Source organism: Paenibacillus sp. 2RAB27 (assembly GCF_052115445.1).
Classification (GTDB): domain Bacteria; phylum Bacillota; class Bacilli; order Paenibacillales; family NBRC-103111; genus Paenibacillus_E.
The window spans coordinates 57,672-148,239 of the sequence record NZ_JBFRGR010000017.1 but is presented as its reverse complement, the minus strand read 5'-3'; the positions used below and the strand labels follow the sequence as shown (position 1 = coordinate 148,239).

Sequence of the window (90,568 nt, the reverse complement as noted above, 5' to 3'; positions counted from 1 at the left end):
GAGCAACTGGAGGTACAGGAGCAACAGGAGCAGCAGGAGCAACTGGAGGTACAGGAGCAACAGGAGCAGCAGGAGCGACTGGAGGTACAGGAGCAGCAGGAGCAACCGGAGCAGCAGGAGCAACTGGAGCAGCAGGAGCAACAGGAGCAACCGGAGCAGCAGGAGCAACTGGAGGTACAGGAGCAACTGGTGCAACAGGACCTACTGGGCCGACTGGAGCAACTGGAGGAACAGGAGCAACTGGAGCAACAGGAGCAACAGGACCGACTGGAGCAACTGGAGCAAGGGGAGCAACCGGAGCGACTGGAGCAGTTGGTGCAACCGGAGCGACACCAACCAACTTTACAAAAGTTCTTAATTTTGGTGGAAATAATGAAGGATTTCAACGTTTAGCAGGGTCGCCTGGAGCACTTTCCAATATGATACCTTATGTCGATGCTGCGAATGGAAGCGTAGTTGCTTTTTCAGGAGCAATAAATGTAAACAACTTACCTGCTGATACGTATCTATTCCAAGTATGTTTTGATGTTATTGATACTGCAGCAGCACCGTTAGCAGCTAACATCATATCTACAATTACTCTTACAACTACGGCTTCCCTTACTGGAACCATAGTTTTCTCAATTAGACCAACAGATGTAGGAGCGCAGCCCGTGCGTGTTTCCAATGGTGCTGCCTATACAGTCACACCAAATGCCACAGTAACATGGACCAGTAATATAGCTGRTAACCCTGTCATAAGAAATGATGCAATTTCAGTATTCCTAAATATGAACGTTACACAAAATGCCGTTTATTCTGTGTATATTTCATCTGCTGTTTAAATAGAGAAGGATCGTCTTAGGCGGTCTGGTTCGGGTCTTACTACTCAAGGTTAACAACGTAATAAAGGTTATCTGTGTAGATTACCTTGCGTTGTTGACCATGAGTAATTTTTATGGCGGAAACATGCGAAAATTACTCTCATCCCAATCTCATTTCCAAACCCCACAGTTAATCGAATAGTTGCCCAAAAGGGGCAGATTTGAGATAATGCTCATAGTGAAATTAGATGAATGGGAGTGACATCCGTGGACAAGCAGCAACAAACGAAACAAACTTTAGCCTTTATTGGTTCTTACGCCGATGCGAAGAATCCGGGGGTTTATACGGCACTATTTGATGCAGAAACAGGTAGCTTAGCGCTTACCCATAACGTAACGGGTCTCCAAAATCCAACCTTTCTAGCTGTCGATGCGGCAAATTGGCGATTATACGCACTTGGTGAAGGTGTTGGTGCGGAAGGTCAGAAATGTGGAGCAGCTAGTGCCTACATCATCCAGCCAGAAACGGGTGAATTAACGCTACTTAATCAGGAAAACACGCTGCCTGCGACAACATGCCACATCCAGCTAGACAACTTGAATCAAGTCGTAATGGTTACGAGCTATCATGGTGGCATGGTTGGCTTATCTCCAATAATAGCCAATGGCCAACTTGGGACTTCCGCGGACATTCAACAGCATCATGGTGCGAGCCTACTTCCCGTACAGGATCAGCCGCGAGCACATTCCGTTTTCGTTGATCGTGCGAATCGTTTCATAGGTGCATGTGATTTAGGTCTTGATAAAATTATCCTGTACAAACTCGATCTCGCCGCTAAGCGTCTCATTCCACATGGCGAAGTGTCCGTCACGCCTGGGTCGGGGCCGCGCCATTTTGCCTTTCACCCATCCTACAAGTGCGGGTATGTGATTAATGAGCTCGGTTCCACGATTACAGCATTCAGCTATGATGAGGAACACGGTAAACTAACAGAAATCCAAACGATTTCAACCTTACCAGCTTCCTACGATGGCGAAAATGGGTGCGCAGACATCCACGTCTCACCTGACGGACGCTACCTTTATGGTTCCAATCGTGGACACGATAGCATCGTAGTTTATACCATTGACAAGCAAACAGGAAAACTCTCATTCGTGGAACATGCACCAACCCTAGGGAAGCACCCACGAAATTTTGGGATTTCGCCTGATGGGCGTTTTGTTCTAGTCGCGAATAAAGATTCTGATAATATCGTTAGCTTTGCGCGCGATGAGACGACTGGAAAACTAGTCCCAACGGGCAGTGTACTTGAGATGTCTCAGCCTGTATGCATCAAGTTCCTTTCGGTACAATGACACCTTTTACAGAGAGAGTTCTCGAAATCATTCGATCCATTCCCGAAGGAAAAGTGATGACGTATGGCCAAATTGCGCGGCAAGCCGGAAGTCCAAGAGCAGCTCGGCAAGTTGTGCGAATTCTGCATGCTATGAGCAAAAAGTTCCGTCTTCCCTGGCACAGAGTCCTCAATGTTCGTGGAGAAATCGCGATCCAAGATGATGAGGGTGCGCAACTGCAGCGGTTTTTKCTAGAATCTGAAGGCGTCCATGTTTCGGAAGTTCAAACGGTTTCTCTAGCAGATTATCAACTTCAACTTGTTGAGGAATGAGTAGAGTTATTTGACCCATGGCAATTAAGGCTTAATCCAAGAATACTTATGTAAAATAATGTTAAAATTGTAGTGATGCACACGCCGTTTTCTTCATGGTTTCTGAGGAGATATTCCTTTCAGAGATCGTGATGAGAGCGGCTTTTTGTTTTTGTCAGCAAATGGAGGGGCATTACGCGAGTGATTACAACGATAAGCGAGGAAAATTCTGGATGCCCCCAGTAAGCGTTGAGTATGTACTAAGCGTAGTTAGGAGAGCCGCTTCTTCCCTTTTGGGGAGGGAGGGGCTCTTTTTCGCCCAAAAATCTGAAAACAGCGCGGAAAGAGTTACAAAGTTTCCAAGCCGAGAATAGACTACTGTAATACAAGGCCATACGGACAGGAGGCATGTTATGAGTGACAGAACCCTTTATCTATTCGATGGCATCAATAAGACCTCTGTAAAACTGATTGTTGAGCAAATTATCAAAATTAATCAATGGGATGACGACAAAGATAAGAAGGAAAAAGATTATAAACGCCTGCCGATCGACCTGATCATTAATAGTAACGGTGGCAGTGTATACGATGGCTTTGGTCTTATTAATGTAATTGAGAACAGTAAAACACCCGTTCACACGTATGTATACGGACTAGCGGCAAGTATGAGTTTGCTGATCGCAGTTAGCGGGCACAAAAGGCATGCAGGACGACTGAGTACTTTCATGTATCACTCTGTTTCCACACATATTGATGGTCATTTGGAGCATTTGAAGAATCGCGTGGATGAAACGCAGCGGCTGCAGAACATCTATGATGAATGTATTTTGTCCAAAACGAGTCTGCAAGCTGAGGAGCTGGCTCGTGTGAAGGAGCATCAACGGAACTGGTACATGAGTCCAGAAGAGGCGTTAGCCTATGGCATCATTGATACGATCGTTTAGGCAAAGTGGGAGAGAAGCCCAAGGGATTTCTTTTTTTAAATCTAGTATTTTGTATGTTTCACATAGCAAATTGGCTATATTTCTAGATAAACGCTCCCGTCCTAAATGGGCGGAGCAGCCGTTTATTGTGTTTGTTTTTTCTGGGCATTTGGTGTTTAATTGAGAGAAAGAGACATGGGGCGGCAACAACTGCTTCGAATGCAAAGGAGAACCCTACTGTGTACAAAATAGTATTTTTTGATATTGATGGCACGTTAATTAATGAGGACAAGCAGGTGCCAGAAAGCACCGTTAAGGCGATTCACGATCTGAAAAAGAGCGGGATCGAACCTGTTATTGCAACAGGACGAGCACCTTATTTCATTAAGCCACTGGCGGAGTTACTTGGCATTGATTCCTATGTGTGCTTGAATGGCGGATATGCCGTCTACAAAGGTGAGCCTCTTTACCACCGCGTAATCGCTAAGAGCGCGATTGAAGCTCTCGTTGAGCTAGCTGCTACGCATCAGCATTCGCTCGTATTCGAGGGCCAGCATGCATTTGCAACGGATGCGCAGGATCACCCATTTGTACATAGCTCTGTATCCTCGTTAAAAGTTGATTTGCCAAGTTATGATCCGCATTTCTGGAAATCGAACGATATTTATCAAATTTTCCTGCACTGTGAAGCCAAAGATGAACATTTGTACGAGGGACTGCTTTCAGAGTTTAAGCTCATTCGTTGGCACGAACATGCGATGGATGTGTTGCCTGCTGGTGGTTCCAAGGCCCAAGGTATAGCGGCGATGCTAGAGTTGGTCGGCTTGAAGCCGGAAGATGCGGTGGCTTTTGGTGACGGTTTGAATGATATGGAGATGCTTTCCTATGTTGGATTCGGTATTGCAATGGGCAATTCGCATAAGGATTTATTGCCATACGCTGATCATGTTACTACACATGTGGATGAAGAAGGCGTACGAAACGGTCTTATCACAGCAGGACTACTTTAAGATATGTTAAGACAGAACGCTAATAAATAGGGTGAATAGGATGAAAATTGCTTTTTTTGATTCAGGTCTAGGTGGAATCACAGTTCTGAACGAAGCCATGAAGCGAATGCCTCAGGAAGATTTTGTTTATTTTGCCGATACCGCGCATGTTCCCTATGGTATGAAATCGAAAGATGAGGTTCTAACCTTCGTCAAGCAATCCGTTGATACCATTATTCAAGAAGAAGTTAAGGCGCTTGTCATCGCCTGTAATACAGCAACAAGTATCGCGATCACAGAATTGCGGAGAATCCACCAGATCCCCATCATTGGGATGGAGCCAGCAGTGAAGCCAGCCGTAGAGATGAATCGTTCATCAGGCAAAAGAGTGCTCGTATTCGCCACAAAGCTTACTCTTCAGGAAGCGAAATACAGAGAACTCGTATCCCGCATCGATGATATGGGAATGGTAGATTCCGTACCGCTTCCGGAGTTGGTCCAATTTTGTGAAAATCTCTTGATGGATGGTCCGCAGATCGTGGATTATTTTAAGACCAAATTAGCTCCATTTGATCTAAGTGCGTTTGGAACGGTTGTACTCGGTTGTACACATTATCCTTTTTATCGTGAGGTTTTGAGTCAAATCCTACCGAACCACATTCAAATTGTAGATGGAAGTAAGKGGACTGTGAATCACTTAATGCAAGTGTTGCAGGACAGCGACCAACTGCAAGGTACGGGGAATGGACATGTGAAATGGATGTGTTCCAGTTTAGATGACGCCTACCTAGAGAAGATGGAAAAGGCGCTTGCCTTCCTTCAAACGGGTAAATAAAAAGAAGCAGTTCATAACTAGAATTTCTAGTTACGAACTGCTTTTCTTAATAGGAGCTATATGCGAATCTCTAGAAGCTCGTAGCTTATAATGCCCATGGGGGCATTCACACTAATGACATCGCCTACCGACTTATTCATGAGGGAGATGCCAAGCGGACTTTCATACGAAATTTTATTTTCGTTGACATTGGCTTCTTGCGAACCTACAATTTTGTACTCGATTTTTTCGGCGAATTCCACGTCATTTAATACAACAGTAGAACCGACTTGTACTTTGGAAGTACCAGTATTCTTCACGACTTTTGCTTTTTTGAGCATCCGTTCAATCGTAAGAACACGTGTTTCCATGAATGACTGGTCGTTCTTGGCAGAATGATATTCGCTATTTTCCTTGAGGTCACCGTAGGAGATAGCCAATTTGATACGTTCTGCTAATTCCTTACGCTTCACTGTTTTCAGATCTTCAAGTTCAAGCTCTAAACTGCGTAAACCCTCAGGGGTMAAAATGATTTCATCATTGGACAAAAGTAAAGCACCTCGTTTCATTCGATATTAGCTATACTACTAAAGTCTATGAGACAAGTAAAGCAATCGGCATAAGGTATTATTTGTGTTGATCTCAATTAGGACGATTTATGCTGCATGGATTTACGAATGGTAGACCCAAATATTTTAAGCATCGTTTGTCTCGGGAGGATCCTTGCAAGTAATGCAGTGAAAGTATTATTAGCTCCATCAAGGACGAAAGATGACCTCTTGCCAAGTGCTTTCATTGCCGTATCGACGACTTGTTCAGGAGTCCGCTTGCTCTTCGTTTCAACTTCCTTGGCGGTATCGAAGAACTTCGTATCTGTAGGACCTGGACACAAGGCTAGAAGCTGGATACCCTTGTGACGATATTCTTCCCATAAGGATTCGGTAAAAGAAAGGACGAAAGCTTTGGTTGCACTGTACACGGAACAATAGGGGAACKGGAAGAACGCTAATAAGGAGGCTACATTGATGATGGCGCCTTCGCCTTTTTGAACCATGGCAGGCAAATAGAGATGGGTTAACTCCATAACAGCGGTAATGTTTAATGTGATCTGCTGATGATATTTGTCCGCGGTATGAGCTAGAAACTCGCCGCTTAAACCAAAGCCAGCATTGTTGATGAGCATGCCGACATGCCGACCAAGCTGCTCCGTTTGCTTGAAAACTTCGGCCGCTGCATTYGCGCTTGTTAAGTCAATCTCGATCACGTCTACTTGAATCGCGTATTTACGGGACAACTCGTTAGCTAGCTCATCTAATTTGGCTTTGGACCGCGCAACTAGAATGAGCGGATGTCCTTTGGCAGCCAATTTACGTGCAAAAGCTTCACCTATTCCCGAGGATGCACCTGTAATTAAAGCAGTAGCTGGCATATGATATTTCCTCCCGCAATTTTATAATATACCCAAATAAAGGTGAGAATACCTTTTAATTGATAGACAACGAATTCTTCAGCTACTATACTAACATAACGTGGCAGTGATTTCTGCGCAATTTGTCGAAATGTTATCGCAATTTTTTTTGCGCAGAATTGTAATGTCCAGCATACAAAATGAGAAAGTGTGACAACTTCATGAGAATAAACAGAAGAGTTATTTACATCACTTTTATAATTGTTATCTTGTTATTAATTACGAACAACAGCTCCTATTATTGGTATGCGAAATCTATATTAACGCAGGAAAAGTCAGAACAAATGGCAACGACAGCGAATCAAATTCGAACGTCGATTGAACAGTCGGAAGCGGGAGCCTTCTTCGTGGAAGATTTGATTGGGGAACAATTGCGATCTGCCGCTATCTTTGCCAAAACAAAGCTAGATCCCGATATTGACAAGGTAACGAATGAACAACTTGTTCCCCTTGCAGAGAAAGCTGGTGTGGACGGKATTTCACTCATGAAACGAACTGGCATTGGCGATGATATCATGGTTGGCAAATCGTCCGAACCTAAAGAATTAACACTTACAAGCACAAGTTCATTCGGATATTGGTTTACCGCTTTTGACCAACTGCTGAAATACCACAAAGTGACGATTCCTGAAGGGCAAAAACTTCCTAATTTCTGGTCGGGGATTTATGAGGTGCCTGCTTCAGGCACGAGCGATGTTAGTAAATTTGGCTATTATTACGATGGGGAAACGAATTATATCATTTGTGTGTTTGTAAATGCAGGTAAAATTAAGAAGTTCAAGGATATTATTGGTGCGGATACGATAGTCAAAAAAACACTGACATCCAATCCGGATATTATAGAAATTTCCGGATTAAACGGGATCACATTCGGTACGAAGCCGAAGGAATATACGAGACCGAATGGCATTATGTATGTTTCCCTTTATGACCGTCCTCTGCTATTTGGTACACAAAATATCATTCATGTGAATGATTTCACGAATTTCAAACGTGCTATTCAGGACGAAAAGCCAGTAAGTGTGGTTGAAAGCTATGAGGGAAAACCGATTCTGAAGACATTTGTGTATGTGCCCATTAAAGAGAGAATAACGGATGTTCAGCGGGAAATACCTTATGTGATCACCATTGTTTCGGACTACCAGTCCATACAGAAGACGTTAAATGACCAACTTATTCGTGTTGCTCTGATCATTGTTCTATTTACCTTATTCAGTTGTATTCTTGTATTCCTCGTATTCCGATTCAATACGAAGTCGCGTGAAACAGCCGTTCAGTCCACACAAGAAATGTATATTCAAAATGTAGACCTCATGTTTGCGACGATTCGCAGTCAACGACATGATTTCCTGAATCATGTGCAAACCCTATACGCCTTATTGGCCAATGGAAAAAAAGAGGATCAACTGCGTTACATGGAGGAATTAATTGAGGAAATTAATGAAGTCAATGATATTATTCGAATTGGACAGCCAGCTATCGCTGCATTGATTCAATCGAAAATAACGCTAGCGATGCGAACCAAAGTCTCTTTTAGCTATGAGTTTACAGGTCTGGATGGGCTATCTCTTGGTGTGAAATCGGTCGATCTCGTGAAAATTATCGGGAATCTCATTGATAATGCCTTTGATGAAGCGAATAAATTCCYAGCAGAAGAGCGAGAGGTGTCTGTGAAAGGCTGGAAGGAATTGAACGATGTGAAGATTTCTGTGAAGAATCGGGTGAATCCATCGTTTCATCTGGAAGACGACACGGATTTGTTCGCGATCGGCTATAGCACCAAGTTAGAAGGTGGACATCAAGGGCTCGGTTTGCCAGTGGTTAAGGAACGAGTTGAATATTATCGGGGAACGATTGAAGTTAAAGTGGAGGAAGGCTTTATTTGTTTTCAGCTTTCGATTCCCATGCAATAACAGAAATGACAAAAATCGCGATTTGGTCAGCCAAATCAGCGATTTTTTTTGGTCTCATTTTGTAAATGAATAAGGCAGATAGGGCAATACATAGTTCCAAAATGGAAGTACTAGACAGACAACAAGTAAAACCCAACGGAATACCGTTTCACTCGCGGAACCGGTGTCGATTGCAATCCATTTGGGGAGCAGTCGGATTCTGAGTGTGATCGGCCAGAAGAGCTGGACACCTCGATCGTTCAGTAGGTCGATTAAGGGATGGGAAGCATACGAAAGGATGAATACCCAGAAATATAATGGCGGCAGAGGTAAGCATATCATCGCGAGCAGCGCCATGAAAAGCAAAGAATGCGTCAATGTTCGATGTTTGATTTTCAAAACATKAAGCAAGGCAGATAAAGGGAAGAGAACCTTGGCCATGGTGGAACCTGGTTTATCTACATCGGCTAAGGTGCCCGCCAAACAACCGAGTAATAAAGAACCTGCAGCATCCCATGTGAAGAAACTGATGTCGCCATGAATGAGTACGATTTCGGCTGCAATCATTCCAGCGACACTGTGTGTTTTTTGTAGCATAATAAGCGCCTTCCTATTCATGAGTTCATATAACTTTATACTATTCGATTTATACATGGAAATTAAGGGTATCGCAATACAAAATAGATATTGTCGTGTTTCACCTATATAAATGTCTGGATACACCTTATAAACAAGAAGAGGGATGCTCTACAATAAGTCGTAAAGGTGCAATAAATAAGGAAGTACATCTAACACGACTGCCCGTGTATCTAGGAGGAAAAACCCATGAGTTCTATTCGTATTTCAGCTTTGTTTTGTGAATATCAAGTTAATCCAATCGGATTGGATACTGCTGGGCCACGCTTTACTTGGCAGCTCGAAGCTGACACTAACGCTACTGTGCAATCAGCCTATCAGATTCAGGTGAGCATGCATTCTAGTGATTTCGAACCAGCGAGCTTGGTTTGGGATACGGATCGTATCGCTTCAGAGCAATCTGTGCTTGTTGCCTATGCAGGACTTGAGCTGCAGCCGCGGACTCGATATTTCTATCGCGTGAAGGTATGGAATCAATCCGGTTTGGCTTCGCCATGGAGTGAAATCGCTTACTGGGAAATGGGACAGCTTCAACCAACAGATTGGCAAGCGAATTGGATTACTCCAGATCCTACACATATTGACGCAGATGCGGAAGAAGCCTACTAYCTTCGGAAAAACTTCCGTGTAAGCGGGGAGATTCGCAAGGCGACGATTTATGCGACAAGTCATGGGGTATATGAACTAGAGCTTAATGGTTCGCGGGTTGGCGATTGGGAGTTGACGCCAGGCTGGACCAGCTACAAGCATCGTCTGCAGGTTCAGAGCTACGATGTCACGAACAGTCTGATGTCAGGGACGGAGCACACCATTGGCGCGGTATTGGCGAACGGTTGGTTCAAAGGAAATCTGGCATGGACACATCAGCGGAATGTTTTTGGAAGCGTAAGGGCGCTGCTTATGCAAATGCATATTGTCTATGAGGATGGTACCGAAGAGATCGTAGTCAGCGATTCCTCTTGGCGAACGTCCCTTGGGCCCGTCCGCATGTCAGAGCTTTATCATGGTGAAACCTACGATGCTGGTTTGGAGCTCACGGGTTGGAGTTTGCCGAGTTATGATGATCAAGATTGGACTGCGAGTATTGAACTCGGCTATGGCAAAGAAACATTGGTTATGCAAGAAAATGAACCCTCTCGCGTGACGGAACAGCTGAAGCCTATCGCTGTCATCGAAACTCCGTCAGGGGAAACCGTGCTTGATTTTGGGCAAAATATGGTAGGGAAAATAGAGATGCGATTTACGCTGCCCGCGGGTACACGCATCGAACTGCTGCATGCAGAAGTGCTTGATGCACAAGGCAATTTCTATATTGGCAATCTGAGGTCGGCGAAGCAATTGGTTACTTATGTGTGTAGTGGACAGGGTGAGGAATCGTATGCGCCGCATTTCTCCTTCCAAGGCTTCCGTTATGTCAAAGTTATGGGATGGCCACAAGATGTTGCATTTGATGCTGCATGTTTTACGGGTCTGGTTATCCACACCGACATGGTGGCGAAGGGGACATTTGAATGTTCTCACGAACTTCTCAATCAGCTGCAGCGAAATATTGTGTGGGGGCAGCGGGGGAATTTCCTTGATGTGCCGACGGACTGTCCGCAGCGTGATGAGAGGCTGGGTTGGACAGGGGATGCGCAGGTGTTCATTCGAACAGCGGCCTTCAATTATGATGTGGCCCTCTTCTTCAGCAAGTGGTTGCGTGATTTGAAAGCAGATCAGCGTGAGGATGGAGGCGTACCATTCGTGATTCCGCAAGTCCTGAGAGAAAACGAGCATTCTTCTTCAGCTTGGGGAGATGCGGCGGTGATCTGCCCATGGACGCTCTATCAGGTGTATGGGGACCAGCGCGTGCTGGAAGAGCAGTATGACAGTATGAAGGGTTGGATTACTTATATCCGCCAGCAAGGTGAGAATGAATACTTGTGGCAAACGGGCTTCCACTTCGGCGATTGGCTCGGACTCGACGCCAAAGAGGGTAGTTGTATCGGGGCAACGCCCAAAGATCTAATCGCAACTTGCTTCTATGCGTATTCGACTTCGCTTTTTGTCAAAACAGCGGAAGTCCTGGGACGCGAAGAGGATGTCGCTGAATACACAGCGCTCTACGAGCGCATTGTTGAAGCTTTCACTGCGGAGTTTGTGACACCAAGCGGAAGATTAGCAGCACATACACAAACTGCACATGTGCTTCCGCTAATGTTCGGTCTTGTTCAGGGAAGCGTTCGGGAACGCTTAGCAGCGACCCTTGTCGAGTATGTCAAAGAGCAAAAATATCATCTGACGACGGGCTTTGTCGGCACGCCGTATCTATGTCATGTGCTCTCGGAAAATGGCTATCATGATGTGGCCGTCAAGCTTGTCCTGCAAGAGGACTATCCGTCTTGGCTGTACCCCATTCATCAAGGGGCTACCACGATTTGGGAGCACTGGGATGGCATCAAACCGGATGGTACGTTCTGGAGTGATAGTATGAATTCCTATAATCATTATGCTTATGGATCCATTGGCGACTGGTTATATCGCAGAGTAGCAGGCTTGGATTCTGATGACTCGCAGCCAGGTTACAAACGCATGAGCTTCCGACCTCGGCCAGATTCTGGCCTAACGTATGCCAAAGCATCTCTCATCACGAATTACGGGGAGGTTCGCAGTGAATGGTCCATTGAAGAATCGGGGGACATTCGGTATACGTTCCAGCTCCCGCCAAACACCAGCGGAGAGGTCATCTTAGCTAAATCTACTCTTACGGAAGTGACATGTCAGGGTCAGAATCTAGATACAGTTCCAGGCATTCAAAGTGTTCGGGAAGTTGCAGGCGATGTAAGGATTGAGCTTGGCTCAGGAATCTATCAATTTAAAGTACAGCGTACAAACTCCTTCTCTTTGTCATTCTAAGTTTATCGAGTATAATAGACTTAACGAAGGTTCTTAGAGGGAGAGTTACAGATGGCTGTCATCAACGCAATGGAAACCGTGGTTAAGCAGTTGTTCGAAGAATTCCGGAAGAACTATGAATTGAAGTGTGATTGTGGAACGTGCAAAGAAGATATATTGGCAATCGCGCTGAACAAGCTTCCGCCACGTTATACTTCCAGTGAGAAGGGACATCTATTTGTTAAAGGTGAATTTACGAATCAACAGTTGCGTTCAGATGTCATGCGAGAATTAATGGAAGCATCGAGCATTGTTGAGCATCATCAACATCATCGTGAGTAAAGCAAGATAGGCCTACGCCGCTATCTCCGTTCAGACGGAGGTGGCGGCGTTTTTGATTGTKGGCGGATGCGCAGCACACTGTCCCTACTGACTTTTGAACACGTGTGCATTTCGCCTGAAGTTGATTTAGTCCGATATTTCCGAATTAATACGAAGATTGCTTGTGAAAAAAGCTCATTAATCCGATTATGCCGAACTATTTACCCGTATTCCTTCTGCGAGGGTTGTTTTGGTCGATTTAGGTGGGCGTATTAGGACTAAATAAGATTTCATGATGCGGACAGTGAGATTAATTCGGCAATTTAGGACTAAAAGGTACCGGCGGCGTAACCCGAACTCGAGGATGTCGGGAAATCGGATGAGCAATCGCTGCAAGGCTATTGGAGTGCTGTAAGTCGATTATTTCGACTATCTCACAAGCATTTTCCAATGCCATTACTCTTATATTTTCCCACGCGCGACTTGCGCACTATCCCTACATAGTTCTTACGCACTATCTTGCGTAAATTCGCGCTACAAACCAACTTGTCACATCTCCCTGAATGCAAACAAAATTACATAATATAGAAAAAAAAGATGTAAGAGATGCAAAAATAAATGCGCTGTTTTTTCACGCACTTCAAGCTAAGATAGAAGTAGGAATTTCCAAATAAATGAAAATTAGGAGGGGTTCATGTGAAATCAGAGCAGTTTAATGGCATTTTTGATTCGGTGTTAACGGATGTTGTACAACAATCTTATGGCAATATATGCTTGCCCTCCGATGAACAAATCCAACAATCGATGAAAAAAATGATGTCGATGCTAGAAGAATGCCCGAAATGGTTGTTGCACAATGAATGATCGCGAAAACTTGAAAGCCATCTCCAATGACACGCTTGTTGATGCCTATATAAATGCAAGCCGGATGAAGCTGAGTAAGGAATTTCTCTTGTTTTTACTTTTAGAAATTCAAGCTAGACAGATTAGTTTATTCCGAGAAAATAGTTTGGAAAGCACCAGCTAATGTTTACTCCACGTAGAGAGTTTAAAAAAAGGTATGAATCCTTTACAATGTAACCGACAGGAAACTCCTGACGTTGCAGGGTAGGGGATTTTTTGTTTGCGCTAAAGGGAGGGCATTCATGTACATACTTCAGAAATTGATACCCACGAATTGGTTTCGCAATCAACGCATTCGATATAAAATCATTCTCATTTATTTTCCACTGATCTTCGTGCCCTTATTTGTGCTGGGTTTCGTTTCGAACCAAGTGTATACGAACGCTATCGTCAAAAAAACGATCAAAAACGTGTCGGACAACTCCTCCCTCATCATTACCCGCATCACAGGCATGTTAACGAACGTGGAAAGCTGCGCGAATATGTTAACTATTAATCTCAACAAGGTGATCGTAGAAGACCCACAATCCTTAGCCGCTCCAGAAACCAGCCTGCAAATGTACACGCAAATCACGAATCAGCTGAGCTTTGCCTTGCTCGTTTTCCCCGATGTGCAGTCAGCCGCATTCATTGATACGAATAATCGAATCTATGGCTCGAATGTACTCATGGAGCGGAATCGGGAGTGGATACCCTCAAGCCCCATGCTAAAGCAAATTGATGCATCGAGCGGGAATAACATTTGGTTCCCGATGCAGCGCAGGGATTATTTAACCAACGGTTCGCAAGAAACAGTGATGACGTTAGGGAAGCGAATCGTAAACATATACACCGGACAGAAGTTAGGCCTGCTTGTGCTCAATATCAAAGAAAGCTCTTTATCCGCGATTTATCAGAAAATCGGTTCGATCCAAGATGGCAGCTATTTTATCGTGGATGATGAAGGTGTTGTTACTTCTTCGCAGCATCCAGAGGATGTGCTCCAAGAAGTGGCCAATCCCGAGATGAAGCTCTGGATCACCTCAAGCAAGCATGTTACCGATCCGACTTCTTTCGAATATGAGAAAACTCTTGTCGTGAGCTCCGATGTCCCTAGCTTTAGTTGGAAATTGATTTCGATGGCACCTCTTGCTTCATTGACGGCAGATACGCGCAAAATTACGTTACTCATCGTATTGCTGGGTATTGTCTGCCTCTTTTTTGCCCTTCTTGGCGCAGGCATGCTCTCCCAATTGATCGCTAAGCCCATTATGGGGCTCACGAAATACATGAAGAAGGTCAAGGAAGGCAGCTTGGATATCGAATTCCAAGTAAATTCAGAAGATGAAATCGGAATGCTGTCCTCTGGCTTTAATGCGATGATTCGGCGGATTCAAGAGCTATTGACCAACATTAATTGGGAGCAAAAGAAGAAACGGGAATACGAGCTTGCCCTGATTCAAGCTCAAATTAAGCCGCATTTCCTCTATAATACCTTGGATGTCATCTATACGCTGTCAGAAATGGGACGAGCACGCGATGTGCAACGGACAACGAAAGCATTGGCCGATTTCTATCGCGCTGCGCTTAGTAAAGGCCGCGAAACGATCACGATTGAAGAAGAAATTCGCAATGTGAAAGATTATTTATCCATCCAGCGTATTCGCTATTCCGATGTGTTTACCTATGAATTTGATATTCATAACGAAGTGCTGAGTGGTCAAATTCCGAAACTGACCATACAGCCGCTTATCGAAAACGCGATTTATCACGGACTCAAAACGAAAGGAAGTCTTGGACTTCTCAAGGTAACAGGCGAAATTGTCGATTCCAAAATAAAAATCATTGTCGCGGATGATGGCGTGGGCATGGATTCAGAGCGGCTCAAGGCCATTGTGAAAAAGACGGAATCTCCTCAGGAGGCTGTGGGATATGGCTTCAAGAATGTGAACGACCGTATCCAATTGTACTATGGAGATGAATATGGCTTACAAATTAGAAGTGAACAAGGACAAGGCACGGAAGTTACGCTATGGTTGCCTTTTAGGCGGGATGAGGAGTAGATGTGCATGCAGAAAATAGTAATCGTCGATGATGAATCGATTTTCCGAGAATATTTGCGTTCAGCATTAGACTGGGAGGCCTATGGCTTTGAACTTTGCGCCGAAGCGAAGAACGGGATTGAAGCCCTCGAGCAAGTTCAATTACATCAACCTGATATAGCGCTTGTCGATATAACAATGCCTTTCATGGATGGTTTGACCCTTACGGAGCAATTGAAAGAGCACTATCCAGCAACGAGTGTGGTCCTCATTACAGGACATAATGAATTTGACTATGCGCGCAAAGCGTTAAAGCTGGGCGTGGAGGATTATATCCTCAAGCCGTTCTCCAAAGATGAACTCATCCTAACGTTGCTTAAGCTGCAGAAAGAACACGAAAAAGCGCGGGAAGAAAGATCCACGCTCAAAGAAAATCAGCAAATGATGAAAGAAAGTTATTTGAACCATTTGCTTAGCAGTGACTATCACCATTCTCCTGAGGAAACAACGCAGAAGCTCCAGCAACTTGGGGAGTCATTCGCCTCCTCCTTGTTCGTTGTTGCGTGTATTGAAATTGACCATATGGATGTCAAATGGAATCAAGTGAGCGAACGCTTACTGTGGAAATATGCCGTGACGAACATTTTGAACGAAGCGATGGAGGAGACTGGACATCACCTTATTTTCAACGGGCCAGAAGGGCGGATTATTTGTCTGGTCGAGCACCAAGGGGTGAACGATCTCGAGGTTCCTGCGTTAGAGGGGTATGAGAAGCTTATTTTTTTGATCAAAAAATACCTGAAATTCACGATCACCATTGGCGTCGGTCGCAGTCAGTCTGGCTACATAGGCATTCGCACCTCTTATTTGGAAGCGCTGGAAGCTCTTCAGAACAAGTTCGTATTAGGAAACGACCGTGTGATCGCTTATGGCTCTAATGTGCTTGATTCTGGCAAGCAGGCGCTCTACCCGACGGAGATCAACGAAGAGCTGCTCGTACTCTTGCGCATGCATAATACGGAGAAAGTAGAAGATAAACTGGAAGAAGTTTTCCAGTCTATTCGTGAGCAACGATTGTCTTTGGAATATACCTATGTGATTTCCATGGGGCTAATTTCCGTTTGTCTCTCTTATATCACAGAGATGGGGCATCCCATCGAGGACTGCTTTGGCGAAGCCTTTTACCCCTATAGTGAAATCAAGCGGTTGGGTTCCATAGAGAGCACATCGACATGGATCAAGGAGCTTTTCGCTAAGGCGATTCAATATACGAACAAGCACAAAAAGACGAGATCCTCGAAAATTGCCCAATCAGCCAAAGAGTATATCGAGGGTCAATACATGGATTCCGAGCTCCAATTGGATCAGATTGCCMAGCAGGTGTTCATTAACCCAAGCTATTTGCGGGCGATATTTAAGAAGGAAATCGGCATGACGGTAACGGATTATGTGACCCATGTGCGTATGCATAAAGCGAAGGAGTTACTAGGCAAAGGCAACATTCGTTTGGCAGATATTGCGGAGCAGATTGGGGTTAATGACCCTAGTTATTTTAGCAAAAGTTTCAAGAAATTCTTCGGCTATTCGCCCAGTGAGTATGAGAATAATCGCATATAACGACTGCACACGAATGTGCGGATTTTACCAGAAGCCCTCAGTTATTCCATTATCACTGTGGGTTTTTGCCTCTATACTGAGGATGTAAAGAGGAGAAACGCACAAGAATTATTGGGAGGTCTACACATGAAAAAGATGGCAGTTACTCTCGTAAGCTTACTCGCGGCGACTAGCCTAGCAGCTTGCGGTTCCACAGAAACACCGAAAGAAACTACCAGCGCTGCCCCGGCGGCAACAACTGCAGCTACGACAGCACCGGCTAAGGCGGATGCAAAACCAGTCAAACTTAGAATTTATGCCCAATATGCAGATGAAGATACGAAAACACCTTATGACTATGCAGTAGCTGAATTGAAAAAGGAAATGCCCAACGTAGAGCTTGAGTTGGATATCCAAGCACAAGATGATGGACAGAAGTTAAAGACGTATGCAGCGACGGGGAATCTTCCCGACATTTTCCAAGCAGGGTTAGACATTATCGACACGTTCAAAAAATCAAATAACATCCTGATGTTGGATGAGTACGTAACGAAGTTTGGCTTCAAGGATAAAATGCAGCCGAGCGCAATGAACACACTGGTGACAGATGATGGTCACACGTATGCATTCCCGTATGCAGGGAACGAAGTAGCCCTGTTGTACTACAACAAAGATTTGTTCCAACAAAACGGCGTGAAAGTACCAACAACGTATGATGAAATGATGACGGCTGTTAAAGCATTCAATGCAAAAGGTGTAACGCCGCTTTCCATTTTTGCCAAAGAGAAATGGCCTTGCGTAGCGCTGTATGACATGTTCGTAACACGTGCGGATCCAGGCGGTATTAACAAATTGGATAAAGGTACGGCGAAAGCAGACGACGCGGCTTACAAAACAGCTGCTGATAAAATTATCGAGCTTGTGAAAGCGGGCATGCTGCCTAAGGGCGCAACCAACTTGAACTATGACCAGGCAGCGGCACTTTACCATGAAGGTAAAGCAGCAATGTTCATTAACGGTCAATGGGAAATTGAAGCAGCAACCAAAGCGCTTGGCGACAAAGCCGGCTACATGTACTTGCCTGCAGCTGATGCAGCAGCCTATGAAAAAGGTAAAACAGCATTCAGCGGCAGCGGTGGTCCAGGTGGATATGCTGTATCYKCAAACACGAAAGATAAAGAGCTAGCAGCGAAAGTAGCATCGTTCATTTCCTTGAAATATGCTGAGTACAAGTTCACAAACCGCAGTAACCCGATTGTTGCAACGAAGGTAGACAAACCGATTGTGAAGCAGTTCCCTCCAATGATGGATCAGCTTTCCAAGGATATTCCGAAAATCACAAGCACAACCGCATTCTCATGGGGCTTGTCCAATCCGAAGTTCAAAGCAGCACTTGAAGATGCAACTCAAAACCTAATGACAGGTAACTACACGTCCGATCAATTCATCAAAGATTTGAATAAAGCAGCAGTTACAGCGAAATAAATGTGATGCTATGACATGGGAGACTCACCCTGGAACGCTCCACCCCAGAGTGAGTCTTTTACTCTACAAGGGAAGTGATGACATGCGCAAATTCATGGGAAATAAAGTGGCGATTATGCTATTCACGCTGCCGGCTCTCCTTTTGTATACAGTGATCGTGTTTTATCCGATTCTACAAACCTTTTACCGCAGTACCTTCGAATGGGATGGCTTGAGCGAAGGCACGTTTATCTTTCTGGATAACTACACACGATTGTTTCAAGATAGTATTTTCTACACGTCCCTCTATAATGGACTCGTGTTTGCAGGCATCCTAGCCGTTGTGCAGATTGGGATCGGGTCTGTGCTCGCTTTTGCCGTAGCAGAGGGCTTCAAAGGGAGTAAACTTCTACGCATTTCCTACTTCATTCCGGTCGTACTTTCCATTACAGTCGTCTGTCAGCTCTGGTTGGCGATGTATAACAGTGAGTATGGTTTGATCAACAAAGTATTCGAAGCATTAGGAATCTCGTACCGTCAAGACTGGCTTACTAATAGCAAAACAGCGATCTTTGCGATTGCCTTCGTAAATGCTTGGCAGTACATGGGGTACCAGTTCGCGCTGCTTCTTGCGGCTGTGAAGTCCGTGCCAGAACAGTACTTAGAGGCTGCCCGTATCGATGGCGCTTCCAAATTCAAAGCACATATGAAAATTACAATTCCGATGCTGGCTGAGACGTACAAATTTTGCCTAGTCCTCGCGATTACAGGTGGGTTGAACGCTTTTGCTAACATGTTTATCATGACGGGCGGCGGGCCTGGTAACTCCACTTACACGTTGACGTACCTGATGTACCGTTCTGCTTTCCGTGTTGGTGAATTCGGCTATGGCAGTGCGGCTGCAGCATTCCTTGTTATTGAATGTTTGATTGTAACGTTAGCGATTAATAAACTCATTGCTCGTGAGCGAATTACCTATTAAGGAGGATGACAAATGAACGGTTTCATGAAATTGCGCAAAAAAAATCCGCTCCTTGGCATCCTATTATGGGTGTATGCGGGGTTATCGGTGTATCCGTTATTGTGGATGATTTTCTATTCACTGAAAAATAACAATGAAATTTTCGTTACGAATCCTTTCGGAATTCCAACACATTTTCGCTTCGAAAATTATGTGGACGCGTGGTCCAAATTTAATGTACCGCAGTACTTCAGCAACAGCTTGCTCGTGGCAGCCTGTACGGTCGTAGGCACGATTGTGCTCTCTGTAACGTTTTCTTATGCAGTAGCTCGCATGCAGTGGCGTTTCAAGGAAGTGGCAAGAATCTATGTAGTCATCGGGATGTTCATTCCGATACAAGTTATCATGATCCCGTTGGCTATTCTTGTTCGTGATTTCCACTTAGCTAACACGTATGGTGCACTCATTGTTCCTTATATTGCCTTTAATATTTCGTTCTCCAGCATGGTGTTTTACGGTTTCTTTCGTTCAATCCCGGTTGAGCTTGAAGAATCCGCCTGCATGGATGGGGCTAGCATCTACCGGACGTTTTACACCATTATTTTACCTATTATCAAGCCGGCAATGGCGACGATGGTCATTTTCGTTTTCTTATCCTCTTGGAATGAATTCACGATGGCACTCATTTTAATTACCAAAGAATCACTGAAAACCTTACCGCTCGGATTACTATTCTTCCAAGGTCAGTTTACGACAAACTGGGGTGCAATGGGGGCAGCGATGACGATTGCCAGCTTGCCAACTGTCTTGGTTTATATCCTCTTCAGTGAACAAGTTGAGAAGGCGATGACCGTAGGGTCCGCTGTGAAAGGATAATATTGGATATAAATGTTGAAATGACCCCATTTTGGGGTCATTTTTTGCATGAAAAGTGCTCTTTTAACCATATATCAATTCCCCTTATAAGTCCCATAAGATGATTCTAATTGACCTATGAGGCGCACTATGATAGTTTTCAATGGAGAGTAAAAATAGTGCGAATAATAGCAAAGCTTATCAATACATGCTGATGAGGTGGATTTTGTTGGAACTTCAAGTCTTAAACAGTCCTTTTAACCAAGAGCAAGTTGAATTGCTCAACCGCGTCCTACCAACGTTAACAGATACTCAACGTATTTGGCTGAGTGGCTATCTAACGGCTCAACAAGGTTCGACAAATTCCGTGGCAGCACCTGTTACTACCGTACCAACGGCTGTAGCTAGTCAACCTGTCATTTCCAAAGAAGTAACTGTCTTATTCGGATCCCAAACAGGTAATTCTCATGGCTTAGCCAAAAAGCTAGCGAAGAAGCTAGAAGAGCAATCGTTCCAAGTCACGCTTTCCTCTATGAGCGATTTCAAACCGAACAATTTGAAAAAGGTTCAAAACCTTCTCATGATCGTTAGTACGCATGGCGAAGGCGATCCACCGGATAATGCGATCTCCTTCTACGAATTCCTTCATAGCAAAAGAGCGCCTCAATTAGAAGAACTTCGGTATTCCGTTCTTTCTTTGGGTGATACGTCGTATGAATTCTTCTGTCAAACAGGTAAAGATTTTGACAAGCGTTTGCAAGAGCTTGGTGCAAAATCATTAACTGAGCGTGTTGATTGTGATGTAGACTTTGATGAGCCAGCTGCGGCTTGGGTTTCTAGCGTGCTGGGTGCTCTGAGTGCTTCATCGGCTAGTGCTGTTGTTGGAGGTTCATCTGCTGCGGCTGGAAGTGCCCCTTCCACGGAGTCGGAATATTCCAGAACCAATCCGTTCCAAGCGGAAGTGCTTGAGAACTTGAACTTAAATGGCCGCGGCTCCGATCGTGAAACGCGCCATGTGGAAATCTCCTTAGAGGGTTCGAATCTGCAATATGAACCAGGTGACAGCTTGGGTGTATTCCCAGAGAATCRTCCGCGTCTAGTTACTGAATTGATTCAAGCTATGGACTGGAATGCAAGCACGCCAGTTGCTGTAAACAAAAATGGGGAAGAGCGTCCTTTGCAAGAAGCGCTTACTCGTTACTACGAAATCACTACATTGACGAAGCCTTTGTTAGAGCAAGTTGCAAAGCTTTCTTCAAACGAGAAGCTTCAAGCACTTGTTGCCCCTGGCAATGAAGCTGAGTTGAAATCGTACATCGCTGGCCGCGATTTATTAGATTTAGTGCAAGACTTCTCCTTACAAGGTGTGTCTGCTAGTCAATTCGTAGCTGTGMTTCGTAAACTGCCTGCTCGTTTGTATTCCATTGCTAGCTCATCCAAAGCCTCACCGGATGAAGTGCACATCACTGTACGTGCGGTTCGCTATGAAGCGAATGGACGTAATCGTTATGGTGTTTGTTCCGTACACTTGGCAGAGCGTGCACAGTCAGGTGCTGCGTTGCCGGTTTACATTCAGAACAACCCGAATTTCAAGCTTCCTGAGAACCCAGAAACGCCAATTATTATGATTGGACCTGGTACCGGCGTAGCGCCATTCCGTTCTTTCCTTGCAGAGAGAGAAGAGACGGGTGCAGATGGTAAAACGTGGTTATTCTATGGAGATCAACACTTCGCTACAGACTTCTTGTACCAAGTTGAATGGCAGCGCTGGTTGAAAGACGGCGTTCTAACGAAACTAGACGTAGCTTTMTCCCGTGATACGGATCAAAAAGTATATGTACAGAATCGTATGTTGGAGAAAAGCCGCGAGCTGTATCAATGGCTGCAAGAAGGCGCTGTTGTCTATATTTGCGGTGACGAGAAGAAGATGGCACATGATGTGAATGCTGCGCTGCTCACGATTCTTGAGCAAGAGGGCGGATTAAATAACGAAGAGGCCGTGCAATATTTGGCTAATATGCAACAGCAAAAACGTTATCAACGGGATGTTTATTAAAACGGGATCCCCGCGATCGCGAGAGGAGAAAGCTCAAGATGTCAGAAAATAATTTACTATCGAAGAATAGTGCGCCGCATAGTGATGTTGAACAAATTAAAATCCGCAGTAATTATTTGCGCGGAAGTCTAGAAGAAACGCTTGAAAATCGTATCACCGGTTCCATCCCCGAGGATGACAACCGTTTGATGAAATTCCACGGCAGCTACATGCAAGACGATCGTGACTTGCGTAACGAACGTGCGAAGCAGAAGCTAGAGCCTGCCTACCAGTTCATGCTGCGCGTACGTGCTGCTGGCGGTATCGTAACGGCTGACCAATGGTTGATGATGGATCGTGTAGCTCAGAAGTATGCGAATGGCACCATTCGTCTTACAACGCGTCAATCCTTTCAGTTGCATGGTGTAATCAAATGGAACATGAAGAAAACGATTCAAGAAGTTAATGCATCCATGCTAAGTACGCTTGCTGCATGTGGCGACGTGAATCGTAACGTGATGTGTAACCCTAACCCCTACCAATCCGAAATTCACGGCGAGGTATATGAGTGGGCGAATCGCATCTCGAACCACTTGGACCCACGTACGAGAGCGTACCATGAGATTTGGTTAGACGGCGAGAAAATCGTCGATAGCCGCGACGATGAAGAGCAAGAACCAATCTACGGACCTGTGTATTTGCCTCGTAAGTTCAAGATCGGTATCGCAGTTCCGCCATCCAACGATGTAGATGTATATTCGCAGGATCTTGGTTACATCGCGGTTATTGAAGATGGCCGTTTGGTGGGCTTTAACGTATCCGTCGGTGGCGGTATGGGGATGTCTCACGGTGATGTCAAAACGTATCCGCAAGTTGGTCAAGTGATCGGCTTCATCAAGCCAGAGCAAGCTGTTGATCTAGCTGAGAAAACCGTCATGATCCAACGCGATTACGGTGATCGTTCCGTTCGTAAACATGCTCGTTTCAAATACACAATCGACGATCGCGGTATTGAGTGGTTCGTGAATGAACTACAAACGCGTCTAGGTTGGAACCTTGAGCCAGCTCGCGCCTTCCATTTCGAATCCAACGGAGATCGTTATGGTTGGGTGAAGGGCAGCAATGGCAAATGGCATTTCACAATGTTCATCCAGAACGGCCGCGTGATGGATGATGGAGACTATCGTCTGATGACAGGTCTTCGTGAAATTGCTAAGATCCATAGTGGTGATTTCCGACTTACGTCGAATCAGAACTTGATCATCGGCAACGTGAGCGCTCAGAAAAAGAAGAAAATCGAAGAGCTGATCAAAGATCACGGCATTACGGATGGTCTACACTACTCCGCATTGCGTAGAAATTCGATGGCGTGCGTTGCATTCCCGACTTGCGGACTCGCAATGGCGGAATCGGAGCGTTACCTACCTTCTTTGATTACGAAAGTAGAGTCAATTCTTGAAGGTGTTGGCCTTCGTGAGCAGGAAATTACAATTCGGATGACAGGTTGCCCGAATGGTTGCGCACGACCAATGCTGGCTGAACTTGCGTTCATCGGTAAAGCCGCGGGCAAGTACAACATGTACCTTGGTGGCGGATTCGCAGGAAACCGCTTGAATAAATTGTACAAAGAAAACATTGGTGAGTCCGAGATTTTGGATTCCTTGCAAACGATCATCCCTCATTATGCCAAAGAGCGTCAAAATGATGAACACTTCGGTGACTTTGTCATCCGCGCTGGCTACGTGAAAGAAGTTCGTTCGGGTCAAGATTTCCACGCATAAAATGGAAAGAGCAGTTCGAGTCGTTCGCGACTTGAACTGCTTTTTTTCTACCACATAAGAATTTATAATTAACCGATACTCGGAAGAACAAATTCTTATTGGCGATAAAAACAACATTTAAAACGCGGTCGCTCATCCTCGAAGTACTTCGATAGAAGTTTTTCTCAATGCGAAACAGATGGAAAATCTCCATCTAATTCCTTCGATTTTTCTTCGAAAAGGAAAATAACTGGAAAAACTCCAGCTATTTCGGTCATTTTCTGCGATACTAACAGAAATCCCAAAATTAGCTGGAGTTTTTCCATCTAAATGTAGAATACGGCTGATTTACATGAAATTAGCTGTATATTTTCCAGTTAAAGCTGAGCCTGAAGCTCGGAATGGAGCCGACAAACAGGCTGACGCAACGGGTCGAGGTAAGTGGAGTGCCTCTCACTGTCACCGTACAGCGCTCTCGCTCATAAAGCACTTACCTGTTCTCACTCTCAGTAACTCATTCCCTCACTAATCTCCTCACTGTGCCCCCTTGCTCACCCAAAACGTCACATTATCCCCAACCAAGCCCTTGGTTCCTGCTTTTGGTTCCTGTTTCGTTACTGTGCCTTTGGCCTGCGTGCTAGTTTCAATGACGAAGTTGTAGTGAAGTCCAGCAGCAAGCGCCAATTGTTCGGCATCCGCTTGCGTCTTGCCGACCAGATTAGGTACTTCAGTTTCCTCGGTACCTTCATTCATACTCGTTAGCTTAGCATTTGGTGTGGCGCTTGGGCTGACGGTTGCTATTGGTGTACTTGTTGGCGTAGGAGAGATGATGACGACGGTTTGAACAACTTTTGGCTCTGGCCACAGATACCACACGGAGACAATCCCTATCACGAGAGCTGAAACGGACCCTAACGCAATCAGCTTAGCTGAACGATTAGAACGAGTATGACTCTCATATTGAGCCGCTTGCAGTACTTCCGTTGATTCCTCAGGGATCAGCTCATCCTGTATTATGCTTTTGTTGTTAGGGACAGAAGGAGGTAAACTTCGCAATCCGAAAACGAGCGACGATAACGAGGATTGCCCATGACAAATAAATTTGATGAGGCGAATCAAAGCTAATTTTTGCTCAGTCGTCGCACTTGGAATCGAAGCGCGCTCCAGACTCGTATGCATAACCTCGAATGTATCGGAAATCGTTTCGCTCCCCGTAAGCAGCTGAATCATTAAGCGGCAAAGCCCAACGGCTCCCTGCTCTTGAGGTTCATCTACCTCCCAATAGTTGATGACGGAAAGTTTATTCTGATCGGTTAACCATAAATTATCTGGACGTACGGAAAAGCCTGTAATCTTGTCTTCCATAGCATCCAACAGAGAAACTCCTAAGTCGCTAATGATCGCGACAACAGCGGCATAGGTCCATTTGCGTTTGAACATGGTATGGGCAAACAGCGAACCACTTTTTGCTTGTAAAATAATGGTGACGGCATCCTGAGCGATAGATGTATCCAACATGTGATGAAATCCATCGTGAATAAACGCGGCTTTATCCTGAAGTGAGCTTATGTAATCGACACCGAGTTGATTGTGACGAAGCGCTTTACGATACAGTAATACTTTGCGAGTCAGAAATACATCATCACCATAATGGAGAGTTCCATGAGGGAAAGAGACGATTTGTGTACTTGGCACGTATCGTGTACCTATTCGATCGGGCATGGAATAACCATCCTCTCTGGCGTGTATGATTGGTTTACTCTTTATTATAAAGGATTCGAAGGCAGATAGGAATTTAGGAGTACTCGTTATAAAAAATCACATAATTAAGTGAAAAATTTGTGGGATTTTATCAAAATAGTTCGAATTGCCTGTATTTTGATAGGATTCGTTGTAAGATGGGTCCATAAATTAAGTTTCGTGTCAGGATTGTTGACGCAAATGGAGGCGTGGATCAGAATGAATGATAACCGTATGGATAAAAACTTGACTTCAACGTTGTTTAAGCCTGCGATTTACCTATTGAATAAACTTAGGTACCCGCATAAATTTTTCCTTATAGGTTGTGTATTCGTAATTCCGATTACGCTGTTAGCCGAACAATTATTAGCTGGGACAACGCAAAATATGCGTGGAGCTAAACTCGAAATGTCAGGGATATCTGTTCAACGTGAATTGGGTGAATTGTTGATCCGATTGGATCAATTCGGACAAAGTTTACCTTCGACGGACGGTGTCCAACCACCTGATAAGACAGATTTGAAACAAGTGCAAGTACACATTGATCGTACCATGTCGTGGTTGAAAGCGGAAGTGGAGCATGCCAAGACACCATTGCTGGAAGAGAAATTTGTTTCAGGTATCTTGGAGCAGTGGCAATCGATTGCTTCGAGTGTAGATGGGTTAAGTCAGAAGTACTATGAACTTCAACATGAGCAAATGGAACAACAGGTGATTCAACTCATACATATCGTAGAGCAGAAGGCGAAGCTGGATTTGGATCCTGAAGAAGGCTCGAGTGCCCTCATAGACTTTACTGTACATCTTTTTCCTGCATTTTGGAATAATCTTGAGAAAATTGAGCGAAAAGGGATTGAAGTTGCTGCTCGTCGGTCTATCAAAAACCCGGAGGAACAAGAGGAATTAATCCATCTAAGTGGTGAAGGACAGTCTATTTTAATAGAGATTCAATCGTTTGGGGAACAACTCCATAATCTAAATGCTGAGACTGCCTCCACGAGTCTTGCGTTGCATGAAAAGAGCGTAACGTCTGCGCTTGCGACAATCGAAGCATTGAATGAGAAGCTAGTCAACACGGGTGTTATTCAAATTACGGCGAATGAATTCGCGGCTACATCACGTTCATCCAAAGAGGCAGCGATTGTTCTGTATACGCACCAGATTAGTTTGTTAACGGAATTACTACAACAGCGTGTGGATGCTTATACGAAACGTTTAGTGATCGACGCACTTATTGTGCTGGGTATACTGCTGCTAGCGGCGTATTTATTTATGGCTTTTTATATAGCTGTGAAAAAGGGAATTGACGAGCTAGCTCGAGCTTCACGGCTTCTCGTACAAGGAGATATGACAGTCCGTGTCCTGTCCCACTCTAAGGATGAATTTAGCGGCGTAGTAAACGCCTTTAATCACATTGCAGATAGCTTCACAGGTGTTATTCGCCAGAGTCGACTTGTGGTTCAGCGAGCTTTCGACTCGTCGAAGCAGCTTCAATCGAATGTGAAGGAAACCTCCGCTGATTCGAGGGCTATTCAGTTCATCATGACGAATATGGCGCAAGGTTCGGAATTCTTGATGAAAGGTTCAGAGGAAACCTCATTTGCCATGAACGAGGTGGCTACTGGCGTACAACGCATTGCAGAAACATCCTCATTCGTCGCTGAAGCTGCCAACGAAGCTGCGATCGAAGCAAGACAAGGATTTGAAGACATGAGCCTAGCGGTACACCAAATGTCTTCAATCAAAATGAAAGTATCTGAAACGGCAGCAACGATCTCGGAGCTTGTTGAATTATCTACGCAGATTGATCGAATGCTTGACGTGATCACGGATATTTCTGAGCAAACTCGACTGCTAGCATTGAATGCTTCCATTGAAGCGGCAAGAGCGGGTGATCATGGTAGGGGCTTTCAGGTGGTTGCTACAGAGGTAAGGAAGTTAGCTGATCAATCGAGTGAATCTGCCAAGAACATTGTTCAGTTGATTGCGAAGGTGAAGAACAGTTCCAAATCCGTCGTAGAGAAAGCACAATTGGAGATTGCCGAAGTAGATAAGGGGAGCTTGCTTATCGCAAAGGTAGGCATCGTATTTGAATCCATCTTGCAAGCTGTTGATCAAGTAGCGGAGCAAATTCAGGAGGTTTCAGCGGCTTCTGAGCAAATATCCGCGAGTACACAGCAAGTATCCGCCTCGATGGAGGATAGTGTTCAGATTTCGCGGAAAGCAACTTCATATACACAAGATGTTACCTTGTCACTACAAAAACAAGCAGCCTCGACCATGGAAGTCGAGCGCTCCTCAACAACATTGAATCGCATCTCCGAGGAGCTTCTTCACGCATTAACCCATTTTCAACTTGATTAAAATGAACATCATGAACCTTTCTTTGCTGAGGCACGCAGCATTTGAAAGGTTTTATTTTACTAGGATTATTCTATGCGTAAGCGGATCTAAATGATATGATAGAGCAATCATGTTTTTACAAATTAAACCAAAAAGAGGAGGGAAAATGTTGAAAAAGGTCGCAATTTTGGGTGGCGGTGTTGCTGGATTGAGTGCTGCTCATGAGCTGATCGTACGAGGATATGATGTGTCTGTTTACGAGTTTAAGAGTATTCCAGGCGGAAAAGCAAGAAGTATGCCTTATGTTGGTAGTGGAAAAGGTGGACGTAGGGATTTGCCGGGCGAACACGGCTTTCGTTTATTCCCGCGCTTTTATCGACATGTCATAGATACGTTGAAACGAATTCCTTACGAAAATAAAACCGTTTACGATAACTTAATGGAAGTAACGCGATTAGATATCGCTACCAATACAGCGCCACTGCAGCCTCTCCCTGCCAAAATCGTAGTCAACAAAAATAATATAGCTTTAGCGAAGGAATTGATTAATCATAAGCTGGGCCTTACAAAAGAAGATTTAGAACAATATGGTCGGAAGCTTTGGCAAGCTATGACGAGCTGTGAAGAACGTATACGTGAGGAATATGAAACGATCGATTGGTGGGATTTCATAGAGGCGGAGAAGCAGTCTCCTGCATTCCAGAATATATTTGCAGGATTCACCAAAACGTTGGTTGCCTGTCAGTCCAAAGTCGCAAGTACGCAAACTGTAGGGCCTGTAGCCGCTCAAATGACGCTTAATCTGTCTACGCCTGGGACGAGCTTCGTGCGACTCTTGAATGGGCCAACGAATGACAAATGGATATACCCGTGGTTGACGTTCCTTCAGGGGCGAGGCGTGGACTATCATTTAAATGCCAAGGTTGAGCGTATCCATTGTATTGACGGAGTTATCCGCAGTGCGGAGATTACAGAGAACGGGGAAACGATCCATATTGAAGCGGATTACTATATTGCTGCGTTCCCTGTTGAGGTGATGGGACCTCTCATTACAGAGGCTATGCTCGAGGCGGATCCGTCTCTTCGAGGGGTTCAGAGGCTCGTGGAATCGGTCGCTTGGATGAACGGCATTCAATATTATTTGAAAGAAGACGTCCCCGTAACGCATGGACATGTGATTTTCTTGGATGCACCATGGTCATTGACTTCCGTTTCCCAGAAACAATTTTGGCCTGATGTGAATTTAAGTGAGTACGGTGATGGCAGTGTCAAAGGGGTGCTCTCCATTGATATTTCGGATTGGGATGCGCCAGGCATTCTATATGGTAAACCGGCGACCCATTGCACACCGGAAGAAATTAAGGAAGAAGTCTGGGCTCAGATGAAACAAAGTCTGAATGTAGATGGTGCGGTTATTTTGAGGGACGAGATTCTTCATTCCTGGTTTTTGGATAGTGACATTCAATATGATGAAGTGGCACAATCTTGCACGAATGAAGCTCTTCTGTTTATTAATCGTGTCGGTACTTGGGAAGATCGGCCTGAAGCGTACACGGGCATTCCAAATCTCTTCTTAGCGTCTGATTACGTGCGTACAAACACGAATCTAGCGACGATGGAAGGAGCTAATGAAGCAGCGAGACGAGCGGTTAACGCCTTGCTGAAACAAGATGAATCGACAGAGAAGCCTTGTGRAATATGGGACATGTATAAATTCGAGATGGGTAATATCGATGTGTTAAAAGTTTTTCGACAGAGGGACAAGAAGCGCTTCGACAAGGGACTTCCGTGGAATGGCAAAGTCCTAAATTTTAAGTTCTGACAGGCAATTTTGTGAGGGGGTATTAGGGTTGATTTTTCCGGATTTTGAGTTCATCAGACCCGTCCATCAGGATGAACGGACTGTCCTACATCGTGCGGTTCATAAGCAGTCTATGGAGAAAGTAATGATTAAGACACTTCGTTCTGATTTTCCGATTTCCTCGGATATTGCCAGACTTAAGCGCGAGTATGAGATTGGGAAGATGCTGGATATTCCCTGCGTGCTTAAACCTTTATCCCTTCCAAAATTCCAGAATAATTTCGCTTTGATTTTAGAAGACTTTGATGGCGAAGCATTAGCCAATTTATTCCCAGTGTTCAGAAAATCCATTCAAGATTTCTTAACAGCTGCCATTCAAATCGTCAGGATGGTTGGGGATATTCACAAAAGGTATGTCATACATAAAGATATCAATCCAAGCAATATTTTTGTGAATTGGGACAAGCAAATCATGAAACTGGGTGATTTCAGCATCTCATCTTTTACAAGAGAACGGCAAGAGATGCTGGATCCTTTAATGCTAGAGGGAACGCTTCAATATATGTCCCCAGAACAAACGGGGCGAATGAATCGGATCATCGATTATCGGACGGATTACTATTCGTTAGGCGTTACGTTCTATGAAATGTTGACGGGGAAATTACCCTTTCAAACGGAAGATCCGGTGGAATTAATTCACGGGCATTTAGCTGTGTCCCCTCCACCGCCGGATCAAATAGAGAGCGGAATTCCTAAACCAATTTCGGATATGATCTTGAAGCTGCTTTCCAAGAATGCCGAGGATCGCTATCAAAGTGCGTATGGCATCCTACAGGATCTCGAATATTGCTTGGCGAAAATCAACGCTGGAGAGGATATTGGGGAATTTACAGTAGGGATGTATGATATGACGGATCGATTTCAGATTCCACAAGGCTTATATGGGCGAGATAAAGAGATCGATAAACTTCTGCATGTGTATGAACAAGCCATTCATGGCTCATTGGAAGCGGTGTGGGTTACAGGGGAGTCTGGATTTGGTAAGACCTTCCTAATTGCTGAGACGATGAAAATGATTATGAAAGATCGTGGGTGGTTCCTCTCAGGGCGATTTGAGCCGAATAAGCAGCATGTATCCTATCACGCGCTCTCGCAAGCCATGAGAGAGTTAGTAAGACAACTGCTAACAGGTAAGAATGGGCAAATCGAAGAGTACCGTGACCGGCTGCTTAGTGTCTTAGGAACAAGCGGCAAAGTCATTATTGATCTTGTGCCTGAGTTAGCTCTACTGATAGGCGAACAGCCGAATGCGAAGCAGCTTCCACAAAAAGAAACGCAGAATCGCCTTCATTATTTGCTGCAACAATTTTTGTTGATTTTCTCGGGGAAGGATCGTCCGATCGTTCTATTCTTAGATGATCTGCAGTGGGCAGATACGGCTTCCTTACAATTTTTGGATCTGCTTTTGAACAATACACAAATGAAATATTTCTTGTTTATTGGTTCATATCGAGGTGAATATGATACGAATTGGTTGTCTTCTATGCATGTTCAACTACTCGACAAGCTGCCGCAGCACCTTGTGTTGGATCGAATCGTGTTAAAAGCTTTGAAGCTTGCGGATGTTCAAACCTTGGTAGCGGAGTCCTTGATTTCGGACGAGAAGCACGTTACGGAGCTGGCTGTGCTTATTTTGCAGAAGACCGGAGGCAACCCATTTTTCGTCAAACAGTTTCTGACGGCTTTGCATGAGCAGGATTTGCTTTCGTTTAATTATAAGGAGAATCGTTGGATCTGGGATATGAACGAGATTCAAAAACTGCGAATTACAGACAATCTGATGTTTCTTCTGGCTGAGAAATTAGATCGGATGCCGCCGAATACGCAAAATATCTTGCGCTTAGCTGCTTGTTTGGGCGTCTCTTTTGACTTGGAAGCATTGGGTATTAGTATGGGGAAATCTTTCGTCGACGCTTTGCAAGAGCTGGAACTGACGATTCAGAATGGTTTGATTATCCCCGTAGGAACAGATTATAAATTCTACAACGATGCGCAAGGGGAAGCGGCTGCGAGAGATATTCGGTTTATGTTTGTCCATGATTCCATTCAAGAAGCTGTATATGGCTCCGTTGAGGAATTGAAGCTGCCTGGCATGCATCTGAGCATCGCTCGAATGCTGCTGAAGGAACTGGCGAATGATGAGATTGAGAAGCGTCTGCTTGAAATTGTTAATCATATGAATATAGGTTCAGCACTGCTCAATATGAATCATGAATTAATCCAATTACTCGAATTTAACTATAACGCAGGGCGCAAAGCGAAATCCTCGAATGCGTACCGTTCGGCTATCCAATATTTTAATAAAGCACTAGAAGTGATGGATCAGATTGAGGGATGTGAGCAGAAAGAATTAGGTTTTGCGATTCGTTTGGAGAAGTCGGAATGCCTCTATTTGAGTGGTCAAGCGGACGAGGCAGAGACGCTATATGAGCAATTGCTGCAAGGGCCATTATCCAACGAGCAGAAGCTTGAAGTATATAATCTGCAAGTTGTCTTGCACACGAATATTGGCAAGCATCATCAGAGTATCAAGGTAGGCTTAAAGGCTTTAGCAGAGCATGGCATCCGATTGTCTGTTGCACCGTCCAACATGTATATCGTCATGACGTACATCAATGTGAGAGGGTTGATAGGGCGAAGAAGTACGCTGGAGCTGTATGATTTACCGATTATGGAAGATACGTTTCGGATGAAATTAATTGATTTAATGATGAGTGTCGCGGTATCTGCCTATTTCGTAAATACAAATCTATTCGTGCCTTTTATGTTGATTATGACGAAGCTTGCTTTGAAGTATGGGAACACGCCTTCTATGGCCTATGTGTATGGGGCGTACGGCTTGATTCTTGGGTCCGGATTTGGAGATTACCAGCGGGGCTATCAATATGGTCAACTAGGTGAACGAATGAACGCAAGGTTTCAGTCTCACCAATATCGCAGTAAAAGTTACTTTTCATTGGGTTTGTTCATTAGCCCTTGGGTGAAATCGTTACGAATCTGCTTGGAACACTTAAAAGAGTCATTTCGATGCGGCATCGAAGATGGCGACCTTGTGTTTGCCGGGTATGCGCTAACCTATCAGATGCTTATGAAGGATTTTCAAGGAGCTGTACTCGCAGAAGTGAAAGAAGATTTGGCCAAAAATTATCGCATTTTGGAACAGACGAATCATCATGATACCCTGCTTATGCTTGAGATGCTGCGAATGTTGACCTTAAATTTGGAAGGGATGTCTGTGAATCCGATCCTTTTCGGCAATCATCAGGAAGAGGAAGAACAATTTGTTAGTAAGCTTAAATTTCACCCGAATCAGGTAATTATCCATGTATACTCGGTAAAAAAAATGATGCTGTACTATTTATTCGGTTATTTTGAAGATGCGGTAAAGACAGGGAAGTCGACAGAGTTACATCAAGCTGCCTCTTTTGGTTTATTTCATATACCTGAAAATTATTTCTATTATGTCCTCTCCATTGCGGCGGCATTTCCTGAACTCCCTAGTGATGAACAGAAATGGCTTGCTAGGCGAGTTAAGAAAATGCTCAGAAAGATGGATAAGTGGGCTGCTCATTGTCCTGAGAACTATTCGCACTTAACACTCCTCATGCATGCAGAATGGCATCGAGTGAGGGGGTTTGGGCAATTAGCAGAGCAGGGATATGAATCGGCCATTCGACAAGCGCGTGAGCAAGGATTTATTCAACATGAAGCCATGGCTTGCGAGATAGCGGGGAAATACTACAAGCAAATTGGCCGCGAAAAATTCGCTAAAACGTATTTCGTTGATGCTTATTTTGGTTATGTCAATTGGGGGGCAAAAGCGAAGGCGGATGATCTAAGGCTGAGATATCCAGCTTACTTCACAAGTCGAGCCGAGTCTCCTGATTGGGCAACAACCAAAATCAGTGATTATTCCCTGCAAGCCATTGATTTCAAAACAATTATGAATACTTCACGTTCTCTCTCAAGTGAAGTGAATCTAGAACAACTGATCAAACGATTGATGGAGATTGTTACGTATTCTTCCGGTGCAGAGCGAAGTATCCTTGTTCTGAAAGATAAGGATAGTTTGTACGTTGAAGCAGAGATGCTTGCGAGTGCAGGGAAGGATTCCTGTATGGTGAGCTCTGTTTTGATCGAAACACGTGATAATGTTCCGAAAACAGTGATCCAGTATGTTGCGCGCATGAAAGAGGGGATTGTGTTAGATGATGCGGAGAAATCAACACTTTTCTCAAACGATCCTTACATAAGACAAGCGGAAAGTAAATCCATCTTCTGCGAACCGATTCTCCATCAAGGTAATCTAATCGGCGTTTTTTATTTGGAAAATAATTTAATTCGGAACGCCTTTACATCAGATCGCTTGGATGTGATCAAGTTACTATCAGCTCAAGCTGCGATATCCATTGAGAATGCTAGATTGTACAATGATTTGGAGTCCAAGGTAAAGGAACGTACCAATGAGTTGATCTTGATGGAAACGTCGCGGCGCGATCTTTTATCGAACATCTCCCACGATCTAGGGACGCCACTCACGTCGATCCAAGGTTATGTAGAAGCGATTCTGGATGATGTTATTCAGGACCCAGAAGAACAGAAGAAATATTTGAGCGTAGTCCATATGCGCATCGTTGGTATTCAGCGTTTAATTACGGATTTGTATCAACTGAGCCGACTTGAAACGAAGCAGTTTCATTTCCAACTTGCCTCAACGTCTTGTATGACGATGATTCGTCAGCTTTTCGCCAAATATGAATTGGATACACAAAATGCTGGAATTGCCTACACGTTAAACATGGCGCAGATGAATGGCCAGGATATGCTGACGGTGGATGTGGATCGAATTGAGCAGGTGTATGCTAATATTATTTACAATGCGATTAAATTTTCAACCAGGGGCTGTTCCATTCAGGTTCAAGCTCAGATAAGGGACAATCCGCGTGAACTTGTTATTCGGGTGTCCGACACAGGAGTGGGGATTAGTGAGGAGGATTTACCTCATATTTTCGAACGGTTCTATAAAGTATCCAAATCAAGAAGCAACTCGGGCGGAAGCGGCTTAGGGCTCGCCATAGCCAAGGAAATCGTGCAATATCATGGTGGGCAAATTTGGGCGGAAAGCCGCCTAGGTCAGGGCTGCAGCATTTCGTTCTCACTTCCTTTACATCGCATATAAGTGATCCGATCCGTACATCTTACTAAGAGGTGTGCGGTTTTTTTCATAGGAAGGAGTGTCTATACCAAAGGTGTTTCCAATGCTATTGAATTCGACTTGTGATATACTTCTGTAGATATTAGTCATCGAAGGAGTTTACACACATATGCAATCATTTATTCAGTTTAATCCTACACGATTATGGTTTGGCGGAGGTCAGATCAAGCAATTGCAACAAGAGCTAGGAAATAGCGGGAAACGCGTCCTGCTAGTTTATGGTGGAGGCAGCATCCGGAATAATGGTGTATACGATGCTGTGATGAAGCAGCTGCTAGATAAGCAAGCCATTGTAGTCGAGATGTCGGGTGTAGAACCTAACCCTAGGTTGACTACAGTGAAGAAAGGTATTGAGCTGTGCCGAGCAAATCAAATCGATCTCATCCTTGCTGTTGGTGGGGGGAGTGTTATTGATTGTGCCAAAGCCATTTCGATAGGTGTTTATTACGACGGGGATGTTTGGGACATCATTACAAAGAAAGCTGAACCGCAGGAGGCGCTGCCGCTGGGGACCGTGTTAACGCTAGCCGCGACAGGCTCGGAGATGAATAACATTTCTGTCATTACGAATTGGGATCGCAATGAGAAGCGCGGCTGGAGCAGTCCGTTAGCTTTTCCGGCTTTTTCTATTCTAGACCCAGCCTATACCACATCCGTTCCGTTAGATCAGACGGTCTATGGGATTGTAGATATGATGTCGCATGTGCTTGAACAATATTTTCACCGCACGGAACATACCCCGATGATGGATCGCTTCATGGAAGCCGTCTTGTTGACTGTTATGGAGGCTGCGCCGAAGCTCTTATCGAATCCGGAAGATGTCGAGCATCGTGCGACGATTATGTACGCTGGAACTACCGCCTTCAATGGTTTGCTGTCTTGTGGGACAGATGGAGGCGATTGGGCGTCACATCAAATTGAGCATGGTTTATCCGCGGTTTACGATATCCCTCACGGAGGCGGACTTGCTATTGTATTCCCGAATTGGATGAGTCATTGTGCAGAAGATGATCCTTCGCGGATGAAGAAGTTGGCCATATCGGTTTTCGGAATCGACGAGACAGGAAAAACGGATCACGAAGTGGCTTTAGAAGGAATTCAAGCTTTACGTCAATTCTGGGATTCTCTCGGAGCGCCGAATCAGCTTGGCTATTATGGCATCGATGATCAGCGCATCGAAGAATTAGTGCACAAATCATTTATGAAATCTACAATTGGTCAATATAAAGTCATGACGAGGGACTCTGTCAGAGATATCTTGATAAGGTCGTTAGCATGAAATACTACGTTTATGTATTAGCTGGTGCGTGCAGCTTTGGATTGTTGTCAACATTCGTGAAGAAGGCCTATGAGTCTGGTTTCCATGTGGGTGAAGTGGTTGGCTCGCAAATCTTTTTCGGACTCATCATGATGTGGATTATGGCTTTCGTAACCGCCAAATCAGCTAAACAAGGATCAGCAGAAGCCCAAACGTTTCGCGTTTCACCTCGTAATGCTCTCCTGCTTATGTTAGTAGGAACAAGTTCAKGCTTAACCGGGATATTTTATTATGCCGCCTTGCAATACGTTTCAGCATCATTTGCCATTCTTTTATTATTTCAATTTACATGGATTGGTATCGTCTTAGAAGCGATTATGGATCGTAAACGTCCGAGCAGAGATAAACTCATCGCACTTATTTTCTTATTTATCGGTATTGTTATGGCAAGTGGTTATCTAAAAGGCATGGTAGAAGCTCCCTCGTGGCTTGGAGTGGGGTTAGGATTGCTATCTGCATTGACGTACGCACTGTTTATTGGCATGAGCGGTAGGGTTGCTAAGCAAATTGCGCCAATCACGCGAGGTGCTGTGATGCAAACGGGCTCCTTTATCATCGTCATGCTGATCTTCCCACCTCATTTCTTGTGGAATGGATCCTTGCATGAATCACTATTACCATGGGCTTTGCTGCTGGCCTTGTTCGGTGTCGTCATACCCCCATTGTTCTTTGCTATTGGTGTGCCACGTATTGGCGGCGGTATGGCCACGATCATGAGCGCAGCGGAGCTGCCGACGGCTGTCATTATGTCCTTCCTCGTTCTCCACGAATCTGTAAGTGGACTGCAATGGTTAGGTGTAATTGTAACGATGTTAGGCATAGCGCTGCCAGAATTATTGAAACGAAGACGACGTGCCCATCGTCTTCAAACCGAATGATACAAGTGGATCTCCGAGTAAGTAGGAGATCCACTTTTTTTGCGCAAAAAAAAGGCCAATAGGCCTTTAACGTGGAAGCTATACAATCGCAAGTTGTTTCACTTCAAGCTTAACTGTTGTTAAATGAGTAAGCTCAGGAAGTGAGAAAAACTCAGCTAATCGACGAAGGCGCATGTAAATCGTTCGTAGAATAACAGAATCCAATTCAGTAATCATCGCTCGATTTGCGATATAGTCGGTCATACTCATTTTGATTAGAAAAGGACTATTTCTTAAATCTGTAAATTTCTTAGGTTGATGCGGGTTACCCAAGTTAGTCAAATATTTAGTTTGTTTCAAAGCGGATTGAAATCGCTCGACACAGGTTTTGGAAACGGGTATGTACCTTTTGCCGCCCATGGCATCAGACACAGTAAGTATTTGCTTTTTTTCATCTAAGGAATTACTTTTCAAATAAACAATTTCGTGAGGGGCGACACCMTCGATAAGCAGTCGAATAATAATAGCATCTTGCGGATTGATACATTGTGTCTCGATAAATTGGATTTTCTCTAGAGTAAGAATACGAAATCAACATCCCTTCAAGTTTCAACTTAATTTTCTGCAAATTACATTTGGTTTTCAGAAATAAGCAACTATACATGATATGAGATGTGCGGATTGAATATGCCTAGAACTTTGTTATGAGGTTATGAGGTAACTATAGCTGAAAGTAGAGAATGGAACAATGAGGGAAAAGCCCTAAATAATGTTAGTCTAAATTCGACAAATTCATCGTTTGAACCGATAACGGCGTAAGAAAAAAAGGGGATCTCTGGTTTATGTTGAAATGGAAAGTAGTAAAGTTAGGGAGGTTGGTGAGGAGATGGGGAACGAAATAGAGAAATTGAAAAAAGTCTTAGGGTTGCGTGATGCGATTGGTATTGCCATAGGCCAAATGGTAGGTGCGGGAATTCTTTCCATTACTGGGGTAGCGATAGCATTAACCGGGACAGGTGTTCCGCTTGCGTTCTTGCTATCTTCCGTGTTCATGCTTATCATTACCATCCCACTTGCTGTACTTGGATCTGTGCTTCCGACGACAGGTGGGATGTACACGTATACCAGTCGATTGCTATCGCCTAAAGCGGGGTTCGTGTATCTAAGCTTATTCACTTTTGGACATCTCACAATCGCTGTTTATGCCCTATCGTTTGCTCACTATTTGCAAGGGATTGTGAAAAACGTACCCATCATGTTTGTAGCTTCCCTTGTACTAACTTTCTTCTACCTCATCAACCTATTCGGAATAAAATTCATGTCAACTTTGGGGAGGGTGCTTATCGTCACCAAATTAGTATCCCTTTGTATGTTCATTGCGTGGGGAATGTCGGAGGTCGACTATACGGTATTTCACCCAACTTCCTATTTGCCACGCGGTATCAGTGGCTTTCTAATGGCTGTTGGAATCACATCATTTGCATCTGGTGGGGCTTACGCTGTTGTCGAACTTGGCGGAGAGATGAAACGGCCTAAGCGGGATATCCCGTTAGCGATTTTAATCAGTTCTGGTATTGTAGGATTGCTTTACATAGGAATGGGGATTGTTGCAACTGGCGTATTGCCCATATCGGAAGTTGCAGGGGAGTCTTTGATTGATGTGGCTACATCGATACTGCCTAAGCCGTTGTTTTTATTTTTTGTAATTGGCGGGGCCATGTTCGCTTTGGCATCAACGTTAAATGTTACGTTCTCTTGGGTGACTAGAGGGATGCTGGTCGCATGCAGGGATGGCTGGCTGCCAGCATCACTGKGGAGGGTGAATCGAAGATTCGGAACGCCACATTGGCTGCTAACTTTTTACTATATTCTGGGGATCATTCCTATCCTGACGGGGATATCTCTTGAAACCATTTCCCAACTCGGAGTAGGCATCTTACTCATTGCAAGCATTTTCCCCGTCTTATCCGCTGCGAGACTTCCGCGTGCATTCCCAGATTTATATCAAAGCGCTCCTTTCACAATGAAACCCTACCTGCTTTACTTGATTGTAAGTATTGCAGTCGGGTTGTTAATGTTCCAAGGATATCTCTTGTTAAGCCGATTGTCTGTTCCATTACTTCTTGGAAATGTAATTATTATTGTTGCTGCAGTTCTCTATGCCGTGATCAAAGGGAAGAAGCCGGATCTTCCCCGGAGTAAACCTGTAACTGCACACGAAATTACAGACGTCACATTACCGCAATAATGGTTTTAAGTTCCTTCATAAATTCTTTGCAAGGCAGTGAAAGGTGCCGACTCTTCAGGCGCAAGGATCGGAAGGAAACGCCTAAATCCACGCCTGTGATTTCGAGTGCGACGATACTGCCTGTTTCCAGATAAGGATCATATCTCATTCCTGTCTCCGTATAGAAGCCGATCGCGATTCCTTCGGCAATAATCCGCTTAGCTGCTTCTGAATTCCCCAACTTAAATAGGATGTTAGGCTCCCCATGCTTTTTGAATATGTTCATAAGGAAATCAGAGGATATCAAAAGGGGTTCTAGCAGGAGTTCTTCGATGGAGATGCTAGTACGGTGTGATAAAGGGGATTTTTTACCCACATAGGCCATAATACGGCATTCTAGCAAATGTTCTGTCACCAGTCGCGCATGAGTGTTGGTATAATTGGTGCCAACAGCGATGAGTCCCAGATCGACTTGTCCACCGAGTACTTCTTGTACAATCTGTGGATAATTCATCTCCATCATGATAAGTTCAACATCAGCGTGCTTATTTTTGAAGATAGCTAATGTTGGAGGAAGAATACTTAAACAAAGACTCGGTACAGAGGCGATGGAAAGAGAGCCTGACAGTTGATTGAATTGAAAACCTGCAGTTTCTCTAAGTTCTTCCACTTTATTCATGATCTCTATGGCTTTGCTAATAATTAATTTCCCGTCTTCCGTAGGAATGGCTCCGGTGCGCGAGCGAACGAAAAGCTTCACGCCTAGCTCTTCCTCTAAGCTGACAATCGCTTGAGAGATGTTCGGCTGGGATACGTGAAGCTTTTCCGCTGCTAAAGAAATGGAACCTGTTTGATTGATTTCAATAATATAAATGAGTTGTTCAATTCGCATAGTTCACCTTTTCTGTATGCCAGTTATGACGTAACTATATCCGAACTGATGGAGATGAACAATATGAGAGAAGGACTATTTTAGGAGACGCCATATTCGACTTGACTGAGACTCTGCTCCCGTTGTTGCCCGTTATAAACGATGCGAGATAGCAAAATGCTAATTTCATATAGAGCGAATAAAGGGATGGCTACCATCAGATGCGAGATTAAATCAGGTGGTGAAATTAAGCTCGCTGTAATAATCAGAATCAGATAGGCATATCTTCGGACTTTGTTTAATAATTTAGGATTCAGCAGCTTTAGTTTCGTAAGGAACATGACGACAATCGGAAGTTCGAAGGCTAAAGACAACGGAATGATAATATTGAGCATGAAGCTAAAATATTGAGCAACACCGTAGGTCTGAGTTAATCCAAGGTTTTCGGTAACGCCTAATGTAAATTTGATACACATGGGGAATACAACGAAGTAACCGAAAGCTAATCCAATCATGAAGCATAAGAACGTATAGGGGATGTACCGAAGTGTGGCGACTTGCTCATCTTTGGTAAGTCCTTTTTTGACGAAAGCCCAAATTTGATAAAGGATAAATGGTAGTGTAAGTGTGAGCGAAACGGCGAATGCAATCAACATATAGATGCGAATGCTATCCATCGGTGAAAAGACATGCCACGTAATATCGGATGCTGTGGAGCTTTGCTTAAGGTAAAGTAAAATATTCTGAGCGAAGACGAATCCAATAATTAAGGTTAGAATGACAGCAATGAGGACGCGAATAATACGTGTGCGTAGTTCGGTTAAATGTTCGACAAGTGACATCATTTCTTTGATCTGCATAGGAGCCCTCCAGTCTAATTGGTGAGGAAGTGTTAGGAGCCGGCTAGCATTCGTCTTAATTCTACCGTATGAAAGCCGTTAGTTAGCTTTGTGTGAATATCCATAATGGTTTGAATATCCTCGAAGGAATATTTACGAACGCCTCCCTTGCTTCGGTCTGGAAAAATAAGCTTGYGGTCCTCGTAGTATCGAATTTGCCTCTCTGTTAACCCCGTTAGTTCACTTACAACACCAATTTGAATTACTTTTTTCTTTGTCATCATCAGCCTATACCTCCAATTTAATGTAAGGTTAATTAACTTATATGTGACATTTAATAATGAAACTCTATCATTATATGGAAAAACGATCAAATAAACGATACTTATCTTAGTATAATTAAAATTTATGTCATATTATCTTACATAAAGTAATGACTGTTCATGTCTTCGCTGTTAAGTTTAAGTAGCGGATAGCCAAACTTAAACTGAGGAGATGGAAGCATGGAGAAGACACCGATCCAAGAAGATCAAATTACACGTAGACAATTTTTGACAAAAGTCGGCAAATTAGGAGGGTCAGCCGCAATATTCAGTGTGATGGGTACTTTAGGACTACTCTCCCCGGAAACGATGAAAGCCGCAGATTACACGCCGCCATCGGGAAGGGATCTTACATCTGCGAATCGTAATGGCAAGAAAGTCATCATCTTAGGCGGTGGGATTGCCGGGATGACAGCAGCCTATGAGCTGGGTAATGCCGGCTATCAGTGCACCATCCTAGAAGCGAGAGCACGTTCAGGCGGACGAGCATGGACAGTGCGTAGAGGGACAACAGTAACAGAGATTGGCGGCGTAAAGCAGGTGGCTCGCTTCGATAATGGCATGTATTTCAATGCAGGGCCGATGCGAATTCCTCAATTTCATGTGACGCTGGACTATGCCCGCAAATTCGGAGTTGCCATAGAACCCTTTAACAATGTGAATGAGAGCGGGTATTACTATAATGAAAATGTAGGCGAGTTATCAGGCGTAAAAGTTCCTAAGCGGCAGGCCAAAGCCGATGTACGTGGTTATGTGGCAGAAATGCTGGCTAAAGCTGTTAATCAGAAAGCGTTAGATCTCCCTTTGACAACAGAAGAGAAAACGAAGCTTGTTGCGTATTTGAAAAGCGAAGGGGATCTAAACGCGGATCTGTTCTATAAAGGTTCAAGCAGAGCTGGTTATGTTGAAGAACCCGGCGGTAAATTTGACGCAGGTGTTCGGAAGGATCCATTTAGCTTAAAAGCGATCATCAATTCTGGTTTTGGTCAATTCCTCAGCAGTGAGTATAGCTATGATCAGCAAATGATGATGTTCCACCCTGTTGGCGGGATGGATATGATTGCGAAGGCGTTCGAGAAACGCGTAGGCGACAAAATTCAATTCAATGCGGAAGTTCATGAGATTAAACAGTCTTCTGATGGCGTTAAGATTTTGTATAAGGACTTAAACAGCGGAGCAAATAAAGAGATTGATGGAGACTTCTGCATCTGTACCATCCCGCTCCCTGTCCTCAAGAACATTAAAGCGGATTTCTCTCCTGAAATGTCGACTGCAATCGCTAAGATAAGCTATGCTGCTGCAGGTAAAATTGGTCTTCAATTTAAACGCCGCTTCTGGGAAGAAGATGAGATGATTTATGGCGGAAGCTCATTGACGAATATGGATATTGCCAATATCTATTACCCGCCGAATGACTATTTTTCCAAAAAAGGAATTCTATTAGGATATTATTCATTCGGAGGGAACGCAGATAAATTAGGTAATATGTCACTTGCTGCGCGAGAAGATTATGCCTTAAGCCAAGGAGCGAAGATTCACCCACAATACCACAAGGAGTTCGAAACCTCTTTCTCTGTGGATTGGAAGAAAATTAAATATAATCAAGGCGGCTGGGCTTCCTATACGGCAGACGATCGTAAGAACTATTATCCAACCCTATGCAAACCCGATGGTCGTATATATTTGGCAGGGGAGCATATTAGTTATATCACTGCTTGGCAAGCTGGGGCTATTGAATCTGCGCGGAAAGTTGTTACCGAAATTCATGAACGCGTAATGAAAGAATAGAGAAGAAGGAGTGAATCATGATGATAATATCGAAAAAGTGGAAGACAATCGTAGCAGCTACCGTTGGTTCATGTCTGATTTGCGTAAGTGCCTATGCGGCTGGGACTGAGAAATCAAGTAAATATAATGCAGAGCCAATTAACGAAGTCGAATTTTATGGGAATCCTGCTTCTTCCATTGCTGCGGGTGTGTCAGTCCCTGCGGGAGCCTCCTATCTATTCACAAGCGGTACCGTGCCGCCCGTTATCAATAAAGAAGGCAAAACCGTATATGAACGCTATGGGGATACGAAAACACAGGGGATAGGCATTCTAAAGGCCATTGAAACGCAATTAAAAGATAAAGGCCTCACACTTGCAGATGTTGCCTATCTTCGTGTCTATGTGACGCCAGATGCAGCCAAAGATGGCAAGTTCGATTATCAGGGCTGGTTTGACGCGTATGCGCAATTTTTTGGAACAGAAGCTAATCCTGTGAAGCCAGCACGTTCTACGGTTGGTATTGCAAGTCTCGTTAGCTCCGATTGGCTGATTGAAATTGAAGCCGTAGCTGTGTATCCAAAGCACCATAACCAAGACTAATGAAACGGAGATGATGTGCCTGTGCTGCAAAATATTGGATTACCTGGACTCATGTTAATTTTAGTCGTTGTATTGGTATTGTTTGGACCGTCTAAGCTGCCTGAACTTGGTCGAGCTGTAGGTCGTACCCTGCATGAATTTAAAAATTCAGCCAGGGAGCTCGTAGGTGAAGGGAAGGAATCCCCTGAGCATCTTGAAGCGCCAGAAAAACGTGTGGAAAAGGTCAACGCATAAGATGACCTGATAACAGATCTTGTTTATTTTCTCTCGGGAGAAAATGGCAGGATCTGTTTTTTTGTGTGCATGCATCGCATCTAAACAAAACACAGGAATTTCTAGAATTTGTACAATTGTTTTGTACAAGGATGTGATAGAGTGTGCTCACGCTCATAATGTAAACCATTTCCATAATCGGGAGGGATAGCTTTTGAAACTTAGCACAAGTGTTGATGTCACCAAGGAGCCCTTTCATCTGAATCATGAGAAATCAAGTCGAAATCAAAATTGGGAGATCTATCATGCCCATTCTTGTATGGAATTCCTCTATGTGTATGAAGGGGTAGGACGTGTGGAAGTGAATAAACGCTGGTACACCATTGAGCCAGGCAGCCTTTTAATTTTCCAACCATTTCAATTGCATCGCATTCAAATCCAAGGTCCCTTTGTGCGATCAATTCTGATGTTTGATCCTTACAGATTGGATACAGCGCTGCGCGCGTTTAGCGGGATTCGCACATGGTATAACACGCTTTGGAAGCATGCGTTAACCGGTCATGTGATCCCTCAGCAACAGCATTTAGCCAAATGTTATGAGCATTTACATAGAAAACTAAGTCGTGTTTCGACGCACAAACAGCAAGAGGAATTTGTCTTATGCTTATTATCTATGCTTCAGCAGCTTGAGCCTTATGAAAGTGAAATTTGCCATACTCAGAAGGAGAGGGCGAAGCTGAGCAGTAATCATACGGCTGGGCAAATCACAGAATGGATCGAAAAGCATTACAAGGATAAATTTGATTTGCAACGCATGTCAGAGGATTTGCATCTCTCCACCTTTTATTTATCTCATGTTTTTCGGCAGTCAACGGGGCGTACGATAACGGAATTTATTATATCCCGCAGATTAAAGGAAGCTTGTCTCTTGCTCGAAACCACTTCGAAATCGGCTAGTTATATCGCTCAGGAGGTGGGCTTTCAGAATGGGTCTTACTTTTCACGTGTGTTTAAGAATATGCTTGGAACGACGCCGAAGTCGTATCGCATGCAGGTATAAAAAGACAGCAACACAGTGCAAGTTCTGAACAATAGCTGAAAACATGTGCACGCGATGATCTTTTATAATTTTATTTGTAAGCGCTATCTAATGGTGACTAAGGAGGAGTAATAATGTTAAAGCTTTTCAAAGATTTGAATGGTAAGGCAGGGGCTGTTGTGCTGCTCTCAACGGTGATTCTGCTTGCAGTTCCAGCAATTGCAGGAGCGGCGACAACCACACTAAGTCCATCAGATGATTCTTATGTGCATGAAGGTAGCCCGACAAGCAATTATGGAACAGCCACTTCGTTGTATGTGAAAAATGACCCAGGTGCATCTCGTTACACGTATCTCAAATATAGTCTCTCGGGCCTTTCAGGTGTAACGAGTGCGAAGCTCCGGATTTATGGCAGCGCCTCCGCGTCAACCGTTCTATCTGCGTATCAAACGACCGATAGCTGGTCGCAATCCGCGATTACCTGGAGCACGAAACCAACGGTTGGCAGCTCAGCAGGTAGTGTTGCCATCAATACGACGACGACGTACAACGAGATTGATGTTACTGCGTATGTGACTGCGCAAGCGGCAGGAGATGGTGTCGTTTCATTTGCACTTCAAGAAAGTGTCGGGAAATATACAACACTGAATAGTAATGAGAATGCTTCGAACAAGCCGCAACTTGTTGTCGTTAGCGGTGGAGGTACAGGTGGGGATACCCAAGCGCCGACAGCGCCTAGTGGATTTAATGGCACAGCGGCTTCCAGCAGCCAAATCAATCTCAGCTGGAGCGCTTCGACAGATAATATGGGTGTAACGGGCTATGATGTGTATCGCAATGGCACGTTCCTGAAGACCGTGACGGGTACTTCCACGAGTGACACGGGTTTAGCAGCGTCTACCTCGTATAGCTACTACGTCAAAGCTAAGGATGCGGCTGGGAATGCTTCAAGCCAAAGCAGCACAATTAATGTGACAACGACTGCGGGAACGCCGCCTAGCGGTTGTACGAATGCACTGACGACAACGGTTGCGATTCAAAATGCGATGAAAAATGCAGTGGCAGGGTCCGTCATTCTGCTTGCCCCAGGTAATTATGTGGGTGATCGTTCGACGAGTGGCGACCCGGGTGGGCAGGGATTATTCTATTCGGACAAAAACGGAACGGCTGCCAATCCGATTGTGCTGAAGAGCTGTGATGCGGCTAATCCAGCTGTGCTCAAGGGTGTGAATGTGAACGATGGCTCCTATGGCATTCATTTAACTGGTAATTATTGGGAGGTCCGAGATATTGAAATCACGCAAGCACAGAAGGGTATCATTATCGACAATGGGAACAACAATTTGTTAAATAATGTAGAAGTTCACAATGTAGGTGATGAAGGTGTCCATTTCCGCGACGGCAGCTCCTACAATACTTTGTCGTACTCGCTTATTTACGATACAGGGTTGTATCAAGCGGGGTATGGGGAAGGTGCGTATGTGGGTTCCGATTCAAGCTCACCATATGAGCATGTTGTAACAGGGAATGTGATTAGTCATACGAATTTCGATGGCGGTATTACAGCAGAGCATATTGATGTGAAGGAAGGTGCCAGCGGAACGATTATTGAGTACTGCACGTTTAATGGTACTGGAATAAGTGGGGCGAATAGTGCTGACAGCTTCGTTGATGTAAAAGGTGTGAATACGATTATTCGCTATAATCAAGGGTATCGGAATGGCAACGCGAACGTTGTAGATGCCTTCCAAGTACGGACGCATGGTTCGGACTATGCGACTGGTGTGAATAATTCGTTTAACAATAATACTGTGAATTTGGACGGTGTGGCAGGATACGTCGTCTATGCAACGAGTGCGGCAACAGGAACCACAGCGACGAATGATGTGCGAACGGGTGGAGGGAATCTGTATAACTCGAATGTGAACAAATAAGGTAGTGGGGAGTCCGAGAGGGCTCCTTTTTGCCGTGTATGACAAGCTAAATATCGACATTCTGTCGTAAGTATGGGATTATGAGGAGAAGAGTTTGGTAACTATTACGCAGGGAGTGAAAGGCATGTCACGCAAGTGGGAAAGAATGGTAAGTAAGAATACGAAAAAGGCAAATCAAACCCGATCTAAACAAGGGATGGCGCCGATTTCAACAGATCCGGATCGTCCGGTCGTGTTTAAAGGAAGAAGCATCCTATTGGCTGCGTTCTTCATCGTAGTTTCGCTCTTCTTGTTATTTACATTGACGAAAACCGAAGGGGATAAAATGTACTGGTATACAACGCTTAGCTACTTGGTAGTCGGCGTACTTATTTATTTCGTGCGGAGACCGTACTTGCGAGTGACCAAGACGAATCTCTCGAAGCGAGGACTGGCCCGAGAATTAGTGCTTGGTGCGGAAAATATTAAAGAGATCGTACATGCACCTGGTCAAATTATCATCGAGCTTACGGGCAAGTCTCCTCGTTGGGTATACAACAAAACGTTGAACCGTTTTGATATTGTGGCGATGGCGTCTAAGCTGAAAAAATTTGCTGAAAACAATAAAATTTCCTTTGTAGATAAAACCGTATAGGTAAGAAGCCTCCAATTCCACTTTTTGTGGGGTTGGGGGCTTTTTTTGTAGAGGCAAATTTACCTTCTGATGTGTCAATAGTGATGTTTTTCATCACTATTGCGTAGAGAATGCCATCGAACACCGTTTATAGTGATGTTTTTCATCACTAAGTCGGTAAGATCACTATCGTTCGCGTGTTTAGTGATGTTTTACATCACAATTGCGTAGAAGTTGCCCTCGATACACGACTATAGTGATGTTATTCATCACTAAAGCGTTGTGTGGCAGAGGGTTTCCGGCGGTGGAGATGCGTGGGAATCGAGAATGATCGTTAAAACAATCCTGAACTTTGAATCGCCGCATAAAATTGGCTGAACTCCTCAATCGTCAACTGTTGCTGGGCATCGGAAAGCGCAGTCGCCGGATTTGGATGGACTTCGACCATGATCCCATCCGCTCCAGCGGCCAAGGCTGCCTTGGCACAAGGTGCGAAAATATCCTTGCGTCCCGTGGAATGGGTCACATCGACCAAGACAGGCAAATGGCTCTCTTGCTTCAGAATTGGAACTGCTGAGATGTCGAGTGTATTTCGCGTCGCCCGCTCATAGGTTCGGATGCCACGTTCAATTAACATCACCTGCGTATTGCCGCGAGATAGGATGTATTCGGCAGCATGCAGGAATTCGTCAAGCGTAGCAGACAGGCCGCGTTTCAAAAGAATGGGAATGCGAACCTCTCCTGCCGCCTTCAGTAGTTCGAAATTGTGCATGTTTCTTGCGCCAATTTGGATCACGTCGATGTATTGGCCCGCGATTTCGATATGGGCGGGATCCACGATTTCGCTGATCGTCTGGAGTCCGAATTCGTCGGCAACATCTTTGAGAATTCGTAAGCCTTCCAAGCCTAGCCCCTGGAAATCATAGGGGGATGTGCGAGGCTTGAAGGCGCCGCCGCGCAGCACAGTCACGCCAGCGCTTTTCATAGCCGCAGCAACTGCGCGTACTTGCTCGTAACTCTCGACCGAGCAGGGACCCGCGATCATGATCGGTTTACCTCCGCCGATGGCGGCCGGACCAAGTTGAATGATGGTGTCTGCTTGTTGCCGCTTACGACTAACGAGCAGCTGTTTCTTGTGAACTGTTTGTTGCAGAGTCAGCGAGGCTTGGAAGATTTGTTTGAAAAGGTGACGAATGGTATCGTCATCGAAAGGGCCTGTATTTCGTGCAACCAAGGCGTCTAGCATTTTCTTTTCGCGTAGCGGGTCGAATTTCGGCACGCCTTGTTTTTCCTTCTCCAGCCCGATCTCTTKGGTAATGCGTGCTCTTTCGGAGAGTAGTTCCCGCAGACTCTCGTTAATTTCATCAATTCGATCTCTTAAGGCATCGATACTTGTGTTCTCCATCTATGTTCACCCTTTGGATTTACATCATATTGGCTTTACCGCTTTGATATTTATGCGCATAAACCAATTTATGTTACAAGGTAGCCGATGTGCAGTTTCTTTCAGTAAAAAGATGTTTATAGAAGTGAATTAGAAATTCTACAACTCATATCCAATGATAGGATCGAACCGGCTTATATAACGGGCATCAGACAAGGAGGCTAGCATACTATTACGTAAGTAGATCAGAATTKGGTTCTCGAGTTGTACCATTCTTCCCATCGACCGAGACATCCGCACGATTCGGTTTGCTCGATCCATACGCTCCTTCTCATATGCTGAAAGTGCAGTCGGGATATCGGGATTTCGGAGGCATCTTGCCAGTACAATGGCATCTTCAATCGCTTGCGCACCTCCCTGTCCCAAATTGGGCATCATCGGATGTGCGGCATCGCCGAGGAGCGTCATCGTGCCTGAACTCCACTTTGGTAATGGGGGGCGGTCAACGATGTCATGGGCCAGAATCGTTGATGCTTCCGTTGCTTCAATAGCAGATGCGATTGGACTATACCAACCGTGAAATTGACGCAGCAGTTCAGATTGTCTCTCTTCTACCGGAGGTAGTTTCCTTGAGGAGCATTAATCGCGGCAAACCAGAAGACACGACCGTTGCCAAGACTTGAGAGACCGAAACGTCTTCCTGGTCCCAAGGCCTCGAAGCCCCCGCCATTAGTTGTGTTGCGGGTCTCCTCCTGATTACACACGCCTCTTAAAGCCATATATCCCGAATAACGGACTGGACTTTGACCAAAAAGCCGTTCTCGTACGGCAGAGTGAAACCCATCGGCACCAATAATGACATCAGCCTTTTCCTGTGTACCGTCTTTGAAAACGGCGATTACTCCTCGATCACTCTGAATCCCATCGATCCATTGTTTATTGGTTTGAATAGGTGTCGTCGCCGTTACTGCTTGCACAAGAATTGCTTGCAAGTCAGCTCTATGAATGACATAGCTTTGCGTTCCGTATAGTGCCGCTTGTTTGGCAGCTGGAAGGCTTGTAATCAGTGTGCCATCCCACCTTCGAATGTCAGCATGAACAACGGGTGCCCCCACGTACCGGATGGCTTCTCCAATGCCAAGCAAATCGAGTGCTTTCATGGCGTTGGCTGCGAGCACAATTCCAGCCCCGGCTTCTCTCAGTGATGATGCCTTGTCGTATACTGAGACTCGCCATCCCTGCTGCTGAAGTGACAATGCTGTACATAATCCACCGATTCCTGCTCCAATTACTATTGCTTTCCGTAACGTTACTGCATCCATATGTATAACCTCCAGCTTCGTTAGATCGCCGCTATACTACGTAGTCTCATCATAAACAATGAGCGCGTTGATGACCACCCACAAAAGTATGCCCGTAGTCATATTCGTTCAGATATAAATGGGTAGTCTCTTTTAGTTGTAGTCATTTTTCTGCTAGATTTGGAATAATAGTTTAGGAGGGGAGAAGAAGGGGGAATACGGGATGCTCACATTAAAATCATGGACKGGTTTATTTCAAAAAGGAACAACAGACATCTACCATACTGTCAAAGTACGGGCGCCTCGCGACTATTTCGACCGGGCAGATGCGTTCTTGGAGGATATTGTGTACACATCACAAGATGAGCTTAGTGGGATTAATAAAACCTTTCTCGTTAAGCTTTTATTTGATAATTTCATGGATCACGTCCGTAAAGGTAAGGATCTGTATACGTATATACTGCAGCTTAGAACTAAATATGGCAGCGTTATAGCAAATGTAAATCCGAATGAACGACCGCCCGCGGGGAGTGTGCCTGGCTTTCAGTGGGGGTTATCTTTTCAGGAGGGACATTCAGAGGGGACTTCTTTTCTAACATTAAACGTAAGATTACACCCAGCCGAGGTAAATCGGATGCGTGTATTTTTCGATGATATGAACTGGAAGCATCATCATCCATTGAATATGGAATTGAATGAGCTGTTGTCGCTGCTTTTTATTGAGTTTATAACGGAGCTTCGGAATGGGTTGTCGGAGCAGACGAAGGAAGAAATCATTGCGGCTATTGTTCATAAATGGGAAGAACAATAGCTCGCTATCTCTATGAGAGAGGTTGTGCGGATGAGCGAACAATGAGCTCAGAAGGCAGCATGATTCTGCGTGATGCATCGCTAGCTTCTCCTTCTATGCGTTCAATTAGTAGTTGCATGCCTAATTTCCCGAATTGGTAAGCTGGTTGTGACGCAACGGTGAGAAATGGATTGATTGCACCTGCTGGTCCGAAGTCGTCGAAACAGACAACAGACATATCCCTTGGTACTTGTAGGCCGCGATGGCGCAGGGATTGGATGACTCCAAGGGCCAGCATATTATTAGCTGCGAAAATAGCGGTAGGGGGATCGTCAAGCTGGAGCAGCTCATGGAGTGCGGTCTCATCGTGGAAATCGCGGTAACCCAGATGGAGCACGAGTGAATCATCGGGGGTTATTCCGCCTAGTTGAAGCGCCTCATTGTAGCCTAAATATCGCAATCTAGCAGTTGAAACATCCTGTGAACCATTAATTAAAGCGATACGCTGATGCCCTTGTACAATCAAATGTTCAACTAGATTGCGTGCGCCTTCTTTGCTGTCGCCAAGGACAACATCCGCATCAATACCCGGGATTTCCCGATCCAATACAACAAATGGAATCTGATGCTTCTGTAATTGCTGTAAATTGTCATGAGAATGATCGCCTGCTGGTGCGAATAAAACGCCATCCACCCATGTAGATAGAATCATATCGACGTAATCTTTCTCTTTCTCATAATCCTCATCACTATTGGCAAAAAGCAATCGATAGCCCGCCTTCTTCGCTGCATCCTCAGCGCCTCGTGCTAAGGTTGTATAGAACGGGTTGGTAATATCCGTGATGAGAAGAGAAATGAGATTCGTCTTCTGGGAAACTAAGCTGCGTGCTAATGCATTAGGAATATAATGGAGCTCTTCCATGACTTTCCGTACTCGCTTACGCGTCTCTTCGCTGATTCGGCCCGTATTATTGATCACTCGGGAAACCGTCATCGCGGAAACACCGGCCTTCTCGGCGATGTCATAGATTGTTATCACGTGTTAATCTCCTTTGCCAGACTGCTATCATTTCATGTATTTCATATTGTATAGAAATAAAGGATTGACAGCAAGACATAAAGTTGTTAATTTTGAGTTATCGGTAACACACACTATTCAAGGAGATGTTGATAAATGTTAAAAGGGATACCTTCCATCCTTTCGCCTGAGTTGCTCAAAGTGTTAATGGAGATGGGGCATGGGGATGAAATCATCTTGGCAGACGGGAATTTCCCGGCAGCCAGTCATGCAAACCGTCTATTACGTTGTGATGGTCATGGAGTACCGGAATTGTTGAAAGCGGTATTATCCTTGTATCCACTTGATACATACAGCGATCAGCCTGTTGCGCTTATGGCTGTTGTTCCTGGAGATCCAGTTGAAACACCGATCTGGGGCGAATACGAGGAGATCATCCGTGAATATGCTACACCAGCTATTACGTATGTAGAACGGTTTGCATTTTATGAGCGCGCAAAGAAAGCTTATGCCATCGTGGCTACGAGTGAAAAGGCGCTGTATGCCAATATTATTTTAAAAAAGGGCGTAATTAGTTAATAATTGAATTATCGATAACTCTTAGGTAATAGAACCGTATTCATACTCAAAAAGAAACGAGGTTACATTATGTCAACTGCATCCCTTAACTCGAAAAGACCAATTGGTAATACGGGCTTGTTTGTCTCTCCGCTCTGTGTTGGTGGAGCTCCACTTGGTGATATGCCGGAAATCTTTACTTTTAATGCGCCAGAGGAAACAGCTTTGGACACAATTCGCGCTGCCTTTGCAAGCTCGATTAACTTTCTCGACACTGCTGCTGCCTATGGTGAAGGCGAGAGTGAGCGTCGCATTGGCAAGGTAATTAAAGAGAACGGTGGATTACCGTCGGGTTTTGTACTTGCCACCAAAGCAGACCGTTGTTTACGGACTGGAGATTTCAGCGGAGATCAAATAAAAAAATCCATTGAAGAAAGTCTCATTCGATTAGGGCTAGATCGTCTGCAATATGTCTATATCCATGACCCGGAGCATTCCACCTTTGAAAATATTATGGGAGCAGGTGGGCCGCTTGAGGTGCTGAAAAACTTCAAGGAACAGGGGATCATAGATCATATTGGCATATCTGGAGGCCCCATCGACATGCTAATTCGTTATGTAGAGACAGGGGAGTTTAGCGCCGTTGAGACCCACAATCGCTATACATTGCTCAATCGCTCAGCGGAGCCGTTGCTTGATATCGCCAATCAATTGGGGGTTGCTGTCATTAACGCAGCACCTTATGGCAGCGGAATATTAGCAAAAGGGCCGGATGCTTACGCGCGTTATGCGTATAGTGAGGCACCTCCTTTGTTAATTGAACGTGCAAGATCCTTCATGAAAATCTGCCAGGAATATGATGTACCCCTTGCCGCTGCTGCACTCCAATTCTCCATGCGTGACTCCCGCGTCGCTAGTACTGTCGTTGGCATGAGCAAGCCGGAACGAGTAGCACAGACGTTGGAGCTCGCCAATTATCCAATTCCATTAGAGCTTTGGCCAGCACTGGACGGCATTGAATATTCGACTGAGGATCCTGAAGCAGAGAGATTCTCATAAAGGAGATAAGTATCGATGAATGAAATTTACMAATTTGATGAAATTGCTAGACTTCCATTACCTGGCGATAACTGTGCCGTTGCAACTCGAAATTTGGACGCTGGCACCGTTATTCATTTTGAAGGCGAAACTTTGGTCATAGATTATACTGTTTTGGAAGGTCATCGGTTTGCTGTGAAGACAATAAATCCCGGTGTTGAACTGCTTTCTTGGGAAATGCCGTTTGGAGTGGCTCTGCAAGAGATTCAGCCTGGTCAATATGTGATCAATGAAGCGGTATTGGAAGCACTTAGCGGGCGTCAGCTGAAATTCACTCTGCCTGCACAGCCTAATTTTTCGGATCAAATTCCTCCATTTGTTTTTGCTGAGGAGAATTTTAAGCCTGCTCCGGCATCACCCATGTACGCGCAAACTCGTACTTTTATGGGTTATCGTCGCAGTGAAACTCGTGGCGTTGGTACCCGTAACCACATCGTGGTATTAGGCACCACCTCTCGTACGGGTAGCTATTCGAAGCAGCTTGCCGCTCGACTACAAGGTGAACTGAAGAATTATCCCAATATTGATGGCATTGTACCTGTGGCGCATACGGAGGGTAGCACGGATAAGCTTAATAACCTGGATTTACTACTGAGGACGCTCGCCGGTTTTATTGTGAACCCTAACGTGGGTGCAGTCTTGGTAGTTGATTATGGCAATGAACCGGTAACCAATAAGATGGTGGAAGCATATTTGCGAGAACACAGCTACCCGATCGATAATGTGTTGCATAAGTTTGTGTCGCTCGAAGGTGGCTTTGAACAGAATCTGGCTCAAGGCGAAGAAGTCATAAAGGACTGGCTGCCTACTGTTAATGCCATGCAACGGACGGAGGAATCCATTAGTCACCTGAAGATTGGACTGCAATGCGGTGGCTCGGACGCTTTTTCTGGTATTTCAGCGAACCCGCTGCTGGGTTGGATTTCAGAAGAATTGGTACGCTACGGCGGAGCTGCCAGCATAGCCGAAACCGATGAATTAATTGGCGCGGAACCCTATATTCTGTCAAAGGTTCGTAACTTTGAAACCGCAAATAAATTCCTAGAACTCGTGAACCGTTTCAAAGAGCGCACGTCTTGGCACGGTGCTAGTGCAGAAGGAAATCCATCCGGTGGTAATATATTTCGCGGCCTTTATAACATTTATCTCAAATCCATTGGTGCTGCTCGTAAGAAAGATCCGATCACTCGCCTCGATTATGCCACAGAATACGGGGAGCTCATGAAAGATGGCGGATACTATTTCATGGATAGTCCTGGCAACGACCTCGAGAGCATCGCCGGACAGGTGGCTGCAGGCTGTAATATGATCTTCTTTACGACGGGGAACGGCTCGATCACCAATTTCCCTTACGTGCCGACGGTCAAAGTCGTCACGACGACGCGCCGCTACCAATTGCTGAATAATGATATGGATGTCAACGCTGGTAAATTTCTGGAAGGCGTGTCCATGGATGAGCTCGGCAAAGAGGTCTTCGAACTGACTATCCAAACAGCTTCTGGTCAGCGCAGTGTCGGCGAGAAGGCGGGTCATTCCCAGGTGCAGATCTGGCGCAATTGGCAGCAAAACGATGCAAGTCAGCTGGAGTTATTGCTCCATCCTTATAAGCCAACGGGAGAGCCTATTGAGATTCTAGAGGATTCAGATGTCAGTAATAGCTCATTTCAATTCTCCTTCACACGTCATCAAAACCGCCAGGCCAGCGACAACATCGGCTTAATTTTGCCGACCAGTCTCTGTGCTGGACAGGTAGCAAATATGATAACGCAAAAGCTGAATAAACAGGGTGTTGGGCAACCCGAGGTCTCACGTTATGTGGCTTTGGCGCATACAGAAGGCTGCGGCAATTCAGGAGGCCAAGCAGAAAAGTTGTATGCCCGCACGATGATCGGTTACATCACTCATCCGATGGTGAAACATTGTTTGCTGCTGGAGCATGGCTGTGAGAAAACCCATAACGACTATATGCATCATCTGATGGAAGAGATGGGTGTTGAAACGAGCCGCCTCGGTTTTGCGAGTATTCAGCTTGATGGCGGAATTACGAAGGTGACGCAGAAGGTAGAAGCGTGGTTTGCCGATCAAGTGGCAGCAGCTGGAGCAACTGAGAAGGAGACAGTCGGTCTGGAAGGACTGCGTATTGGCATCATAAGCGATGGTTCCATCTCCGATGATGAAGGAGAACAACTGGTGAAGCTGACCAAGATGATAGTTGGCGCTGGTGGCTTAGTGGTTATTCCTGCGAACAGCGATCTGCTTTCCACGGCTTCTTATAGCCGAAATATATTGACTTCGTCCGATGTCCTGCCGTCAATTGCCTATGGGGAGCATGTCCGTCGCAATGGCTTCCACATCATGGAGACCCCGACGGAGCATTGGGTGGAGACGGTTACTGGCTTAGCTGCCACGGGTGTAGAATTAATTATAGCGCTTGTCGGTAATCGTCCGATGCAGACGCATCCGTTCGTTCCTATGCTGCAAATATCATCGGAAACGGAAATGCTGCAAAACAATGACAATGATCTAGATTTGCTGCTCAGTGGAGATACGAATGAGTGGACGAACAGGATTCTTGAGCGCGTCAAGCAAGTCATTGAGCATACCTATACACCTCGTCTCTACCAGCAGGGTAATGTTGATTTCCAATTAACACGTGGCTTCTTAGGTGTTTCGTTGTGATATAAATTTGGAATTAGAATCTGAGGTATGGAAAAAGCCACTCTCAACGTTGGTTGGGGGTGGCTCTTTATTGTCAACTGTCCAAGTTAGATTCTTCGATCCAATTGATCCGTTTCGTAATCAGGTCAGCTAGCGTAGCCTCTGCGGCCGAAAACTCCTTTTGCAACTGTGAAACGACAGGGCGAATTTTATTCATGGCTGAAAGCGTTTGGCTCTGAGAATTCGTGATCCGACCTTGTACAATCCAGTCTGCAATGAGGCCATCAAACCAATAGTCAGCCATTTTCAGCGTGTTGCTGATATCAATTTCAATTTGAAAACTCCGATTCAAGTCGTTTAGTTCGTCACGAAAATTGAGGATCTGGTGATTAGCCTGATGAATAAACTGTTTGGCATCATCCACATGCGTATGCTTTGCATGGGTGCTAATCAAGCCGCCGCCACCCCATAAGTCCCATTTCCCCCAATTTTCTGCCTTCTCTAGACTATTGGAAGCGTCTGTCAAGGAAGCTAGAACAAGCTTTCCAGCAGTCAGCGCTTCTTGCAGTTCTTTGACCAAAAGCTTCTGATCATCGATGTTGTCGTCCATTCGTTCAAGCTCTCTAGATAATAGCGGTGCGTTAAAGAGCGCGGCTTCCTTCACTGTCATTAGCTTCTTATAGTCGTCTGCGGCGCGTTGATAGTTGGCGAGGTCATCACCGACTTGAATCAAAGCATTCTGTGCATCCAGAAGTGCCTGTTTGGCAGTTTCTAATTGAAGAGCAGCGTTAAGGACTTGTTGCCGTTCCATTTCAAGTTGCTCGGATTTACTGCGAAGAATCGTGTGGAATAAATTTGCAAGTGACATTCGCGTTAATCGCTCTACATCTGCCTGCTCTGATTCCAGTTGTAACTCAAGCCGTCCTATGAGACGTTCCTGCTCATATACTCTATTCAGAAGATCTTCTCTTTTGCGTTTTGCTTTATGCAGACGAAACATCCGTTCTTTCGCAACCCTCAATTGAAGGTTAAGATTATCTGGCATCTTCTTCCCTCGTTTCCCAGCATTTGTTAGATGGATCCCTTTTTCAATACGTGCGTAACGGTCGGGGGTTTCGGAAATTCTTACATATACAATATGTGACTTCAGTATGGTATAATTCATACTTTGTAAGTTTAGAGAGAAATAGGAGAAATCATATGATTACCAAACAACTTTCACCACTTGTTCAAACGTTAGATTTGAAACCGCACCCTGAGGGTGGATGGTACAAAGAGCTATGGAAAGCCTCATTCGAAATCCCTAAAGAAGTACTCCATGCAGCCTACTCGGGTTCGCGATACGCAGCAACTTCGATCTATTTCCTGCTTCACCCAGATGAATTTTCGGAATGGCACACGGTATTGTCCGACGAGTTATGGTTATGGCACTCGGGCAGCCCGATCGTGCTTACCTTAGGAGGAACGAGCGAGCAGCCGAAAGCGACACAGGAGATTATTCTAGGTCCTGATGTACTGAACGGTCAGCATCCACAGGCTCTTGTCCCAGCACATGTATGGCAAATGGCGCGACCGCTAGGCGATGAACCCGTTCTGGTTTCCTGTGTCGTTGCACCGGGGTTCCATTATGATGATTTCAGATTAATTAAGAGATGATAGATAGATAGATAGATAGATAGATAGATAGATAGATAGATAGATTTTGCTAAGTGCCAAGTAATTTGGTATCTTGAAGATAAGAATGATTTTAAGCGTAAAGCATACGCCGCTAGCTCTTTTTTGGAGCTGGCGGCGTTTTATTATCTTCTAAATGTGGAAAGCTTGTAGGCTTTCCGCCATTCGCACGCTAGCGCACAAATATTGTGCGCAAGGAGAGTGTCCCCGTCGGCGACAGCACGCTAGCGCACAAATATTGTGCGCAAGGAGAGTGTCCCCGTCGGCGACCGCACGCTAGCGCACAAATATTGTGCGCAACGGGATTATCCCCGTCGGTGACCGCACGCTAGCGCACAAATATTGTGCGCAACGGGATTATCCCCGTCGGCGACAGCACGCTAGCGCACAAATATTGTGCGCAAGGAGAGTGTCCCCGTCGGCGACAGCACGCTAGCGCACAAATATTGTGCGCAAGGAGAGTATCCTGTCGGCGACAGTACGCTAGCGCACAAATATTGTGCGCAAGGAGAGTGTCCCCGTCGGCGACCGCACGCTAGCGCACAAATATTGTGCGCAAGGGGATTATCCCGGTCGGCGACAGCACGCTAGCGCACAAATATTGTGCGCAAGGGGATTATCCCGGTCGGCGACAGCACGCTAGCGCACAAATATTGTGCGCAAGGGGATTATCCCGGTCGGCGACAGCACGCTAGCGCACAATTATTGTGCGCAAGGAGAGTGTCCCCGTCGGCGATCGCACGCTAGCGCACAAAACGCCAGCGCCCGTACAACTCGAATAAATCGCCATCCACACATCCCACACAATAAACGTAATAAAACACATATTCACATCGATTGTTGTACAATAAAATGGAGTTATGGCAAGTAAATGAACGAGGTGGCAGCATGGTTAATATTTTGGTTGTAGATGATGAGCCGATGATTTGCAAGGGTGTTGCGACGATTTTGAAGCAGTCCAAGTTGGACATTAACGAGGTATTCATCGCGTATAACGGGTTTGAGGCGCTGGATTTTATACATTTGGAGAAAATTGACCTTGTTTTTACAGATATTCAGATGGAGAAAATGAATGGGATCGAGTTGATCGAGAACATTTTCTTAGAGGATCCTTCGATTCCGATTGTGATTTTGTCGGCGCATGGTGAGTTTGAGTATGCACAGAAAGCGATCCGTTTTGGAGCGAAAGAGTATTTGGTAAAGCCGATTACGCCGCCGCATCTCATTTCCGTTGTGACCAAGCTGTTGAAGGAAAAGGAAGAGAAAGGTCAGCGCTTCGCGAATTGGGAAGGCTCGCGTTCCCTGCCTGGGCACATGACGCATGAGACGAATTATTATTTGAATGAATTGGTGACAGGAACGATCCATGAGTCCGAGGTTCCTACAATAAAAGAGACACTGGATAATCGCATGAATGGCACGTATTTTAGCATATTGACTATTAAATTATCATTAGAACGTGGCGGTATTCATGATCAGGAAATATCCACGTTGAAGGATCGCAGTTTGTTGAAATACGCAGCGTTGAACATTATGGAGGAAACTGCGAGTCAGTGGAGCCATCTTGTTTTTAATAATCATAACTCGACCTTCACCTTGCTGCTGCAAATTACGGAAGAGGAAAGCCGTGGCTCGATGCGTGTGAACCAGCTTTTGATGGTGGCTCAAATGATTCATACGAATCTGCTGAAATACTTGAATGTAAAGAGTCTTATCGGCATCAGTCGCATCCATGAGGGCATAACGCAGTGGCCAGTGATGTATAAAGAAGCACTCGAGAGCCTAACTTGTTGTGAAAGCAATAAAGGTCACTATATGTTCTATATTGAGGATAAAGACAGCATCAATCAGGATCCCGAATTAACCATAACTGGCGTAGATGAGGCGAACAACCGAATCGTATATGAGACCAAAGTGTACATAGAGGGTCATTTCTGCGATAAAGGGTTGAAGCTGCAGGATATCGCAGATGCGGTGCATTTAAGTCCGAATTATTTGAGCTATTTGTTCAAAAAAGTGATGGGCACGAACATCTGGGACTATGTCACGAAGCTGCGGATGGAAGAAGGGAAGCGTCTCATTCTGACGACGGATAAACGGCGCTACGAGATTTCCGAAGAAATCGGGTACGAATCACCGGAACATTTTAGCAAAATTTTCAAAAAACATTTCGGTATTAATATCTCGGAAGTGAAGCAAACAGGTGCGTAACATACGACATACTTAGCGTAATACGACACATCGCCCTTGCCTTGAACTCCCCTTATAATCAAAAATGTAGCAACTACAAGTGAATGCGATTCGAAAGGGGAACCAAACATGAGAGCAAAGAAAGCGTCTACAATGAGTGCGATTGCTTTAACGGTATTGATAGCGGGGTGCAGTTCCGGCAATGGAACATCAAGCACGACAAGCCCAGCTCCAGCGGCAAAAGAATCCACGCCAGCTGCTGCAACAGCTGCACCTGTTGCCAAGAAAGTAACGATTACAGCTCAAAGCTTTAAAGCCGATCAAAAAGAGAAGAATGATCAGTTAGATCAGCGTATTGCTCGTTTTAAAACCAAATTCCCGAATGCTGATTTCAAAAAGGACGACTGGCAGTACAATCCGCTCGAAATCGGGATCAAAATGGCTTCGAACAGTGCGCCAACCGAGTATACGACGTATGCAACGGAAGGCAAAGTGCTTGTCGATAAGAAATGGGTCGCAGACATTACCGATTCCATGACTTCATGGGCACATGCCAAGGATATGAATGATCTACTTTCTAAACCTTTTGTCGTAAATGGGAAAACATACGGTGTGCCGATTGATGGTTACGTCATGACGATCACGTTGAATAAAAAGCTGTTCAAAGAGAAAGGCGTAGACTTGCCGCCAATGGATTGGACTTGGGATGATCTGCTGGCAGCAGCTCGCAAAATCAATGATCCAGCGAAGGGGATTGCAGGCTTTATTCCTATGGGTAAAGGGCCGGAAGCGGGCTGGAACTGGACGAATTTCCTGTATGCTGCAGGTGGCGATGTACAGAAACTAGATAATGGTAAAGTAGTCGGCGTGTTCAATTCGGACGCTGGTTTGCAAGCGCTTGAATTCTACAAGAAGCTGAAGGATGAGAACCTGATCCCGCAGAACTGGGCACTTGGTTATGGCGACGCTTTGAATGCATTTGCTCAAGGGCGTGGCGCGATGGTTATGTGTGGCAGCGGTAACGCAGCGGATACGGCGATTAACGAAGGCGGCATCAGTAAGGATGATCTCGTTGTGTATCCTATGCCTTCATTTACGAAAGGCGGCAAACATACGGGCGTACTTGGCGGTAACTATCGTGTTATTAATCCGAAGAGCGATAAAGATCAACAAGAAATGGCGTTCAAATGGATTACGGATGAGTACTTTACAGACGATTTCTTGAACTCCACGAAGAAAGAAATCGAAGATCGTAAAGGTAAGAACCGCGTTTACATTCCACAACCGATCAACTACTGGAAAGATTCCTCGGATTTCGGTAAAAAGTATACAGATCTCTTAACGAAGTACGATAACGTGTTCAAATACGACCCACAATTGCTCGCTCTATGGGATGGTAAGCCAGAAGCGCAATACGAAGCTCAAAAGTTCTATACAGAAATGGCGAATGTTATTCAAAAAGTATTTACGACGAAAGATGTAGACTTGAAAAAAGCACTGTCTGAAGCCGCGACCAAAGTGCAAACGGAAACGTTTGACAAAGTGAAGGTCGAATAGGCAAGCCTAACTTACTTCTACCTGCGGCCGCTTATTCTGGAGTGGCTGTAGGTAGAGGTTTTCTCACTATAAGGAGTGTTTAGGATGGATGCAGAGCTGAGTTCACAACCTATTGTAGCAAGTCGGGTATCGAAGAAGAAAATGAGCTGGTATGTATGGGGTACGCTGTTTATTTTACCGGAAGTCGTCTTATTCATTATCTTTCTATGGGTGCCAATCTTCAAAGGGATTTTCTATAGCTTCTACAACGTTGATTTTGTTGATGGCAATCATTTCACTGGCTTAGCAAATTATGTGAGTATTCTGAAGGATGATCTACTTTGGATTTCAATTAAGAATACATTGATCTATATGGCTTTGGGTATTATTCTGGGCTTCTGGATCCCACCGTTAGTCGCTATCGCGGTTTCTGAGCTTCGTCGGTTTCAAGGGGCAGCACGTATTATCAGCTATTTACCTAGTGCAGTTCCTGCCATTGTTTTGTACGGCATGTGGATGTGGTTCTTTGATGCTGTAGGGCCGATTAACAGTCTGTTGCAGAAAATAGGCATAGACCAAGTTTCGTTCTTTAGTCCGAAATTAGCGATGGCTTCGATTGTTGTTCTAGAAACATGGCAAAGCTTCGGTGCGGCTACGTTAATCTATATCGCCGCGATCGTCGGGATTCCGAAGGATTTGTACGAAGCTGCTGAAATTGATGGCGCCAGTGTGTGGCAGCGCGTTCGTTATATCATTTTGCCTAGTATCAAAACCTTAATGGGATTATTGCTGGTTCTCCAACTGATCACGACCTCTCAAGGCTTCCAAGCACAACTATCGATGACGGATGGCGGTCCGAATAATGCAACGCTGACGTACTTGTTATGGCTTAACCACACGGCGTTCCGTGATTTGGAATTCGGCAAAGCGAGTGCCATGGGCAGCTTGATGTTCTTTGTGCTCATTGGAATGTCCATCCTTTACAACGTCATGCAGCGTAGGAGTGAGAAAGCATGAAGCAAGGCGAACGAGGATTAATTTCCCAGCATGATTTCAAAAAAGGTTCCGTCAAATTCGGTTATACCCTCATGGTGCTGCTCATCGTGGCGATTGCGGTTACGACCATCTATCCGTTTCTGAATACATTTTTTGGCTCACTGAAAACACGGGAAGAGTTTTTCACCTTTCCTCCCACCTTTTTCCCGAAGCATTGGATCTGGAAAAATTATGACGATGCTTTTAACAGCTTCGACCTGCCATTGTTGACGTTTTTGAAAAATACCATATTCATTTATATGGGGAATGTCGTGTGCTCCTTGTTATTTATCGGGCTAGCCGCATATGCGTTATCTCATTTGAAAGTTCCGTTCAAGCGCTGGATAACACTCTTCTTTTTCTCCACACTGTTGATTCCGCCAGCAACGTACATCGTACCAAACTTTTTGAATTTGAAAAGCTTAGGGATGATCAATACCTACTGGGCCTTCTGGCTGCCCGCGGCGGCGAATGCCTATTTCATGCTCCTGCTCAAAAATTTCTTCGATGGCATTCACAAAGAAGTACTGGAAGCTGCGCGTATCGATGGGGCAAGTGAGTTTAAATCTTTCATTCGGATTGCAATTCCGCTGTCGATGCCGATCATTGGTACGCTTCTCATGCTGTCGTTCTCAACGACGTGGAATGATTTCTACTGGCCGAGCATTGTGATGACGGATAAAAGTATGTACCCACTGGCCACAGGAATTTATCGTTATGTGGTGTACTCCAACTCGGTCATTCCGTGGAGTGTACGCTTCGCGGTGCTGACCATGGCGATGTTGCCGCCGGTACTGTTCTTCTTGATATTCCAGAAGTTTATGATTCGCGGCTTATCAGTATCCAGTGTGAAAGGATAGAGAGAAGCGTCCTTCAGAATGCGAATTCTGGAGGCGTTTTCTTTTGCGTTTAAAGGAGTTTCTTTCCGGCATAGCGAACGTACTGATAGTCTAACTAACAGCGGTGCTGCTCCTGGCAGCTTGACGGAAAGCTTTTTTGAAAGGATGGTAAGAGGGATGCGTACAATGCTGCAAAATATGAAGCTGATGAAAAAGTTGATCCTGCTGCTTATCGTCTTCGTGGTGATACCAACCCTCGTGTTGGATTTGGTCGTTGCCAAAAAGCTGGAATCCATTACAGAAGAACAAGTTGGTACAGCTCTGCTTCAATTAGTCCGGGGAAGTCATTTAACACTAGACCGTGAAAGCAGTGATTTTGAAGAAAAAACGGAGAAAATTATGATTTCGCAAGAAATCCAACAATTAGTGAGTGTTCCATCATCCTCTGAATATGAACGTTTTGAAATTTTCAAAGCGTTAGATAAATATTTGAACAATTACTCAACCAATTCGGTGCGATATTCCTTGTTTTTCTCGGATAAGGATAAGTTGTATTCGTTCGTTCCTAATTCAGATCTGTTGAATAATGGCGTGTTTTATTCGACGGATATGACGGATCTTTCGTGGTATAAAGCGGTTGGCAATGCGAAGGGCAAGGGGATAATTCGTGTTATAGATAAATTCGGACATAACCCGAACAACACGCAAACTGTGGCCTATTTGAGGCAGTTAAACAGTATATATAACGGCGAAACGGTTATTGGCTACTTGGTTGTGTCAGGTATTGAAACACCTTTACAGATGGATTTCGTCCCTTTTGATAAGTACAAAGATGCCCAGATTCTTCTGTTAGATCCCGATAACACGGTTTTAGCTACGAATACAGAAGCTTTCGGGATTGGCTCAAAGTTTGGTGTACCCGAAGGCAAGGAAGAAGGGGTTTACAAACAAATCGAGAGCGGTAATGAGATCATGTCGGTCATACATACGAGTGAATTTACGGGGACTAAGCTGCTGATGCGCGTTCCAGTCCAATCGATCATTATCGATCATATCAGTGTTCAACGTTTAGTAGATTGGATTATGTTGATTTATTTTTTTATTTTGATTTTGGCGAGTATGTATTTCATCCAATCGATTTTGAAGCCTATTTCTCGGCTGGCTCGAATCACGAATTCGTATCACCCTGGTAAACCTTTGGCCATTAGCATGCACGCGGAGAGTAAAAATGAGATCATGCTGCTGAGCAATCATTTCATCCGAATGACCAATCGCTTGAATCAAACGATTTATGATCAATATGAGCTTGAATTAAAGCATAAGGAAGTTGAATTGTCGATATTACATACACAAATTAACCCGCATCTTCTCTATAACACGTTGGAGTCCGTCTACTGGCATACGTTAATGGAGGGAGCGGCGGAATCAGCAGAAATGATTAAGGATTTGTCGCTCATTATGCGGATTGGGCTTAGTAAGGGTAAACTGCTCATTCCGGTGCTGGAAGAAATTAATCATGCGGAGGCGTATGTACGGCTCCAGCTGTTCCGCTATGAGTATGCATTTAAGGCGTATTGGGAAATCGAAGAGGAGGCCAAACGGTTTCTAATGCCAAAGGTGCTCCTGCAACCGATTATTGAGAATGCCATCCTCCACGGAATCAAGAATATGAGCCATGATGGGGAGCTTTGGATCAAAGTGAAACATACGGAAGGGAAACTGGTTATCAGCGTAGAGGACAACGGCTATCGCATGCCGGATATCGGGATGTTGAATGCCATTTTGCAGGGGAAAGAGAGTAGTAAGGGATTCGGCATTATTAATGTGCAAAAGCGGATTCAGCTGCATTTCGKGGAAGGCTATGGCCTGCAGTTTGCGTTGCGGGAGGATCAGGGAGTGCGGGCGTGGATTGAGATTCCGGCGGTGTTGGATGAGACGGATTTGAAGTAGGGGCGGGGGAGCTTCAAAGTGCAAGTGCAACCCGTACATCCCGCTGTATTACCGTGGCCGCTGCCATTTCTTGCGATAGACTAACGGCGTGTCGCCAGTACGGTCTCTGAACAGATTGATGAAGTGGCTGACGTTGTCAATGCCGAGGGTGGCTGCTATTTCGGATACGGGCATATCGGAGTATTTCAATCGTTCCTTGGCATGTGTCATTCGGATGCTAATCAAGTATTCGTGCGGCGAGAAGCCTGTATACTGCTTAAACCGTTTGGCCATGTGGTACTTGCTAACGGCATGTTCTCGAGCGAGCTCGTCTAATGAGATGGATTCCGTAAATCTGGATGTCAGGGTTTGACATATCGCATCGATGTAATCAGGCTTGTCCGATTCGGATAAGCCTATTTGCTTTGCAGAGAGGACGATCTCCGTCAGCAGCTCAACTAGCAACTTTGATGTGAGGAACTCTGTTGCAGCATTTCTTTGTTGTTGGATCTGCAGTGTTTGACGCAGTAGTGTGGATACGGGTGATTCGTTGTTTTGCTGCAAAACAGGCTCATGTGACGCTGCATAGTGCTCATAATAGGCGGACGACGCACTCCCGTGAAAATGTACCCATAGAAGCTCAAGCGGCTCCTGGGGGTGGGTCGCATAGTGATGATGGCTATCACAATGGATGAAAAATAACTGATGAGCTCCTAAAGAATAACTATTATCCCGATAAGTCAACTGTCCTCTACCTCGCAAAATGTAAGCAATCAAATAGGAGTCAAGACCTTCCCGTTCTGTGAAATAACCTGGGAATGTATGGAAATGACCGATTTCTTGTACATAAAACAGGTTCGCTTGGGCGAACGTGGAAGGACTTGAGATGAAACGAATCGAGTCTTCCGACCATGCGGTAGTGAAATTTTCTTTCATGTGAGAAGTACCTCCGAGATTACAGCAAGATTCTATTATTATAAACCAAGATCCTTGGATGATATCTTGATTGTAAGCCATTACAATAAGTATATAAAGCTATTATTTATGGACGAATGGAGATGCTTCGATGTCAATTTACCCAGCAATTAAGCCAAGTCTCAAGCCGCGAATTGGGTTGTACTCCGTGGGACTCCGAGCATATTGGGAGCAGTTTCCTGGTTTAAAGGAACGATTAGAAGAATATGGACGTTTTATTGAACGAAAAATGTCCGCATGGGCAGACGTATATTACTATGGCCTCGTTGATACGGAAGGGGAAGGGCGGAAGGCCGGTGAGTGGCTGAACGAGCGGCAAGTGGATCTTGTATTCTGCCATGCAGCAACCTACTCCACAAGTTCTACCGTGCTACCGGTGCATCAAATTTGTAAATCACCTGTTGTCTTCCTCAATTTGCAGCCGACGGCGAGACTTAATTATGAACAGTCGACGACAGGGGAATGGTTGGCGCATTGCGGAGCTTGTCCTGTGCCAGAGTTCGCCAATGTGTTCAATCGAGCGGGCATCCCATTCCGAGTTGTAAATGGCACGCTGGGGCTCGATTATACGCCAGCCATCTCATTGACGAATGAAGTGACGCATGAGCGCCGTGAAGCAGTGCGTGCGTGGAAAGAAATTGAAGAGTGGGTGCGAGCAGCAGGAGTACCTAGGACCTTGCAGCATAGCCGATTCGGTTTCTTAGGCAATACCTATAGCGGGATGCTAGATATGTATAGTGATTTTACGATGATTTCTGCGCAGACAGGTCTGCATGTGGAAGTGCTTGAAATGTGTGATCTGGACCGCATGCTGCGAGAAGTGACGGCGCAGGATGTGAAGCAGAAGCTGGATGAACTGTATGACATGTTCCAAATCAGCGGAGACTCCCCTTCGGATCCGATTGCGAAAAAGCCAACGGAAGAGCAGCTGGAGTGGTCTTGTCGGGTAGCTGCCGCGCAAGAGAAGCTAGTGCGCGCCTATGATTTAGACGCCTTGTCGTACTATTACCATGGCGCGCCTGGTGGTGGATACGAGAAGCTGCAAGGCGGCTTCATTGTTGGTCACTCGCTGCTTACAGCGCGTGGCATTCCTTGTTCTGGCGAAGGAGACCTGAAGACAGCTGTCGCGATGAAAATCAGCGATATTCTCGGCGTCGGTGGCTCCTTCTCGGAAATCGTCGTCGTGGATTATATCGACGAGACGATTCTGCTTGGCCATGACGGGCCGTTCCACATCGCGATTTCCGAAGGAAAGCCGATTTTGCGAGGCATGGGGCTTTATCATGGCAAGCAGGGCACGGGTGTGTCCGTCGAAGCCAAGGTGAAGACAGGCGCGATCACGACGCTGAATGTGACGCAGACGGGGGACGGGCGGCTGAAGCTGATCTCCAGCGAAGGCGAGTCGACGAACGGCCCGATCATGAAGATCAGTAACACACAGACGCCGGTGAAGTTCCGTGAGCACCCGGATGCGTACATGTCGCGCTGGTTTGCAGAAGCGCCAACGCATCACTGCGCGATGTCCATTGGGCACAATGCGTCCCAGTTTCAGAAAGTGGCGGAGCTGATGAATGTGAAGCATGTGATTTTGTAGCTGATACGATAGCATGAGAGTGGAGTTAGTCGATGAAACCGACTAACTTCTACGCAACAGAGGCAAAGAGAGTGTAGTTAGTCGATAAAATCGACTAACTCCCCCGCAACAGAGGCAAAGAGAGTGTAGTTAGTTGATGAAACCGACTAACTCTCACACAACAGAGGCAAAGAGAGTGGAGTTAGTCGATGAAACCGACTAACTCCCCCACAACAGAGGCAAAGAGAGTGTAGTTAGTCGATGAAACCGACTAACTCCCCCACAACAGAGGCAAAGAGAGTGTAGTTAGTCGATAAAACCGACTAACTACAACCACCAAATAGAAAACGCAACAGTCCTTAAAGGACTGTTGCGTTTTTTGTATCCACGTACTTACCTCCGTACCTCTGCCGCGGCATTCCTTCTCATTTTAACCAGATACTAGTGGGTGCTCCAATTCATTCGTATATCCACATTCGTGGAAGTGCTTGATTAATTTTGCGGTAAGGAAGATAGATCTTCAGATGAATCAGAAATTCCTGTCACATCAATGTAATGATCGATGGAATCAAGAACCTGACTTAACGGAGATTGCGTAAAAATAATGCGATCCGCGTGTATAGCGTTATAAGTGCTATCATCTTTGTTAATTTTGAAACCTCTATAATTCTCGTAAATAGTTTTCATGGCAATCGCTCCTTCGCTAGGATGTATATAATAAAATACCATCTTATGGATAAGTTTGGTAGAGGTGTAAAATAAGAGATTCTGTCAGTTTATGAATGTTCATGTGAATTTCACATTAAATTCGTGAATTGGAGAGGATAATAGGTACTCATACGTGTTTTTTGCTATTCTGTTCTTTTTTATGTTACAGTTAAGTGGAGGTGATTTCAAGTGTTAAAATTAAGTATTTTGGATCAATCGCAAATTGGAGAAGGTCGTAATGCCGCGCAGACGTTGGCTGAGACGACTGAACTCGCACAAGAAGCTGATCGAATTGGTTACAGCAGATTCTGGGTGTCGGAGCATCACGCTTCACAAGCCTTGGCGCATTCAAGTCCAGAGGTACTGATCGCGCATTTGGCAGCCAAAACAGAGCGCATCCGACTAGGCTCTGGAGGCATCATGATGCCGCATTATAGTGCATATAAAGTTGCTGAAAACTTCCGCTTGTTAGAGGCTCTCCATCCGGGGCGTATCGATGTTGGGCTTGGCCGTGCACCAGGCGGCATGCCAATATCCACGCGTGCGCTGCAAGAGGGCAAATATACAGGTGTTGACCAATACCCGCAGCAAATCGCTGATTTGACGGGTTATTTATATGATTCACTTCCAGCGGGGCATAGGTTCGCGGCGCTGCATGCATCACCAATTATCTCGACGGCACCAGAGATTTGGCTGCTCGGCTCTTCCTATGACAGCGCAAGAATTGCTGCTGATCAAGGGGCGGCTTTCGGCTTTGCGCAATTTTTTGGTAACGCCGATTGTGAGCAGGCGCTGCGCATTTATCGCGAGCATTTCACGCCGTCGATCTTGAATGAGAAGCCACACTCCCTAGCAGCAGTGTTGGTTATCTGCGCAGATACAGAAGAAGAAGCAAATCAACTCGCGCTTAGCACGGATTTGTTCTTCTTGTCTTTAGGCCGCGGCATGCTGCTCCCGTCATTCCCTTCCGTGAATACGGCGCTCAATTACCCGTATACGGAGAATGACTATGCCATGATTCGCAATGGTCGTCACAGACGAATTGTTGGCACGCCGAAGCAAGTAAAGGAAGAGATTTTGAAGTTGAATGAAGCGTATCAAGCGGATGAAATCATGGTCGTTTCGCCGATTCATAACATCGAAGCGCGATTGCATTCATATCGCCTTCTGGCGAAGGCGTTCGATTTGTAGAGATGAGGGAGCCAACGCGCCTCTTGTCGATAACACTTCACCTGTAAACAGTATTCTCTAGCCGAACGGAGCTCTCTTTGTCTAGCGGCACCCCCTTGTCATACAGGTCATTCCGTCTCCCGTCACGCGATTAACTGGAATAAGTACAGCTAATTTTGCTGAACTTGCTTGAAAATGAGAAATAACTGGATTTCATGTAGCTAATTTCAGCGATTTGGTGTGATTTCTGTCATTCTGAGGAAATTAGCTGTATGTTTTCCAGTTATTCGCAAGAATCCGCGATTTCGAGAGGAATTAGCTACATGTTTTCCATCTATTTTGCGGAGAGAGTGCTTTTAGGTAGGTAGTGCCGCACATCCAGCTTACTCTGCTGCGAAACCTATATTTGCGTTTTTTGGTAACTGCCATTACACTTAAACAAAAAACGGTGGAGTGGTGGCATGAGTAAGAATCGCGTATGGAACAAGGGAAAACGGAATGGTGGAGGCGGTCCAGCACCTGGGACAAGCTACAAAGAGAAGCTTGCAGCAGAGCAGCCTTTTAAAGCAGAAGTGATCGATCTCTCGAATCCGATTAATCAAGTGAAGCGCATGAGCCGTGAGAACTGGGTGGAACGTCCGACCCGACCAGCACGCGCGCAACAGCCGAATAAGTAACAATCGCGAACAGCCTATCTAGTCTCCATTAATGGAGATGGTGAAGGCTCTTTTTTATGCCAAAATTCTCGTTAGCTAGTCACTCATGCGACTTTTTCCGCCTAAATCCTCATATAAATGGAAAAAGTGCCGAAGGTGGAGATGGTTATGTACCAAGCGGATAAGGTTTGACGAAGGAGGCCATGCATCATGAGATCCGTGTTGAAGCTAGAAATCGAGGAAGCGAAGGTGATGATTGCTGCGGGTATTCAAGCTGCGGAGAAAGCTCAAGCGGCAGAAACGATTTGTATCGTCGACGAAGGCGGTTATTTGTTGGCCTTAGAGCGAATGAACGGGGCACGCAACACGAGCCCTGAGCTGGCAATGGCGAAAGCTTTTACGGCAAGTGGGCATAGACGTTCTACACACTTGTTTAATCAGCCTGGCGGGCCAGCAACGATCCATGGGGAAGCGTTTGGGATTCATGCCATGATGCCGGGGAAGTTTGCGATTTTCGTAGGCGGATTTCCTATCGTGGTTAACGGCCAAGTCATTGGCGGGGTTGGCGTGAGTGGAGGAGCTGGCGAGGAGGATATTGCTGTGGGGGTGGCGACCTTGAAGGCGCTGCAGCAGCACTTAGGAGATCAATTCGAAGTGCTTACCGATGCAGATATTAAAAAGTGAAATGAGGCGCGACCTTGCACCAAGTAACTCTTGTAATAAGAAACCCCCAACACCTCTCCATGGAGAGAAGTCGGGGGTCGATTCACTACAGCAAGCTTCTAACGTACGAAAACGTTTCTTCAATCGTATGATCTTGGAGCCGCTCCAACGAAATGTCGACACCAGGCTTATGCGAGTGAAGTTTTGCTAAGAAGGAGGATGTCTCGAATATGCCTTTACCGGACTCAATTTCGTTCTTTTTACCATGATTCACAACATAATCTTTCAAATGAGTCAGCACAATGCGGCTGCCAAACGTTGCGAAGGCATGATCCAAGAAAGCATCTTGATCCCGTGGCTCAACCACAGTCGGCGGAATGAGATTAACCGGATCGAAAACAACACCTAACGTGCTGGAAGGCACTTCGGCTAAGATTTGCGCCATTTTCTCTGTACTGGACAAAGTATGTGTGACAACCGGCTCTAATCCGATATGAACACCCCAACGCTCGGCTTCTTCTGCTAATTCCTCAACCGTTTGCTTCAAGATGGACCATCCTTTGGCCTCATACCCGTTAGCATCCTCCGCAAGATACGTTGTTAGATCACCTGTTTCAGTAGCCACGATGGACGTTCCGAAATCACGGGCGTATCGCAAATGCTCTTTGAATCTATCGATCTCATAACGGCGCTGCTGTGGATCGGGATGCACGGGATTGATATAACATCCGAGCACGCCAATCCGCACGCCTGCGCGATGAAATTGCTCGCCAATATGATTGGCGAGAGCTGGGCTTAATTTCCCGAGACTTAAATCATAATCGCTAATCGCTTTACTAAGTGCTAACTGAACGAAGTCGATGCTTCGTCCGCTTAACTTCGCGGTCAATTCCTTCAAGGGCAGATGGCCGACGGTATGAGCGAGTGTCCCGATACCCATCTATCTGGCCATCCATCCGCCGTCCACGCATAGTACGTGTCCGTTCATATAATCGGAAGCACCCGAAGACAAGAACACAACAGGACCTTTCAAATCTTCAGGTGAACCCCAACGACCTGCTGGAATACGCTCCGTGATAGAAGCTGTACGTTTCTCATCTTTGAGAATCGGAGCTGTGTTATTCGTCGTCATATAGCCCGGAGCAATGGCATTAATTTGAATGCCTTTGCCAGCCCATTCGTTCGCTAATGCTTTCGTTACACCTGCAATCGCATGCTTACTTGCTGTGTACCCTGGCACGTTAATTCCACCTTGATACGTCAGCATGGAAGCAATATTCACGATTTTACCGCTGCCGCGTTCGATCATGTGACGACCAATCAGCTGGCATAAGAAGAATGCCGAGTTCAAGTTCAGATCAATCACATCGTGCCAATCTTGACGTGCGTGGTCAACAGCTGGAGTACGACGGATAATACCCGCGTTATTTACAAGGATATCGATGCTGCCGTAAATGCCAATCGCTCTAGCAACAACATCCTCAAGGATGTCTTCATTGCTTAGATCTGCAGCGATAAGCTCTGCTTTGCCGCCTAATGCGCGGATCGCTTCAACAGTCTGTACGCTTTCAGAAGAGGAAACCGCGATAACGTTCGCGCCTGCTTCTGCAAGTCCGATCGCCATAGCTTGGCCTAGGCCGCCTGAAGCGCCTGTAACGAATGCTGTTTTTCCCGATAGATTAAAAAGTGTCATGACGTACTCCTTTTCAAAATAAGTAATTATTGGTTTCACGGTTGATGTAGTTGTTCCGCTTAAAGAGTTTCAATCTGGATGCCTGTATCACGGAACTGCTGGGCCGTTTCTTCTGATAACCCGCTATCGGTTAAAATCATAGCCACTTCAGAAAGGGAAGCGAAAGTTCGCAACGCACATTGTCCGAACTTGAAATGATCGATAACCCCATAGACGGTTGCGCTGGAGCTGATTAAGGCACGTTTATACTCAACTAGATCATTGGTGTAAATCGTAAAGCCATGCTGCAGATGCACCCCAGTAGCAGAAATGAACGATTTCTGTATGTTGAGGCCTCGCACATAGTCTACGGCTTCTGGGCCGGCAAGCATGTTGCGCAGACGATAACCGCCGGGCACAACTAGCCGAATTTCATCCTTATGGACAAGCTCGGAGATGATATATAAATCGTTAGTGACAACGGTAAGCGGCTGATTATCCAGCCGCCTAGCAATTTCAAGCGTTGTCGAGCCACCATCCAATGCGATAATATCGCGAGGTTGGATGTATCGGAGTGCGAGAGAGGCAATCTCCGATTTTTTGTCCGCATGCTTAATATTCGGTTCTTTCGCAGAGAGAATGCCTAACTGATCACTTTGAGCTAGCATAGCACCGCCATGAATGCGGATAAGCAGCCCCTTTTCTTCCAGCTTGGCTAAATCTTCGCGAATGGTTTTTCCTGTTACTTGCAGACGTTCACTCAGCTCATTCACGGTGACTTCTTTCTGAGCGAGTAAAACTTCCATGATCGTTTCATATCTACGTAATGGATTCATCGGGATTCATCCGTTCTTCTAATGGGAGTACCGATTATTTCAAATCTTGCATAGCAACTGCGTCCATATCGTTGAACATTTGATTTTCGCCAGCCATACCCCAAATGAATGTGTAGTTGTTCGTGCCAACGCCACTGTGAATGGACCAGCTAGGTGAGATGACAGCTTGCTCATTGCGCATAACAACGTGACGAGTTTGTTGCGGCTCACCCATCATGTGGAAGACAACTGCATCTTCTGGCATGTCAAAATAGAAATAAACCTCGGAACGACGGTTGTGCGTATGAGTCGGCATTGTATTCCACATGTTGCCTGGCTTCAATAATGTCATACCCATAACAAGTTGACAGCTTTGAATGCCATCCAAGTGGATGTATTTATAAATCGTACGCTCATTGGAAGTGTTGATGCTGCCTAGGTGAGCAGGTGTCGCTTCGCTAATCGCTACTTTTACAGTCGGGTACGCCCGGTGCGCTGGTGTGGAGTTGAAGTAGAACTTCGCTGGGTTCGCTGCATCATCGCTTGCGAAGGAAATTTCTTTGGAGCCAAGACCGATGTAAATGCAGTCTTTGGAATCCATTGTGTACGCTGTGCCATCGACAGTGATTGTTCCTCTAGCACCAACGTTGATAATACCGATTTCGCGGCGCTCTAAGAAGTAATCAGCAGCCATTTCTTTCGTGTCAGCTTCTAATTTAAGCGTTTCAGTTGTAGGCAAAACACCACCGATAATAAAACGATCAACGTGTGAGTAAACTAATGTCACTTGGTTTTCTGTAAATAAGGATTGAATTTGAAATTCAGCTTGTAAACGTTCAGTATCAAATTGTTTAACTTCATTCGGGTGGGATGCATAGCGGATATCCATGGATTAATCTCTCCTTGAGTTGGTTTATTTGTGTTGATATACGTTCATATAGGTTTAATTTACTTCATATCAACCATTTAGGCAAGGAGATCTTGTGTGCGATTTGTGGAAATTATGGAAGTTGTGAATAAAGTGAGCAGAAAGTGTACAAAACAAGCAAACGAGCGACGTTAATCATGAATGTACAATTTAGGAGGCACATGTAATGGACAAAAGTCATTATTTCGATCACGTTTGCAATGATACAATTCCAACACTGCCAGAAGAAGAAGATACAACACCGACAGATATGTTAAGTGATGCCGTTGCAGAAATTATGGATAATTTAACTCATCCATTTTCGGATGAGGATTACACAGATCGAGACTAAAAGATGCCGTTGAATCCCTTCCATTGGAAGGGATTTTCTTTTTGAAGGCAGGGGAGTACAATGACCTTATGATCCGATGGAAAGGAGCCCCCGATGCCACAATCGACAAGATTATTTCCTGTTTTGTTACCGAATCAACCATGTCATCCACAGGTGGTTGCTTATTATTTTAAACAATGGCAAGGATTTCATATGCCCTTTCACCGACATGATGCGACTGAGATCATGTATACCATACATGGCTTTTGTGATATAGAGATACAGGTTTCCCCAACAAAAACGGAACGAGTTAGACTAAAAAAAGGGGAATTCATTCTTCTTAATGCCAATATCGCTCATCGACTTATTGTTGAAGATGATGAGCCGTGTCGGATGCTCAATGTGGAATTTCGTTTTACACCGCAACAGGGCGTAATGCCGTCTTTACAACAGCTTGCCGCGGAAGAGAAACAACTGAACTCTTTATTAGAAGTTCAGACCGCTTATTTAGTGCTGCGTGACCCAGATGAAGTGTATCATGTGATGAAAAGTTTGGTGCTGGAGCTAGACAAGCCAGCTGACAAGAGTGAGTCTATGATTCAACTGTTGTTTGCTCAACTGCTGATCCGAATTGCTCGTTTACGGCGTGAATCCGCGAGCAGTAGTTTGGCACAAAGCGAATGGTATGTGAAGATAAGCATGGATTATATGCATCAAAATTACGATCGCGAGATTCAAGTGAAAGAAATAGCAGGGGCTGTGAATTTACATCCAGGCTACTTACAACGCATATTCAAAGCAGTGACAGGACAGACCTTAATGGCCTATTTAACGGAAATCAGAATGGAAAAAGCACAAATGCTGCTGCTTGAAACGGATATTCCAATTGCGGATATTTCGGATTATATCGGGGTGGGCAGCCGTCAATATTTCCATATGCTATTCAAGGTGCACACGCAATTAACGCCTACGGATTATCGTAAATCGATGAACACGCATAAACATATGTATCCAGAAGGAGGTTAGGATTTTTGACAAATAGAAACAGAAGTAGTTAGAAATTTGATAACGTTTTCTCTCTTTGGCTTGGTACAATGTGAAACATAAACGAAGTGTTAGAGAGGGCGATATATATGGCATTTAAGGTAGCATTCATTGGCGCAGGCAGTATTGGATTCACACGTGGACTACTTCGAGATTTACTAGCTGTACCCGAATTTCACAATATTCAAGTGGCTTTTACAGACATTAATCCACACAATTTAGAGATGGTGACGGAGCTATGCCAACGTGATATCCACGAGAATGGCTTATCGATTCAAATCCAAGCGACGACAGATCGCAGGGAAGCATTAGAAGGTGCCAAATATGTGCTTTGCACGATACGTGTTGGCGGTCTAGAGGCTTTTGCAACAGACGTGGATATTCCTTTGAAATATGGTGTGGATCAATGCGTTGGTGACACATTGTGTGCGGGGGGCATCATGTACGGTCAACGTGGTATTTCTGAAATGCTGCGCATTTGCCAAGATATTCGCGAGGTCGCTGCCACAGATGCTACATTGTTGAATTACGCGAACCCGATGGCTATGCTGACTTGGGCTTGTAATAAATACGGTGGTGTACGAACGATAGGCCTGTGTCACGGAGTACAGCATGGCCATCATCAAATCGCAGATGTTTACGGGTTGGATAAGAAAGACGTGGACATTATTTGCGCTGGCATTAATCATCAAACCTGGTATATTCAAGCTTCCCATGAGGGGAAGGATTTGACAGCAGGCTTATTAGAAGCATTTGAAAATCACGCCGAGTATGCACGAACAGAGAAGGTTCGTATTGATATGCTGCGCCGCTTTGGCTACTATAGCACGGAGTCCAATGGACATTTGAGTGAGTATGTTCCTTGGTATCGGAAACGGGCAAGTGAAATTCAAGATTGGATTGATATGGGGTCTTGGATTAATGGTGAAACAGGTGGATACTTACGTGTGTGTACGGAGGGACGACGTTGGTTTGAAACGGATTTCCCGAACTGGATGAAGGATCCCGCATTTGTCTATGCCAGCGAGAAGCGCAGCGAAGAGCATGGTTCTTACATTATCGAGGGCCTAGAAACAGGTCGCGTCTATCGTGGTCATTTTAACTTGGTCAATCAAGGTGTGATCTCGAATTTACCGGATGACGCGATTATTGAAGCGCCAGGCTACGTCGATCGCAATGGGATCTCGATGCCGCATGTTGGTGATCTGCCATTGGGGCCAGCGGCGGTATGTAATGTCAGCATTTCGGTCCAGCGCTTAGCTGTAGAGGCGGCTGTGCATGGGGATGATAAACTGCTGCGTCAAGCCTTTATGATGGATCCTCTTGTTGGAGCCGTATGCAATCCAAAGGAAATTTGGCAAATGGTTGATGAGATGTTAGTCGAACAAGAGGCATGGCTGCCGCAATATAGTGCCGCGATCGCTGAAGCCAAACAGCGTCTTGCATCAGGGAACCTCATTCCGACGCGTGACTATGAAGGGGCTGCTCGTGTGAAAGTGAAAACGGTCGCTGATATGCAGCAGGATCGTGAAGCCGCCAACAAGAACGCAGGGGAAGCTGACAAAGGGAAGGATCGCGCGACGACTTCAGCGTAAGGTTCATTTATTTTCAAGTATGTTCATTTGGGTGCTTATCGGATATAATTAGTGAGTAAGTGAAGGGCCGCTTGCGGTCCTTCTTTTTCATTTCAGGATGGAAGCGGTTTATAATGAAAGGGGAAAGTCAGATGTCTAATATTGGCGTATGGGAAGCGGCAGAACCAGGCGTAACTCGCTGTATTTTGAAAGCTGAAGTAGGTTTAATGATGATGGAGGTTCACTTTGAACCTGGGGCTATCGGCTATCAGCACAGCCATGTTCACGAACAAATGTCGTATTGCTTGAAGGGTAAAATCGAATTCACAATCGATGGCGTCGTTACTGTTATTGAACAGGGCCAAACGGTTTATATACCTAGTGGAGCTAAGCATGGTGTTACCGCATTGGAAGACTCTGCACTTTTAGATGTATTTACACCGATTCGCGAAGATTTGGTAAAAAGATAACCGGTTGCTTCTGCAACTCTACCATATAAGAAAAAGGAAGGGTTGATCCTTATGCAAAATAGCGGTAAATTTGCTTGGACATGGACGATTCGCGAAGAAGATCTTGAGGAATATGTGGCGATGCACTTAGCGCCATGGCCAGAGATTATGGAGGAACATAGTAAAGCAGGATTCCGAGATTACTCCATTTTTCAAAATGGTGCACAATTTTTCTATGTATTCTTGTGCGATGATATAGATGCTGCTTTCGCCTATCTGGCAGAGAGTGATGCATGTAATCGTTGGAATGCCATTACGTCCAAAATGGTTGTAGGCTCCTTCGATTTCCGTGAAGCCGTTCCGATTACCCCGATGCGCGAGGTTTTCTATCTGAAATAAGTTGTTATGGAAGAAGGATGACTAGAGAGTATTCTAGCATCCTTTTCTCATTTTCCGACTATTGACAGAGATGGCATACCGTGGTTTTAGGGGAATTGAAACCTACTTGAAGTACTACTAGGATTGGGATAGTATGAATAGCAGAGCAGTTTTTGTTGAAAGGGACGTGAGAAATGAATAACCTCAACTTAAGTTTATTATTAAAAGCATCACGATTTCGGGTTATTCCAGTCATGGTTATTCCTGTCGTTTTGGGTGGATTAGGAGCAATCGTATGGAACGATACATTTCATCCTATCTTATTTGTGCTAACCTTTATTGGGTCAATTGCTGCGCACTTATTCTCGAATATGATTAATGACTTATGGGATTTCCGTAATGGCATTGATACAGCAGCTAAGGAAACAGCTTCAACAATTTCGACCAATTCAGGTTTTCTAGCCAATGGCACCATAACAGAGCGAACGTTTAGTTTTCTGACATGGTCATTATTTGCTGTTGCTCTTATTTGTGGTCTTATTTTAAGCATAAGCAGCGGCTGGCTCGTACTTGTTTTCGGAGGTTTAGGTGCTTTGATTGCCTATTTCTATGTGGCACCGCCTATTAAATTTGGTTATCGCGGCAAAGGATATAGCGAGATTGCTATTTTGCTTTCATTTGGCATTCTACCAACTTTAGGCAGTTATTATGTGCAGACTATGCAGGTTGATTATCGACCGATATTACTAGCTTTGCCGATCGGCTTATTGACGACATTAATTCTGTTTAACCATCATTTCCTTCATTGGAAATCAGATCAAAGTGCGGGTAAGCGAACGCTAGTTGTTGTCTGGGGCGAGAAAAAAGCACTCATATTCTCCAAATGTTTATTCGTACTCTCTTATTTGGCTTTGATATTGTGCGTGGTTATGGACGTTTTTCCTTACTATGCCCTGCTTGCTTTAGTGACAGCTGTTCCATTTTATCGGGTATATGGTAATTTGAAGTCTGAGAATCCTTCTCCAGCCTATTTGCCATTAATGGGTGCTTCCTTAAAAGCAACAACCAGAGGCGGCTTGATCATGATGCTGGCTTTGGTCGTTCAAGCTATTTTGCAATGAGAATATTACAACAAAGTGAGGTCATAAGCGATGAGCAAACAATTTACAATAGGTGATTTTCATACCATCTTATCTGAAGGCGAAGTTTGGAAAATAGGTGGGTTCCCGATGCCAGATGGGTCCTTCTGGGAATTCAGAGAGCCGAATGCAACGATTATTGTTCGAAATGGCATTCTATATGCACGTGCGCCGCTTAGCCGCAAAAATGACTATGTACAATTTCTAGATAACGCAAAGCATATGTACTATTCGGCTCAAGATGTTGAAGTGCCCGAAGAAGGAGAAATTTCTTTTGAGCTTCAAATCCGTGCTCGTACGCAGAACACTGAGCCGAACGATTTATATGATGGCTTCGTCTCTTTGAATTTGCTTGATTTTACGACAGGCGCTGCACTGGATTTCTTTGCTGGCAACGATAAATATGCAAGTGTATATGCCGTTCTTCCATTCCCTGGTGTACAAGTTCCTGAGACGGACAAAACGCGCTTCTTCTGTATTTTCAAAGAGGAAACGAATTTCCAACCCCGTGAATTCAATACGTACAAAATTACGTATCACCGCGGCAATGACGAAGTCATTTTCTATGTGAATGGTGTGGAAGTGCGACGTGAGAAGCATGTACCGATCAAATTCAATCGCTTCACAGTTGCCCTAGGCATGATGACGGAGAAGGATTTGACACCACAAGGCAGTGTCTCTTTGCATGGACAGACGATTATCGGTGAGTGGTCGCCTGTAACAGTTACAATAACGGAATAAGAAAGCAAAGCATACATGAAAGAGCTCGAACTTCGTTTCTGAAGTCGGGCTCTTTTTTGCACGCTCCTGCCTATGGGTGAATACACTGGAGTACTCAGCGATTAGGCTTCTTAGGAGGTACAGGTATGCGGAAATATACAGTCAAGCAGGACCCTCGCGATTTTCGTGATTTCACATACAGAAGTGTTAATTATATTCGGGAATCTCAATTGCCGGGTCAAATCGATTTACGCAGCAAACTCTCTCCGATTGTTAACCAAGGTTCTTTAGGCTCATGTACCTCTAATGCCATTGTAAGTGGATTGCGAGAGTATTGGCTGCTAACCGAAGAACAGAACACAACAAGGCTATCTCGTCTGTATCATTACTGGCATGAACGCGAGTTAGAAAATACGGTAAATCGCGATGCAGGGGCGACGATCCGTGACGGAATGAAAGTGTTGCACAAAACAGGCGTATGTCCAGAGGAAGTATGGCCATATCAGACTGCAAATTTTAAAGAAACACCGAATTATCAAGCGGAGTCTCTTGCTAGGTATTATCGTATTGAAGGCTATCATCGCATTCATGATTTAGCAGGGATGAAGGCTGCGCTCGCGGATGGCTCACCTGTTGTATTTGGAATTTGGATATATGCCTCATTTGAGAATAAGACAGCTTCCAAAACAGGGAAAATCCCGTATCCCAATCGGAAAAAGGAAAGTCTTCTTGGCGGTCATGCATTGCTTGCGGTTGGCTATAAGGATGGTAAGGAAAAAGGGAAGGGTGTCATTATTGCACGAAACTCATGGGGAACCGCATGGGGAGACGCAGGGTATTGCTACATTCCTTATACTTTTTTCAGAAATAAATCACTGACCTTTGATTATTGGACTGGTAAATAAATTTGTCTTATTTAGAGGAGGCCTATTTTGATGATGAGTGTGGAAGATGCGAACAAGATTATTGCTTTCTTATCAGCAGCCTATTTCGCGACCTCAGATCCGGAAGCACAGAAGGAATTTAATCGATTAGCGAATGAAGTGAGGAAAGCCTCAGGACAGCCGCCGCAATGAGTATCGGAAGGAATTTCAATGAAACGAGGGACGGCACTCATGCCAAAGGACCGACTGAAACTGCTCATTCTCATTTTATTTGTATTGCTAATCCTATTTTTTAGTTTGTTTTTTTAAAAAAGAATAAACAGCCGCTGCGTTTTCTTCGCAACGGCTGTTTGGCGATTAAAAGCCTTTATATTGCGGCTCTTCATTTTCTAACTGTTGGACGCGATTGGCAACTTGATCAACGATTTGCTGGGTCGACTGGGCCGCAGTCTCATATAATTGCTTGGCCTCTTGATTTTGTGTGCTTAGGGCGAAGGTTTCAAGACTGGCTTGGGCACTTTTTAAAGATGCTAAGGTGGTTTTAACGTCTGATGCTACTGTCATATCGTAAACACTCCTCTTTTGTGATCTTGCAATAGAACAGCTGTATGCCATCTGCTCAGGTTTGCGGTTGTTAATATGCCCGTATTATTAGCAACTCATGTTAACAAATAAATCCAATTTAGAGCAATAATAGTTAGGGGGCAAATGACACATAATGTAGGTATTGAAGGTTGAAGAAAGGGGAGGAATGATGTGCCGGAATGGCTACTTATTGCGATTCGAGCATTAAGTACCTTGATGTTTCTGTTTGTATTGACACGGATTCTAGGTAAAAAACAAATTTCACAGCTGACTTTCTTTGAATACGTGATTGGCATAACACTTGGGGATCTGGCTGGGAACATTTCGACTGACGTCGAAGCAAATTATTTTCATGGTGTTATTGCGATTCTAATATGGGTGCTTGTGCCATTAGTGCTGGAAATATTGACGYTAAAAAGCAAGACCCTTCGAGTATGGTTCGAAGGCAATGGCAGAGTTCTTATTAAGGATGGCAAGATTCTAGAAGATAATTTAAAGAAGGAACGCTATACAGGTGATGAATTACTCGAACAGTTGCGTACAAAAGGTGTATTTCGGGTGGCGGATGTGGAATTCGCGATGTTGGAATCCAGTGGTGATTTGAGTATTCTTTTGAAGAGTGAGCACCAACCGCTAACCCCAAAGCATATAGGGCTAAAGCTGCCCATAGAGAAACCAACTCAAGCCGTTATGATGGACGGAGTTATTCAAAATGAACCATTAGCTGCGGCTGGGAAAAGTAGAGGCTGGCTGCAATCAGAGCTTGAAAAAATGGGTGTGGCGAAAGAAAATGTATTTCTTGGACAAGTCGATACACATGGTGAATTATCGGTTGACCTTTTTGATGACAAGATAGTCGTGCCGGCAACTACCGAACGCCCTGCCGTACTTGCGTGCTTGAAGAAATGTGAAGCAGATCTGGAGTTGTACTCGTTAACGACGCAGAATTCTGAGGCTAAGATGATGTATGAAACATGTTCCATGCAGTTAACTCAAATTATCCAGCAGGTACATACGATTCTCAGAGCTTAGGTTTTGAGGGAATAGGAGTAAGTCATGCCTAACAACAAGAAGAAAAACTTAACGATGACACAACAAGAGTATCAGAAATTAGCTAAGCAGCAAGAACCCAAAAGACCTGTACTAAAAAATTGCGGCAGAGCCTTTCTGGTGGGTGGGACAATCTGCTTGATTGGTGAATGCTTTATGCATATGTTCATTAATTATTTTGGTTTTACAGAGAAGACTGCCGGCAATCCGACCGTTGCTGTCATGATTATTATCTCGGTTATTTTAACAAGCTTTGGTATTTACGACAAAATCGCACAGTGGGCAGGTGGCGGCAGCTCTGTCCCMGTCACTGGTTTTGCGAACTCACTTTGTTCCGCAGCCATTGAGCATCGTGCTGAAGGACTTGTGCTCGGTGTTGGCGGTAATATGTTTAAATTAGCTGGTTCAGTTATTGTTTTCGGAACTGTAGCGGCCTTTTTTGTAGGCATTGCACATCTGATCTTCACGGGGGGCTGACGAGATGCTTAAGGGACACCAAAGTTGGCTTTTCGAGAATCGGCCTGTCATTCTTTCAACAGGCACAGTTGTAGGTCCTGATGAAGGAAAGGGACCGCTCAATGAAGATTTTGATATCGTCCACGGTGATTTGACTGTTGGTCAAAAAACGTGGGAAAAAGCTGAGAAAGCGTTGCTGGAGGAGGCTGCTCAGCTTGCAATGAAGAAAGCCGGCCTGACCGGCGGCCAAATCCAGTTCTATATTGGGGGAGATCTGATGAATCAGATCATCTCCAACACGTTCGCTGCGCGGACACTAAATATCCCTTATCTAGGGATATTCGGTGCTTGCTCCACATCGATGGAAGGGCTGGCGCTAGCCGCCCAATTAGTAGACTCTGGCGCAGCCAACTATGTCCTGGCTGGCACGTGCAGCCATAACTGCACGGCGGAGAAGCAATTCCGTTATCCAACGGAATATGGATCTCAGAAGCCGCCGACGGCGCAGTACACCGTCACTGGTGCTGGGGTGGCCGTGCTTGGGAAGACTGGTGACGGCCCTGTCGTCACCGCGGCTACGATCGGACGAGTCGTGGATATGGGGATCACGGATCCGTTTAATATGGGCGCTGCCATGGCACCTGCCGCTGTAGATACGATCCAAACACATTGCCGCGAATTGAATCGCGACCCCTCCTATTACGATCTTATCGTGACGGGGGACCTTGCATCGGTGGGGATTAGCATTGCGCGTGAGCTCTTTCACAAGCATCATTTCCCAATCGAACAGACGACCTATAGTGATTGTGGATTAATGATCTTTGATCGAGAAACACAAACCGTTCAAGCAGGTGGGAGTGGTTGCGGTTGCTCTGCTACGGTTACCTATGGGCACTTATTAAAGCGCATGGCAAAAGGAGAATTGAAACGAATCCTCGTTGTCGCAACAGGAGCCTTGCTTTCACCGATTTCATTCCAGCAAGGTGAAAGTATTCCCTGTATCGCACATGCTGTTTCCATAGAGTCTGGAGGTTTATACGTATGAGCTTTTTTTGGGCATTTGTTGTTGGAGGGGCCATCTGTGTTCTGGGACAACTATTGATGGACGTTGGCAAATTAACACCAGCCCACACCATGAGCACGTTGGTTGTGCTCGGTGCCATTGCCGATGGCTGCAATTTATATGAACCGTTGATTGCCTTTGCTGGCGCCGGTGCAACGGTGCCGATCACGAGCTTCGGGAACGCGCTTGTTCATGGTGCTCTGGAGGAGTTGCATAAGGATGGCTATATAGGCATTATTACAGGTATTTTCAAGGTGACTAGTGCGGGGATATCCGCCGCGATCATCTTCTCCTTTTTAGCTGCCTTGTTTGTGAAACCGAAGGGTTGAAGCAGGTAGATACGGAAGCTAAACATGAAGTGATGGAAGACGCCGAGAGGCGTCTTTTTTACATTTATATATGGAGCCGCGGTGGAGGGCTTTTGGAATTGTTTTGGGAATTCAACCATGGCTCATTTATGTGGTTAATTTTAACAAATAACTTTAGAGGATTTACAAGTATACGGAAGAAAAACTTTCCTGTAAACTAGATTTACGTACATTTTGTTTGTTTTCTGAGCAAAACAGAAGATGAAGCAGGTTCGTACAATAAAGCGATGTTTACGCATACAAGCTTCGACAAAAACTCAGTAATGCTTTCGAAGCAAGATTTGCAAGCAAAACTCTAAGGAGGATCAACACATGGAAACTGCCACCCAGCATCATGTAGAAKTACTAGCTAGGCTAAAAGCAAATTTAGAATCATGTATTCTTGGCAAAAGTGCCGAAATTGAATTGTTGCTTACTGCGATGTTGGCAGGTGGTCATGTTCTGCTTGAGGATGTTCCAGGGACAGGTAAAACTGTACTTATTAAAGCGCTGGCGAAATCTATTAATGGTCAATTTCGCCGTATTCAATGTAACCCGGACTTATTGCCAACGGATATTACTGGCGTATCTATATATCACCCCAAAAAAGAGGAGTTTCTTTTCCGACCGGGGCCGATTATGACCAATATTTTACTTGTTGATGAGATTAACCGTGCGACAACCAAAACACAATCAGCTCTTTTGGAAGCGATGGAAGAACAACATATTACGGTTGATGGTGATTTGCATGAACTCCCATCCCCGTTCCTTATGCTAGCAACTCAGAATCCAATTGATTTTGAGGGAACGTATACATTGCCAGAGGCACAATTAGATCGATTTATGATCAAGTTGAGCTTAGGCTACCCGAGTGAAGCTGCCGAGAAAATGATGATAGCTTCCCAAAGCAAGGTACATCCGATGGAAGCGCTGCATGCGATTGTGGATACGAAACAAGTTCTTGAAATTCAAGAGCAGGTTCGCCAGGTGCATTTGGATGAAGCAGTGGCTGATTACTTAGTTACCATCTCGAGAAAAACGCGGGAACATCACGCGGTATTCCTCGGTGCGAGCCCAAGGGCTACGCTCTCGTTGGTATTAGCCTCCAAAGCCTATGCCTTCTTACATGGTCGCGATTATGTCATCCCAGATGATATTAAATATTTAGCTCCTTTTGTACTGGGTCACCGTATGATCCTTCAAATGGAAGCACGTATGGATGGTGTCAGCATTGCCTCTGTACTCGCGACGATTTTTGAGCAAGTACGGGTTCCGGTTAGATTGGAGAAGTGAGCCTATGAAACGACCGGTATTCAAACGATTCGGGGAATTCACCCGGCTTCCGGCACCTTTTTGGCTACTTGTAACTTGCTTGGCAGCTAGCTTGTTATTCATGCTATTTCAGGGTGGCAAGCTGGCTTCAATGTTATTCATTACGATGACTTTTTTAGCTATTTATTTGCTTTCAGGGAATTGGAGTGGCATCAGACGTGTGCAGGGGACTCGAAAGATTACCAATGCAACCGTAGAAGCTAAGCTGGAAGCAGGACAATCTTTACAAATCCAACTTGGCGTCCAAGTACCAGGTTACTGGCCAGTTCCCTACGTAATGATTAAAGATCAGCTTATTCGTCAGAATGGGGACGAATCTGTTTTCGAAGGATCTATCGTTCCAGACTGGAAACGTCGGGGTGAGTTCACGTATAGCACGCCTCCACTTCGGAGAGGGTACTATCGTTTTGGAGAAACCGAATGCTTAACCGAGGATATTTTCGGCTTTTTTCAGCATAAAGGTCGATTAGATTTGCAACAACCGATAACTGTGTATCCCCAAACCGTTACGATCCGCGAATGGGCGCAATTTCATCAAATGCTCAAAGGTATGCAGCATCACTCAACGGCGACGAGTGCACACCGGGAAACGACTCAAATCAATGGTGTTCGTGAATACATTTATGGTGATCGGCTTTCACGTATACATTGGAATGCGACAGCGAAGACAGGAACTTGGAAGTCGAAGGAGTTCGAGCGAGAATCATTGCCGAAAACCATCGTGTTACTGGACCGAACTGCTCGCGCTTACCGAGATGCGGCTGAGTTTGAACTAGCAGTGTCTGTTGCAGCTTCCCTGTTCCGATACGGAACAGGACGCGAAATGTCGCTTGGTTTACTGTCGATCGGCAAGGAATTTACTTATTTTGAACCGAAGCACAGTCAGCATCATTACAAGGAAATTGTTAAACATCTCGTTGGTGTTGATGCGGATGGGTACCAGACGCTCAGCCAGATTTTGAAGGAACGCTCACAGGATTGGCCTGCAGGCAGTTTAATTGTGCTCATTTCTCCGCAAAAGGGGAGCGCAATGCTGCAGATGTTTCAGCAAATGGCACTTCTTCAAATGAAGCCATGTCATATTTGGGTTCACACCCAAGCAGAACAAGCTTTCAGCCCACAAGGTGTGGAACATATCTCTGCACATGAGGACTATATTAAGGCCATACGCTCACAAGGCTATATGGGGTATGAAGTAAGTCAATTAACGGACTTGCCTAACCTCTTGGGAGGGGCGAAACGGTATGCCTAACACATGGTGGAGCAGAATTCTTCTCAAGGATTGGGCATTGCGCGTATCTGCGATATTCGTGGGGATATTCCTTTACCAATTTCTGATTTGGATTATGAAAGAAGATGGTTTGTGGCTTCCAGAGACGGTTTCATTCGTTACCTGGACCTTAGTACTTACTACAGCGACCTACTGTATTCCCAAAATAAAAGACGGCCCACGAGGTTTTCTCCAATTCGTTCTTATCATCTGGTTCCATGGTTTGGGCATGGGTTACCATTGGGTAGCCGTACATATTACAACATGGAAAGAGGCGCTTCGCTTCATTGGACTTAACGCAGGGCAGCTAGAACCGTATATTTGGTTTAGTTTGGGAGCATGGATCATATATTTATTCGCAATGTGGTCCGTTCAATCCAGGTTCCGTATTGTCGTCCTTATTTTTGTTAGCATTTTGTTTTTTGCCGTTCGTGATTCTTTCAGTATGATTTTTCTTTGGCCGCAAGTGGCGATGATTATGCTTTGTGGATTTATGCTCTTAATTGTGAGACATTTCTCCCAATTGAAGAAGAAAGCGCCAGACGTATGGGAAACGATTTCCGATTATCCGTCTTCATTTACCGTTCCTATTCTTATCTTAATTGGTGTGATTACGTTAGCAGGTGTTTTCGCTCCGACAGTAAATCCCATACTGACAGACCCTTATACCGCTTGGAAAGTGAGTCGTGGGGAAACGGTGCCGTTGCTTGGCAAAGGGGTTAGCATTGCCGCATCGACCGCAGATGCCTCATCTGGCTATAGCCGAGATGATAGTCGACTTGGTGGTGGATTTCGATTTGACTACACACCGGTGATGACCGTTGAATCTACCAAACGAACTTACTTCCGTGGGGAAACCCGATCGATGTATAATGGTAAAGGATGGGAGCTTGGACCAACGGAGAAGAGATTGCCTGCGTATCGGGTGAATTTGAATCCGTTACCGCTTGATCCACGTTTTGATGTATCCCAATTGAAAACGCAAGAAGTTACGCAAAGTGTTTTGATGGATCGAGATGAGACTTTCCCGGTCATATTCGGGGGCTATGCCATTCAGAAAATCGTGGATATCAATCAAGGTGAGAATCCGTTCCAACGCATCATTTGGACACCGCGACAATCGGAACTTCGATTCACGGGACGGTCTAATTATCCGAAAGACTATTCGATCGTTGTCCAAGAGCCGATTCTAGAGGAAGATCTACTACGGCAATCGCAGCAAGATTTTACCAACAAACCAGAGTGGGCAGAATACTTGCAAGTTCCTGTAGATTTACCCGAGCGAGTGAAGCAGTTAGCGCTTGATATTACGAAATCAGCGACTAATCCATATGATAAAGCAAAGCTGGTTGAGAAGTATTTATCCGAACATTATCCTTATACGAATACACCGGATGAAACGAAAGGGAAGAGCAAGGATTTCGTGGATCGGTTCTTATTCGAAGTGAAGCAAGGATATTGTGACTACTACTCGACGGCAATGGCTGTCCTCACACGATCACTTGGCTTACCTACTCGTTGGGTGAAAGGATATTCCTCTGGCACTTCATCGATTGCTGACGACATTCGAGAGCAGGGTTTCTTGAGCCAGTTAGGAACAACGCTTGATCTAAATGGCGCTGGCACGTATACGGTACGTAACTCAGATGCTCACTCTTGGGTAGAAATTTATTTTGAAGGCTTTGGATGGATCTCTTTCGAGCCAACCTCCGGCTTTGTGTTGCCTAATGTGTTCCCTGAAGCAGCGCCAGTTGTAGAAGATTTAACCACAGACACAGAAACGAGTACATTGCCTGAAGAAACGACAGAAGCCGCAAGTTTCACTTGGCTATGGCTGACATTAAGTGGTGTAGTTGTCGCAGCACTTCTTACTGTTGCTGCATTCTTCTTCGTAAGAAGCGAGACGTGGCATAATTGGCGTGCACGCAGGAAACAGCTGCAAGTCGTGAATTTTAATCAGAAAATTATCGTTGAATTTGAACGAATGCTCCGTGCTTGTCGTCGTAAAGGGTACACGCGATACGAGTATGAAACGGTGCGCGAAGCAACGACCAGGTGGTCGACGCAGAGCAAGTGGATGAAGAAAGAGCTGGACGCATTAATTGAACTGTTCGAACGTGCCAAATATAGTCAATTAGCTGTGTCTGAAGTCGAATATCAACAAGCAAACCAATTAATTATCCGTGTAAAAGAACAAATAAAATGATGAACCGAAGCCACTCTCCCCACAAGGAGGGTGGCTTCCTATGAGAGGAGATTTATTCAAATGGCGTTTATCGATTGTCATTTTCATTCAGAATCCCTAGGTGTTGCAGCTTCCATGCATGTCATATTACCTCAAATTGCCAAAAGTCAGATTGGACTAGCTTCGCATGCTTTTGGTGGGAAGCACCCTACTTTATTTTTGTTGCATGGATTGTCCGATGACCACACCATATGGATGCGTAGAACGTCCATTGAGCGCTATGCATCTCAGCATGGTATTGCGGTGGTTATGCCAGCTGTAAACCGCAGCTTTTATGCTGATATGGCGTCAGGACCGAAGTATTGGGAGTTCGTTAGTGAAGAATTACCTGTGTTAGCAAGGTCTTTCTTTCCTTTAGCTGAAGAACGAGAGTTGAATTACGTGGCAGGACTGTCTATGGGTGGATATGGCGCAATGAAGTTGGCACTTTCGCATCCAAATCGTTATGCAGCGGGAGCGAGCTTATCCGGTGCCGTAGATATTGTTGAGCGTGCTACTGCGTTTCCGAATGACTTTCAAATGATTTACGGCGATGTGACGACGGTTAAAAATAGCCCAAATGATTTATTCTATCTCGCTAATCAGCTTGTTGCTAGTAAACAAGAGCAACCTAGGCTCTATCAATGTTGTGGTACTGAGGATTTTCTGTATGAAGATAACATTCGATTCCGGGATTATTGCCTTGCACAAGGGCTGGAAATTACCTATGAAGAAGAGTCCGCCACGCATGAATGGGGATATTGGGATCGTAAAATTCAACACGTTTTAGAGTGGTTGCCGTTGCCAACAAGAGATTAGGGAGAAAATATGTTCTTTTCTTTTTGCAACA

General features: G+C 45.0%; 81 protein-coding genes and 1 pseudogene. 62 read left to right on the top strand and 20 right to left on the bottom strand.

All coding sequences use genetic code 11. From position 1 onward, the window contains the following. The 6 genes from AB4114_RS22090 to murI form a co-directional block, all read left to right on the top strand. Nucleotides 1-824: hypothetical protein (locus AB4114_RS22090; RefSeq protein WP_441990388.1), on the top strand; the 824-nt coding region annotated here is incomplete at its 5' end. 246 nt (nt 825-1,070) lie between these two features. Further along, on the top strand, nt 1,071-2,159 hold the full coding sequence (locus AB4114_RS22085; protein ID WP_441990387.1) for a lactonase family protein: 1,089 nt from the start codon (nt 1,071-1,073) through the stop codon (nt 2,157-2,159). Further along, nucleotides 2,156-2,470, top strand: coding sequence for an MGMT family protein (locus AB4114_RS22080; RefSeq protein WP_441990390.1), 315 nt, complete (start codon nt 2,156-2,158; stop codon nt 2,468-2,470). Before AB4114_RS22085 ends, AB4114_RS22080 begins: the two co-directional genes overlap by 4 nt. A gap of 392 nt (nt 2,471-2,862) precedes the next feature. Then, nucleotides 2,863-3,393: an ATP-dependent Clp protease proteolytic subunit gene (locus AB4114_RS22075; protein WP_441990386.1), complete on the top strand. Its 531-nt coding sequence runs from the start codon at nt 2,863-2,865 to the stop codon at nt 3,391-3,393. Between the two features lie 218 nt (nt 3,394-3,611). Continuing rightward, nucleotides 3,612-4,382 carry a Cof-type HAD-IIB family hydrolase gene (locus AB4114_RS22070; RefSeq protein WP_441990385.1) on the top strand — a complete coding sequence of 257 codons (771 nt, stop codon included), beginning with the start codon at nt 3,612-3,614 and terminating at the stop codon, nt 4,380-4,382. Nucleotides 4,383-4,422: 40 nt separating this feature from the next. Then, nucleotides 4,423-5,196 carry a glutamate racemase gene (gene murI, locus AB4114_RS22065; RefSeq protein WP_441990384.1) on the top strand — a complete coding sequence of 258 codons (774 nt, stop codon included), beginning with the start codon at nt 4,423-4,425 and terminating at the stop codon, nt 5,194-5,196. A gap of 56 nt (nt 5,197-5,252) precedes the next feature. Here the strand turns inward: murI and greA are convergent, their stop codons facing one another. Continuing rightward, nucleotides 5,253-5,723 carry a transcription elongation factor GreA gene (gene greA, locus AB4114_RS22060; RefSeq protein WP_441990383.1) on the bottom strand — a complete coding sequence of 157 codons (471 nt, stop codon included), beginning with the start codon at nt 5,721-5,723 and terminating at the stop codon, nt 5,253-5,255. A gap of 98 nt (nt 5,724-5,821) precedes the next feature. After that, on the bottom strand, nt 5,822-6,604 hold the full coding sequence (locus AB4114_RS22055; protein WP_441990382.1) for an SDR family NAD(P)-dependent oxidoreductase: 783 nt from the start codon (nt 6,602-6,604) through the stop codon (nt 5,822-5,824). Nucleotides 6,605-6,804: 200 nt separating this feature from the next. Between AB4114_RS22055 and AB4114_RS22050 the strand changes: the two genes are divergently transcribed. Then, a complete protein-coding gene (locus AB4114_RS22050) occupies nt 6,805-8,556 on the top strand; it encodes a sensor histidine kinase (RefSeq protein ID WP_441990381.1) in 1,752 nt (583 codons plus the stop codon). A 54-nt stretch (nt 8,557-8,610) separates the two neighbouring features. Here the strand turns inward: AB4114_RS22050 and AB4114_RS22045 are convergent, their stop codons facing one another. Then, complete coding sequence (locus AB4114_RS22045) at nt 8,611-9,132, bottom strand: metal-dependent hydrolase (RefSeq protein ID WP_441990380.1); 522 nt, start codon at nt 9,130-9,132, stop codon at nt 8,611-8,613. Between the two features lie 228 nt (nt 9,133-9,360). On the opposite strand from AB4114_RS22045, the gene AB4114_RS22040 reads away from it, so the two are divergent. From AB4114_RS22040 to cysI, 11 genes are all read left to right on the top strand, one after another. Beyond that, the gene (locus tag AB4114_RS22040) at nt 9,361-12,066 is read left to right on the top strand and encodes a family 78 glycoside hydrolase catalytic domain (protein WP_441990379.1); all 2,706 of its coding nucleotides are present in this window, start codon (nt 9,361-9,363) and stop codon (nt 12,064-12,066) included. A gap of 51 nt (nt 12,067-12,117) precedes the next feature. Further along, nucleotides 12,118-12,387: a late competence development ComFB family protein gene (locus AB4114_RS22035; protein ID WP_441990378.1), complete on the top strand. Its 270-nt coding sequence runs from the start codon at nt 12,118-12,120 to the stop codon at nt 12,385-12,387. Nucleotides 12,388-13,062: 675 nt separating this feature from the next. Next, nucleotides 13,063-13,230 (top strand): hypothetical protein, encoded by a 168-nt coding sequence (locus AB4114_RS22030; protein ID WP_441990377.1) that lies wholly within the window; start codon nt 13,063-13,065, stop codon nt 13,228-13,230. Then, complete coding sequence (gene sda / locus AB4114_RS22025) at nt 13,223-13,393, top strand: sporulation histidine kinase inhibitor Sda (protein ID WP_171635070.1); 171 nt, start codon at nt 13,223-13,225, stop codon at nt 13,391-13,393. Before AB4114_RS22030 ends, sda begins: the two co-directional genes overlap by 8 nt. Nucleotides 13,394-13,511: 118 nt before the next feature. Continuing rightward, on the top strand, nt 13,512-15,311 hold the full coding sequence (locus AB4114_RS22020; protein ID WP_441990376.1) for a sensor histidine kinase: 1,800 nt from the start codon (nt 13,512-13,514) through the stop codon (nt 15,309-15,311). Between the two features lie 6 nt (nt 15,312-15,317). Further along, nucleotides 15,318-16,907: a response regulator gene (locus tag AB4114_RS22015; protein ID WP_441990375.1), complete on the top strand. Its 1,590-nt coding sequence runs from the start codon at nt 15,318-15,320 to the stop codon at nt 16,905-16,907. A 126-nt stretch (nt 16,908-17,033) separates the two neighbouring features. Next, nucleotides 17,034-18,371, top strand: coding sequence for an ABC transporter substrate-binding protein (locus tag AB4114_RS22010; protein WP_441990374.1), 1,338 nt, complete (start codon nt 17,034-17,036; stop codon nt 18,369-18,371). An 82-nt stretch (nt 18,372-18,453) separates the two neighbouring features. Further along, nucleotides 18,454-19,332: a carbohydrate ABC transporter permease gene (locus tag AB4114_RS22005; RefSeq protein ID WP_441990373.1), complete on the top strand. Its 879-nt coding sequence runs from the start codon at nt 18,454-18,456 to the stop codon at nt 19,330-19,332. A gap of 12 nt (nt 19,333-19,344) precedes the next feature. Beyond that, on the top strand, nt 19,345-20,187 hold the full coding sequence (locus tag AB4114_RS22000) for a carbohydrate ABC transporter permease (protein WP_441990372.1): 843 nt from the start codon (nt 19,345-19,347) through the stop codon (nt 20,185-20,187). Between the two features lie 208 nt (nt 20,188-20,395). After that, complete coding sequence (locus AB4114_RS21995; RefSeq protein WP_441990371.1) at nt 20,396-22,222, top strand: assimilatory sulfite reductase (NADPH) flavoprotein subunit; 1,827 nt, start codon at nt 20,396-20,398, stop codon at nt 22,220-22,222. 38 nt (nt 22,223-22,260) lie between these two features. Next, nucleotides 22,261-23,982 (top strand): assimilatory sulfite reductase (NADPH) hemoprotein subunit, encoded by a 1,722-nt coding sequence (gene cysI / locus AB4114_RS21990; RefSeq protein ID WP_441990370.1) that lies wholly within the window; start codon nt 22,261-22,263, stop codon nt 23,980-23,982. A gap of 513 nt (nt 23,983-24,495) precedes the next feature. On the opposite strand, the gene AB4114_RS21985 is transcribed toward cysI, so the two are convergent. Next, complete coding sequence (locus tag AB4114_RS21985; protein ID WP_441990369.1) at nt 24,496-25,683, bottom strand: PASTA domain-containing protein; 1,188 nt, start codon at nt 25,681-25,683, stop codon at nt 24,496-24,498. Between the two features lie 237 nt (nt 25,684-25,920). Between AB4114_RS21985 and AB4114_RS21980 the strand changes: the two genes are divergently transcribed. From AB4114_RS21980 to AB4114_RS21955, 6 genes and pseudogenes are all read left to right on the top strand, one after another. Beyond that, nucleotides 25,921-28,065: a methyl-accepting chemotaxis protein gene (locus AB4114_RS21980; protein WP_441990368.1), complete on the top strand. Its 2,145-nt coding sequence runs from the start codon at nt 25,921-25,923 to the stop codon at nt 28,063-28,065. A gap of 145 nt (nt 28,066-28,210) precedes the next feature. Continuing rightward, nucleotides 28,211-29,866, top strand: a complete 1,656-nt coding sequence (locus AB4114_RS21975; protein WP_441990367.1) for a hydroxysqualene dehydroxylase — start codon at nt 28,211-28,213, stop codon at nt 29,864-29,866. A gap of 28 nt (nt 29,867-29,894) precedes the next feature. Continuing rightward, a pseudogene (locus tag AB4114_RS21970) lies at nt 29,895-34,580 on the top strand (AAA family ATPase); the annotation flags it as partial. Between the two features lie 48 nt (nt 34,581-34,628). Then, nucleotides 34,629-35,084: a sensor histidine kinase gene (locus AB4114_RS21965; RefSeq protein WP_441990389.1), complete on the top strand. Its 456-nt coding sequence runs from the start codon at nt 34,629-34,631 to the stop codon at nt 35,082-35,084. Nucleotides 35,085-35,229: 145 nt separating this feature from the next. After that, a complete protein-coding gene (locus AB4114_RS21960) occupies nt 35,230-36,399 on the top strand; it encodes an iron-containing alcohol dehydrogenase (protein ID WP_441990366.1) in 1,170 nt (389 codons plus the stop codon). Then, complete coding sequence (locus tag AB4114_RS21955) at nt 36,396-37,316, top strand: EamA family transporter (protein WP_441990365.1); 921 nt, start codon at nt 36,396-36,398, stop codon at nt 37,314-37,316. The genes AB4114_RS21960 and AB4114_RS21955 overlap by 4 nt, the downstream gene beginning before the upstream one ends. A gap of 78 nt (nt 37,317-37,394) precedes the next feature. Here the strand turns inward: AB4114_RS21955 and AB4114_RS21950 are convergent, their stop codons facing one another. Beyond that, nucleotides 37,395-37,727, bottom strand: a complete 333-nt coding sequence (locus tag AB4114_RS21950) for a hypothetical protein (RefSeq protein WP_441990364.1) — start codon at nt 37,725-37,727, stop codon at nt 37,395-37,397. 454 nt (nt 37,728-38,181) lie between these two features. On the opposite strand from AB4114_RS21950, the gene AB4114_RS21945 reads away from it, so the two are divergent. Beyond that, entirely contained in the window at nt 38,182-39,543 is a 1,362-nt protein-coding gene (locus AB4114_RS21945) for an APC family permease (protein ID WP_441990363.1), read from the top strand. Here AB4114_RS21945 and AB4114_RS21940 read toward each other — a convergent pair. The 3 genes from AB4114_RS21940 to AB4114_RS21930 all read right to left on the bottom strand — a co-directional run bounded on the left by AB4114_RS21940 (nt 39,527) and on the right by AB4114_RS21930 (nt 41,516). After that, nucleotides 39,527-40,414, bottom strand: a complete 888-nt coding sequence (locus AB4114_RS21940) for a LysR family transcriptional regulator (protein ID WP_441990362.1) — start codon at nt 40,412-40,414, stop codon at nt 39,527-39,529. The two genes, AB4114_RS21945 and AB4114_RS21940, sit on opposite strands and share 17 nt — an antisense overlap. Nucleotides 40,415-40,494: 80 nt before the next feature. Further along, nucleotides 40,495-41,253, bottom strand: coding sequence for a twin-arginine translocase subunit TatC (gene tatC, locus AB4114_RS21935; RefSeq protein ID WP_441990361.1), 759 nt, complete (start codon nt 41,251-41,253; stop codon nt 40,495-40,497). A gap of 32 nt (nt 41,254-41,285) precedes the next feature. Next, on the bottom strand, nt 41,286-41,516 hold the full coding sequence (locus tag AB4114_RS21930; RefSeq protein WP_441990360.1) for a MerR family transcriptional regulator: 231 nt from the start codon (nt 41,514-41,516) through the stop codon (nt 41,286-41,288). 219 nt (nt 41,517-41,735) lie between these two features. Between AB4114_RS21930 and AB4114_RS21925 the strand changes: the two genes are divergently transcribed. From AB4114_RS21925 to AB4114_RS21900, 6 genes are all read left to right on the top strand, one after another. Then, nucleotides 41,736-43,343, top strand: coding sequence for a flavin monoamine oxidase family protein (locus tag AB4114_RS21925; protein WP_441990359.1), 1,608 nt, complete (start codon nt 41,736-41,738; stop codon nt 43,341-43,343). A gap of 17 nt (nt 43,344-43,360) precedes the next feature. Then, nucleotides 43,361-43,924 carry a RidA family protein gene (locus AB4114_RS21920; RefSeq protein WP_441990358.1) on the top strand — a complete coding sequence of 188 codons (564 nt, stop codon included), beginning with the start codon at nt 43,361-43,363 and terminating at the stop codon, nt 43,922-43,924. A gap of 21 nt (nt 43,925-43,945) precedes the next feature. Then, nucleotides 43,946-44,158 carry a twin-arginine translocase TatA/TatE family subunit gene (gene tatA / locus AB4114_RS21915; RefSeq protein WP_441990357.1) on the top strand — a complete coding sequence of 71 codons (213 nt, stop codon included), beginning with the start codon at nt 43,946-43,948 and terminating at the stop codon, nt 44,156-44,158. Between the two features lie 193 nt (nt 44,159-44,351). Next, nucleotides 44,352-45,197, top strand: a complete 846-nt coding sequence (locus AB4114_RS21910) for a helix-turn-helix domain-containing protein (RefSeq protein ID WP_441990356.1) — start codon at nt 44,352-44,354, stop codon at nt 45,195-45,197. A 113-nt stretch (nt 45,198-45,310) separates the two neighbouring features. Next, nucleotides 45,311-47,110: a CBM96 family carbohydrate-binding protein gene (locus AB4114_RS21905; protein WP_441990355.1), complete on the top strand. Its 1,800-nt coding sequence runs from the start codon at nt 45,311-45,313 to the stop codon at nt 47,108-47,110. Nucleotides 47,111-47,234: 124 nt separating this feature from the next. Beyond that, on the top strand, nt 47,235-47,744 hold the full coding sequence (locus tag AB4114_RS21900) for a hypothetical protein (protein WP_441990354.1): 510 nt from the start codon (nt 47,235-47,237) through the stop codon (nt 47,742-47,744). A gap of 313 nt (nt 47,745-48,057) precedes the next feature. Here AB4114_RS21900 and AB4114_RS21895 read toward each other — a convergent pair whose 3' ends face one another. The 3 genes from AB4114_RS21895 to AB4114_RS21885 all read right to left on the bottom strand — a co-directional run bounded on the left by AB4114_RS21895 (nt 48,058) and on the right by AB4114_RS21885 (nt 50,429). Next, a complete protein-coding gene (locus tag AB4114_RS21895) occupies nt 48,058-49,128 on the bottom strand; it encodes a bifunctional 3-deoxy-7-phosphoheptulonate synthase/chorismate mutase (protein ID WP_441990353.1) in 1,071 nt (356 codons plus the stop codon). 138 nt (nt 49,129-49,266) lie between these two features. Further along, nucleotides 49,267-49,575 (bottom strand): FAD-dependent monooxygenase, encoded by a 309-nt coding sequence (locus tag AB4114_RS21890; protein ID WP_441990352.1) that lies wholly within the window; start codon nt 49,573-49,575, stop codon nt 49,267-49,269. Nucleotides 49,576-49,718: 143 nt separating this feature from the next. Continuing rightward, a complete protein-coding gene (locus tag AB4114_RS21885; protein ID WP_441990351.1) occupies nt 49,719-50,429 on the bottom strand; it encodes an FAD-dependent monooxygenase in 711 nt (236 codons plus the stop codon). Between the two features lie 202 nt (nt 50,430-50,631). Between AB4114_RS21885 and AB4114_RS21880 the strand changes: the two genes are divergently transcribed. Next, nucleotides 50,632-51,219 carry a hypothetical protein gene (locus AB4114_RS21880; RefSeq protein WP_441990350.1) on the top strand — a complete coding sequence of 196 codons (588 nt, stop codon included), beginning with the start codon at nt 50,632-50,634 and terminating at the stop codon, nt 51,217-51,219. 10 nt (nt 51,220-51,229) lie between these two features. On the opposite strand, the gene AB4114_RS21875 is transcribed toward AB4114_RS21880, so the two are convergent. Then, nucleotides 51,230-52,237: a LacI family DNA-binding transcriptional regulator gene (locus AB4114_RS21875; RefSeq protein WP_441990349.1), complete on the bottom strand. Its 1,008-nt coding sequence runs from the start codon at nt 52,235-52,237 to the stop codon at nt 51,230-51,232. Between the two features lie 135 nt (nt 52,238-52,372). On the opposite strand from AB4114_RS21875, the gene fucU reads away from it, so the two are divergent. The 3 genes from fucU (at nt 52,373) to AB4114_RS21860 (ending at nt 56,551) form a co-directional block, all read left to right on the top strand. After that, a complete protein-coding gene (gene fucU / locus AB4114_RS21870; RefSeq protein ID WP_441990348.1) occupies nt 52,373-52,795 on the top strand; it encodes an L-fucose mutarotase in 423 nt (140 codons plus the stop codon). A gap of 69 nt (nt 52,796-52,864) precedes the next feature. Next, a complete protein-coding gene (locus AB4114_RS21865) occupies nt 52,865-53,833 on the top strand; it encodes an aldo/keto reductase (protein ID WP_441990347.1) in 969 nt (322 codons plus the stop codon). Nucleotides 53,834-53,848: 15 nt separating this feature from the next. Beyond that, a complete protein-coding gene (locus AB4114_RS21860; protein WP_441990346.1) occupies nt 53,849-56,551 on the top strand; it encodes a UxaA family hydrolase in 2,703 nt (900 codons plus the stop codon). Nucleotides 56,552-56,624: 73 nt separating this feature from the next. Here the strand turns inward: AB4114_RS21860 and AB4114_RS21855 are convergent, their stop codons facing one another. After that, nucleotides 56,625-57,575, bottom strand: a complete 951-nt coding sequence (locus AB4114_RS21855; RefSeq protein ID WP_441990345.1) for a hypothetical protein — start codon at nt 57,573-57,575, stop codon at nt 56,625-56,627. A gap of 158 nt (nt 57,576-57,733) precedes the next feature. Here AB4114_RS21855 and AB4114_RS21850 point away from each other — a divergent pair, with 158 nt between their 5' ends. The 6 genes from AB4114_RS21850 (at nt 57,734) to AB4114_RS21825 (ending at nt 65,754) form a co-directional block, all read left to right on the top strand. After that, the gene (locus tag AB4114_RS21850; RefSeq protein ID WP_236291122.1) at nt 57,734-58,186 is read left to right on the top strand and encodes a cupin domain-containing protein; all 453 of its coding nucleotides are present in this window, start codon (nt 57,734-57,736) and stop codon (nt 58,184-58,186) included. Nucleotides 58,187-59,092: 906 nt separating this feature from the next. Beyond that, the gene (locus AB4114_RS21845; protein WP_441990344.1) at nt 59,093-60,415 is read left to right on the top strand and encodes a response regulator; all 1,323 of its coding nucleotides are present in this window, start codon (nt 59,093-59,095) and stop codon (nt 60,413-60,415) included. Between the two features lie 108 nt (nt 60,416-60,523). Next, nucleotides 60,524-61,951, top strand: a complete 1,428-nt coding sequence (locus tag AB4114_RS21840; protein ID WP_171635136.1) for an ABC transporter substrate-binding protein — start codon at nt 60,524-60,526, stop codon at nt 61,949-61,951. 84 nt (nt 61,952-62,035) lie between these two features. Further along, nucleotides 62,036-62,947 (top strand): carbohydrate ABC transporter permease, encoded by a 912-nt coding sequence (locus tag AB4114_RS21835; RefSeq protein WP_441990343.1) that lies wholly within the window; start codon nt 62,036-62,038, stop codon nt 62,945-62,947. Continuing rightward, nucleotides 62,944-63,825, top strand: coding sequence for a carbohydrate ABC transporter permease (locus tag AB4114_RS21830; protein WP_056609900.1), 882 nt, complete (start codon nt 62,944-62,946; stop codon nt 63,823-63,825). The genes AB4114_RS21835 and AB4114_RS21830 overlap by 4 nt, the downstream gene beginning before the upstream one ends. A 156-nt stretch (nt 63,826-63,981) precedes the next feature. Further along, nucleotides 63,982-65,754, top strand: coding sequence for a histidine kinase (locus AB4114_RS21825; RefSeq protein WP_441990342.1), 1,773 nt, complete (start codon nt 63,982-63,984; stop codon nt 65,752-65,754). Between the two features lie 48 nt (nt 65,755-65,802). Here AB4114_RS21825 and AB4114_RS21820 read toward each other — a convergent pair whose 3' ends face one another. After that, entirely contained in the window at nt 65,803-66,669 is an 867-nt protein-coding gene (locus AB4114_RS21820) for a helix-turn-helix domain-containing protein (protein ID WP_441990341.1), read from the bottom strand. Nucleotides 66,670-66,799: 130 nt separating this feature from the next. Between AB4114_RS21820 and AB4114_RS21815 the strand changes: the two genes are divergently transcribed. Further along, a complete protein-coding gene (locus AB4114_RS21815; protein ID WP_441990340.1) occupies nt 66,800-68,302 on the top strand; it encodes an L-fucose/L-arabinose isomerase family protein in 1,503 nt (500 codons plus the stop codon). Nucleotides 68,303-68,773: 471 nt separating this feature from the next. Here the strand turns inward: AB4114_RS21815 and AB4114_RS21810 are convergent, their stop codons facing one another. Further along, nucleotides 68,774-68,968 (bottom strand): hypothetical protein, encoded by a 195-nt coding sequence (locus AB4114_RS21810; RefSeq protein WP_441990339.1) that lies wholly within the window; start codon nt 68,966-68,968, stop codon nt 68,774-68,776. Nucleotides 68,969-69,178: 210 nt separating this feature from the next. Between AB4114_RS21810 and AB4114_RS21805 the strand changes: the two genes are divergently transcribed. The 3 genes from AB4114_RS21805 to AB4114_RS21795 all read left to right on the top strand — a co-directional run bounded on the left by AB4114_RS21805 (nt 69,179) and on the right by AB4114_RS21795 (nt 71,499). After that, nucleotides 69,179-70,180 carry an LLM class flavin-dependent oxidoreductase gene (locus AB4114_RS21805; protein ID WP_171635148.1) on the top strand — a complete coding sequence of 334 codons (1,002 nt, stop codon included), beginning with the start codon at nt 69,179-69,181 and terminating at the stop codon, nt 70,178-70,180. A gap of 440 nt (nt 70,181-70,620) precedes the next feature. After that, nucleotides 70,621-70,836 (top strand): hypothetical protein, encoded by a 216-nt coding sequence (locus AB4114_RS21800; RefSeq protein ID WP_171635149.1) that lies wholly within the window; start codon nt 70,621-70,623, stop codon nt 70,834-70,836. A gap of 189 nt (nt 70,837-71,025) precedes the next feature. Next, complete coding sequence (locus AB4114_RS21795; RefSeq protein WP_441990338.1) at nt 71,026-71,499, top strand: GlcG/HbpS family heme-binding protein; 474 nt, start codon at nt 71,026-71,028, stop codon at nt 71,497-71,499. A gap of 85 nt (nt 71,500-71,584) precedes the next feature. On the opposite strand, the gene AB4114_RS21790 is transcribed toward AB4114_RS21795, so the two are convergent. The 4 genes from AB4114_RS21790 to kduI are packed head-to-tail and all read right to left on the bottom strand — an operon-like array spanning nt 71,585 to nt 74,854. After that, nucleotides 71,585-72,418: a sugar phosphate isomerase/epimerase family protein gene (locus AB4114_RS21790; RefSeq protein ID WP_441990337.1), complete on the bottom strand. Its 834-nt coding sequence runs from the start codon at nt 72,416-72,418 to the stop codon at nt 71,585-71,587. Then, the gene (kduD, locus tag AB4114_RS21785) at nt 72,419-73,171 is read right to left on the bottom strand and encodes a 2-dehydro-3-deoxy-D-gluconate 5-dehydrogenase KduD (protein WP_276574892.1); all 753 of its coding nucleotides are present in this window, start codon (nt 73,169-73,171) and stop codon (nt 72,419-72,421) included. 59 nt (nt 73,172-73,230) lie between these two features. Continuing rightward, on the bottom strand, nt 73,231-73,986 hold the full coding sequence (locus AB4114_RS21780; RefSeq protein WP_171635155.1) for a DeoR/GlpR family DNA-binding transcription regulator: 756 nt from the start codon (nt 73,984-73,986) through the stop codon (nt 73,231-73,233). Nucleotides 73,987-74,020: 34 nt separating this feature from the next. After that, complete coding sequence (gene kduI, locus AB4114_RS21775) at nt 74,021-74,854, bottom strand: 5-dehydro-4-deoxy-D-glucuronate isomerase (protein ID WP_441990336.1); 834 nt, start codon at nt 74,852-74,854, stop codon at nt 74,021-74,023. A gap of 205 nt (nt 74,855-75,059) precedes the next feature. Here kduI and AB4114_RS21770 point away from each other — a divergent pair, with 205 nt between their 5' ends. The 9 genes from AB4114_RS21770 (at nt 75,060) to AB4114_RS21730 (ending at nt 81,583) form a co-directional block, all read left to right on the top strand. Further along, nucleotides 75,060-75,224 (top strand): hypothetical protein, encoded by a 165-nt coding sequence (locus AB4114_RS21770; RefSeq protein WP_441990335.1) that lies wholly within the window; start codon nt 75,060-75,062, stop codon nt 75,222-75,224. A gap of 93 nt (nt 75,225-75,317) precedes the next feature. Next, complete coding sequence (locus tag AB4114_RS21765) at nt 75,318-76,229, top strand: AraC family transcriptional regulator (RefSeq protein WP_441990334.1); 912 nt, start codon at nt 75,318-75,320, stop codon at nt 76,227-76,229. A 107-nt stretch (nt 76,230-76,336) separates the two neighbouring features. After that, entirely contained in the window at nt 76,337-77,842 is a 1,506-nt protein-coding gene (locus tag AB4114_RS21760; RefSeq protein WP_441990333.1) for an alpha-glucosidase/alpha-galactosidase, read from the top strand. Nucleotides 77,843-77,973: 131 nt separating this feature from the next. Further along, nucleotides 77,974-78,291, top strand: a complete 318-nt coding sequence (locus AB4114_RS21755) for a cupin domain-containing protein (RefSeq protein WP_056609861.1) — start codon at nt 77,974-77,976, stop codon at nt 78,289-78,291. Nucleotides 78,292-78,342: 51 nt separating this feature from the next. Beyond that, complete coding sequence (locus AB4114_RS21750; RefSeq protein WP_171635161.1) at nt 78,343-78,669, top strand: L-rhamnose mutarotase; 327 nt, start codon at nt 78,343-78,345, stop codon at nt 78,667-78,669. 173 nt (nt 78,670-78,842) lie between these two features. After that, nucleotides 78,843-79,769, top strand: coding sequence for a prenyltransferase (locus AB4114_RS21745; RefSeq protein WP_441990332.1), 927 nt, complete (start codon nt 78,843-78,845; stop codon nt 79,767-79,769). A gap of 30 nt (nt 79,770-79,799) precedes the next feature. Next, nucleotides 79,800-80,528, top strand: coding sequence for a DUF6081 family protein (locus AB4114_RS21740; protein WP_441990331.1), 729 nt, complete (start codon nt 79,800-79,802; stop codon nt 80,526-80,528). A gap of 125 nt (nt 80,529-80,653) precedes the next feature. Beyond that, complete coding sequence (locus tag AB4114_RS21735) at nt 80,654-81,412, top strand: C1 family peptidase (RefSeq protein ID WP_441990330.1); 759 nt, start codon at nt 80,654-80,656, stop codon at nt 81,410-81,412. A gap of 30 nt (nt 81,413-81,442) precedes the next feature. Next, nucleotides 81,443-81,583, top strand: coding sequence for a hypothetical protein (locus AB4114_RS21730; protein ID WP_056609849.1), 141 nt, complete (start codon nt 81,443-81,445; stop codon nt 81,581-81,583). Nucleotides 81,584-81,748: 165 nt separating this feature from the next. On the opposite strand, the gene AB4114_RS21725 is transcribed toward AB4114_RS21730, so the two are convergent. Then, nucleotides 81,749-81,955 carry a DUF1657 domain-containing protein gene (locus AB4114_RS21725; RefSeq protein ID WP_171635169.1) on the bottom strand — a complete coding sequence of 69 codons (207 nt, stop codon included), beginning with the start codon at nt 81,953-81,955 and terminating at the stop codon, nt 81,749-81,751. A gap of 192 nt (nt 81,956-82,147) precedes the next feature. Between AB4114_RS21725 and AB4114_RS21720 the strand changes: the two genes are divergently transcribed. From AB4114_RS21720 to AB4114_RS21685, 8 genes are all read left to right on the top strand, one after another. Then, on the top strand, nt 82,148-83,008 hold the full coding sequence (locus AB4114_RS21720; RefSeq protein ID WP_441990329.1) for a DUF421 domain-containing protein: 861 nt from the start codon (nt 82,148-82,150) through the stop codon (nt 83,006-83,008). 24 nt (nt 83,009-83,032) lie between these two features. Further along, nucleotides 83,033-83,503, top strand: a complete 471-nt coding sequence (gene spoVAC, locus AB4114_RS21715) for a stage V sporulation protein AC (protein WP_171635171.1) — start codon at nt 83,033-83,035, stop codon at nt 83,501-83,503. 4 nt (nt 83,504-83,507) lie between these two features. Then, on the top strand, nt 83,508-84,527 hold the full coding sequence (spoVAD, locus tag AB4114_RS21710) for a stage V sporulation protein AD (RefSeq protein ID WP_441990328.1): 1,020 nt from the start codon (nt 83,508-83,510) through the stop codon (nt 84,525-84,527). Continuing rightward, nucleotides 84,524-84,874 carry a stage V sporulation protein AE gene (gene spoVAE, locus AB4114_RS21705; protein WP_171635174.1) on the top strand — a complete coding sequence of 117 codons (351 nt, stop codon included), beginning with the start codon at nt 84,524-84,526 and terminating at the stop codon, nt 84,872-84,874. The genes spoVAD and spoVAE overlap by 4 nt, the downstream gene beginning before the upstream one ends. 351 nt (nt 84,875-85,225) lie before the next feature. After that, complete coding sequence (locus AB4114_RS21700) at nt 85,226-86,185, top strand: AAA family ATPase (protein WP_441990327.1); 960 nt, start codon at nt 85,226-85,228, stop codon at nt 86,183-86,185. Between the two features lie 4 nt (nt 86,186-86,189). Further along, complete coding sequence (locus AB4114_RS21695; RefSeq protein ID WP_441990326.1) at nt 86,190-87,476, top strand: DUF58 domain-containing protein; 1,287 nt, start codon at nt 86,190-86,192, stop codon at nt 87,474-87,476. Beyond that, nucleotides 87,469-89,700, top strand: a complete 2,232-nt coding sequence (locus AB4114_RS21690) for a DUF4129 domain-containing transglutaminase family protein (RefSeq protein ID WP_441990325.1) — start codon at nt 87,469-87,471, stop codon at nt 89,698-89,700. The genes AB4114_RS21695 and AB4114_RS21690 overlap by 8 nt, the downstream gene beginning before the upstream one ends. Nucleotides 89,701-89,760: 60 nt before the next feature. Then, nucleotides 89,761-90,537, top strand: a complete 777-nt coding sequence (locus AB4114_RS21685; protein ID WP_441990324.1) for an alpha/beta hydrolase — start codon at nt 89,761-89,763, stop codon at nt 90,535-90,537. Nucleotides 90,538-90,568: the final 31 nt, after the last annotated feature.

Coding starts and splice junctions, on each gene's coding strand:
- AB4114_RS22075 (WP_441990386.1), top strand. CDS start 2,863: ATGAGTGACAGAACCCTTTATCTATTCGATGGCATCAATAAGACCTCT.
- AB4114_RS22035 (WP_441990378.1), top strand. CDS start 12,118: ATGGCTGTCATCAACGCAATGGAAACCGTGGTTAAGCAGTTGTTCGAA.
- sda (WP_171635070.1), top strand. CDS start 13,223: ATGAATGATCGCGAAAACTTGAAAGCCATCTCCAATGACACGCTTGTT.
- AB4114_RS22020 (WP_441990376.1), top strand. CDS start 13,512: ATGTACATACTTCAGAAATTGATACCCACGAATTGGTTTCGCAATCAA.
- AB4114_RS22005 (WP_441990373.1), top strand. CDS start 18,454: ATGCGCAAATTCATGGGAAATAAAGTGGCGATTATGCTATTCACGCTG.
- AB4114_RS22000 (WP_441990372.1), top strand. CDS start 19,345: ATGAACGGTTTCATGAAATTGCGCAAAAAAAATCCGCTCCTTGGCATC.
- cysI (WP_441990370.1), top strand. CDS start 22,261: ATGTCAGAAAATAATTTACTATCGAAGAATAGTGCGCCGCATAGTGAT.
- AB4114_RS21985 (WP_441990369.1), bottom strand. CDS start 25,683: ATGCCCGATCGAATAGGTACACGATACGTGCCAAGTACACAAATCGTC.
- AB4114_RS21980 (WP_441990368.1), top strand. CDS start 25,921: ATGAATGATAACCGTATGGATAAAAACTTGACTTCAACGTTGTTTAAG.
- AB4114_RS21965 (WP_441990389.1), top strand. CDS start 34,629: ATGACGATGATTCGTCAGCTTTTCGCCAAATATGAATTGGATACACAA.
- AB4114_RS21960 (WP_441990366.1), top strand. CDS start 35,230: ATGCAATCATTTATTCAGTTTAATCCTACACGATTATGGTTTGGCGGA.
- AB4114_RS21940 (WP_441990362.1), bottom strand. CDS start 40,414: ATGCGAATTGAACAACTCATTTATATTATTGAAATCAATCAAACAGGT.
- tatC (WP_441990361.1), bottom strand. CDS start 41,253: ATGCAGATCAAAGAAATGATGTCACTTGTCGAACATTTAACCGAACTA.
- AB4114_RS21925 (WP_441990359.1), top strand. CDS start 41,736: ATGGAGAAGACACCGATCCAAGAAGATCAAATTACACGTAGACAATTT.
- AB4114_RS21920 (WP_441990358.1), top strand. CDS start 43,361: ATGATGATAATATCGAAAAAGTGGAAGACAATCGTAGCAGCTACCGTT.
- AB4114_RS21905 (WP_441990355.1), top strand. CDS start 45,311: ATGTTAAAGCTTTTCAAAGATTTGAATGGTAAGGCAGGGGCTGTTGTG.
- AB4114_RS21900 (WP_441990354.1), top strand. CDS start 47,235: ATGTCACGCAAGTGGGAAAGAATGGTAAGTAAGAATACGAAAAAGGCA.
- AB4114_RS21885 (WP_441990351.1), bottom strand. CDS start 50,429: ATGGATGCAGTAACGTTACGGAAAGCAATAGTAATTGGAGCAGGAATC.
- fucU (WP_441990348.1), top strand. CDS start 52,373: ATGTTAAAAGGGATACCTTCCATCCTTTCGCCTGAGTTGCTCAAAGTG.
- AB4114_RS21865 (WP_441990347.1), top strand. CDS start 52,865: ATGTCAACTGCATCCCTTAACTCGAAAAGACCAATTGGTAATACGGGC.
- AB4114_RS21855 (WP_441990345.1), bottom strand. CDS start 57,575: ATGCCAGATAATCTTAACCTTCAATTGAGGGTTGCGAAAGAACGGATG.
- AB4114_RS21845 (WP_441990344.1), top strand. CDS start 59,093: ATGGTTAATATTTTGGTTGTAGATGATGAGCCGATGATTTGCAAGGGT.
- AB4114_RS21840 (WP_171635136.1), top strand. CDS start 60,524: ATGAGAGCAAAGAAAGCGTCTACAATGAGTGCGATTGCTTTAACGGTA.
- AB4114_RS21835 (WP_441990343.1), top strand. CDS start 62,036: ATGGATGCAGAGCTGAGTTCACAACCTATTGTAGCAAGTCGGGTATCG.
- AB4114_RS21830 (WP_056609900.1), top strand. CDS start 62,944: ATGAAGCAAGGCGAACGAGGATTAATTTCCCAGCATGATTTCAAAAAA.
- AB4114_RS21820 (WP_441990341.1), bottom strand. CDS start 66,669: ATGAAAGAAAATTTCACTACCGCATGGTCGGAAGACTCGATTCGTTTC.
- AB4114_RS21815 (WP_441990340.1), top strand. CDS start 66,800: ATGTCAATTTACCCAGCAATTAAGCCAAGTCTCAAGCCGCGAATTGGG.
- AB4114_RS21810 (WP_441990339.1), bottom strand. CDS start 68,968: ATGAAAACTATTTACGAGAATTATAGAGGTTTCAAAATTAACAAAGAT.
- AB4114_RS21800 (WP_171635149.1), top strand. CDS start 70,621: ATGAGTAAGAATCGCGTATGGAACAAGGGAAAACGGAATGGTGGAGGC.
- AB4114_RS21795 (WP_441990338.1), top strand. CDS start 71,026: ATGAGATCCGTGTTGAAGCTAGAAATCGAGGAAGCGAAGGTGATGATT.
- AB4114_RS21790 (WP_441990337.1), bottom strand. CDS start 72,418: ATGGGTATCGGGACACTCGCTCATACCGTCGGCCATCTGCCCTTGAAG.
- kduD (WP_276574892.1), bottom strand. CDS start 73,171: ATGACACTTTTTAATCTATCGGGAAAAACAGCATTCGTTACAGGCGCT.
- AB4114_RS21780 (WP_171635155.1), bottom strand. CDS start 73,986: ATGAATCCATTACGTAGATATGAAACGATCATGGAAGTTTTACTCGCT.
- kduI (WP_441990336.1), bottom strand. CDS start 74,854: ATGGATATCCGCTATGCATCCCACCCGAATGAAGTTAAACAATTTGAT.
- AB4114_RS21770 (WP_441990335.1), top strand. CDS start 75,060: ATGGACAAAAGTCATTATTTCGATCACGTTTGCAATGATACAATTCCA.
- AB4114_RS21765 (WP_441990334.1), top strand. CDS start 75,318: ATGCCACAATCGACAAGATTATTTCCTGTTTTGTTACCGAATCAACCA.
- AB4114_RS21760 (WP_441990333.1), top strand. CDS start 76,337: ATGGCATTTAAGGTAGCATTCATTGGCGCAGGCAGTATTGGATTCACA.
- AB4114_RS21755 (WP_056609861.1), top strand. CDS start 77,974: ATGTCTAATATTGGCGTATGGGAAGCGGCAGAACCAGGCGTAACTCGC.
- AB4114_RS21750 (WP_171635161.1), top strand. CDS start 78,343: ATGCAAAATAGCGGTAAATTTGCTTGGACATGGACGATTCGCGAAGAA.
- AB4114_RS21745 (WP_441990332.1), top strand. CDS start 78,843: ATGAATAACCTCAACTTAAGTTTATTATTAAAAGCATCACGATTTCGG.
- AB4114_RS21740 (WP_441990331.1), top strand. CDS start 79,800: ATGAGCAAACAATTTACAATAGGTGATTTTCATACCATCTTATCTGAA.
- AB4114_RS21735 (WP_441990330.1), top strand. CDS start 80,654: ATGCGGAAATATACAGTCAAGCAGGACCCTCGCGATTTTCGTGATTTC.
- AB4114_RS21730 (WP_056609849.1), top strand. CDS start 81,443: ATGATGAGTGTGGAAGATGCGAACAAGATTATTGCTTTCTTATCAGCA.
- AB4114_RS21725 (WP_171635169.1), bottom strand. CDS start 81,955: ATGACAGTAGCATCAGACGTTAAAACCACCTTAGCATCTTTAAAAAGT.
- spoVAD (WP_441990328.1), top strand. CDS start 83,508: ATGCTTAAGGGACACCAAAGTTGGCTTTTCGAGAATCGGCCTGTCATT.
- spoVAE (WP_171635174.1), top strand. CDS start 84,524: ATGAGCTTTTTTTGGGCATTTGTTGTTGGAGGGGCCATCTGTGTTCTG.
- AB4114_RS21695 (WP_441990326.1), top strand. CDS start 86,190: ATGAAACGACCGGTATTCAAACGATTCGGGGAATTCACCCGGCTTCCG.
- AB4114_RS21690 (WP_441990325.1), top strand. CDS start 87,469: ATGCCTAACACATGGTGGAGCAGAATTCTTCTCAAGGATTGGGCATTG.
- AB4114_RS21685 (WP_441990324.1), top strand. CDS start 89,761: ATGGCGTTTATCGATTGTCATTTTCATTCAGAATCCCTAGGTGTTGCA.